Annotated in this window: 107 protein-coding genes and 2 other RNA genes (2 of these 109 cut by a window edge); 39 read left to right on the plus strand and 70 right to left on the minus strand. The window is 59.9% G+C overall.

Annotated features, from left to right (window positions below):
- On the plus strand, positions 1–279 hold the 3' portion of the coding sequence (locus O8B93_RS08440; protein ID WP_269709380.1) for an SDR family oxidoreductase. It extends 1,008 nt beyond the left edge of the window; only the last 279 of its 1,287 coding nucleotides appear in the window; its start codon lies off the left edge, out of view; its stop codon occupies positions 277–279.
- Complete coding sequence (locus tag O8B93_RS08445) at positions 279–761, plus strand: DUF2269 family protein (protein WP_269709381.1); 483 nt, start codon at positions 279–281, stop codon at positions 759–761. The genes O8B93_RS08440 and O8B93_RS08445 overlap by 1 nt, the downstream gene beginning before the upstream one ends.
- A 6-nt stretch (positions 762–767) precedes the next feature.
- Here O8B93_RS08445 and O8B93_RS08450 read toward each other — a convergent pair whose 3' ends face one another.
- Both O8B93_RS08450 and O8B93_RS08455 read right to left on the minus strand, forming a co-directional pair.
- The gene (locus O8B93_RS08450; protein ID WP_269709382.1) at positions 768–1,250 is read right to left on the minus strand and encodes an SRPBCC family protein; all 483 of its coding nucleotides are present in this window, start codon (positions 1,248–1,250) and stop codon (positions 768–770) included.
- Positions 1,247–1,606 carry an ArsR/SmtB family transcription factor gene (locus O8B93_RS08455; RefSeq protein WP_175416667.1) on the minus strand — a complete coding sequence of 120 codons (360 nt, stop codon included), beginning with the start codon at positions 1,604–1,606 and terminating at the stop codon, positions 1,247–1,249. Before O8B93_RS08455 ends, O8B93_RS08450 begins: the two co-directional genes overlap by 4 nt.
- 133 nt (positions 1,607–1,739) lie before the next feature.
- Here O8B93_RS08455 and O8B93_RS08460 point away from each other — a divergent pair, with 133 nt between their 5' ends.
- The 4 genes from O8B93_RS08460 (at position 1,740) to O8B93_RS08475 (ending at position 4,471) form a co-directional block, all read left to right on the plus strand.
- Positions 1,740–2,120 carry a COG4315 family predicted lipoprotein gene (locus tag O8B93_RS08460; RefSeq protein WP_386904419.1) on the plus strand — a complete coding sequence of 127 codons (381 nt, stop codon included), beginning with the start codon at positions 1,740–1,742 and terminating at the stop codon, positions 2,118–2,120.
- Complete coding sequence (locus O8B93_RS08465) at positions 2,104–2,661, plus strand: RNA polymerase sigma factor (RefSeq protein ID WP_269709384.1); 558 nt, start codon at positions 2,104–2,106, stop codon at positions 2,659–2,661. The genes O8B93_RS08460 and O8B93_RS08465 overlap by 17 nt, the downstream gene beginning before the upstream one ends.
- Positions 2,658–3,446: an anti-sigma factor family protein gene (locus tag O8B93_RS08470; RefSeq protein WP_269709385.1), complete on the plus strand. Its 789-nt coding sequence runs from the start codon at positions 2,658–2,660 to the stop codon at positions 3,444–3,446. The genes O8B93_RS08465 and O8B93_RS08470 overlap by 4 nt, the downstream gene beginning before the upstream one ends.
- 179 nt (positions 3,447–3,625) lie before the next feature.
- The gene (locus tag O8B93_RS08475; protein WP_269709386.1) at positions 3,626–4,471 is read left to right on the plus strand and encodes an aldo/keto reductase; all 846 of its coding nucleotides are present in this window, start codon (positions 3,626–3,628) and stop codon (positions 4,469–4,471) included.
- A gap of 136 nt (positions 4,472–4,607) precedes the next feature.
- Here O8B93_RS08475 and O8B93_RS08480 read toward each other — a convergent pair whose 3' ends face one another.
- From O8B93_RS08480 to O8B93_RS08495, 4 genes are all read right to left on the minus strand, one after another.
- The gene (locus tag O8B93_RS08480; RefSeq protein ID WP_269709387.1) at positions 4,608–5,141 is read right to left on the minus strand and encodes an SRPBCC family protein; all 534 of its coding nucleotides are present in this window, start codon (positions 5,139–5,141) and stop codon (positions 4,608–4,610) included.
- Entirely contained in the window at positions 5,134–5,502 is a 369-nt protein-coding gene (locus O8B93_RS08485) for an ArsR/SmtB family transcription factor (RefSeq protein WP_269709388.1), read from the minus strand. Before O8B93_RS08485 ends, O8B93_RS08480 begins: the two co-directional genes overlap by 8 nt.
- A gap of 277 nt (positions 5,503–5,779) precedes the next feature.
- Positions 5,780–6,352 carry an acetolactate synthase small subunit gene (gene ilvN / locus O8B93_RS08490; protein ID WP_003507555.1) on the minus strand — a complete coding sequence of 191 codons (573 nt, stop codon included), beginning with the start codon at positions 6,350–6,352 and terminating at the stop codon, positions 5,780–5,782.
- A 19-nt stretch (positions 6,353–6,371) separates the two neighbouring features.
- Positions 6,372–8,165 carry an acetolactate synthase 3 large subunit gene (locus tag O8B93_RS08495; RefSeq protein ID WP_269709389.1) on the minus strand — a complete coding sequence of 598 codons (1,794 nt, stop codon included), beginning with the start codon at positions 8,163–8,165 and terminating at the stop codon, positions 6,372–6,374.
- Positions 8,166–8,546: 381 nt separating this feature from the next.
- Here O8B93_RS08495 and O8B93_RS08500 point away from each other — a divergent pair, with 381 nt between their 5' ends.
- Positions 8,547–10,553, plus strand: coding sequence for an ATP-binding protein (locus O8B93_RS08500; RefSeq protein WP_269709390.1), 2,007 nt, complete (start codon positions 8,547–8,549; stop codon positions 10,551–10,553).
- Between the two features lie 7 nt (positions 10,554–10,560).
- Here O8B93_RS08500 and miaA read toward each other — a convergent pair whose 3' ends face one another.
- Positions 10,561–11,457: a tRNA (adenosine(37)-N6)-dimethylallyltransferase MiaA gene (miaA, locus tag O8B93_RS08505; RefSeq protein ID WP_269709391.1), complete on the minus strand. Its 897-nt coding sequence runs from the start codon at positions 11,455–11,457 to the stop codon at positions 10,561–10,563.
- On the opposite strand from miaA, the gene serB reads away from it, so the two are divergent.
- Both serB and O8B93_RS08515 read left to right on the plus strand, forming a co-directional pair.
- Positions 11,456–12,346, plus strand: a complete 891-nt coding sequence (serB, locus tag O8B93_RS08510; RefSeq protein ID WP_269709392.1) for a phosphoserine phosphatase SerB — start codon at positions 11,456–11,458, stop codon at positions 12,344–12,346. The genes miaA and serB overlap by 2 nt on opposite strands.
- Positions 12,343–12,906, plus strand: a complete 564-nt coding sequence (locus O8B93_RS08515; RefSeq protein ID WP_269709393.1) for a GNAT family N-acetyltransferase — start codon at positions 12,343–12,345, stop codon at positions 12,904–12,906. Before serB ends, O8B93_RS08515 begins: the two co-directional genes overlap by 4 nt.
- A 24-nt stretch (positions 12,907–12,930) precedes the next feature.
- Here the strand turns inward: O8B93_RS08515 and O8B93_RS08520 are convergent, their stop codons facing one another.
- From O8B93_RS08520 to O8B93_RS08550, 7 genes are all read right to left on the minus strand, one after another.
- Complete coding sequence (locus tag O8B93_RS08520) at positions 12,931–13,680, minus strand: SDR family oxidoreductase (RefSeq protein ID WP_269709394.1); 750 nt, start codon at positions 13,678–13,680, stop codon at positions 12,931–12,933.
- A gap of 89 nt (positions 13,681–13,769) precedes the next feature.
- Entirely contained in the window at positions 13,770–15,314 is a 1,545-nt protein-coding gene (locus tag O8B93_RS08525; RefSeq protein ID WP_269709395.1) for a Do family serine endopeptidase, read from the minus strand.
- 193 nt (positions 15,315–15,507) lie between these two features.
- A complete protein-coding gene (gene hflC / locus O8B93_RS08530) occupies positions 15,508–16,431 on the minus strand; it encodes a protease modulator HflC (protein WP_269709396.1) in 924 nt (307 codons plus the stop codon).
- A 1-nt stretch (position 16,432) separates the two neighbouring features.
- The gene (gene hflK, locus O8B93_RS08535) at positions 16,433–17,551 is read right to left on the minus strand and encodes an FtsH protease activity modulator HflK (protein ID WP_006311785.1); all 1,119 of its coding nucleotides are present in this window, start codon (positions 17,549–17,551) and stop codon (positions 16,433–16,435) included.
- 143 nt (positions 17,552–17,694) lie between these two features.
- Positions 17,695–18,222, minus strand: coding sequence for a dihydrofolate reductase (locus tag O8B93_RS08540; RefSeq protein WP_269709397.1), 528 nt, complete (start codon positions 18,220–18,222; stop codon positions 17,695–17,697).
- On the minus strand, positions 18,219–19,013 hold the full coding sequence (locus O8B93_RS08545) for a thymidylate synthase (RefSeq protein ID WP_010972021.1): 795 nt from the start codon (positions 19,011–19,013) through the stop codon (positions 18,219–18,221). Before O8B93_RS08545 ends, O8B93_RS08540 begins: the two co-directional genes overlap by 4 nt.
- Positions 19,014–19,105: 92 nt before the next feature.
- On the minus strand, positions 19,106–19,414 hold the full coding sequence (locus O8B93_RS08550; RefSeq protein ID WP_269709398.1) for a DUF2853 family protein: 309 nt from the start codon (positions 19,412–19,414) through the stop codon (positions 19,106–19,108).
- A gap of 139 nt (positions 19,415–19,553) precedes the next feature.
- Here O8B93_RS08550 and ssrA point away from each other — a divergent pair.
- From ssrA to O8B93_RS08570, 4 genes are all read left to right on the plus strand, one after another.
- Positions 19,554–19,924, plus strand: a transfer-messenger RNA (tmRNA) gene (gene ssrA / locus O8B93_RS08555).
- A gap of 229 nt (positions 19,925–20,153) precedes the next feature.
- Positions 20,154–20,660, plus strand: coding sequence for an SspB family protein (locus O8B93_RS08560; RefSeq protein ID WP_006311775.1), 507 nt, complete (start codon positions 20,154–20,156; stop codon positions 20,658–20,660).
- Positions 20,661–20,732: 72 nt separating this feature from the next.
- A complete protein-coding gene (locus O8B93_RS08565) occupies positions 20,733–20,936 on the plus strand; it encodes a DUF4169 family protein (protein ID WP_269709399.1) in 204 nt (67 codons plus the stop codon).
- Between the two features lie 110 nt (positions 20,937–21,046).
- Complete coding sequence (locus O8B93_RS08570) at positions 21,047–21,256, plus strand: ribbon-helix-helix domain-containing protein (protein WP_269709400.1); 210 nt, start codon at positions 21,047–21,049, stop codon at positions 21,254–21,256.
- Positions 21,257–21,745: 489 nt separating this feature from the next.
- Here the strand turns inward: O8B93_RS08570 and O8B93_RS08575 are convergent, their stop codons facing one another.
- From O8B93_RS08575 to O8B93_RS08590, 4 genes are all read right to left on the minus strand, one after another.
- The gene (locus tag O8B93_RS08575; protein ID WP_269709401.1) at positions 21,746–25,456 is read right to left on the minus strand and encodes an AsmA family protein; all 3,711 of its coding nucleotides are present in this window, start codon (positions 25,454–25,456) and stop codon (positions 21,746–21,748) included.
- A 91-nt stretch (positions 25,457–25,547) separates the two neighbouring features.
- The gene (locus O8B93_RS08580; protein ID WP_269709402.1) at positions 25,548–26,960 is read right to left on the minus strand and encodes an FAD-binding oxidoreductase; all 1,413 of its coding nucleotides are present in this window, start codon (positions 26,958–26,960) and stop codon (positions 25,548–25,550) included.
- Between the two features lie 129 nt (positions 26,961–27,089).
- Positions 27,090–30,236, minus strand: a complete 3,147-nt coding sequence (locus O8B93_RS08585) for an efflux RND transporter permease subunit (RefSeq protein WP_269709403.1) — start codon at positions 30,234–30,236, stop codon at positions 27,090–27,092.
- On the minus strand, positions 30,233–31,384 hold the full coding sequence (locus tag O8B93_RS08590; RefSeq protein WP_269709404.1) for an efflux RND transporter periplasmic adaptor subunit: 1,152 nt from the start codon (positions 31,382–31,384) through the stop codon (positions 30,233–30,235). The genes O8B93_RS08585 and O8B93_RS08590 overlap by 4 nt, the downstream gene beginning before the upstream one ends.
- A 225-nt stretch (positions 31,385–31,609) precedes the next feature.
- On the opposite strand from O8B93_RS08590, the gene O8B93_RS08595 reads away from it, so the two are divergent.
- The 5 genes from O8B93_RS08595 (at position 31,610) to O8B93_RS08615 (ending at position 36,690) form a co-directional block, all read left to right on the plus strand.
- Positions 31,610–32,020: a carboxymuconolactone decarboxylase family protein gene (locus tag O8B93_RS08595; protein WP_269709405.1), complete on the plus strand. Its 411-nt coding sequence runs from the start codon at positions 31,610–31,612 to the stop codon at positions 32,018–32,020.
- 101 nt (positions 32,021–32,121) lie between these two features.
- Positions 32,122–34,596 carry an ATP-dependent helicase gene (locus O8B93_RS08600; RefSeq protein ID WP_269709406.1) on the plus strand — a complete coding sequence of 825 codons (2,475 nt, stop codon included), beginning with the start codon at positions 32,122–32,124 and terminating at the stop codon, positions 34,594–34,596.
- A 105-nt stretch (positions 34,597–34,701) separates the two neighbouring features.
- Positions 34,702–35,514, plus strand: coding sequence for a glycosyltransferase family 25 protein (locus O8B93_RS08605; protein WP_269709407.1), 813 nt, complete (start codon positions 34,702–34,704; stop codon positions 35,512–35,514).
- A 271-nt stretch (positions 35,515–35,785) separates the two neighbouring features.
- Positions 35,786–36,268, plus strand: coding sequence for a DMT family transporter (locus tag O8B93_RS08610; protein WP_269709408.1), 483 nt, complete (start codon positions 35,786–35,788; stop codon positions 36,266–36,268).
- Positions 36,265–36,690 carry a DMT family transporter gene (locus O8B93_RS08615; protein ID WP_269709409.1) on the plus strand — a complete coding sequence of 142 codons (426 nt, stop codon included), beginning with the start codon at positions 36,265–36,267 and terminating at the stop codon, positions 36,688–36,690. Before O8B93_RS08610 ends, O8B93_RS08615 begins: the two co-directional genes overlap by 4 nt.
- Positions 36,691–36,715: 25 nt before the next feature.
- Here O8B93_RS08615 and O8B93_RS08620 read toward each other — a convergent pair whose 3' ends face one another.
- The gene (locus O8B93_RS08620; RefSeq protein ID WP_269709410.1) at positions 36,716–38,002 is read right to left on the minus strand and encodes a DUF2778 domain-containing protein; all 1,287 of its coding nucleotides are present in this window, start codon (positions 38,000–38,002) and stop codon (positions 36,716–36,718) included.
- Positions 38,003–38,459: 457 nt separating this feature from the next.
- Here O8B93_RS08620 and pncA point away from each other — a divergent pair, with 457 nt between their 5' ends.
- Entirely contained in the window at positions 38,460–39,086 is a 627-nt protein-coding gene (gene pncA / locus O8B93_RS08625; RefSeq protein ID WP_269709411.1) for a bifunctional nicotinamidase/pyrazinamidase, read from the plus strand.
- A 10-nt stretch (positions 39,087–39,096) separates the two neighbouring features.
- On the opposite strand, the gene O8B93_RS08630 is transcribed toward pncA, so the two are convergent.
- A complete protein-coding gene (locus tag O8B93_RS08630) occupies positions 39,097–39,333 on the minus strand; it encodes a DUF2164 domain-containing protein (RefSeq protein WP_269709412.1) in 237 nt (78 codons plus the stop codon).
- A 147-nt stretch (positions 39,334–39,480) separates the two neighbouring features.
- Here O8B93_RS08630 and O8B93_RS08635 point away from each other — a divergent pair, with 147 nt between their 5' ends.
- Both O8B93_RS08635 and O8B93_RS08640 read left to right on the plus strand, forming a co-directional pair.
- Positions 39,481–40,203: an AzlC family ABC transporter permease gene (locus O8B93_RS08635; RefSeq protein ID WP_269709413.1), complete on the plus strand. Its 723-nt coding sequence runs from the start codon at positions 39,481–39,483 to the stop codon at positions 40,201–40,203.
- The gene (locus O8B93_RS08640; protein ID WP_269709414.1) at positions 40,200–40,514 is read left to right on the plus strand and encodes an AzlD family protein; all 315 of its coding nucleotides are present in this window, start codon (positions 40,200–40,202) and stop codon (positions 40,512–40,514) included. The genes O8B93_RS08635 and O8B93_RS08640 overlap by 4 nt, the downstream gene beginning before the upstream one ends.
- Here O8B93_RS08640 and O8B93_RS08645 read toward each other — a convergent pair.
- Positions 40,511–42,352: an aminopeptidase P family protein gene (locus tag O8B93_RS08645; RefSeq protein ID WP_269709415.1), complete on the minus strand. Its 1,842-nt coding sequence runs from the start codon at positions 42,350–42,352 to the stop codon at positions 40,511–40,513. The two genes, O8B93_RS08640 and O8B93_RS08645, sit on opposite strands and share 4 nt — an antisense overlap.
- 292 nt (positions 42,353–42,644) lie before the next feature.
- On the opposite strand from O8B93_RS08645, the gene O8B93_RS08650 reads away from it, so the two are divergent.
- On the plus strand, positions 42,645–42,818 hold the full coding sequence (locus tag O8B93_RS08650; protein WP_269709416.1) for a hypothetical protein: 174 nt from the start codon (positions 42,645–42,647) through the stop codon (positions 42,816–42,818).
- A 147-nt stretch (positions 42,819–42,965) separates the two neighbouring features.
- Here O8B93_RS08650 and O8B93_RS08655 read toward each other — a convergent pair whose 3' ends face one another.
- From O8B93_RS08655 to O8B93_RS08665, 3 genes are all read right to left on the minus strand, one after another.
- Positions 42,966–43,844: a 50S ribosomal protein L11 methyltransferase gene (locus O8B93_RS08655; protein ID WP_269709417.1), complete on the minus strand. Its 879-nt coding sequence runs from the start codon at positions 43,842–43,844 to the stop codon at positions 42,966–42,968.
- Positions 43,845–43,923: 79 nt separating this feature from the next.
- On the minus strand, positions 43,924–44,532 hold the full coding sequence (gene sco, locus O8B93_RS08660; protein WP_269709418.1) for a cytochrome oxidase assembly protein Sco: 609 nt from the start codon (positions 44,530–44,532) through the stop codon (positions 43,924–43,926).
- A 141-nt stretch (positions 44,533–44,673) separates the two neighbouring features.
- A complete protein-coding gene (locus O8B93_RS08665) occupies positions 44,674–44,832 on the minus strand; it encodes a hypothetical protein (protein ID WP_269709419.1) in 159 nt (52 codons plus the stop codon).
- Positions 44,833–45,056: 224 nt separating this feature from the next.
- On the opposite strand from O8B93_RS08665, the gene O8B93_RS08670 reads away from it, so the two are divergent.
- On the plus strand, positions 45,057–45,524 hold the full coding sequence (locus O8B93_RS08670) for a chemotaxis protein CheW (protein WP_004430791.1): 468 nt from the start codon (positions 45,057–45,059) through the stop codon (positions 45,522–45,524).
- 205 nt (positions 45,525–45,729) lie between these two features.
- Here O8B93_RS08670 and O8B93_RS08675 read toward each other — a convergent pair whose 3' ends face one another.
- Genes O8B93_RS08675 through gcvA form a run of 3 tightly spaced genes read right to left on the minus strand, consistent with a single transcriptional unit; the run spans position 45,730 to position 47,822 of the window.
- On the minus strand, positions 45,730–46,221 hold the full coding sequence (locus O8B93_RS08675; RefSeq protein ID WP_121651011.1) for a CreA family protein: 492 nt from the start codon (positions 46,219–46,221) through the stop codon (positions 45,730–45,732).
- Positions 46,222–46,267: 46 nt separating this feature from the next.
- Entirely contained in the window at positions 46,268–46,876 is a 609-nt protein-coding gene (locus O8B93_RS08680; protein ID WP_269709420.1) for a 3'-5' exonuclease, read from the minus strand.
- Positions 46,877–46,919: 43 nt separating this feature from the next.
- The gene (gcvA, locus tag O8B93_RS08685) at positions 46,920–47,822 is read right to left on the minus strand and encodes a transcriptional regulator GcvA (protein ID WP_269709421.1); all 903 of its coding nucleotides are present in this window, start codon (positions 47,820–47,822) and stop codon (positions 46,920–46,922) included.
- 198 nt (positions 47,823–48,020) lie between these two features.
- Between gcvA and O8B93_RS08690 the strand changes: the two genes are divergently transcribed.
- Entirely contained in the window at positions 48,021–48,950 is a 930-nt protein-coding gene (locus O8B93_RS08690) for a DMT family transporter (RefSeq protein WP_269709422.1), read from the plus strand.
- A 184-nt stretch (positions 48,951–49,134) separates the two neighbouring features.
- Entirely contained in the window at positions 49,135–49,668 is a 534-nt protein-coding gene (locus O8B93_RS08695) for a GNAT family N-acetyltransferase (protein WP_269709423.1), read from the plus strand.
- A 4-nt stretch (positions 49,669–49,672) separates the two neighbouring features.
- On the opposite strand, the gene O8B93_RS08700 is transcribed toward O8B93_RS08695, so the two are convergent.
- From O8B93_RS08700 to O8B93_RS08740, 9 genes are all read right to left on the minus strand, one after another.
- Positions 49,673–50,566: an aminoglycoside phosphotransferase family protein gene (locus O8B93_RS08700; RefSeq protein WP_269709424.1), complete on the minus strand. Its 894-nt coding sequence runs from the start codon at positions 50,564–50,566 to the stop codon at positions 49,673–49,675.
- Between the two features lie 64 nt (positions 50,567–50,630).
- Positions 50,631–52,805, minus strand: coding sequence for an NAD-dependent DNA ligase LigA (ligA, locus tag O8B93_RS08705; RefSeq protein WP_269709425.1), 2,175 nt, complete (start codon positions 52,803–52,805; stop codon positions 50,631–50,633).
- Between the two features lie 126 nt (positions 52,806–52,931).
- Entirely contained in the window at positions 52,932–54,605 is a 1,674-nt protein-coding gene (recN, locus tag O8B93_RS08710) for a DNA repair protein RecN (protein ID WP_269709426.1), read from the minus strand.
- 15 nt (positions 54,606–54,620) lie between these two features.
- Positions 54,621–55,487, minus strand: a complete 867-nt coding sequence (locus O8B93_RS08715) for an outer membrane protein assembly factor BamD (RefSeq protein ID WP_269709427.1) — start codon at positions 55,485–55,487, stop codon at positions 54,621–54,623.
- 234 nt (positions 55,488–55,721) lie between these two features.
- Positions 55,722–56,678, minus strand: coding sequence for a UDP-3-O-acyl-N-acetylglucosamine deacetylase (gene lpxC, locus O8B93_RS08720; RefSeq protein WP_269709428.1), 957 nt, complete (start codon positions 56,676–56,678; stop codon positions 55,722–55,724).
- 270 nt (positions 56,679–56,948) lie between these two features.
- Positions 56,949–58,700 carry a cell division protein FtsZ gene (gene ftsZ, locus O8B93_RS08725; protein WP_269709429.1) on the minus strand — a complete coding sequence of 584 codons (1,752 nt, stop codon included), beginning with the start codon at positions 58,698–58,700 and terminating at the stop codon, positions 56,949–56,951.
- Between the two features lie 92 nt (positions 58,701–58,792).
- Positions 58,793–60,124, minus strand: a complete 1,332-nt coding sequence (ftsA, locus tag O8B93_RS08730; RefSeq protein WP_063950569.1) for a cell division protein FtsA — start codon at positions 60,122–60,124, stop codon at positions 58,793–58,795.
- Positions 60,121–61,053 carry a cell division protein FtsQ/DivIB gene (locus tag O8B93_RS08735; RefSeq protein WP_405049048.1) on the minus strand — a complete coding sequence of 311 codons (933 nt, stop codon included), beginning with the start codon at positions 61,051–61,053 and terminating at the stop codon, positions 60,121–60,123. The genes ftsA and O8B93_RS08735 overlap by 4 nt, the downstream gene beginning before the upstream one ends.
- On the minus strand, positions 61,041–61,967 hold the full coding sequence (locus O8B93_RS08740) for a D-alanine--D-alanine ligase (protein WP_269709594.1): 927 nt from the start codon (positions 61,965–61,967) through the stop codon (positions 61,041–61,043). The genes O8B93_RS08735 and O8B93_RS08740 overlap by 13 nt, the downstream gene beginning before the upstream one ends.
- 544 nt (positions 61,968–62,511) lie before the next feature.
- Between O8B93_RS08740 and O8B93_RS08745 the strand changes: the two genes are divergently transcribed.
- Entirely contained in the window at positions 62,512–63,816 is a 1,305-nt protein-coding gene (locus O8B93_RS08745) for an MFS transporter (RefSeq protein ID WP_269709430.1), read from the plus strand.
- Between the two features lie 69 nt (positions 63,817–63,885).
- Here the strand turns inward: O8B93_RS08745 and O8B93_RS08750 are convergent, their stop codons facing one another.
- The 19 genes from O8B93_RS08750 to O8B93_RS08840 all read right to left on the minus strand — a co-directional run bounded on the left by O8B93_RS08750 (position 63,886) and on the right by O8B93_RS08840 (position 84,545).
- The gene (locus O8B93_RS08750) at positions 63,886–64,695 is read right to left on the minus strand and encodes a GGDEF domain-containing protein (protein WP_269709431.1); all 810 of its coding nucleotides are present in this window, start codon (positions 64,693–64,695) and stop codon (positions 63,886–63,888) included.
- A 200-nt stretch (positions 64,696–64,895) separates the two neighbouring features.
- Positions 64,896–65,861 carry a UDP-N-acetylmuramate dehydrogenase gene (gene murB / locus O8B93_RS08755; RefSeq protein ID WP_269709432.1) on the minus strand — a complete coding sequence of 322 codons (966 nt, stop codon included), beginning with the start codon at positions 65,859–65,861 and terminating at the stop codon, positions 64,896–64,898.
- Positions 65,858–67,273, minus strand: coding sequence for a UDP-N-acetylmuramate--L-alanine ligase (murC, locus tag O8B93_RS08760; RefSeq protein ID WP_269709433.1), 1,416 nt, complete (start codon positions 67,271–67,273; stop codon positions 65,858–65,860). Before murC ends, murB begins: the two co-directional genes overlap by 4 nt.
- On the minus strand, positions 67,270–68,406 hold the full coding sequence (murG, locus tag O8B93_RS08765; protein ID WP_269709434.1) for an undecaprenyldiphospho-muramoylpentapeptide beta-N-acetylglucosaminyltransferase: 1,137 nt from the start codon (positions 68,404–68,406) through the stop codon (positions 67,270–67,272). Before murG ends, murC begins: the two co-directional genes overlap by 4 nt.
- Before the next feature lie 6 nt (positions 68,407–68,412).
- Positions 68,413–69,567, minus strand: a complete 1,155-nt coding sequence (gene ftsW / locus O8B93_RS08770) for a putative lipid II flippase FtsW (protein ID WP_269709435.1) — start codon at positions 69,565–69,567, stop codon at positions 68,413–68,415.
- A gap of 5 nt (positions 69,568–69,572) precedes the next feature.
- Positions 69,573–70,982, minus strand: a complete 1,410-nt coding sequence (murD, locus tag O8B93_RS08775) for a UDP-N-acetylmuramoyl-L-alanine--D-glutamate ligase (protein WP_269709436.1) — start codon at positions 70,980–70,982, stop codon at positions 69,573–69,575.
- Positions 70,983–70,985: 3 nt separating this feature from the next.
- Positions 70,986–72,086 (minus strand): phospho-N-acetylmuramoyl-pentapeptide-transferase, encoded by a 1,101-nt coding sequence (mraY, locus tag O8B93_RS08780; RefSeq protein WP_006310449.1) that lies wholly within the window; start codon positions 72,084–72,086, stop codon positions 70,986–70,988.
- Between the two features lie 23 nt (positions 72,087–72,109).
- Positions 72,110–73,543, minus strand: coding sequence for a UDP-N-acetylmuramoylalanyl-D-glutamyl-2,6-diaminopimelate--D-alanyl-D-alanine ligase (locus O8B93_RS08785; RefSeq protein WP_269709437.1), 1,434 nt, complete (start codon positions 73,541–73,543; stop codon positions 72,110–72,112).
- The gene (locus O8B93_RS08790) at positions 73,540–75,009 is read right to left on the minus strand and encodes a UDP-N-acetylmuramoyl-L-alanyl-D-glutamate--2,6-diaminopimelate ligase (RefSeq protein ID WP_269709438.1); all 1,470 of its coding nucleotides are present in this window, start codon (positions 75,007–75,009) and stop codon (positions 73,540–73,542) included. The genes O8B93_RS08785 and O8B93_RS08790 overlap by 4 nt, the downstream gene beginning before the upstream one ends.
- Positions 75,010–75,066: 57 nt before the next feature.
- Positions 75,067–76,809 carry a peptidoglycan D,D-transpeptidase FtsI family protein gene (locus O8B93_RS08795; protein WP_080824687.1) on the minus strand — a complete coding sequence of 581 codons (1,743 nt, stop codon included), beginning with the start codon at positions 76,807–76,809 and terminating at the stop codon, positions 75,067–75,069.
- Entirely contained in the window at positions 76,809–77,369 is a 561-nt protein-coding gene (gene ftsL, locus O8B93_RS08800; RefSeq protein WP_269709439.1) for a cell division protein FtsL, read from the minus strand. The genes O8B93_RS08795 and ftsL overlap by 1 nt, the downstream gene beginning before the upstream one ends.
- Before the next feature lies 1 nt (position 77,370).
- Positions 77,371–78,396 (minus strand): 16S rRNA (cytosine(1402)-N(4))-methyltransferase RsmH, encoded by a 1,026-nt coding sequence (gene rsmH / locus O8B93_RS08805; protein ID WP_269709440.1) that lies wholly within the window; start codon positions 78,394–78,396, stop codon positions 77,371–77,373.
- A gap of 14 nt (positions 78,397–78,410) precedes the next feature.
- Complete coding sequence (mraZ, locus tag O8B93_RS08810) at positions 78,411–78,851, minus strand: division/cell wall cluster transcriptional repressor MraZ (protein WP_006310455.1); 441 nt, start codon at positions 78,849–78,851, stop codon at positions 78,411–78,413.
- Between the two features lie 401 nt (positions 78,852–79,252).
- An RNA gene (rnpB, locus tag O8B93_RS08815) (RNase P RNA component class A) lies at positions 79,253–79,654 on the minus strand.
- 56 nt (positions 79,655–79,710) lie between these two features.
- Positions 79,711–80,901 carry an NAD(P)/FAD-dependent oxidoreductase gene (locus O8B93_RS08820; protein ID WP_269709595.1) on the minus strand — a complete coding sequence of 397 codons (1,191 nt, stop codon included), beginning with the start codon at positions 80,899–80,901 and terminating at the stop codon, positions 79,711–79,713.
- Positions 80,902–80,960: 59 nt separating this feature from the next.
- Positions 80,961–82,148: an NAD(P)/FAD-dependent oxidoreductase gene (locus O8B93_RS08825; RefSeq protein WP_269709441.1), complete on the minus strand. Its 1,188-nt coding sequence runs from the start codon at positions 82,146–82,148 to the stop codon at positions 80,961–80,963.
- A gap of 92 nt (positions 82,149–82,240) precedes the next feature.
- The gene (locus O8B93_RS08830; RefSeq protein ID WP_269709442.1) at positions 82,241–82,780 is read right to left on the minus strand and encodes a lytic transglycosylase domain-containing protein; all 540 of its coding nucleotides are present in this window, start codon (positions 82,778–82,780) and stop codon (positions 82,241–82,243) included.
- Between the two features lie 248 nt (positions 82,781–83,028).
- A complete protein-coding gene (locus tag O8B93_RS08835) occupies positions 83,029–83,808 on the minus strand; it encodes an N-acetylmuramoyl-L-alanine amidase (protein ID WP_269709443.1) in 780 nt (259 codons plus the stop codon).
- Positions 83,805–84,545, minus strand: coding sequence for a J domain-containing protein (locus O8B93_RS08840; RefSeq protein ID WP_269709444.1), 741 nt, complete (start codon positions 84,543–84,545; stop codon positions 83,805–83,807). The genes O8B93_RS08835 and O8B93_RS08840 overlap by 4 nt, the downstream gene beginning before the upstream one ends.
- 331 nt (positions 84,546–84,876) lie before the next feature.
- On the opposite strand from O8B93_RS08840, the gene O8B93_RS08845 reads away from it, so the two are divergent.
- The 7 genes from O8B93_RS08845 (at position 84,877) to O8B93_RS08875 (ending at position 92,654) form a co-directional block, all read left to right on the plus strand.
- Positions 84,877–86,088, plus strand: a complete 1,212-nt coding sequence (locus O8B93_RS08845) for a pyrophosphate--fructose-6-phosphate 1-phosphotransferase (protein WP_269709445.1) — start codon at positions 84,877–84,879, stop codon at positions 86,086–86,088.
- A 52-nt stretch (positions 86,089–86,140) separates the two neighbouring features.
- Positions 86,141–86,776: a LysE family translocator gene (locus O8B93_RS08850; protein WP_269709446.1), complete on the plus strand. Its 636-nt coding sequence runs from the start codon at positions 86,141–86,143 to the stop codon at positions 86,774–86,776.
- Positions 86,777–86,912: 136 nt separating this feature from the next.
- Entirely contained in the window at positions 86,913–87,983 is a 1,071-nt protein-coding gene (locus tag O8B93_RS08855; protein WP_269709447.1) for a lytic transglycosylase domain-containing protein, read from the plus strand.
- A 339-nt stretch (positions 87,984–88,322) separates the two neighbouring features.
- Positions 88,323–89,573 carry a BtaA family protein gene (locus O8B93_RS08860; protein WP_269709448.1) on the plus strand — a complete coding sequence of 417 codons (1,251 nt, stop codon included), beginning with the start codon at positions 88,323–88,325 and terminating at the stop codon, positions 89,571–89,573.
- The gene (locus O8B93_RS08865) at positions 89,570–90,289 is read left to right on the plus strand and encodes a class I SAM-dependent methyltransferase (RefSeq protein ID WP_269709449.1); all 720 of its coding nucleotides are present in this window, start codon (positions 89,570–89,572) and stop codon (positions 90,287–90,289) included. Before O8B93_RS08860 ends, O8B93_RS08865 begins: the two co-directional genes overlap by 4 nt.
- 235 nt (positions 90,290–90,524) lie before the next feature.
- On the plus strand, positions 90,525–91,304 hold the full coding sequence (locus O8B93_RS08870; protein ID WP_269709450.1) for a glycoside hydrolase family 25 protein: 780 nt from the start codon (positions 90,525–90,527) through the stop codon (positions 91,302–91,304).
- A gap of 123 nt (positions 91,305–91,427) precedes the next feature.
- Positions 91,428–92,654, plus strand: coding sequence for a lytic murein transglycosylase (locus tag O8B93_RS08875; RefSeq protein WP_269709451.1), 1,227 nt, complete (start codon positions 91,428–91,430; stop codon positions 92,652–92,654).
- A 466-nt stretch (positions 92,655–93,120) separates the two neighbouring features.
- Here O8B93_RS08875 and metF read toward each other — a convergent pair whose 3' ends face one another.
- From metF to ettA, 3 genes are all read right to left on the minus strand, one after another.
- Entirely contained in the window at positions 93,121–94,014 is an 894-nt protein-coding gene (gene metF, locus O8B93_RS08880) for a methylenetetrahydrofolate reductase [NAD(P)H] (RefSeq protein ID WP_269709452.1), read from the minus strand.
- 1 nt (position 94,015) lies between these two features.
- A complete protein-coding gene (locus O8B93_RS08885; protein ID WP_269709453.1) occupies positions 94,016–95,029 on the minus strand; it encodes an ArsR/SmtB family transcription factor in 1,014 nt (337 codons plus the stop codon).
- Positions 95,030–95,190: 161 nt separating this feature from the next.
- Complete coding sequence (gene ettA / locus O8B93_RS08890; RefSeq protein WP_006310476.1) at positions 95,191–96,840, minus strand: energy-dependent translational throttle protein EttA; 1,650 nt, start codon at positions 96,838–96,840, stop codon at positions 95,191–95,193.
- Between the two features lie 147 nt (positions 96,841–96,987).
- On the opposite strand from ettA, the gene O8B93_RS08895 reads away from it, so the two are divergent.
- From O8B93_RS08895 to O8B93_RS08910, 4 genes are all read left to right on the plus strand, one after another.
- Positions 96,988–97,938, plus strand: a complete 951-nt coding sequence (locus O8B93_RS08895; protein ID WP_269709454.1) for an alpha/beta fold hydrolase — start codon at positions 96,988–96,990, stop codon at positions 97,936–97,938.
- 101 nt (positions 97,939–98,039) lie between these two features.
- On the plus strand, positions 98,040–99,242 hold the full coding sequence (gene caiB, locus O8B93_RS08900; RefSeq protein WP_269709455.1) for a succinate--glutarate CoA-transferase: 1,203 nt from the start codon (positions 98,040–98,042) through the stop codon (positions 99,240–99,242).
- The gene (locus O8B93_RS08905) at positions 99,239–100,903 is read left to right on the plus strand and encodes a thiamine pyrophosphate-binding protein (RefSeq protein ID WP_269709456.1); all 1,665 of its coding nucleotides are present in this window, start codon (positions 99,239–99,241) and stop codon (positions 100,901–100,903) included. The genes caiB and O8B93_RS08905 overlap by 4 nt, the downstream gene beginning before the upstream one ends.
- Before the next feature lie 187 nt (positions 100,904–101,090).
- Positions 101,091–101,855 carry a HugZ family pyridoxamine 5'-phosphate oxidase gene (locus O8B93_RS08910; protein WP_269709457.1) on the plus strand — a complete coding sequence of 255 codons (765 nt, stop codon included), beginning with the start codon at positions 101,091–101,093 and terminating at the stop codon, positions 101,853–101,855.
- A gap of 209 nt (positions 101,856–102,064) precedes the next feature.
- On the opposite strand, the gene O8B93_RS08915 is transcribed toward O8B93_RS08910, so the two are convergent.
- The 3 genes from O8B93_RS08915 to O8B93_RS08925 form a co-directional block, all read right to left on the minus strand.
- Positions 102,065–102,406 carry a RidA family protein gene (locus O8B93_RS08915; RefSeq protein WP_006310481.1) on the minus strand — a complete coding sequence of 114 codons (342 nt, stop codon included), beginning with the start codon at positions 102,404–102,406 and terminating at the stop codon, positions 102,065–102,067.
- A 47-nt stretch (positions 102,407–102,453) separates the two neighbouring features.
- Entirely contained in the window at positions 102,454–102,792 is a 339-nt protein-coding gene (locus tag O8B93_RS08920; protein WP_045016804.1) for a protein tyrosine phosphatase family protein, read from the minus strand.
- A gap of 95 nt (positions 102,793–102,887) precedes the next feature.
- Positions 102,888–103,721, minus strand: coding sequence for an aldose 1-epimerase family protein (locus O8B93_RS08925; protein WP_269709458.1), 834 nt, complete (start codon positions 103,719–103,721; stop codon positions 102,888–102,890).
- Between the two features lie 155 nt (positions 103,722–103,876).
- On the opposite strand from O8B93_RS08925, the gene O8B93_RS08930 reads away from it, so the two are divergent.
- Complete coding sequence (locus O8B93_RS08930; RefSeq protein WP_269709459.1) at positions 103,877–105,271, plus strand: L,D-transpeptidase family protein; 1,395 nt, start codon at positions 103,877–103,879, stop codon at positions 105,269–105,271.
- Between the two features lie 66 nt (positions 105,272–105,337).
- Here the strand turns inward: O8B93_RS08930 and O8B93_RS08935 are convergent, their stop codons facing one another.
- From O8B93_RS08935 to O8B93_RS08975, 9 genes are all read right to left on the minus strand, one after another.
- Complete coding sequence (locus O8B93_RS08935; protein ID WP_269709460.1) at positions 105,338–106,543, minus strand: MFS transporter; 1,206 nt, start codon at positions 106,541–106,543, stop codon at positions 105,338–105,340.
- 46 nt (positions 106,544–106,589) lie between these two features.
- Positions 106,590–107,237, minus strand: a complete 648-nt coding sequence (locus tag O8B93_RS08940; protein ID WP_269709461.1) for a TetR/AcrR family transcriptional regulator — start codon at positions 107,235–107,237, stop codon at positions 106,590–106,592.
- Between the two features lie 144 nt (positions 107,238–107,381).
- On the minus strand, positions 107,382–108,098 hold the full coding sequence (locus O8B93_RS08945; protein ID WP_269709462.1) for a ParA family protein: 717 nt from the start codon (positions 108,096–108,098) through the stop codon (positions 107,382–107,384).
- A 166-nt stretch (positions 108,099–108,264) separates the two neighbouring features.
- On the minus strand, positions 108,265–108,645 hold the full coding sequence (locus O8B93_RS08950; RefSeq protein ID WP_269709463.1) for a hypothetical protein: 381 nt from the start codon (positions 108,643–108,645) through the stop codon (positions 108,265–108,267).
- Between the two features lie 12 nt (positions 108,646–108,657).
- Positions 108,658–109,803, minus strand: coding sequence for an iron-containing alcohol dehydrogenase (locus O8B93_RS08955; protein ID WP_269709464.1), 1,146 nt, complete (start codon positions 109,801–109,803; stop codon positions 108,658–108,660).
- A complete protein-coding gene (locus O8B93_RS08960) occupies positions 109,800–111,188 on the minus strand; it encodes an aldehyde dehydrogenase family protein (RefSeq protein WP_269709465.1) in 1,389 nt (462 codons plus the stop codon). Before O8B93_RS08960 ends, O8B93_RS08955 begins: the two co-directional genes overlap by 4 nt.
- An 18-nt stretch (positions 111,189–111,206) precedes the next feature.
- Positions 111,207–112,574 carry a glutamine synthetase family protein gene (locus tag O8B93_RS08965; protein ID WP_269709466.1) on the minus strand — a complete coding sequence of 456 codons (1,368 nt, stop codon included), beginning with the start codon at positions 112,572–112,574 and terminating at the stop codon, positions 111,207–111,209.
- 63 nt (positions 112,575–112,637) lie between these two features.
- Positions 112,638–114,152, minus strand: coding sequence for an amino acid permease (locus O8B93_RS08970; protein WP_269709467.1), 1,515 nt, complete (start codon positions 114,150–114,152; stop codon positions 112,638–112,640).
- A 224-nt stretch (positions 114,153–114,376) separates the two neighbouring features.
- Positions 114,377–115,150 carry an N-formylglutamate amidohydrolase gene (locus tag O8B93_RS08975; RefSeq protein WP_269709468.1) on the minus strand — a complete coding sequence of 258 codons (774 nt, stop codon included), beginning with the start codon at positions 115,148–115,150 and terminating at the stop codon, positions 114,377–114,379.
- 173 nt (positions 115,151–115,323) lie between these two features.
- Here O8B93_RS08975 and O8B93_RS08980 point away from each other — a divergent pair, with 173 nt between their 5' ends.
- On the plus strand, positions 115,324–115,343 hold the start of the coding sequence (locus O8B93_RS08980; protein ID WP_269709469.1) for a MurR/RpiR family transcriptional regulator. The gene runs 859 nt beyond the window's last position; the window shows 20 of its 879 coding nt (coding positions 1–20); it begins with the start codon at positions 115,324–115,326; the stop codon falls past the right edge of the window.

Genomic DNA, 115,343 nt, shown 5'->3' on the forward strand with positions numbered 1-115,343 from the left:
GGAGCAGCGGCGCATTTTCTGCCCTTCATGCCGCAGGCGCCGGCAATCGCCCTTACACTCACCACCTGCCTCATCGATATCGCCCTCGGCTTCACCGTCCTGCTTCGGCCTCTTGCCAGAAAGGCGCTCATCGGCATGCTGCTGGTCAGCGCAGCCTATCTGACGGGCGGCAGCCTGCTGGAGCCGGGCCTGTGGCTCGATCCGCTTGGTCCCCTCGTCAAGGTCCTGCCTTCCATCGCCCTAACGCTCGTTGCCCTCGCCACACTGGATGAACGCTGATGACGATTGAGGAACTGCTGCGGCTCGCCCATGTCATCGGCGCGACGGTACTGTTCGGCACCGGCGCGGGCATCGCCTTTTTTATGGTGATGGCACGGCGAACGGCAAACCCGGCGCTGATCGCGCATGTGGCCGGCACAGTCGTCATTGCCGATACGATCTTCACCGCCACCGCCGCGATCATCCAGCCGGTGACCGGCTATTTTCTGGCGCGCATCATCGGCTGGCCGCTGACGGAAGGCTGGATCGCCCTTTCGCTTGGCCTTTATGTCTTCACCGGCATTTTCTGGCTGCCGGTGGTGTGGATCCAGATCAGGCTGCGCGATATCGCCCGCGACTGCGCCGCCACCGGACAAACCTTGCCGGCCCAATGGTTCCGCCTTTACCGCATCTGGTTCGCCTGCGGTTTTCCCGCCTTCTTCGCGGTTCTCGGCATCATCTGGCTCATGCTCAACAAGCCGGATATTCCCCTGTTCGGCTGATGCGGCTCAATGCGCCGCCTGCTTCTCGACAAGCTGCGCCAGCTGCTCCGCAACCGTGTTCCAGCCGTCGAAGAAGCCCATCTCCGCATGCCTGGCGCGGTCGGCAAGGTTGTTGTGCATGGCATAGGCCACGTATTCCATGCCCTCGGGGTGATCGCGAAACGTCATCACGGCGGTGAGGAACGGCTCTGCAGAGGGCCGGAAACCCGCAGTCAGCGCATCGGTGAAGATGAGACGCTCCTCATGATCCACCGCCAGGAAACATCCGTTGACATGCGGACCGAATGCCGCCCCATCCTCGCTGTAGCGTGTCTCGAAAGCGCCGCCGGGATAAAGCTCCATGCGGTCGACGCGGCATTGGCCGGGATGCGGCACCCACCATTGTTCGAGGCTGGACTTGTCCGTCCATGCATTCCAGACCAGCCGGCGTGGCGCCCTGATGATGCGTGAAATCTTCAGGTCGAGATCGGGATTGAAAGTCTCGGTCATTGGTCATTCTCCCCTTTGCTGGACATCCTGTCCTTTTGTGCCATGACGAATTGTTCGAGCCGGTCGGTGCGGCCCTCCCAGATGGCGCGCTGTTGCGAAAGCCAGCCATCGAGCATGGAAAACCTCTGTTTCTCCAGCGAGCAGAACCGGACACGGCCCTGCTTGCGGGTCACGATCAGCCCGGCCTCTTCCAGCTGGCGGATATGTTTCATGAAGGATGGCAAAGCCATATCGAAGGGTTCGGCCAGCGTTCCGATGCTCGCCTCCCCGCCGCCCAGCCTCAGGATCACCGCCCGGCGGGTCGGATCGGCGAGAGACTGGAAGATATCGTCGAGCGCGTCTGAATAGTTTTCCATAAGGCTAACTATCACGGCAAAACACTTAGCTCAATGGATAAGTTTAAAAATATCTCGAGACGGGGAATAAACCGGCGGGCAACGGTGTCTCTTGATGTGCTGGCGGCTTGAGCCCGCCCGAACCAAGGAGGATATGTCCATGAAGATCCGCTTTATCGTTCCCGCCCTCGTTCTGGCTTTTGCCGGAACGGCCTATGCCGCACCGGCCGTCGAAACGGTCAAGACCGACAAAGGCAATGTGCTGGCGGGCGAAAAAGGCATGACGCTCTACACTTTCAAGAACGACAAGAAGGGCGTATCCAATTGTTACGACAAATGCGCGGTGAACTGGCCGCCGTTTTTCGCCGCCGCCAGTGACAAGGCCGAGGGCGCTTATTCCCTCGTAAAGCGCAAGGACGGCAAGATGCAGTGGGCAAAGGACGGCATGCCGCTTTATTACTGGGTCAAGGACACCAAGAAGGGCGATGCCACCGGCGACGGTATGAACGGTGTATGGGATGCCGCAAAACCCTGATGGCATGAATGGTGAAAAGCGGGGGAGCCACTCCCCCGCAGCCGGCAGCTTCGAGGCGGAAATGCTGGCGCTGATACCCATGCTGCGCCGTTATTCCCGCAGCCTTTCCCGTTCCGACGCCGATGGCGAGGACCTGTTGCAAGACTGCGTGGAAAAGGCACTTGCCAATAAAAGGCAATGGCGCGGAACGGGTTTGAAAACATGGGCTTACACGATAATGACGAATCTTTATCGCAACCGCCACCGCGCCGAGAAACGTCATCCGTCCGAAAGCCTCGACGGCCACGAGACCATTGCCCTCCCGGATACGCTCTCCGACACGCTGGAGAACGACCGGCTGCATGGCGCGCTGGCACTTCTCTCACCGGATATGCGGGCAGTGCTGATGCTGGTGACGGTGGAAGGCTACAGCTATCACGAGGCGGCAGAGACCCTGGCGATCCCGCTCGGCACCGTCATGTCCAGGCTCTCCCGCGCCCGTGAAACCCTGCGCCAGCATCTGGCGGCGGATAATATCATACCCCTGCGGAGACCACGATGAAACGGCCCGATGCCATAACCGAAGACGATCTGCACGCCTATGTCGACGGGCTTCTTTCCGACGACGATCGCGCGGCTGTCGAGGCCTGGCTGGCTGAACGGCCGGAAGACCAGAGCCGCGTGGAGGCATGGAAAAAACAGGCCGACATTCTGCGCAACACCTTCGCCTCCTATGCCGCCGCACATCCGCATGACGCCTCGATGCTTGGCCCGCAAAAGAGGGATCGCACATGGCGGCTGAAACCGGCGCTTCTGCGGACGGCAGCAGCCTTGCTGGTCTTCGTGGCGGGCGCGGCAGCCGGCAGGCTGCTGCCCTCGTCCCTTTCGACGCCGCAGGATGTCACCCTGGCATCGCTGACGACGGATATTCCGGCACAGGCGAAATCCGCCTATCTCATCTATGCAAGCGAGGTGCGTCACCCCGTCGAGGTCGGCGCCGGCGAACAGCAGCATCTTGCGACTTGGCTCGGCAAGCGGCTCGGTTACCCCTTCGCCATCCCCGACCTGTCGAAGATCGGTTACGACCTCGTCGGCGGCCGCCTCATTCCCGTCAGCGGCAAGCCGGGTGCGATGCTGATGTATCAGGACAAGACCGGCCGCCGGGTAACGGTGCTGGTCGGCCATAACGAGGAAAACCGCACCACCAGCTTCCGCATGGCCAGCGCCGACGGCATCGAGACCTTCTACTGGATCGACAACGAGTTGGGCTATGCCGTTTCCGCCGAATTAACGCGGGACGAGGTGCAGGCAATCGCCGAGGAATGTTACCGGCAGTTTCCGACGTGAGGCCAGCAGTGGCGGCGGAACGCGAGCAATGACGTCAGCATTTGCGTGATGGAAGGCAAACAACACCAGCGCACCGAAGGGCGAGGTCAGTTTTTTTGATGGATCAATCATTTCCGCCATGGGTTTGAGAAGTCGGCACAAAGGACTATTGTCCAATCGACAACCGCTGGAGCAAAACCATGTATGAGGATATTCCTGCCGTCACCCTGCCCTCCGGAAAAGAGGTTCCAGCCCTCGGCCTTGGCACCTGGAACATGGGCGAGACGAAGTCATCGGCAGACGACGAGGTTGAAAGCATCCGCAGGGCGATCGATCTCGGCATGACGCTGGTCGACACCGCGGAAATGTATGCCGACGGCCGATCGGAAGAAGTGGTCGGCACGGCAATCGCCGGCCGCCGCGACGAGGTGTTTCTGGTCAGCAAGGTCTATCCGTGGAATGCCAGCGCGAGAGGCACTGCGGAAGCCTGCGAGCGCAGTCTCGCAAGGCTCGGCACCGATCACATCGATCTCTATCTGCTGCACTGGCGCGGCGAGCACCCGCTAGGCGAAACCGTGGCCGCGTTCGAAAGGCTGAAGAGCGATGGCAAGATCGGCAACTGGGGCGTCTCTAATTTCGATACAGACGACATGGAGGAGCTTTTCACCGTTCCCGAGGGTAAAAACTGTGCTGCCAATCAGGTGCTCTATAACCTCTCCCGGCGCGGACCGGAATTTTCCCTTCTGCCCTGGTGCCAGGAGCACGGCGTGCCGCTGATGGCCTATTCCCCCATCGAGCAGGGCCGTATCCTGAAGAACAACGAACTCATCCGCATCGCCAAGGCCTATCAGGCAACCCCGGCGCAGCTGGCTCTGGCCTTTCTTTTGGACAGGGACGGTGTCATCGCCATTCCCAAATCCGCCAGCGTGTCCCGTATCACGGAAAATCGCGGCGCCACCGATCTTGAAATAACCGAGGAAGACTGGACCGCGCTCGACACCGCCTTCCCGCCGCCGACGCGCAAGACGTCTTTGGAAATGCTCTGACACAACAAGGCATTAGCAGGCATTTCGGAATCAGGTGCTGAAGCGGTTGAATCGGAATGTGAGAACCGGGAACCGCGCCGCAATAGAGACTGACCAACGGCGCGGCCGCGCCGTTGGTCAGATAGCCCCTAGGGCTTTATGACGGTATGCGGGGTTCGTATTCCTCTTTCAGCGCCAGCCAGGTATCCCAGAAAGGTCCCGGTTTCTTTTCCTGAAGACGGGCGGCGAGGATATCGAGATGCACATGCCAGCCGGCGCTGACATCGAGCTTGGTCTTCCTGCCAACCAGCCGGCGATGAATCAGTGTCAGAAGCACATCCTTACCCAGAGCCTGAAGCTCGATCGACACCTCCCCGCCTTCGCCCCAACTAAAGACAAGGTGATGCGGTGGAACGACGGTAATGATGCGGGACGCCATCTTTTCCTCTTCGGAGAATCCTTCCGGGCGGTGGCCGGGCGGATCGGAAAGCTCGTCGTTGCGCCACACCAGTTCGAAGGGCGCATCGGGCGCAAGCCGCATTTCGCCGGAGGCGAGCCAGCGGCGGCGAAGCTCGCTTTGGGTCAGATAGGCCCAGACCCGATCGATCGGTCCGGGCAACAGCCGCTCGATCTTCAGGGTCGTGGGCTCGACAAGACGGCCATAGGCGTCAGGCATTGCGATATCAGCCATTGTCATTTCCTCCATCTGCAGGGGATTTTCCCTGATCTTCCTCCCTGAGCATCTGCTCAAGAATATCGAGGCGATTGCCCCAGAACCGCCGGTAGAAATCCAGCCATTCATGCGCCTCTGCCAACCGCTCCGGCGCAAGGCGGCAGACATGGATACGCCCCCTCACCTCCCGGCGGATAAGCCCCGCATTCTCCAGCGCCTTGATGTGCTTCGAGGCTGCCGCGAGCGAGATGTCGAAGGGTTGAGCCAACTGGCTCACCGTTCGCTCGCCACGAGAAAGATCACGCAGCATCGTGCGTCGCGTTGCGTCGCCAAGGGCATGAAAGACGGTGTCGAGATGTGAAGCGGATAATTCAACCATGTTGTTGAATATAGCCGGTTGCCGCGGAATGTCAACCATATGGTTGAATATTGATCCGGGCGATGGTTATAAAAAAACCGCGGCGAAAGCCGCGGTCGAAGATGATGACAAAGCGTAGTCCCTAATCGACGTCATCCTCGGGCTTGACCCGAGGATCTAAGCACGTCCAAGACAATTGAGACGTCGCAGATGCTCGGGACAAGCCCGAGCATGACGAAAGAGAGCTTCAAAACATTTACAATCCAGCCCACGGGTAGCTGCTCCGCACGCGGAGAAATCACATGCCCTGCGAACCGCGGTTCATGGCGGCAATACCCGTGCGGCAGATTTCGATCAAGCCCAGCGGCTTGATGATCGCCACGAACTGATCGATCTTGGATGACTTTCCGGTGATCTCGAAGATGAAATGCTCCACCGTCGCATCCACCACCTTAGCCTGAAACGCATCGGCAAGGCGCAGCGCTTCGGCGCGAACTTCGCCCGTACCTGCGACCTTGATGAGCGCCACTTCACGCTCGATCGGCCGTTCCTGTCCCAGCTCGCGGGCACGGACGGTAAGGTCGAGAACCCGGTGCACCGGAACGATGCGCTCCAGCTGCGCCTTGATCTGCTCCAGCACGATCGGCGTGCCGCGCGTGACGATGGTGATGCGCGACAGATGCGCCTCATGTTCCGTTTCCGAAACCGTCAGGCTTTCGATGTTGTAGCCACGGCCGGAAAAAAGGCCGATGACCCGGGCGAGAACGCCCGGCTCGTTGCTGACGAGAACCGACAGCGTGTGATTTTCAACGGCAGCCGTTTCCTTCTGGATGAAATAGGCGGAGCCGGTCGGTTGTAGGTGTGCGTTCATGTCCTTTTCCTCTCCCGGCTCAGACTAGCTGACGGCCCTTGGCATCGATGGCGTTGGCAACGGCTTCATCCGTCGCCTCATCCGGCAACAGCATCTCGTTATGGGCTTTACCAGACGGGATCATCGGGAAGCAATTGGCAAGATTGGCAACGCGGCAATCGAAGATGACCGGCTTGTTGACCGCAATCATCTCGGCGATCTTGTCATCCAGTTCCTTAGGGTCGTCGCAATACATGCCGACGGCACCATAGGCTTCCGCCAGCTTGACGAAGTCAGGCATGGCTTCGGTATAGGAGTTCGACAGGCGGTTGCCGTGCAGCAGCTGCTGCCATTGCCGCACCATGCCCATATACTGGTTGTTGAGGATGAAAATCTTCACCGGCAGGCCATACTGGATGGCGCAGGACATTTCCTGAATGCACATCTGGATCGAGGCGTCACCGGCAATGTCGATGACCAGTGCTTCCGGATGCGCGACCTGCACGCCGATAGCCGCCGGCAGGCCATAACCCATGGTGCCGAGACCGCCCGAAGTCATCCAGTGGTTCGGCTCCTCGAAGCCGAAGAACTGCGCCGCCCACATCTGGTGCTGGCCAACTTCTGTCGTGATGTAGGTGTCGCGTCCCTTCGATGCCTCATAAAGCCGCTGCAAGGCATATTGCGGCATGATGACATCTTTGGAGTTCTTGTAGGCGAAGGAATTGCGGGCGCGCCAGCGCTCGATCTGCGACCACCAGTCCTCCGTCTGTGCTTTTTCCGGCTTTTTCGGCAAGGCGCGCCACAGGCGAACCATGTCTTCCAGAACATGGCCGACATCGCCGATAACAGGCACGTCAACGCGAACGGTCTTGTTGATCGAGGACGGGTCGATGTCGATATGGATCTTCTTGGAATTCGGCGAAAACGCATTGATGCGACCGGTAATACGGTCGTCGAAACGCGCGCCGATGCAGACCATGACATCGCAATCATGCATCGTCATATTGGCTTCGTAAGAACCGTGCATGCCCAGCATGCCGAGCCAGTTCTTGCCGGAAGCCGGATAGGCACCAAGACCCATCAGCGTCGAGGTGATCGGGAAACCGGTCAACTCAACCAGTTCGCGCAGCAGCCTTGTCGCCTCCGGACCGGAATTGATGACGCCGCCGCCAGTGTAGAAAACCGGCTTTTTCGCCTTCGACATCAGTTCGATGGCGGCGTGAATGGCGTTGAGGTCACCCTGAACCTTCGGCTTGTAGCTCTTCTGCTGGATGGCGGCGGAAGGCGGCGTATAGGTGCCGGTGGCGAACTGGATATCCTTCGGAATGTCAACGACGACAGGGCCGGGACGGCCCGTCTGCGCGATACGGAAGGCTTCATGGATGATGCCAGCCAGTTCGTTGACGTCCTTGACCAGCCAGTTGTGCTTGGTGCAGGGGCGCGTGATGCCGACGGTGTCGCATTCCTGGAAAGCATCGGAACCGATCAGCGATGTCGGAACCTGGCCGGACAGGCAGACGAGCGGAATGGAATCCATCAGCGCATCCTGCAGCGGCGTTACCGCATTGGTGGCGCCGGGACCTGAGGTAACGAGCATGACGCCGACCTTGCCGGTGGAGCGGGCATACCCTTCGGCCGCATGGCCGGCGCCCTGCTCGTGACGCACGAGAATGTGCTGAATGTCTTCCTGCTGGAAAATCTCGTCATAGATCGGAAGAACGGCACCGCCGGGATAACCGAAGATGTGCTCGACGCCATTGTCCTTCAGCGCCTGCAGAACGATCTCCGCACCTGTCATGCGATTGCTGTTTTCCGTATTGTCCTTATCCGTCATTGCCTGTTTCCATCCCGCTTTGGCTTTGGATATCGAGGAGCCCGAGGGCCTGTTTGAAGACATAAAAAAAGGCCCCTAGAGGAGCCTCGTTCAGCGCATGGGTGCTTTCGCCGGATGGTTACACCATCCTGCCCATGCGCCGTCCCACCACGATAAGTACGTTAAGATTTTTCATGGGCCGGAGTGTTAGCCACAAAAGCCCCAGCCGTCAACGCATATTGCAGGAAAAAATCACCGCCGCCTTCTTTTATTACCCGAAAGCGGGCTTCCGCGAAATTTTCGAACGCAGTCGGTACACCTGTTGTTAAGCATAATCTTTTATACCGAGATAGCAGATGCTGCCCGAACCACCGCGATCATCCGCATGTACCGGGAAAAAATGTGAATAACGACACGTCTCATAACGCGACCCGCATAGACGAAAACGAACGGCGATCCGGCGAGCAACCGGCAAACCGCATGCTGGGCCGCGTCATCGCCTGTAACGGCGCCAACGCCACCATTGCCGCCGAAACAGAACCCGGCTCCACCGATGTGTCACAGCTCTGGTCCGTCGGACGCCTGATCTCCATCGAAATGGGCACGAGCCGTGTCACTGCGCTGGTCTTTTCCATGCGCACCGGCGAGGACCATTGGGCAGCGGACAGGCCAAACAGGCTGCTGATCGACGTGGAACTGGTGGGTGAAGTTTATCGCACCGAAGACGGCAGCGAACGTTTTTCCACCGGTATCTCCCGTTACCCTTATCTCGGCGCGGTGGCGCACCGCATCCGCACCAGCGATCTTGCCAAGATTTACGACAGCGGCAAACGCGATGCCTGTGTCATCGGCAAGCTGACGCAGGACGACACGATCAACGCGGCCATCAGCATTCCGCAGATGCTTGCCAAACATTTCGCCGTCGTCGGATCGACGGGCGTGGGCAAGACCACCGCCGTTTCGCTGCTTCTGAACAAGGCGATCGAGACCGACCCGAAACTGCGCGTGCTCATTCTTGATCCGCATAATGAATTCGCGGCCGCTTTTCCCGACCATTCCGTCGTCATCGATACCGATACGCTGGACCTTCCCTTCTGGCTGATGCGGCTCGAGGAATTTGCCGAGGTGATTTTCCGCGGCCGCAAGCCCGTGCCGGAAGAGATGGATTTCCTCCGCGACCTCATTCCCGAAGCGAAAAAGGCATTTCGCGGCACCGAAGGTTCCACTGTCCGCCGCACATCCGACAAGAGCGCGATCACACCAGATACGCCGGTGCCCTACCGCATCGCCGATCTCCTCGCACTCATCGATGAGCGCATCGGCCGGCTGGAAGGCCGCGGCGAAAAACCCGCCTTGCGCACGCTGAAGGGCCGCATCCTCTCGGCAGTGAACGATACGCGCTATAATTTCATGTTCTCGAGTAATACGATCAGCGACAATATTCTGGAGACGGTCGCGCATATCTTCCGCATCCCCGGGGACGGCAAGCCGATTTCGGTTTTCCAGCTGTCCGGCATCCCCTCCGAAGTGGTAAATTCGGTGGTCTCGGTGCTCTGCCGCATGTCCTTCGAAATGGCGGTGCTGGCGCGCGGTTCGCTGCATATGCTCGTCGTCTGCGAAGAAGCACATCGTTATGTTCCGGCCGACCCCGAGCGCGGCTTCTTCCCCACCCGGCAATCCATCGCCCAGATCGCCAAGGAAGGCCGCAAATACGGCATCTCACTCGGTGTCATCAGTCAGCGGCCAAGCGAGCTGGACCAGACCATCCTGTCGCAATGCTCGACCCTGTTCGCCATGCGGCTGTCGAACGAGATCGACCAGAAGATCATTCTCTCCGCCGTGCCGAACGCATCGACCTCAACCACAAGCTTTCTCTCTTCCATCGGCAATGGTGAGGCCATCGCCTTTGGCGAGGCCGTAAATGTGCCGATGCGCATGCGCTTCGACCGTGTGGCCACGGCCAAGCTGCCGAAGGCAAGCGGCATCACCAGCCATGCAAACCATGAAACCCCTGATACGGTCGACTTGAACAGCATCGTCACCCGCATGCGCGCCACGGCCAAGCCCGTTATCACCGGCTTCCAGCAAAGCGTGGAAGCGGCTTTTTCCGATCTGTCGGAACCGGCCGTATTTCCGGCGACAGACGATATCGACCGCTGGAAGCGGGAATTGGGGGCGCCCGCAACGGAGGGATATGAACCCTACCGCCCGGATATGCTGCCCGGGCGTACGCCATCTGCGCCATCCAATACGGCGTCAACGGATGCCACCTCCGGCGCCGTCAATGAATTGCGCAAGGCCGGTTTCCAGATGCAGGCGCAAAATGGTCCGCCGCCCGGCGAGACGCGCCCTTCGCTGCGCGAAAGCCTGTTGAAAAAACCGCTCGGCAGTCTCTACCGCAAGGATTAGGCCCCTTTCACGGCTGGATGCGCGTCCAGTCGTCACCCATCTGGTTACGGAACCAGGTCATCTGCCGTTTGGCATATTGACGGGTCGCAGCCGCCGATTTTTCGATTACCTCCGCCGCACCCATGCGCCCGGCCAGCATATCGGCAATCTGGGCAACGCCGATCGCCTTCATCGCCGTTGCGTCGGGCGCGAGATCAAGCGCGAGAAGTGCCTGCACCTCCTCCACCGCGCCACTGTCCATCATCGCCTCAAAACGGCGGTTGATACGGTCATGCAGCACCGGCCTCTCCGGCAGGACGACGAATTTCTGCGCCCGTTCGGGATCGATAATCATCGGGCCGCTGGCGCGCTGGAAATCGCGGATCGATTTTCCCGTCGCCTCGAGCACTTCCAGCGCCCGGACGATACGCTGTCCGTCTCCCGGCTGCAGCGTCTCAGCCATGGACGGATCGCGGCTTACCAATTCGGCGTGAAGCTTTGCCGCCCCCTCTTCGATCAGCCGGGCGCGCAGCCCCTCGCGGATGCCATCGGGAATGGCGGGCATATCGGAGAGGCCGCCGGTCAGCGCCTTGAAATAAAGCCCTGTGCCGCCAACGATAACAGGAAAACGCCCCTCACCGCGCAGATCCGAAAGCAGGCCGGAAACATCCCGCAGCCATTCGCCGGTCGAATAGGCGCTGCTGGCAGGCACATGGCCATAGAGACAATGCGGCACGCCCTCCATTTCGTCGTCGGAAGGCCGGGCGGTCAGCACCCGCAGCGTGTCATAAACCTGCATGCTGTCGGCATTGATGACGACGCCATTCCGCTCCCGCGCTAAGCGAAGCGCAAGCGCGGACTTGCCGCTTGCCGTCGGGCCGGTTATCAGGATCGCATCAAAATTCTGATCAAGGTTTTTCATCATGGCTCTGGTTGCCACGCTTATCGCCAATCCGTCAAATCCTGTTCTGACCCCGGCCCTCGGCGAAGCCGCCGCAAAGGCGGTCAATGCATCGGGCCTTTATTGGCTGGCCGATGGCATCGCCTGCGATATCGCCCTGCCCTCCGGCACCGCAGCCAAACAGGCACGCAGCACGATTGCAGCCGCGCTTATCGGAAAACCCATCGATATCGTCATCCAGGAACAGGACCAGCGGCGCAAGAAGCTGCTGATCGCCGACATGGATTCGACCATGATCGGCCAGGAATGCATCGACGAACTGGCGGCCGAAGTCGGGCTGAAGGACAAGGTCTCCGCCATCACCGCCCGCGCCATGAATGGCGAGATCGCTTTTGAGCCGGCTCTGCGTGAGCGCGTGGCGCTGCTGAAGGGCCTGCCGGTCTCTGTCATCGATGAGGTCATCGAAAAGCGCATCACGCTGACATCAGGCGGCAAGGAACTGATCGCCACCATGAAGGCGAAGGGTTATTACACGGCGCTTGTTTCCGGCGGCTTCACCGTCTTCACCGGCCGCGTCGCTGCTATGCTCGGTTTCGATGAGAACCGCGCCAATCTGCTCGGCGAAGCCAATGGCGAGCTTGACGGCACCGTTGCCGAACCCATTCTCGGCAAACAGGCCAAGGTGGACGCGCTGAACGATATTGCCGCAAAGCTTGGCATTTCACCGGAAGAGGCGATGGCGGTCGGCGATGGCGCCAATGATCTCGGCATGCTGCATGTGGCCGGCGCAGGCGTTGCCCTCCACGCCAAGCCCGCCGTCGCCGCCGAAGCGCAGATGCGCATCGACCATGGCGACCTGACCGCACTTCTCTACATCCAGGGTTATCGCAAGACGGATTTTGTCACTCCATGATCATCCGTGAGACAGAACGACTCATTCTGCGCGAGTGGAAGGAGAGCGACCGCGACCTCTTTCGCGAGATCAACGCCGACGCAAAGGTCATGGAATTTTTCCCCTTCCGCCGCAGCCATGCGGAAGCGGACGCCGTGCTGGAAACCATCAATGGCATGATCCGCGGCAGCGGTTATGGCTTCTACGCCATGGAACTGCGCGAGACCGGCGAAGTCATGGGCTTCTGCGGCATATCCCCCGTCATGAACCTCGACCCGCCCTTCCCGCTCGGCACGATGGAAATCGGCTGGCGTCTCGCCACCCGCTTCTGGGGGCATGGTTATGTTACCGAAGCCGCGCAATCGCTGCTCGTCATGGCTTTCGATGAAAAGGAGACGCCGGAAATCGTCTCCTTCGCCGTGCACGACAACCATCGTTCGACGGCGGTCATGGAACGCATCGGCTTGAAGCGTGACCCTTCCCGCGATTTCGACCATCCGCGCGTGCCGGAAGAAACGCACCCGCATCTGCGGCCCCACGTCACCTATGCGCTCACGCTGGAGGAATGGCGGGCGCGATAAGGCCTGCCCGCCACTTTCGAAAGGTCATTTCACCGCGGCATTGCCGCCATCGGCAAACAGCGCAGCCCCGGCGACGAAGCTTGCCATCGAGCTCGCGAGGAAAAGAGCGGCCTGCGCAATTTCTTCAGGTTCTGCAATGCGCTTCATCGCATGCAGGCCGGCAGCCCATTCCTTCTGCGCCGCATCTCCAGCCATCGGCGTATCGACACCGCCGGGTAGAAGAGCATTCGCGCGGATACCGCTGACGGCATAGTCGGCGGTAATGCCTTTCACCAGTCCCATCAACGCGGCCTTCGCCGTTCCATAAGCCGCCATACCGGGTATGCCGACACTGGTGCCAACGAAGCTTGACGTAAAGACGATCGAACCACGACCCCGCTTCAACATCGGCGGAATCTGGTAAAGAGCGCCAAGGAAGGCGGAGGTGAGATTGACGTTGAGCACGTGATCCCACTCCTCGGGCGAAATCTCCGCCAGCGGCTTCATGGCCCCCACCGCCCCGGCATTGTTGATGGCGATATCAAGGCCACCGAAAACGCCCACGGCCGCATCCGCCAACCGGGAATGGGTTTCCGCAACACCGGCGTCGCCCGCAACCGCATGGACACGGCCGCCGGCATCACGAATGTTGGCTGCAACCTCCTGCAGCGCCTTTTCACCGCGCGCATTGATGACGACTGCCGCGCCTTGCGTGGCAAACAGCATCGCCGTCGCCCGGCCGATGCCGGATGACGCGCCGGTGATGATGGCAACCTTGTTTTCGAGTAATTTCATATCCTTGGCCTCCGTTTGATGAAGACCAAGGGATAGGGACCCGACGGGGCCGCAACCACCCGATTCCTGACGGATCGGGCGAAAAGCGTTTATTCCAGCGGCAGCGCCACCACGCGCAGATTGCCCTGTGCATCCGCCACCATCATATGCGCATTCTTGCGGCCTTCGGACTTCAGGCCGTTCACACGCACCAGCACGTCGCCGGGCACTTCCATGAAATCCTGTCCGACCTCGACAATGACGTCGCCGGCCTTCATGCCCTTCTGTTCGGCGGGAGAACCGGGATCGACGCTTGCGACAAGCACGCCTTCCACGCTTTCGGCAATGCCCTTTTCCGTGCGCAGCTCATTGCTCAGCACCACCAGATTCATGCCGAGCACGGTCTGCGGTGCTTCGCGCACTTCAGGTGTCTGGTCCTGCGCCTGATCGTCGCCACCGTCTTTGTCTTCGGGGACGACCATACTGCCATCACCGTCTTCACCCTGCTGGTCGTCGGTCGAGGCCTTCTCGTCGGTCGTATCCTGCAATTGCCCGAGCTTGACCTTGACGGTCTCCTCCTTGCCGTCGCGATAAACGACAACATCGACTTCCTTACCGACAGGGCTTTCCGCCACGATGCGCAGGAGATCGCGCATTTCATGGATATCCTTGCCGTCGAATTTCAGGACGACATCACCGGCCTGGATCGGGCCGTTCTCCACCGGGCCGCCCTTGGCCACGCCTGATATCAGCGCGCCCTTGGCGCTTTCCATGCCGAGGCTCGCCGCCACGTCATCAGTAACAGGCTGAACGCGAACGCCGAGCCAGCCGCGGCGGGTCTCGCCGAATTCGATGAGCTGCTGCACGATATTCTGGGCAAGCTCCGTCGGCACGGCAAAACCGATACCGATCGAACCACCACTCGGGGAAATAATCGCCGTATTGATGCCGATCACCTCACCCTTCATGTTGAAAAGCGGCCCACCGGAGTTACCCTTGTTGATGGCCGCATCCGTCTGGATGAAATTGTCATAGGGGCCAGCATTGATATTGCGGCCGCGCGCAGAAATGACGCCCACGGTCAGCGATCCACCAAGCCCGAAGGGATTGCCGACGGCCATCACCCAGTCGCCGATGCGCATGCTGCGCGAATCGCCGAACTTGACGGCCTTCAGCGGCGTTTTCGGCTCCACCTTCAAGACCGAAAGGTCGGTCTTGGTATCGGTGCCGACAAGCGTCGCCTTGAGCTTCGAGCCGTTCGGGAAAATCACCTCGATGGCATCAGCACCCTCGATGACGTGGTTGTTGGTCACCACATAACCCGCCGGATCGATCACGAAACCCGACCCGAGCGAATTGACCTTTTCGCCACCTTCCGGCTTCTGGCTGTCGAAATAATCCTTGAAGAATTCCTGGAAGGGCGAGCCTTCCGGCAGCTTTGGCGGAACAGGGCCCTTGCCCTCGGTCTTGACGTTCTGCGACGTGGAAATATTCACCACCGCATCGAGCAGCGGCTCGGCAAGATCGGCCACCGATTCCGGCCCATGGCTCTGAGCTCTTGCCGCAACCGGCGCCGAAAGGCTGCCCGCCACAAGCGCGATGCCCGCGACTGCGGCAATGCTGCTGCGAAAAGGCGAAAGAAGGGTCACGGCCATAAGCGTCCTCGCGTTTCAAATCGTCATGCCCTGCTTATATCGTCAAAGCATAAGGCGGAATGATGAAGTGTAAAAATACCTTTTCGTGAACAGGCGGGGGACGCCTTGCCCGTAGCCACAGCATTGGCACGAAAACGGAGTAAAAAGAAAGGGCCGGTAAAAACCGGCCCCTCCAAAATCATTCGATCCGCTGTCAGTTCGCCGGTGCTGGCGCTGGCGCGGAGGGAGCAGCAGGTGGCGCACCGTCGATATTGTTGAAATAACGGAAGAAGGTCGAATCCGGGGACAGGACCAGCGTCGTGCCGTTACCGTTCAACGCATTGGCGTAGGCAGACATGGAGCGATAGAACTCGAAGAAATCAGGATCGCGCTGGAAAGCCGCGCCGAAGACCTTGTTGCGTTCGGCATCGCCTTCACCGCGCAGTACTTCGGACTGCCGCTGGGCCGTGGATTCGAGTTCCACGACCTCACGGTCGGCAACGGCCCGGCGACGCTGCGCCGCCTCGTTACCGCGTGCGCGGATCAGTTCGGCTTCGGCAAGACGTTCCGACTTCATGCGCTCGAAGGTCTGCTGTGAAACCTCCTGCGTCAGATCGGTGCGGCGGATGCGGACATCCACGATGCTGATGCCGAGCGATTCCGCATCGGGACGCAGATCGTCACGCACTTCCTGCATCATCGATGCACGCGCATCCGAAAGTGCGGATTCAAAGCCGCGCAGACCGTAGACCCGGCGCAGCGATGCGTCGAGACGGGTACGCAGGCGCGATTCCGCCGACATCTGGTCACCCGAGACCGTCTGACGGAAGCGGCGCGCATCCGTGATGCGATAGACCACGAAGGCATCAACCTCGTAGAACTTGCCGCCGGAGACCTGAACACGGATATTGTCGTGATCGAAGCGCAGCGCCCGGTTCTCGATATATTGCACCCGATCGGCATCCATGAAGGCGAAGGGCAGCTTGAAATAGAGGCCCGGCGCGGTTTTCACATCGAGGATCTGACCGAAGCGGACGACGATGGCCTGCTGGCGTTCGGTAACGACGAAGATCGACGAATAACCGAAGAAAAGCAGGACGGCGAGACCGACGAGAACGGCCGTAAGACGGTTACCCATATCAGTTGCCTCCCTGCTGTGCTGCGCCCGGATTGTTGCGCATGATCTCGTTCAGAGGCAGATAAGGCACCACGCCCTGTTTCTCATCGATGATGATCTTGTTGGAACCCTTCAGGACCTGCTCCATCGTTTCCAGGAACATGCGCTGACGGGTCACCTCAGGCGCCGTGCGATACTGGTCATAGATGGAAATGAAGCGCTGCGCCTCACCTTCCGCCTCGTTGACGACACGCGACTTGTAGGCGTTCGCCTCTTCGACGATCTGCGCGGCCTGACCGCGTGCGGCACCGAGCTTCTGGTTGGCGTATTGATTGGCTTCCTGAACGAAGCGGTCTTCATCCTGTTCGGCACGCTGCACTTCATCGAAGGCATCGGCCACTTCGCGCGGCGGAGCCGCATCTTCGATGGCCACGGCGTTGATGGAGATGCCCGCGCCATAACCGTCCATGGTGGACTGGATGATACTGCGCACGTCAGCTGCAATCGCCTGACGGTTATCGCGGAAAATATCCTGCGCCGGACGACGGCCAACGACTTCGCGCATGGCGCTTTCGGAAACCTGCTGCAGCGTTTCCGCCGGGGCGTCGACGTTGAAGAGATAGGATTTCGGATCAGAGACCGTATAGAGCACCGAGAACTGAACGTTGACGATGTTCTGGTCGCCGGTCAGCATCACGCCGCTCGACGAAGACGACGAGGCGCGCGAACCGATATTCTGCTGCTGCTCGGTGACCTTGACGATTTCCACCGTCTCGATCGGCCACAGATGGAAATGCAGGCCAGGCATCGAGATTTCGTCCTTCGGACGGCCGAAACGCAGCTCGACGCCGCGCTCGTCCGGCTGGACGGTGTAGATGGACTGGATGCCGAGGAAAACCAGAACCACGAGAACCACGATGGCGACCACGCCGCCATTGAAGCCGCCGGGCAGCACATTCTTGAAACGGTCCTGGCTGCGCCGGATGATCTCTTCCAGATCGGGCGGGCCGCCATTGCCGCCGCCACCGCCGCGAGGCCGGTTAGGCCCCTGCCCCCATGGGCCGCCACCGCCGCCCTGGTTGTTTCCTCCACCGCCGCCGCCCCAAGGGCCGCCGCCGCCATTCTGATTGCTCCAGGGCATCAATACCTCTTTATAAAAGCCTCTCCCGGTTCCGTTCGTAAGCGATTGCTCGCGTGCGGCGGGAATATCGACCCGTTATAGGAAGGAGAAGCGCCCGTTTCAACGCAGAGGTGGTAACTAAATACCCGATCCGGGTAAATAGTTCACTTTGCCGCGGCTCTTCGCACATAAGTGGTAAACAGAACCGGATAATTGTCCTTTTCCCCTGCGGGCGCGGGCTTTTCTTCGGTTTTCTCAAAAACGGCGGGATCAATTTCCGGGAAAAAAGTGTCGCCGTCGAGTTTTACCGCCACATGGGTGACGGAAAGTTGATCGGCAAAGGGTAACGCCTGACGGTAAATCTCGCCACCGCCGGCGACGAAAACCTCGTCCACGCCCAGTTCCGCAGCCTTCGTTTTTGCAAGCTTCACGGCCTCGTCCAGCGACGAGACGACGTCGACGCCTTCAGGCCGGTAATCGGCATTGCGGCTGACGATGATATGCGGACGGCCCGGAAGGGGACGCTCGCCGACCGACAGAAATGTCTTTCGGCCCATGATGAGTGGCTTGCCCATCGTCATCGCCTTGAAGCGCTTCAGATCGGTCGGCAGTTTCCACGGCATATCGAGATCGCGGCCGATGACGCCGTTCTCGGAGACCGCAACGATGATGGTGACGCGCGGCTCACTCATACCGCGATCGGTGCCTTGATGCTTGAATCCGCCTCGTAATTCTCCAGCGTAAAGTCCTCGAACTTAAAGCCGAAAAGGTTCTTCACATCAGGGTTGAGGCGCATGGTCGGCAAGGCCTTCGGCGTACGCGTCATCTGCAGCTGCGCCTGTTCGAAATGGTTGGCATAAATATGCGCATCACCAAGCGTATGAACGAAATCGCCGGGTTTGAGGCCCACGACCTGCGCCACCATCAGCGTCAGCAGCGCGTAGGACGCAATGTTGAAGGGCACGCCGAGGAAAATATCGGCCGAGCGCTGGTAAAGCTGGCAGGAGAGCTTTCCGTCCGAGACATAGAACTGAAACAGGCAATGGCAGGGCGGAAGCGCCATCTCATCCACCAGCGCCGGGTTCCAGGCCGAAACGATGTGGCGGCGGGAATTGGGGTTGGTTTTAAGCGCCTCGATGAGAAGCGCGATCTGGTCGATATGACGGCCATCGGGTGCCGGCCAGGAGCGCCACTGCGCGCCATAGACCGGACCGAGATCGCCGTTCTCATCGGCCCATTCATCCCAGATGGAAACGCCGTTTTCCTTGAGATAGGCAATATTGGTATCGCCATTCAGGAACCACAGCAGCTCATGGATGATGGAGCGCAGATGCAGTTTCTTGGTGGTGAGAACCGGAAAACCTTCGGAAAGGTCGAAACGCATCTGGTAGCCGAATACCGAACGCGTGCCGGTGCCGGTGCGGTCTCCGCGGTCGGAGCCCGTTTCCATCACATGCCGGAGAAGATCGAGATATTGTTTCATGCGTTCTGCCGCCGATTCCCTGATATCAAGGGAATATAATAGCACAGGGCGGCAGAACCAATCACCTAATGCGGGTTTATCCCCGGCTCAGATCAAAGCGACTGGAGCTTGCCCAGTTCCTTGGCCACCAGATAATAGAAGGTCACGCGGGACTTGGAGCGATCCGCAGCCATCGTTTTTGCAACGGCGGCCACTGCCTTGTCGGCGCTGTCATCGGTGACACCAAGCTTCTTGCCGCACCAGCTCGTCTTCACGCGCGCGAGCTCTTCCGGGTCGGAAGCGGACACCAGCGAGGAATCCCGGTTGCGCAGGGCAATGCCGAGATGCTTGACGATCTTGCCGACAATGGCTTCGTCGGCTGCTGCGTCGTATTTCTTCACATCTGCGAGATAGTCGGTCATATCAACTCCTTCGTGTGTCCCCGGCCCGGTTGCTTCAAGTGACCGGTTGCATGGAGAATGAGACAGCAATCTCTCGTCGTCAAGAATTGTCTAAATTGTGCGCGGCAAAAGCGAAATCTTTTCATGGAATGGTCATCGGCCTCTTTTCTCGGCCAAGGGAAACGCCTATATGAGCCTTGCCGGGGCAACCCGGCTATGGCGATAAACGGTCGGTGTAATAAACCTATTGGACCCGGGGGCGGTACCCGGCGCCTCCACCAAAAACCGGCGGGCTCTGAAGACGAGGCCGGCTTTTGATGGGGGCGAAATAGGATCGACAAGGGCGTAAAGATCGAACTTTTGCTCGGCATGATACCGCCGTTATCGGGTCACAAGTGTAGTTGCAAATGACAACAACGCTAAGGAATATGCTCTCGCTGCCTAATGGCGGTGCGGGAATTCCGCTCTAAGTCCTTACGGTTAGCCCCGTAAGGCGGGGTTCGGAGGTACCTGGCAACAGAAACCTCCACCTTCTCCATTTTGCCTGAATTGATTATATGATAGCTGACTTGCAAACGGCATCGGCTTTTCCGTTGCTGCCGTTCGGGACATTGCGTATACTTGGACAACGCGTGGCCGTCAGGATCGGAAATGATCCCGGCTCAAGGATTGCGCGAAGATTCAAAGTGTTACAGCGTCCCGGGCGCGCAAGCCGCGCCACGCATGAAAAGACGTTCGAATAAGGGAAAGACAGGACCGCATGGGGCAGGATCATATCCGTTACGACATTCTCGCACAGGATGCCCTTCGCGGCGTTATTCGTAAGGTTTTGGGTGAAGTGGCCGCTACCGGCCGCCTGCCCGGCGACCATCACTTCTTCATCACATTCCTGACCGGGGCGCCGGGCGTGCGGATTTCCCAGCACCTCAAGTCGAAATATGCCGAGCAGATGACCATCGTCATTCAGCACCAGTTCTGGGATATGAAGGTGACGGAAACCGGCTTCGAAATCGGCCTGTCCTTCTCCGATACGCCGGAAAAGCTTGTCATTCCCTACAATGCCATCAGAGGCTTCTACGATCCTTCCGTCAATTTCGAGCTTGAGTTCGATGTGCCTCTGGCCGAAGAGGAAGAAATGGAAGAAGCGGAAATCACCGCTTACCCCGTTTCCCACGAGGCGAAGCCCGCTTCCGAAACACCCAAATCGGGTGAGGAAAAGAAGGAAGGCTCCGTCGTTTCGCTGGATGCTTTCCGCAAGAAGCAATAACGGCTTTTGCCCCAGGCCTGTGAAACTAGGCCTCTGAAATTTAGCCTGTGAAACTCAAGGAGACATATCCCCATGGCGGCCGATATCGTCAATCTGCGTCAGTTTCGCAAACAGAAGGCGCGTAGCGAAAAAGAAAAACAGGCGGAGCAGAACCGCCTGTCTTTTGGCCGCACCAAGACGGAAAAGAACCTCACCTCGGCCCTGAACCAAAAAGCCGAAAAGGCGCTCGATCAGGGGCGGCTCGAAAAAGGCGATGACGGGGCCGGTAAAGACTGACGGACCAACCCACCGCAGCGGATTTCGGGATTCGAAAAAGAATCGCAAACAGGGACTTGCCGGGGAGACATGATCGAGATTTCCAACCGGACCCGCCGGAGGCCGATCTGATGATCCGCAAACATTCCGCGACCTTGCACGGCCACCGCACCAGCATCTCGCTCGAGGATGCCTTCTGGGACGAGCTGAAAATCATCGCCGAAAGACGCAAGATCAGTTTCGCCGCCTTGCTTGCCGAAATAGACGACAACCGCCCGGCCGACAGCAATCTGTCGTCATCGCTGCGGGTTTACGTGTTGAACTGGCTGAAGACCCGCTGATCAAGACCACGCGGTCGCCCTGCACCGTCGATCGCAGACTGCAATACCATCCCCTCATCAGCCGACTACAAAAATTTCCGCCGAAAACTCATAACGCCGTGAAAGCATTCATTAAACATTGGCGGCCTAGTCTGCGTTGCAAGGCATTCCCGTATTGCGTAGCCTTGCCTCCAACTATTGTTCTCAGACTGTCTAGTCCCCCTCCATCATGAGGCGACACATGGCTTCTGCCGTCTCCGGAAACGAGGATTGCCATCAATCCCCAGGCAAAGCCACTGTTATCAGGTTTAAATTTTGATTGAGGCGTGAAGCCGGTTGGGAAAGGTAAACACCCCCTCGGCATCATCCTCGACCCTGTGCTGAGGACCTGATCACGTCGAATAAAATCAATCGGTCGCTGATAACAGGGACAAGCTCGATGATGAGGTTGGAGAGTTTGGCGCGATCTTCGACGAAATTGAAGAGCGACCGGCTTTCCTGTCGCTGAGCTTACGGAGTGGCGGGTGCATTTTCCGGCGCCAGCTGCCGGATGGCATCTTCCGTCGGCGGCACCACCAGAGCCGGTGCGGACTGCCGCTCGGGTGCCGGCTGCTGCTGTTGCTGTTGTTGCAACCGCTCCTGCTGTTCCTTTTCCTGGCGCAGGCGTTCTTCGGCCGCGGCCTTCAAACGCGCCTCTTCCTCAGCCTTGGCCTTGGCCTTGGCTTCCGCCTCGGCCCGTTCCTTCTCGGCCTGCCGTTCTGACGCCTGGGAGCGATAGAGCGCCACTTCGCGGCGCAGGCGCTGCTTCTCAAGAACGCTGGCCTGCATGGCTTCCACCCGCCGCCGTTCCTTTTCGAAAGCCCGAAGTGACAGGTAATTGCTGAGCGCGGAGACATCGGTCGTCAAAGCCGGCGTGGCAAGCGGGCCGTTATAGTTGAGACGCACGGACGGTTCGGCACCGGCAACCGTTTCGGTGCCGGGATTGAACAGGAGATCGAGGTCACCATTGACAGTCGAGGCGGCGATATCGACAGTCGCATCGGCGGTCAGCGTCACCGGATCGATCCCCGCACGCAGATTGTTGAAATGAAGCGCGCCGCCATTCAACGAAAATGGCAAAGCCACATCTCCGAGCGCGATTTCACCCTGCCACAGGCTCTGATCCACCAGCGGCCGCACCTTGGGCGCATCGATCGGCTGCTGCAGACCATCGGCCGCCTGCAGGATAGACGGCAGGGCACCGGGATTAAGTCCCTTCAGCACAAGACCGCCGGCCCGGATTTCGCCCGAACCACCAGCCGATTTCAGCATTTCGCCGACACTTTTGCCGGTCGATTCGGCCGTGAGATCAATAGCGACCCGGCCTGTCGCAACAGGCCCGTTGGCATTGGCCCACAGGACCGGCTCCGGATTGGCGTCGGTCACCGCGATCTTACTGCGGAAAATGCCCGCACCCTCGCCCGTGGACATGGCAAGCCGCCCGGTCAGCTTGCCGCCGATGAAGGTACCGGCAACGTCATCGAGCGAGAGACTGCCGGCATCATGCGTGAGCTTGGCCGAAACACCCGTGACCGTCCCGAAGTGGCCGGCTTCGAAGCTCTCCGCTTTCAGGGCAAGCGAGGCCTTGAGCTGCGGGAATGCGGGCATGGCAAGAGGCTTGGCATTCAGCGCGCCGGTTTCCGGGTCGATCACCGGCCCGTAGATCGCATCTCCCAGCCAGGCGAGATCGGCCGTTCTGACCGCAAGATCGCCTGTAACCGGATGCGGTGCGGCGCGCTGGACCGTGACATTGCCCGAGAAAGGATTGCCGCCCGCCTGCCCGCCGATCGAGGAAAAGGCGATCTTCTGCCCGTCCACCGCCACCTTGGCATTGGCCTTCAGCGCCATGCCGCCACCGAGCTGCGGCAGGCCGACCGCATTCATGATCAGATAGGGTTCGATGTCGGCGCTTTCGAGCGCCACATCCGCGCTGCCCTCACCGAAATTGGCGGCCGCAACGGCAAAGGAACCGTTCATCGAAAAATGCGTGCGTTCCGTCGAAAAACGCAGTTCGGTCTGGGCGGGTGAGCCGAGCGTACCGTTGAGCTTAACGGAAAGAAGTCCCTCCCCATCCGCATCGAAGGGCAAAGGATCAAGCCCCGCCTGCCCGAAAAGGATCGCCGTCGACTGGTTCTTCAAAACCGCTTCCAGCGACATCGCCGTATCGTCCGTGATCGACAGGAAATCCGGCATCTTGGCGACAGCCGACAGGCGACTGCCATTGACGGTGCCGGAGACAGCAACATTGGCGCCGCCATTGTCACTGTTGACGGATACATCCATCGCAAGATCGGAATTGGCGTACCAGGGTGCGCTCGCCGCCAGGCGGGTCAGGAAGGGATGGTTCGGCAGCTTCTGCTGCAGCATGGTGAGGAACGGCTGCATATCGGCTGCATGCAGGTTCACCGTGCCTTTGCCGGCATATTTCAGCAACGACCCCTGCAACTGGCCCTTTGCCTTCACCTCCGCGCCGGCAATATCGCCGGCCGTCATGTTTTCAAGCGAGAGAACCCCGCCCGCCATGGTGAAGGCGGTCTCGACATGATTGGCGGTGACGCCGGCCATGTTGAACCGGTCCGCCTTGAATTTCGCGGTAATGCGATGGTCGAGAACCGAGCTTCCGACCTGATCGCCGAGCGCCAGGCTGCCGAGCGCTCGAAGGGCATCGAGATCGATTTCATTGCCGGCGAGATCGATGGAAAGATTGGAGGTCTTGCCGTCGGAGCGCCGCTCCAGCTCGCCTTTCAGCGAAGCATCGCCAATCGCCAGCTCTAGATTATTGAAACGCTGGTTGAGCGTCGTCAACGAGACATCGGCGGAAAAACCAGCAGCATTAAGTTGCCGGATCGCCGGATCGACCGAGCCGGAAAGCCAGTTCGCCAGCCCAGAGGGCTGGTTGGAGGCGAGCAGCAGGTTGCCGTTGAAGGCGGGGCCGCCGAGCAGCGTCAGCGATCCCTTGGCTTCGAGCTGCGTCCTGCCCGGCAGTGTCGCAACCGCATTCACCACCTGCCAGCCGCTGCCATCCGGGCGCACATCCAGCCTGATGTCGCGGATCGTCGTATCGTCGGAAACGAGCGCGGGAAGGCTGATGCTCGCCTTGCCCGGCACCGGTGGCACCGGAATGCGGGCCACCATGGCGGCAAAGGCTTCGATGCGCTGGCGCACCGAGACAGTTGGCTGGCGCGAGGTCTTGCCCGTCTGCACCACGGGCGGCGCGAAACGGGCGACATCGATCTGCTGGCCATCTGCGGTGAGCAGGAATTCGGGCTTGGCGCCGGTATCCAGCGTCGCTTCGCCAGTCACGACATAGGGATTTTCGTTGCCACCGAGTTCCATGCGGTAGCTCGGAATACGCACGCTTTCATTGGTGAGTTCGAAACTGCCGCGCGTGCGCGGCGAGGAAAAGATGGACTGGCCAGCCTGCTGCTTCTGCTTTTCGTCTTCGCGGAAGCTGAAGGAGAAGGAGCCGCTATAGGCGGGTTTTCCCGCCGTCGCCGCAATCGCGCCATCGAGATCGACTTCGACCGGATGTTCGTCCGGCACGAGGCGGAGCCTCAGCCCCATACGGCCATTGGCGTAATCCGGCTCGCTGCTCGAAAGCGAGAAGGAGCCGGGATGCCCGTCGACGGCGGCGCGTCCTTCGGCTTTCCAGGGCCCGGCCAGCGAATTGGCGGACATGTCGGCATTGAGGCCGGTCACGACGCGGTTGCGGCCGGACTGCTCATCGATAAATTCGATCTGCCCGCCTTCGATCTGCACGCTTTCCAGAACCACGGTGCGGGCCGGAATTTCCGCCCGGCTGCCGCGCATCCAGTCCAGCGTTCCGTCCTTCAAAAGCCGGATCTTCGCCTTGGGCTCCTCGATGCGCATGTCGAAGATGCGCGCCTCGCCGGAAAGGAAAGGCGCCAGCTCCGCATCCATGGAAAAACGCGCCACCTGAATGAGCGGTGATCCATCGGCATCGGTTCCGGCGCGCACGTCATGCAGCGTGACCGAGGGGAAAGGCAGCAGCCTAGCCTCGACGCGGCCATGCACCACCACCTTCTTGCCGAGAATCCGGCTTGCCTGATCCTCAAAATCGCGGCGAAAATCCGTCCAGTCGACGAAATAGGGAATGAGCAGTGCCGAAAACAGCACCACGGCCAGCAGTCCGCCCAGAAAAACCAGAATACGCCCGAGCACTGACCTGCATCTCCCTTCGCGAACGCTGCAAACCTATTCTTTTCTGCCTTAACGGCAAGCAGCCTTTTGTACCAATCAAATATGAGAACGATCAGACAAGACGGAACAACTTGCCCGGATTGAAGATATTATCCGGATCGAGCGACGTTTTGATGGCGCGCATGAGATCCAGTGCATTTCCGGCCTCTTCCGCGAGAAAACTCATCTTGCCCTGGCCGATGCCATGTTCGCCCGTGCAGGTGCCATCCATGGCGAGGGCGCGGCGATTGAGACGGGCAACGAAGGCTTCAGTCTTTGCGACGCTCTCGGCATCCTTGCCATCAAACAGAATAAGCACATGGAAGTTCCCATCGCCGGCATGGCCGACGATCGGCGCCAGAAAGCCGTTCTCGGTAATATCCCGCTGCGTTTCCACCACACACTCCGCCAGTCTCGAAATCGGCACGCAGACATCCGTGGAAAGCGCATCGAGATGGGGGGCGAGCGCCCGCGCTGCCCAATAGGCATCATGCCGCGCCTTCCAGAGCTTGTTGCGCTCGGCGGCATCGCTCGTCCAGCGGAAATCGATGCTGCCGCATTCGGCCGCGATCTCGGCGAATTGCTGCGATTGCAGCGCCGCCGTCTCCTCGGTGCCGTGGAACTCCACGAAGAGCGTCGGCTTCTCCGCGTAGTTCAGGCCGGAATAGGCATTGCAGGCGCGCACCTGCACCTCATCAAGCAATTCGATGCGGGCGACCGGAACGCCCATCTGGATCGTCATGATGACGGCATCGCAAGCCGCCTTGATACTATCGAAGGTGCAAACGCCTCCGGCGATCTTTTCCGGAATGCCCTGCAACCGCAGCGTCACCGAGGTGATGACACCGAGCGTGCCTTCGGCGCCCACAAAAAGCCGCGTCAGGTCGTAACCGGCGGACGACTTGCGGGCGCGGCGCGCAGTGCGGATTTCCTCGCCATTGGCGACGACAGCGGTGACGGCCAGAACATTGTCCTTCATCGTGCCATAACGCACGGCATTGGTGCCCGAAGCGCGCGTCGAGGCCATGCCGCCGATCGAGGCATTGGCGCCCGGGTCGATCGGGAAAAACAGGCCGGTATCGCGCAGATAGACATTCAGGTCCTCTCGGGTCACACCCGGCTCCACCGTCACGTCAAGATCTTCGGCATTCACCTCAATGATACGATTCATCCGGCTGAAATCGATGCAGATTCCACCGTCAGGCGCATTCACCTGCCCTTCAAGCGAAGAGCCCGTGCCGAAGGGAATGACCGGCACCTTGTATTGCGCGCAGGCCTTAACCACGGCCTTCACATCATCAGCGCTTTCGGCAAAAACGACGCTATCAGGCGCCTGAAGGGTCAGATAGGTGGTGGTGTGGCCGTGCTGCTCGCGAAACGCCTGGCCCGTCTGGACCTTCTCGCCCAGCTGCTGCTTCAGCACAGCAAGCACAGACGCGATGCCCTCTTCGTTCCGCTTACCCGCCACCACATCCTTCAGCGCCATCGTCCATCTCCACCGCAACATCTGCCCGTAACGGATTCGATCCGTTACGAAATTTCGTCAGGTGGTATGGGATAAGGTTAACGCTTTGTCCAGCATCGCGATTGCATCGGGTGCGGTTTGGCGCCAACCCTACTCCGCCGCGAGCAACGGCTTGTCTTCCTCCAGCGCCTTGCGGCGGGCAGCAAGTTCGAGTTCGCGGTGAAGACGGATTTCCTCATCCGCCTGCGGTTTGGCGAAGCGGGCAATCAGCAGATAAGACACCGGGGTGATATAAAGCGTCACCAGCGTCGCAAAACCGAGACCGCCGACGATGACCCAGCCGAGCGCGATGCGCGCTTCCGCACCCGCACCCTGCGCCAGAACCAGCGGCACGCCGCCGAGAATGGTGGCGATCATCGTCATCATGACAGGGCGCAGGCGGATGCTGGTGGCCTTTTCGATCGCCTCGCGAACGGTCGCACCCTGGTCGCGCAGATGATTGGCGAACTCAACAATGAGAATGCCGTTTTTGGCCATAACGCCGACAAGCAGCACAAGCCCGATCTGGCTATAGACATTGAGGCTGGAACCGGTGACGAGAAGCGCGATAACGGCGCAGGCGAGACCGAGCGGCACCGTCGTCATGATGATGACCGAACTCAGCACGCTTTCAAACTGCGCGGCGAGAACGAGGAAGATGATGGCGATGGCGAAACCGAAGGTCAGCAACATGCCGCTCGAATTTTCTTCCAGCGTCGCCGCTTCACCCAGCGGCAGCAGACGCGCACCTGATGGCATCACGGATTGCGCCAGTTCGTTCACCTTCTCCAGGGCCTGACCGAGCGACACACCGTCTTTCAGATTGGCCGTGAAGCCGACGGAAGGAAGCTGCTGCTCGCGGTTCAACTGCGGCGCAACCGCATTTTCCTTGAGCGTGGCGATGACAGACATCGGCACGATCTTGCCGTCACCCGTTTTCAGGAAGACATTTTCAAGATCGGTCGGATCGTTGATCGGCCGGGTAGAAGACAGGAGCCTGACCGGGATCGCGTCGCCATCCACGAAGACATCAACAATCGAGCGACCTTCCAGCAGCGATTGCATAGCACGCGAGAGGCCGGTGATATCGATACCGAGATCGGAGGCCCGCTCACGATCGATGGAGACGGAAAGCTGCGCCTGATTGGGCTCGTTGTCGAAACGCGGCGTATCGAACAGGCCGCTTTCCTCCATGGAAAGCAGCAACTTCTGCGTCGCCGTCGTCAGTGCCCCATAATTGCTGCCGACCATCGCCATCTGCAGGCCGTTGCCGGCACCACGAATGCGCAGGCTGTTCGGCTGCATGGCATTGCCGCGTAAAGCCGGAACCTTGTTGGCGGCGGAGGTCACGTCAGCCGCAATCTGGTTCTGCGTACGCTCACGATCGGCCCAGGGCGCCAGCGTCAGCACCATGAAACCGGTATTGGAGGAACCGTTCATGCCGGTGATCGAATAGATATTGCGGATTTCGCCACTGTCGCGCAGCGGCTGCAGATTTTCCTCGATCCGTTGCAACTGGTCGCGCGTATATTCAAGGCTGACGCCCTGCGGCGCGGTGACCCGCATCATGACCGAGGCGCGGTCCTCGCGCGGCGTCAGCTCGTTCTGGATCATGCCGAAAGCGATCCACGACAGGCCGGAGAAGATCAGCGCCACGACGATGACGATCAGCGGATTGTTGAGGCAGGCGGCAAGCGTCGTCTTGTAAGTGGAGGCAAAGACATTGCCGAACCAGGCGAGCGGCCCAGTCGGTTCCTTCAGCCCCTGTTTCAGCATGCGCGAGGCCAGCATCGGGCAAAGCGTCAGCGCCGTCACCGAGGACAGGCCGACGGCGAAGGCCAGCACGAAGCCAAATTCACGGAAGAGGCCGCCAAGCTGGCCCGGCAGGAATGACAACGGAATGAACACAGCGGCAAGCGTCGCCGTCGTGGCGATAACGGCGAAGAACACTTCCTGCGTGCCGAGAACGGCAGCGGCGCGCGGCCCCATGCCTTCCGCCCGGCGGCGCACGATATTCTCCAGCACCACGATCGCATCGTCAACGACAAGACCCGTCGCCAGAACGATGGCGAGCAGTGTCAGGATATTGATGGAAAACCCGACCATATAGATGGCGACGATGGTGCCGATCAGCGCCACCGGCATGGTGATCGCTGGAATGAGGGTCGCCCGCCAGTCGCGGAAAAAGAGATAGAGCACGACGACCACGATGAGCGCGGAGAGCCCGAGCGCCAGTTCGACCTCGTGCAGCGCCCCTTCGATAAAGACGGCATCATCGCTGGTGACGACAATACGGGTGCCCTCAGGCAGATTGGCCTGCATGGCATCGACGGCAGCCTTCACGCCCGTTGAAATATTGAGCGTGTTGGACTGCGCCTGACGGATGACACCGAGACCGACACCCTGCACGCCATTGGAACGCAGCGAGGTGGATTCATCGTCAGCGCCGAGCATGACGGTCGCAACGTCTCGCAGGCGGATGTTGTTCTTGATGAGAAGGTTGGAGAAATCCTCCGGCTTCGTCAGGCTGGCCGTGGCGCGCACGACGATATCCTGCGTCGTGCTTTTCAGCGATCCCGCCGGCACGTCGAGTGCGGCGCTGGCAAGCGCATTGGAAACATCCGTCACGGTCAGACCGCGGCTGGCAAGAGCAGCCTGATTGAGATCGACGCGAAAGACCTTTTCCTGATCTCCGTAGAGCTCCACATCCGCCACACCATCGACGGCGGCCAGGCGGTCGATGATCTCGTCATCCACCAGCTTGGTCAGGTCTTCCATACTGAGCGTGGAGGATGTGACGGCAAGGCGCATGATCGGCTGGCTGTCGGAATCCGCCTTGATGATCTGCGGTTCGTCGGCATCGTCGGGCAGCTGATTGGTGACGCGGCCGATGGCGTCGCGCACGTCATTGGCGGCAACCGGCAGATCGACATTGTCGCCGAATTCCAGTGTCACACGGCTTGTGCCGAACTGCGAATTGGAAGCGATGGATTTGATGCCGCTGACACGCGCCACGGCACCTTCGATGGTCTGCGTTACTTCCTGGTCAATCGTTTCCGGCGCCGCCCCCTCATAGGTGGTCCTGACGCTGATCGACGGGCGGTCGACATCTGGCAGTTCGCGCACTTCGACGCCAACCAGCGCCGCAAGGCCGGCAACGACCAGCAGCGTATTGAGAACCGCCGCCAGGATAGGCCTGCGCACGAAGAGCGCGGTAAAGGCGAGCTTGGAATCCTGACCGGAAGACGGTTGCGTCATCGGCTGGCGACCTCCTCCGGCTTCGATTGATTGCCGACACGAACAGCGCCGCCTTCTCTGACGCGCTGAAGCCCCTCGATCACCACAGGCTCACCCTCGGCCAGCTCGGCCTTCACGAGAACGGCATCCGGGTTGCGCTGCACGATCTGCACCCGCACCTTGTTCGATTTATTGTCGGTGACACGCCAGACATAGGAGCCTTCCGCATCCCATTGCACGGCGAGCGGATCGACAGAGGCATAGGTTTCGCCGGCAAAACGCATGGTGACGCCGAAGGACATGCCGGCCCTCAACTCGTCCTTCTCGTTGCCGAACTTCGCCCGGATGCGGATCGTCCGGCTGGCCTCGTCGACGCGGTTGTCGACGGCCTCGATCTCGCCGGTGAATGTCTCGCCGGGGCGGGAAATGGATGTCGCTTCCACCGGCATGCCGACCTTGATCGCGGTTGCGAAACGCTCAGGCGCCCAGAAATTGACGAGAATTTCAGAACGATCGTCGATGCTGACGATGGTCGATTGCGTGGTGACGTTGTCGCCGACATTGGCGGCGACGATACCAGCCACACCTTCGATGGGCGCGACTATATCGCGCCGCTTCAAATTCAGTTCTGCCGTGCTGAGCGCCAGCTTGGCGGCCTCTTCGGCAATCTGCGCATCCATCACGTCGAGGCGGGAGACGGATTTCAGGTTCTTATAGGACGTGGATTTTTCAATGGCGCTGCGCAGCGCGACTTGCGCCTTGTCGCGCTCGATCACCTGTTCTTCGTCATCGAGCCGGGCAAGTACCTGCCCCTTCACGACCCGCGCGCCAGCGGCCGTGCGGATTTCCGAAAGCGTACCGGAGGTCTGCGGCATGACCACGACCGACTGGATCGCCTGACCGCTGCCGATGGCATTCAGCCGGTCGTTGACGATGCCTTTTTTCACCGGAGCCGTCACAACAAGGGTGGCATTGCCATTGCGGCGGTTGCCGCCGGCGTTCTGGCCCGTGGACGGACCGGCCGCCGCGACTTCGATCGCACCTGCCGGCACCTTGCCTATCCCGATGCTGGCAAGCACATTGCGGGCGTCAGGCGAATAAAAACCCCAGAGACAGAGCCCTGTCCCAACAACGGCCAGACTGACACCCACCTGTTTCCAGACCCGCATATAGTTCTCCGGTTGATCATCGCAGCATAAAGCAGCCCCTGAAGCTCAGACTTCGGGAGCATGCGCAGTATTCCCGCTCGTCTGAAACGAGGCAACGCACAATTCCGTTTCTTACGTAATTGTAATTTGTGATGGATTCTCGTCGAATGCACGAAGAAGACCATTTTTATCACAAATATTCCTCAAGGCGGTAATCTGCCGGCAGGAAACGAGCCGGAGGAAGCCATGAGCACCGTCACAAAAATACAAAATCCCGAAGCCGATCCGCGCGTCAAAGCAGTGTTCGACGATATCCGCACCACCCGCAAATCGGATTTCATCAACAATATGTGGCTCTATCTCGCCTTCGACCCCGATCTCCTTGAAAAGACATGGGCCGAGGTCAAGGCGGTGATGGCGACACCTTCGGCGCTCGATCCAATGGTGAAGGAGATGCTCTATATTGCGGTGTCCGTCACCAATGGCTGCTCCTATTGCGCCCATTCCCACACGGCGGCCGCAAAAGCCAAGGGTATGACGAATGAGCAGCATGCCGATCTGATGCGGGTGATCGCGCTCGCCGCCAAGACGAACCAGCTTGCAGTGGCGCTGCAAGTGCCCGTTGATGCCGCTTTTGACGCTGACAGGCAGGGATGAATCGAGAAAATGCCTTGGAATAGGCGTTTTGAGAGATGATACCGGAATAAAAGCAGAACGCGGTTCTGGCCTTTATATCCCGAATCACTACATTGGGCCGCATGAGCAACAGTTTCGACGATATGCCGTTCTTCGATGAAGAACCCGTGGCACCGCGCAGGGCGACGAACAACGCCCCTTCGGAAAATGGCGGCGGGCTTGGTATCGCCGCCCGCGCCATGGCGGCGCGCGACCAGGCGCGGCCCGCACACGATTATCTTTCCGGCCTCAACCCGGAACAGCGCGATGCCGTGGAAACGCTTGACGGACCGGTTCTCGTACTCGCCGGCGCCGGCACCGGCAAGACCCGTGTTCTGACAACCCGCATCGCTCATATTCTCGCCACCGGTCGTGCCTATCCGAGCCAGATCCTTGCCGTGACCTTCACCAACAAGGCGGCGCGCGAGATGAAGGAACGTATCGGCGTTCTCGTCGGCGGCGCTGTCGAGGGCATGCCCTGGCTCGGCACCTTCCACTCCATCGGCGTCAAGCTTCTGCGCCGCCATGCCGAACTCGTCGGCCTGAAATCCGATTTCACCATTCTCGATACCGACGACGTGGTGCGGCTGATCAAGCAGCTTATTCAGGCCGAAGGTCTTGATGACAAACGCTGGCCGGCCAAGCAGTTCGCCGGTATGATCGACGGCTGGAAGAACAAGGGCCTGACGCCGCCGGATATTCCGGAAGGCGACAGCCGCGCTTTCGCCAACGGCAAGGGCCGCGAGCTTTACGCCGCCTATCAGGCCCGGCTGAAAACGCTGAACGCCTGCGATTTCGGCGATCTCCTGATGCACCCCATCAGCATCTTCCGCCGCCACACGGATATTCTGAAGGAGTATCACCAGAAGTTCCGTTATATTCTGGTGGACGAATATCAGGACACCAACACGGCGCAATATATGTGGCTGCGGTTGCTGGCCCAGCGCGCCAAGGGCGAGCCGCAGAACGTCTGCTGCGTCGGTGACGACGACCAGTCGATCTATGGCTGGCGCGGCGCGGAAGTGGACAATATCCTGCGCTTCGACAAGGATTTCCCCGGCGCCAAGGTCATCAAGCTCGAACGCAACTACCGCTCCACCGAACATATTCTCGGCGCTGCCGGTCATCTGATCGCCCATAATGAGGGACGTCTCGGCAAGACGCTGTTTACCGAACGCAGCAGCCCAGACGATGAGAAAGTGGTGGTGCATGCGGCCTGGGATTCCGAAGAGGAAGCCCGCGCGGTCGGCGAGGAGATCGAGCAGCTTCAGCGCAAGAACCACAAGCTGAACGACATGGCCATCCTCGTTCGTGCCTCCTTCCAGATGCGCGAATTCGAAGACCGCTTCGTCACGCTCGGTCTCAACTACCGTGTCATTGGCGGCCCGCGCTTTTATGAGCGCCTCGAAATCCGTGACGCCATGGCCTATTTCCGGCTCGTCTGCCAACCGGCCGACGATCTCGCCTTCGAGCGGATCGTCAATACGCCGAAGCGCGGCCTTGGCGATACCACGATCCGTAACCTGCATGACTATGCCCGCGCCAGAGACATTCCGATGCTGGCGGCAGCCGCCGACATCATCGAGACCGATGAGCTGAAGCCCAAGGCCCGCAAGGCGCTGTTCGACGTGGTGCAGGATTTCCGCCGCTGGCAGGGCCTGCTGGAAAACACCGAACACACAACGCTCGCCGAGCAAATCCTCGACGAAAGCGGCTATACCGCCATGTGGCAGGCCGACAAGACGGCCGAAGCGCCCGGACGGCTGGAGAACCTGAAGGAACTCATCCGCTCGATGGAAGCCTTCGAAAGCCTGCGCGGCTTCCTCGAGCATGTCGCCCTCGTCATGGATGCCGAGCAGAACGAAAATCTCGACGCCGTCTCCATCATGACGCTGCATTCCGCCAAGGGTCTGGAATTCGACACCGTCTTCCTGCCCGGTTGGGAAGAAGGCCTGTTTCCGCACCAGCGGGCGCTAGACGAAGGCGGTCGCTCCGGTCTGGAGGAAGAACGTCGTCTGGCTTATGTCGGCATCACCCGCGCCAAGAAGCGCTGCCATATCTGGTTCGTCTCGAACCGACGCATTCACGGGCTGTGGCAATCCACCCTGCCCTCGCGCTTCCTCGACGAACTACCGCCCGCCCATGTGGATGTTGCGGCTTCCGACAGCAATTACGGCGGTTATGGCGGACGCGGCGGTTACGGTCAGTCCCGTTTCGACAAGGCCGACCCCTTCACCAACAATTACTCAACCCCCGGCTGGAAACGCGCCCAGCAGAACCGCAGCGATGCCACCCGCGACAATTGGGGCACGCGCTCCGGTCATGCGGTGGAGCGCATCGGTTACGGCGAAAGCGGCCCGCGCACCCGCACCATCGACGGCGAGCTGGTGGCCAAATCCGTGGCTGACAAGCCCTCGAAATTCTTTGTCGGCGACCGCGTTTTCCATCTCAAATTCGGCAATGGCAATATATCCGCCATCGAAGGCAATAAACTGACCATCGACTTCGACCGTGCCGGCCAGAAACGCGTACTGGATGGATTTGTGGAAAAGGTTTGATTCGACAACTATAAGTGCCTGCAGACCGCTTTTCCCGTAGCCCACGTCACGCCATTGCAATAAAGGAGTTGCAATGGCGAACTGAAAACCGGGACGGGGACTGCTTTGCACATATTGCCGAAAAGCCAGCGCAAGCTTGCCATTTTCCTGATCAACATGGACAGCGCCACAAAGCGCCTGACCGACATGAACGCCCGCCTTGATGCGATGGGGCTGAAGGCGGAGCGAGTTGCCGGCGTCAATGGCAGGGAACTGCAATATCCGATCCCGGAATTCAGTGAGATTTCCTACATGCTCATGCACGGTCGCCGCACCTCGCCACCGGAAATCGGCTGTTATCTCAGCCACGTCACCTGCGCCAATAAATTCATTGATAGCGATGCCGATATCGCGCTGATCCTTGAGGACGACGTGGTCTTTGAGGATGATTTTCTTGATGCCATCGATGAAGCGGTCTTGAACGGCAGCGACTGGGATATTCTGCGGCTGACGACGGTCAGCAACGGCCGCAAATTTGCATTCCGCCCATTGTCCAATGACCGATCGCTCGCAGTGGCGCTCACCCGTGAAAAAGGATCGGGCGCCTATCTCGTCAACCGCCGCGCCGGAAAATGGATATCGAAACTCATCCCCATGCGGCTCGCCTACGACATCGCCTTCGATCTGGAATATCTCTCCGGCCTGAAGGCGGCCTTCATCTATCCGCTCTGCGCCACACAGGATGCGGATGGCGAAAGCCAGATCCAGAACAATCTGCGCATCTACCGCCTGCCGCGCTGGCGGTACTTCACCGTTCTGCCCTATCGCGCCTATCTCGAGACCAGCCGGTTCCTGCTGCGTGGCATCCGCTTCTTGATGGCGAAGGCGAAGGTGGCCATGGAAGGCGGCAAGACCAAAGCTGTTCCAGCCGGCAAATGAACGCCCGGCTCATACCTCGCCGGGCGTGAAGCCAACGAGATAGACGGCCGCGACCACGGCGGCGAGAATGAAAATTGAAATGACGAAAATCATCATCCGGTTCAATGGTTTGCGGGTCGTTTTCTTCATGGTGGAATAATGCGTGGCCGGGTCGCTTGTTCCGCGACACACAGGATAATGTCGCCTGAAGCTTTGAACTGGCGCAATTCGATTCCGCTTCAGACACATATCGGCTAAAGCTCGTTCCCATCTTCAGCTTTCCCGGCCCGCCATGACAGAAACGACGCATCCCCGCCTGAACCCGCTACATCTCGCCGCCGCCTTTGCCAGCGGCTGCCTTTTGACGCTGATGGTGCATTTCAACGGTCAGCTCGCCCATTATGGCAATGCGCTGTTTTCCTCGTGGACCGCGCATGGAACCGGCACGGTGGCGGCCTTGATCTATCTCGCCATCATGCGCCCGAAGAAGGACGACGCGGCACCGGCAAAACCGAAGGCGCCGCTCTGGGCCTATTGCGGCGGGGTCGTGGGTGCTGCCATCGTCATCCTCACCTCCACCGCCGTCAATTCGCCTCTAGCGCTCTCCGGCACCATTGCGCTCGGTCTTGGCGGACAGGTGATCTTCAGTCTTCTCGCTGATCTTTTCGGCCTCTTCGGCCTGCCGAAACGGCGACCGGATTTGCAGGACATGGCGGCGGTGGCCCTCATTCTCTGCGGCAGCGCAATGATCATCCTTGTCGGGAGAGCGGCATGATCGTCTGGATCGCCATGGCCTTTGCAGGCGGCGTCTTCGTGTCGCTGAGCCGGCAGATCAACGGCCGCCTCAGCCTGTCCAACTCACCGCTGATCGCTTCCTTCTGGAACCACATCGTCGGTTTTACGGTGCTGACCGTCATCGGCCTCATCGTCGGCGGCCTCATTCCGCCGGGTGCTGCCGACGCGCCCTGGCTTGCCTTTATCGGCGGACCGATCGGCGTCGTTTTCATCGCTTCGGGAAGCTGGCTCATCCCCCGCATAGGCGCGGTCAATACCGCCCTTCTCGTCATCAGCGGCCAGATGGTGTCGGGCGTCGTGCTCGATCTTTTCAGCGATAACCCGCCGAAAATCTGGGCAAGCGCGCTTGGCATCCTGCTCATCCTCGCCGGCATGGTGCTGACACAGCGCCGCCGCCGCTAGGGCATTCCGCTAAAATCAAAGCCGATCAGGAATCGCTGCCACGCGAGAACATGCCGAGCAGCGTCTTGCCGCCGCTTTTGCCGCCACTGCTGGCAAGCGTCGGGCGGTTGCCATTCAGCTTCGGCACCACCACCATGCGCTTGATCTCACCGCGCTTGAAGGCAGCGAGGAAGCGCGGATAGTCGCGAAACACGACGCAGCCATTCGATTCGCCGCGTTTCGCCAGCATATAGGTGTGGGCGAGAAGGCCGTCGCGGCCATGCGGGTTGACGCCGTTTTCCGGTGTCAGACGAATGGCTTCGACACCATGGAAACGGGCCTCGCGCATCGTCAGGCGGTAGCTGGAAGGCGGCGTCGAGCCGCGCATCCTCACATGCACGTAATCAGGATTATCGCGCATCTTGCCGATGCCGGAATGCGCTTCGAGCTTTTCACCATTCGGCATATGCACCACGCCGGAGGAAATATCGTAGATCGCCGTGCCATTGCCGCGGTCCGGCCATGGAACCGCATCCATCTTGCTCGGCTCACGCATGGGATTGTCAGGCTTCGCAAAGGCAAGCATGGCGCCGGTGCTCTGCTTCGGCGCCGCAGGTGCGCGCAGCGGAACAGGCGCATCGAAAGCGGGCGCGGAAGCGACGGCGGGAACATGTTCGTCGGCCTTGGACGGCGTGGCGGGACGCGGTGACGGCTCAACCGCCTGGGCGCTTGCGGCTTCAGGCCTGAAGCTCGGCAGCGGCACGTCGTCGGGAAGCAGGCTGCTTGCCTCTTCTTCGATCTGGGGCCGCGCCAGCGCCACTTCAAATGCCGGATGCTGCGGAACCGCACTCTGATAGGCAACCTCGGAGGTGCGACCCAGCGCCGAATCGACGATTGCCGATGGTTTGAGAGCGGCCAGTTCTTTCACGGTCGCCTGCCCTTTGGCATTGGCGGCCGCCCCGAAGCGCTCGCGAAATTCCTTCGCGCCGATTTCAGGCATGATGCCGGCAAGGCGAACGGCCTTCTGCTGGCCGTGGCTGTGGTCGCTCAGGCGGGAGAACTTGCGAACGTGAATATCCCGCGCAGCGGCGTGACCGATCACCATCTCGGCGGAATCGAGCCTTGCCACCAATGTCTTCTCAAATTGGCCGACGCCATGCGACGCCGCCGCCATGCTGTGCAGCGAGGCAAAGGCGGCAAAGGCGAAAAGGCCGGCAAAAGCACCGCCGCCGAGAAGCGCGGACATCCGGCCGAGCGAAGAGGATTTGCCTCTCTTGACGGAAGACGAACCGGCAAAGCCGGCACCATTATAGGCCGCAGCAGAAAACGCCATGATACTCGTTACTCGAACCGTTCACGCATACCCGGCCAACGCCGGAGGGATTTTGGGACATCCGAAGAGCGGGCGGACACCCCGCCGGTTTCGGAATCGACTGGTTCGAAGCATGACGAATTATGGTAACCAAAGTGTTTACGAGTCCCTGCAAAAATATTTCGTTAAGGTCTGCGCATTGTAAGGCGAAGGCAAAACAATGACTTGCGCGGGTACTGCGTGCATCGGCACTGCATCATCCCGGGAAATGCCCCTTTAAAGGAGTGTCATCGGCCTAAAAAATTTCCGTCGCCGCATTGTCAGGTAAATTCTGACTTTGCCGGAAATTTGCTGCAAATGCGGCAGGACTGCGACAAGGTCAGCCGCTGCCGAAAGCGCCCGTGCCTGCCGGACAGGTCGAAAGGGGCTTGATCCATCAAAGCCGGCTTGGCATCCTGAGAAAAAAGGGAGGCACATCATGAAGGCGCTGCTGCTCATCGATATCCAGAATGGGTTTTGCCCGGGCGGCAATCTGGCCGTTGCCGATGGAGACGCGGTCGTGCCCATTGCCAATGCCCTCATCGACAATGGCGGCTACGATCTCATCGTCGCCTCGCAGGACTGGCACCCGGAAAATCACGGCAGCTTTGCCTCGCAGCATCCCGGCAAGAAGCCCTTCGATATGGGTGAACTTTCCGGCAAGCCGCAGATGATGTGGCCGGACCATTGCGTGCAGGGTACGCCAGATGCCGAATTTCACCCCGACCTGAAGACGGAAGCCTTCGATTACATTCAGCAGAAGGGCGAAAATCCCGCCATCGACAGCTATTCCGCCTTTCGCGACAATGACCAGGTGGCAACGACCGGACTGGCCGAGTATCTGGCCCGTCAGGGGGTAACGCAACTCGACATCTGCGGCCTTGCGACGGATTATTGTGTCAGTTTTTCAGTGCAGGATGCCCTCGACATGCTGCCCGGTATCAAGGTTCGCTTCATCGAGGATGCCAGCCGTGGCATCGACCCGCAGGGCATCAAAGCCGCGGTGGCGGCCATGCGGGAAAAAGGAGCGGTCATTCTCAAGAGCCGCGACATATTGCGGGACTAGGGCCGCGCCCTTAGCGCGGCTTCGGCTTCTCCAGCACGTCGATATCAGCAGCCGCATCGTCAAGACGCCTCAGGATCGCCGCATGGGCATCCCGGAGCCCCTGATTGTAAAACACATATCCCATTTCCTCGGCCAGAAAATCCACGAAGATTTCCGCCTGCAAAAGGCCGATCTCGATTTCCGTCTCGTGGGTGAGATAGTCGCGGATGCGAGTGGCCAGAGCCGCCTTTTCCTGCTTTTCCAGCATCGATCCTCCACCATCTGACCATGAGGGCACGGGCCGCATGGGGCGTTACCGTAACGGAAGCTTCAAGTTAATCAATCGATCCATTCATGCAATTCGTTTGCCAGCCGGCCAACGCGGCGATAGAGCGGCGGCAAGGAGTTTCCAGACATGTTCAATGCAGATTTTCGCGAGGGATTGAAGAGCGGTTTCCCAATCGCCCTCTCCGCCGCCCCCTTCGGTGCGCTGTTCGGCGCGGTCGCAGTCGATAACGGACTGAGCATCACCGAAGCCACGATCATGAGCGGCACCGTCTATGCTGGTGCCAGCCAGCTCGTCGGTATCGAGCTGTTCGGCCAGAAGGTTGCGCCCTGGCTGATCGTTCTTTCCGTCTTCGCGGTCAATTTCCGCCACATCCTCTATTCGGCGGCCATCGCCCGGATGATTTCGAACTGGTCGCTTCTGCAGAAGGCCGCAGGCTTCTTCGTGCTGGTCGATCCGCAATTCGCCGAATCGGTCAGGAAATACGAGAACACCGGTAAGGTCGGTTTTTCCTGGTACATGGGCTTTGCCGCACCCGTTTATGTGCTGTGGCTCGCCATGACCATTCTCGGCGCCTCGCTCGGCAATCTCGTCGGCGATCCGAAAGCCATCGGGCTTGATGTGCTTTTGCCGATCTATTTCATGGGCATGGTCTTAAGCTTCCGCCAACGGGAGAATTTCTATCCTGTCATGCTGGCAAGCGCTGCCGGCGCGACGGTCGCCTATCATTTCGTCGGTTCGCCCTGGCATGTCAGCCTCGGCGCGATAGCCGGAATTGTCGTCGCGGTCCTCTATCCGCCGAAACCGAATGCTGAAGCGGCCAATCCCGAAAGCAAGGCGGACGCGCCATGAACGACATGCTGCACGCCGATACGCTGATCCTGATCGCACTCGCCGCCGTCGCCACCTATCTCACCCGCATCGGCGGTTATGTGCTGATGACGCGGATGAAATCCATCCCGCCGCGCATGGAGGCCGGCTTGAACGCCGTGCCCGTTGCGGTTCTGACCACGCTCGTCGCACCCGCCTTTTTCGAAGGCGGATACGAGGTGAAGATCGGCATGGTGGCAGCCCTTCTGGTCTGCCTGCGCTTTCCCGGCCTGACGATGCTCGCCATAGGTTGGGCCATCGTCATCGCCATCAGGCATTTCGGGCTGCTTTAAGCGGCCCGCTCCAATGGCTTCGTCGCGGCAACGAGCCACGCCTGCACCTCTTCATCGGTGATCAGGGGCGACAGCTTCTCCAGAACGCCGGCATGGTAGGCGTTAAGCCAGTCGAGTTCCTCGTCGGTCAGCAGGGACACGATGACAAGCCTGTTGTCGATGGGGCACCAGGTCAGCGTTTCGAAGGAGAACATCGGCTGGTCACCGCCGGCCACGTCCTCCGCCTCGCGCACAAAGATCAGGTTCTCGATGCGGATGCCGAAAGCGCCGGGACGGTAATAACCCGGCTCGTTCGACAGGATCATGCCGGGTAGAAGCTCCTGCGTCGAAAGCCTTGCAATACGTTGCGGCCCCTCATGCACGGAGAGATAGGAGCCGACACCGTGGCCGGTGCCATGGGCATAATCTGCCCCTGCCTTCCAGAGCGCGATGCGCGCCAGTGGATCAAGGTCGCAGCCGCGCGTTCCCTTCGGGAACCGTGCCGCACTGATGGCAATCACTCCCTTTAGCACCAGCGTGAAGAAACGCTTCTGCTCTTCCGGCACCGTGCCAATTGCGACGGTGCGGGTGATATCAGTGGTGCCGTTGACATATTGCGCACCGGAATCGACGAGGAACATCTCGCCATCGGCAAGTGTGCGGTCCGTGTCCGTCGTGACGCGGTAATGGATGATGGCGGCATGTTCACCAGCGCCGGAAATCGTGTCGAACGACACATCCTTCAGCGGGTTCTGCATCGCCTGCCCCACTTTGGCGCGCGCCGCCTCCAGCGCCTTGACTGCGGCGATTTCGGTGACGCTTCCGGGCTTCTGGCGATCCAGCCAGCTCAGATATTCGACCATGGCCGCCCCATCCTGCACATGTGCTGCTGCCGAGCCGGCAAGCTCCGCCTCGTTCTTGCGCGCCCGCGGCAGGCGGACAGGATCGGCCTCTTCGATCAGGGAGCCACCCGCCGCCGTGATCGCTCCCGTCAGCGCCACTGGCGTCAGATCGGCATCGACCATCACCCGGCCCTTGGCGCTGGCAATGGCATGCAGACGGTCGGCGATCTTTGACGGCGGCAATTGTGTCGCCAGTTGCGCCAGATAGGCCTCGGTCTCGATGCCCGTCTTACGCTTGTCGAGAAAAATATCCGCCTTGCCGTCGGCATAAATGATACCGCGGGCGAGCGGATGCGGTGTGTGCGGCACGTCATTGCCTCGAATATTAAAAATCCAGGCGATGGATGACGGGTCGGTAACCAGCAGGGCCTCCGCACCCTTGGCCGAGACCGTTTCCGCCAACGAGGCGATCTTTTCCTTCGCCAGTGTCCCGGTAAAGGCTTCCGGCTGGATGACAACGGGTTCCAGCGGCTCGGCGGGACGGTCCTGCCAGAGGGCATCAAGCGGGTTCTTTTCCAGAAGGACGACCGAGCCGCCCTTGCCGACCAGTGCCTTTTCCAGTCGCTTCAACTCGGCACCGGTATGCAGCCATGGATCGATACCGAGCCGGAAACCCTGTGGAGCATGTTCGGACAGCCAGATGAAAGGCGGTGCGCCGACCAGATCTCCGCCGGTAAATACCGACTGATCGACCTGAGACTTGAGCTGCGTCGTATACCGACCATCGACAAACACCACCGCTTGCGCACGCGTTACCAGCGCAATGCCGGCCGAACCGGTGAACCCCGTCAGCCAGGACAGGCGCTCGGCGCACGCAGGCACATATTCCCCCTGATATTCATCGGCGCGCGGTACGAGAAATCCGTCGATACCGAGGGCATCGAAACCGGCGCGCAGCGCCTCGACACGGGCCTTGCCGAATTGCGGTGCGGATTTGTTGTCGAAGGTCTGGAACATGTGTGTCTTTCAGAAACTGTCATGAGAAAAGCCGCCAACCGCGCGATGGGACCGGCGAGCGGATAGGACCATGCCATGCCGATCAATCCGGTTTCAAGCCATATATGAGAGGGCAAATCACGGCGATAAATTGTGCATTTTTTGCGGAATAAGTCATACTCAAGACGGCTTGATATGCGATTTTCGCATGCCTACTGTGAACTTCCCCACCTAACCAAACAAAAACACATCGCTTATCTCTGGGTCAACACAGCGAGAGAGACACTCTCCTGGCAAACAGGGATTTGAAGCAATGGCAAAATCTTTCCTCCGCACCGCCTTTGATCGCGTCATTGAAGCACGCGAGCGTCAGGTCAGCCGCCATGTCAACGCAGCGCTTCTGAACCTCGACGACAAGTCGCTCGAAGCGCTCGGCATGAACCGTGCCGATCTCCGCCGCAAGGCAAAGTCCAGCTACGTATTCTGATGACATCAGGCGCGGCGATCCTCCCTCCACCGCGTCTGATCAGGAATACGTCGACCCGCTTGAGCAAGCTCCTCCCATGCTCGCGGGTTTCCAGGCGGCGCGAAAGCGCCGCCTTTTCTTTTGTCCGAAATCAATGTTGCGAAAACTTCAGTCCTTGCGCAGATGCAGCGTTACCCAGCCATTGCGCCAGATGGTGCGGACATGGGAAAGCCTGGCACCATTATAGGCAGAAAGCACCTTCCAGCGCTGCGATGCGAGAATGCCCGACAGGATGACGGTGCCGCCTGGCGCCAGATGCGTGACGAGCTGCGGCGCCATCTTGATAAGCGGCCGCGCCAGAATATTGGCGATGATGAGATCGAACGGGCCATGCTTGCGGAAGGCATCCGAGTGGAAACCCGGTGCGGTCTCCAGCGCCATCCCGGAAACAATGCCATTCAGCCGCACATTCTCTTTCGCCACCTTGACGGCGATGGGATCGATATCCGTCGCCAACACCGGAATGGGACGCATCTTGCGCACCGCAATCGCCAGCACGCCACTGCCGGTGCCGAGATCAAGCGCGTTACGCACCGTCCGTGCACGGAGCACGTCCTCGATCATTTCGAGGCAACCGGCCGTGGTGCCGTGATGGCCGGTGCCGAAAGCCTGCCCCGCCTCGATCTCGATCGCCAGATCGTTTGCCCGAACCTTGTCACGATCATGCGCGCCATGGACGATGAACCGCCCTGCCCGCACCGGCTTCAGCCCCTCAAGCGACTTGGCGATCCAATCGACATCGGGCACGATTTCCTTCTCAATGGCAAGACTGGGAAAGGCCGGGGCAAGCAAAGCGCTGACGCGCTCGCGGAACTCCTCCTCCTGCTCTGCCATCAGATAGACGGAGGCTTCCCAGATATCGCGCTTCTCATCCACCTCGGTCGTGGCGATCGCGACATCCTCCTCGCCGAAATAGTCCGACATGAGATCGAGGATTTCACCGGCCTTGATTTCGGTCGTGGTGACATAGAGGCGGATTTCGCTCACGGCGGCTGCTTTCTCTGGCTAGGGCTACTCAATCTGCCTTTGCCACAAAACCTTCATCAGTCCAATAAGCCCGGCGTAATTATGCCTTCGCGCCTTTAAGAAGATTCTGGAGTTTCTGCTCGGCGACGTCAGGGTTTTCGCCATAAGCGATCGTTCCGGCAAAGCGGCCGTTGGCATCGAGCAGAATGACGGATGCCGTATGATCCATGGTGTAATCACCATTCGGATCCTTCTCATCCACCGGCACCTTCTTGGCATAGATGCGATAGCCTTTCAGCGTTTCGGCAATCTTGTCGGCTGGGCCGGTGATGCCGGTGATCCGCTTCGAGACGTTGGAGACATATTGCTCCATGATCTCAGGCGTATCGCGCTCAGGATCGACGGACACGAAATAGGCCTGCAGCTTGTCACCGGCGGGGTCCACCTTCTCCATCCAGCCATTCAGCTCGAACAACGTGGTCGGGCAGACTTCCGGGCAATGGGTGAAGCCGAAGAACAGCGCCGTGGGTTTGCCCTGAAACGCCTTTTCGGTGATCGGCTGGCCATTCTGCGCGGTTAGCGCGAAAGGCACGCCGTAGGCCGTCTCGACCATTTCCTCACGGGTCTTCGTCATCTCGATCGTCAGCCAGCTGACGACACCGGCGAGAACGACCACCACGGCCCACAATACGATGCGAATATTTCTCATTGTCCAATCCTACCCCGAAAGCCTGCGGCATATCGCAGGCCCTGCCCGACTGATAGCGAACAGCAGCGGCGACGGCAAATCAACTGGCCGTATTTGGGCAGACCGCGCTGTTTTGTCACAAACCCGCAATTGGCATTGGGATCACAGGCACCAGGCAATGCCGCTCTGCACGGCAGAAAGGAAGATATCCGTGCTGTGCCGCACCCAGCCATCGAAGGCAAGAAGCACGATGGCAAGCGAAGCCATCGCGGCAAGACTTGCCAGAATAAACCTCAGCGGATGGGACGTCAGTGCCTTCATATCCCTGTTATAACCTGTTTGCGCAGGCGCGAAAACCGCCAAAATACTGGGTTTTCACGGTCTGATGGTGGCAATTGTTAGGGAAAGTTTAAAATCTTGCTGCGCATGATGGCCGCAGCGGTTTTTCAATCCTCGACATGATGTCTCCCGGTCCATTCCGGCCACCGCATAAAGCTCAATCCTGCGCGGGCCTGTTAGAGAGCCATCAGAGGAAACCTGCCGTCATGTCCAACGCCATCAAGCAATCCGGCGCATATCTCGAAATCGTTTCCTTCCATCTGAGCGATCAGGAATTCTGCATCGACATCATGGCGATCCGCGAAATCCGCGGCTGGGCGCCGGTTACACCGATGCCGCACACGCCGCCTTATGTTCTCGGCCTCATCAATCTGCGCGGCGCCGTCATTCCCGTCATCGACATGGCTGGCCGCCTCGGCATGAAGATGACCGAACCGTCCGAACGCTCCGCCATCATCGTCACCGATATCGGCGGCAAGCTGGTCGGACTTCTCGTGGAACAGGTCTCCGACATGATGACCATCCGCTCCGAAGACCTGCAGCCTGCGCCCGATATCATTCCGGAAGAACAGCGCAGCTTCTGCCGCGGCATCGTGGCCTTGGAAAAGAGCATGGTCTGCTTCCTCAACCTCGACACCGTTATTGCGGACGAACTGGCGCGCGAAGCTGCCTGATCCAGGCTGCCAAGGTTTTCATTGAGAACACAACGGGCAGGCCTTGCGGCTTGCCCTGAGGATCACGGAAGGATCGGAAACCGCTCCTCCGTCATGCTCGGGCCTGTCCCGAGCATCTGCAACCGATGAATTTTACGAGACGTGATTGGATCCTCGGGACAAGCCCGAGGATGACGTTGCGGTGCACCAGTACCGATGGCAAGCCTTACGGCTTGCCCTTTTCCCACGTCACCTGCTGGTTATAGAGCGGCACCGTCGATATCGCCATCTTGGCCGAACCATCGGTCAGTTCCCGAGCATGCACCAGATAGATCAGCGTATCGTTCGCCTTGTCATAGACGCGGCTGACGACGAGCTTTTTCCAGACCAGCGACATGCCCTGCCGGAACACTTCTTCCCCGCCCTTGGAGAGATCGATGTCACCGATCTCTACCGGCCCCGTCTGGCTGCAGGAAATGGCGTTGTTGGAAGGGTCTTCGAACCAGTTGCCATTTTTCAGCCGATCAATCACGCCGCGGTCGAAATAGGTAACGTGGCAGGTAACGCCCTTGATCTTCGGATCGGCGATCGCCTCGATGACGATGTCATTGCCGATCCAGTCGACGCCGACCTTGCCAACGACCTCGGAATGCGCCGCTGTTACCGGCAGCAATGCCAGAAGGCCCGCAAACAACCCCGACAGAGTTTTCATCCTCATCGCATCTTCTCCGTTACGCTGCATAAGACATAGGTGGGCGAAGCCGCTACGCAACCCGGGAGACAGCGCGTTTTTTCATGCTGCACGGCTGGTAACCCGTCGAAGTGAGACGACCGGCCACCATGCCGATCTTTTCCGGCAGGTCGCGGACATGGGCAACGCGCAGTGCTTTGGCAGCAGCAATAGAGGCGGCCGCGCAGACAACGGCGTCTTCCGCAGCATTGTGGTGCACGAAACGTAGCTGGAGATGATGGGCAATCACATTCAGCTTGTGCGACGCCAGATGTGGCCAGACATGCCGGGCGATCTTGACGCTGCACAAATAAGAAAGATCGGGATAGGACTGCCGGTATTTGTCGAACGACGCGCGCATGACACTGAAATCGAAGGCGGCATTATGAGCAATCATGGTCGCGCCGTGGAAATCGTCGATGAACTCCTCCATCACTTCAGGAAATTCGGGCGCATCCTCGACATCACGAGGGCGAATTCCGTGCACGGCAATGTTGAAGGGCGAAAACCGCATATCCTTCGGCCGGATGAGACGTTCTTCGACACGAACGATCGCGCCCTCTTCTATCCACGCAAGCCCAACGGAGCAGGCGCTGCCCCGCTCCTCATTGGCGGTCTCGAAATCGATGGCGATGGTTTTCAAGAGTGATTCCCGTTGTTCCCTTCCGGCATAAACCGGATTGGCGTCAAAGAGAACCAGCCGCAGTGGAACCCGCCTCCGAAAGCATCCAGTCAATGAGCGTCACGAGATCGGGGTTATCAAGCATGCGCCGGGGATAAACCAGGAAATAGGCGAGCGTGCTGGCCATGTCCGTGCCGAAGGGCGCTATCAACGCGCCCTCCACGAGTTCGCGGGAAACGAGCGAACGCCGCGTCAGCGCAATGCCGTGCCCGGCCTTGGCCGCATCCAGCGCGCCATTGCTGTCGATGAAGACGGTGCCGCCGGAAGCGTCGACATCAGATGCGCCCGCCGCCTCCAGCCAGCGCCGCCACTCGTTGCGGTTTTCGTCATGCAGCAGCGGCACGGATTTCAGGTCTCCCGCCTCTCGAAGCGGCCCGTATTTTTCGAGAAGCTGCGGTGCGCAGACCGGCAGGGTGCTGTCATCGATGAAGCGGATGCTCTCCAGCCCTTCATAACGTCCGAAACCGTGCCGCACCGCCATATCGACATCGTCCCGCGAAAAATCCACCAGCCGGTTGGTCACGCTGATGCGGACATCCACATGCGGGTGTTGCTGCTGGAAAGAGGGCAATCGCGGCATCAGCCACTGCACGGCGAAAGTCGGGGTACAACTGAGCGTCACAACAGTGATCTCGGAGCGTGCCGTCAGTTCCGCCGTCGCCTCCCGCATCATTCGGAAAGCGGTTCGAAGCGCTCCGTAATAACGCTCCCCCTCACGCGTCAGCTGGATGCTGCGGGGTTTGCGAAAAAAGAGCTGCACACCAAGCCGCGCCTCCAGCTCCCGTATCTGCAGGCTGACCGCGCCGGGCGTGACGTTCAGCTCGTTGGAAGCAAGCGTGACGCTGCGATATCGCGCCGCTGCCTCAAAGGCCTGAAGCCCCTTCAGGGATGGAAGTTCCGTCGCCATGCTTTAGCTCAGCTCAATTATCCAACGAGAAACAATCGTTTGAAAATATCTTAGAACAGGGAGTAAATAGACGCAACAGACATGGAAATCTGCGGAATACCGGCAATATGAGCTTCAGATAAACTCAACCGATATCGGGTGGATGGCGGCGCCTCAATCTGCGACCATGCCAATATTCATACCCCGTGGGAGACGAAGATGGCGATACAGAAACAGATGGATGCCCGTGAATGGGCGATGCTGATAGCGCTTTCGCTGCTATGGGGCGGCTCGTTCTTTTTCATCGGTGTCGCGGTCAAGGAATTGCCGCCGGTCACCATCGTCACCTTGCGCGTCGGCCTTGCGGCCATGGCGCTGCTGGTCGTCTGCCGCATCATGGGCCTTCGCCTGCCGCGCGAATGGGCGGTGTGGCGCGCCTTTTTCGGCATGGGCCTGCTCAATAACATCATCCCCTTCTGCCTGATCGTCTGGGGCCAGACCCAGATCGCCAGCGGGCTCGCCTCGATCCTCAATGCCACGACACCGCTCTTCACCGTCATCGTCGCCCATTTTCTGACCGCCGACGAAAAGATGACCGGCAACAAGCTCGCCGGCGTGCTGATCGGCTTTGCCGGCGTGGCGACCATGATCGGACCGGCTGCCTTTGGCGGATCATCCGGCCTGTGGGGCCAGATCGCCATTCTCGGCGCGGCCATCTCCTATTCCTTCGCGGGCATATTCGGCCGCCGCTTCAAGACCATGGGCGTACCGCCGCTGATGACCGCCACCGGGCAGATATCCTCATCGACATTGATGCTCATCCCCGCCGCCCTTCTCATCGACAAGCCGTGGACACTTGCCATGCCAAGCCTCGGCACATGGGGCGCGCTGATCGGCATTGCGTTGCTGTCGACAGCGCTCGCCTACCTCATTTTCTTCCGCATTCTTGCCAGCGCCGGCGCCACCAACCTCGCCCTCGTCACCTTCCTCATCCCGGTCAGCGCCATTTTGCTCGGTTCGCTGCTTCTCGGCGAGCAACTGGAAATCAAGCATTTCGCCGGCATGGCGATGATTGCTGCAGGTCTGGCGGCGATCGATGGCAGGTTACCGGCAAAACTCAGGGGTTTGCTACGCAACGCACCCGCTTGACAGGGAGATGGGGCAAAAGCATTCTTCGCCAATGATCGCTTCGCAACAGAAAACCACCCGTCGCCATACCATTACCGGCCAACCGGCAGGGAAAGGTATGTCGTCGCGTTAAGCGATCCACTTCCACCCTGCCAGCAAGAGCAGGGTTTGGACACCTGCTCCTGACGCGCCCAAGGAGACAGGCATGCAGACCGTGAAATTTGCCGACAATGAAGATAAACAGTTCCAGTTGAGCGACGTTGTCCTGCGCGCTGCGCGTCTGGACGATGCCGAAGCCCTGACCGAACTGTTCAACCTGCCCGGTGTCCGTTACGGCACCCTTAGCCAACCGTTTCAGTCACTTGAAAAGACACGACAGGCGCTGGAAAATCGTAGCCCGACCGATATCTCCATCGTCGGCGAGTGGCGTGGAAAGATCGTTGCAAATGCGGGTCTGCGTCGCAGGGCGGGAAGGCAGTCTCACGTTGCCGATCTGGCGATCAGTGTCCACGATGGCTTTGCGGGCAAGGGGCTGGGCTCACATATTCTTGCAGCACTGATCGACACGGCCGACAACTGGCACGATATCCGCCGCATCGAGTTGAACGTGTTTACCGACAATCTTGCAGCCATCAGGCTCTACGAAAAATTCGGTTTCGAACACGAAGGCACCCTGCGCAACGATGCCTATCGTGATGGAAAATACGTCGATGCCCATGTGATGGCACGGCTTCGATAGCCAGTCAGCTTTCCAGGTGATCCGCAAAGACTTCCCGAATGGTCCGCCGCGACCATTCGGCCATTTTTTCGTTCCGCCCGCGCTCGGCATCCAGCACGATCAGCGCCTTCCACAGTGCCCAGCCGCGCCCGCGCTGCCATGTGGCCTCATCCAGACCCAGCGCCCGGCGAAAAACAGCCCGGCTTTCCGCATCAAGCACATTCCACGCGAGAATGAGGTCGGACGACGGATCGCCGACTCCGGAACTGCCGAAATCAATGACAGCCGACAACCGGCCTTCCTCCACTAGCAGATTGCCCTCGGCAATATCGCCATGCACCCACACGCCCTGCCCCTGCCAATGGCCGGAAAGCGCAAGTTGCCATATCTCCATGGCCAAAGCCTGATCCACCTCATCGGAAAGGCGCGCCGCCGAGGCTCTCGCCTCGCCATCATAGACCGCCAGCGATCCGCCGCGATGGAAATTATGCGCGCCCGCATGCGGCCCATCCGAAGCATCGATGTCATGCAGGGCGTTCAAAAAACCCGCAACATCGCTGGCGATGGCCGAAAGATCGATGCTGTCCAGCTGCCGGGCGAGAGGTTCACCCTTCAGCCAGCGATAGACGGACCAGCAGAACGGATAATCCTCACCCGGCTGTCCAAGCGCCAAGGGTGCGGGAATCGGAACCGGCAGGAACGGCGCAAGGGCCGGCAGCCACCGGTGTTCCTTTTCCACCTGCGCCACATAGCGCTCAGCACTTGGCATGCGGATCAGCATGTCGTCGCCAAGGCGGAAGCTGCGATTGTCCCAGCCGCTCAATTCCACCGGCCGAACATCGAGCGCCGCCCATTGCGGAAACTGGCTGGCAATCAGCGCCCGGACCTGCTGAATGGTGACGACAATGCGGTCATCCATGATGCGTTCCCCGTTTCAGGCGCAAACCTCTGGTGGTGCAGGACAACACCACGATGATGGCAGATCAGCCGCCGATCAGCGCCAGCCACTCATCCTCGTCCATGGTTTGCACGCCCAGTTCCGTCGCCTTGGCAAGCTTGGAGCCCGCCCCCGGTCCGGCCACCAGAATATCCGTCTTTTTCGAAACGGAACCAGCCACTTTCGCGCCGAGGCTTTCGGCCCGGGCTTTCGCCTCATCCCGCGTGAATTTTTCCAGCGAGCCGGTGAAGACCACCGTCTTGCCCGCCACAGGACTGCCTTCGGTAGACGGCTTCTCGGCCTCCTTCGGCTGCAACTCCCGTATCAGCCGGTCGATGACGTCGAGATTGCGCGGTTCCTTGTAGAACTCGATGATGGCACGGGCCACCACCTCGCCGATACCGTCGATGCTGTTGAGTTCAGCCCAGGCGTCACTTGCCGGATCCGCCGCCGCCTTCATCGCCTCTTCGAAATGTTCGTAGGTGCCATAGGAACGCGCCAGAAGCTTCGCCGTTGTCTCGCCGACATGACGGATGCCAAGCGCAAAGATCAGCCGATGCAGATCGATCTCGCGGCGGGCATCGATGGCATCGAACAGCTTCTTGACGCTGACCTTGCCAAAACCGTCAATATTCTCGAGCTTGGTCAGGTGGGATGCCTCCTGCCGCGCCTTCAGCGTAAAGATATCGGGCGCAGTCTTGATCGAGAGCGCCGGATCATCGCTTTCGAAGAAGAAATCGATCTGCTTGGTGCCCAGCCCTTCAATATCGAAGGCATTTCGCGAGACGAAATGTTTTAAGTGCTCCACCGCCTGCGCCCGGCAGACGAAACCGCCGGTGCAGCGCGTGACCGAATCGAGCTTGCCGGTCTTTTCATTACGTTCGCGCACCGCATGGCTGCCACAGACCGGACATTTCTCCGGAAACGCATATTTCACCGCTTCAGCAGGGCGCTTTTCCAGCAGCACATCCAGCACCTGCGGAATGACATCGCCAGCACGCTGCACGATGACCGTATCGCCGATGCGAATGTCATGATCCTCAGGGCGAATGCGCTCGCCGCTGTTACCGATGCCTTCGATATAATCGGCATTGTGCAACGTCGCATTGGTGACGACCACGCCGCCAACGGTGATCGGCGTAAGGCGCGCCACCGGCGTCAAGGCACCGGTACGTCCCACCTGGATTTCGATATTCTCGACGGTGGTAAAGGCCTGTTCGGCCGGAAACTTGTGCGCGGTCGCCCAGCGCGGACTGCGCGAGCGGAAACCCAGACGTTCCTGAAGATCGAGCCGGTCGACCTTATAGACGACGCCATCAATATCGTAATCGAGGTCAGGCCGCGCAACGCCGATTTCATTATAATGCTCAAGCAATTGCTGCGCGGAGGTGAATCGCTTCATGAGCGGATTGACCGGGAATCCCCACTCCCGGAACTTCTCGACGATACCATATTGCGTATCGGCAATCCGCGCCGGCTGGCCGCCGTTGGAGACTTCACCCAGCGCGTAGGCAAAGAACCGCAGCTTGCGTTTTGCCGTCACATTGGCGTCGAGCTGGCGCAGCGAACCGGATGCTGTGTTGCGCGGGTTCACATAGGTCTGCTTGCCCTCGGCCTCCATCTGGGCGTTGAGCGCCATGAAGTCGCTCTTGGCCATATAGACCTCGCCACGCACCTCCACCACATCGGGCGCGTCCGAAGGCAATTCGTTCGGGATTTCCTTGATGGTCCTGATATTGGCGGTGACGTTCTCGCCGGTCGTGCCATCGCCGCGTGTGGCCGCCGTCTTCAGCTTGCCCTTCTCATAACGAATGGACATAGAAAGGCCGTCAATCTTCGGCTCGGCGGTAAATGCGATGGAATCGTCAGGCAGATGACCGAGGAAGCGGTAGACGGAACTGACGAAATCGCGCAGGTCCTCTTCCGAAAATGTATTGTCGAGCGACAGCATCGGGCGGGCATGCACGATGGGCGCAAAGGTTGGCAGCGGTGTAAAACCGACTTTTTTCGACGGGCTGTCAGCCCGCACCAATGCCGGGAAAGCCGCCTCGATGGCATCATTGCGCCGCTTCAGCGCATCATAGTCAGCATCGGAAATCTCCGGCGCGTCCTTGCCGTGGTAAAGCGCGTCATGACGGGCAAGCTCGGCTGCCAGAAATGCCAGCTCGGAAGAGGCTTCAAGCTCAGTCAGGTTTTCGACGGGAATCTGGTCTTTCGACATGGGCAGCCTCTTTTCGGAATTACCGAACGCTTTTAGCCGAAATAAAACAGCAATAAAATCAGTTTTGCCGCCAGACTCACAAGACCCACAATGCCGAAGGTGCTCTCGCAACGCTTTGGCGAAGGATCAGTCCTTGGCAGCCAGCAGACGGGCCGCCGCCGCCCTCGCCTCGTCGGTCACCGATGCGCCGGCAAGCATGCGGGCGATTTCTTCAGTGCGGTGTTTCGGCTCCATCGTCGCAACACGGGTGGCGATGCGCTCGCTGCCATCGCCGGATGGGCCTTTGGAAATCAAAAGATGGGTCGCCGCCCGCGCCGCCACCTGCGGAGCATGGGTGACGGAGAGAACCTGCACCGTCTTCGACAGGCGACGCAGCCGCTGACCGATAGCATCCGCCACGGCACCACCAACACCCGTATCGATTTCATCGAACACCAGGGTCGGCGCCGAACCACGATCCGCCAGCGCAACCTTCAAAGCCAGCAGGAAGCGGGACAATTCACCGCCCGAGGCAACTTTCATGATCGGTCCCGGCCGTGTGCCCGGATTGGTCTGGACGTGGAATTCGACGGTATCGATGCCGTCGGCCGTCGCCTGCTCGGTATCGGAGGTGACCTCGACGGTAAACCGTGCCCGCTCCAGCTTCAGCGCCGGCAGCTCGGCCATCACAGCACCGGAAAGTGCATCCGCCGCATGGCGGCGTTTGTCGGACAGTGACTGGGCGGCACGGTCGAAATCACTTTTGACGACGCCGAGATTGGCCTCCAGCTTGCCAAGCTTTTCCTCACCGGCATCGAGATCGGCGAGATCAGCCACCATTTTTTCGGCAAGAGCCGGCAGGTCAGGCACCGCGACATTATATTTGCGCCCTGCGGCGCGCAGCGCGAACAGTCGCTCCTCCACCCGCTCCAGTTCACGCGGATCGAATTCGGTGCGGCGCAACGCCGCCTCCACTTCCATCTGTGCATTGGAAAGGCTGTCCAGCGCGGCATCCAGCAACTGCACGGTGTCTTCCAGCAGGCCGGGCGCTTCGTGGCTCTTGCGCTCAAGCCGGCGCATCATGGATGCGATGACAGGCACGGGCGAAGCATTGCCATTCAGAAACTCGCTGGCTTCGGCGATATCGCCGGCAATGCGTTCGGATTTCTGCATCACCGCCCGGCGCTCGGCAAGCTCCTCCTCCTCGCCGTCACGCGGCGAAAGCCCTTCGAGTTCCTCGACGGAAGAGCGCAGGTAATCCGCCTCGCGGGCGGCAGCCTCCACCTTGGCGCGGTGGGTCTTCAGGGCGCGCTCGGCGTCTTTCCAGGTGCGGTAGAAACCCTGAACGGCGCGGGCCTCATCGCTCAGCCCGGCAAAGGCATCCAGCAGCGTGCGGTGGGCATCGGTATCGACAAGCGCACGGTCATCATGCTGGCCGTGAATTTCCACCAGCAATTGCCCGAGCTGCCGCATCATCTGCACGCTGATGGCCTGATCGTTGATATAGGCCTTGGTACGTCCGTCGGAGGATTGCACGCGGCGAAAAATTAGGTCGCCGTCGTCATCGAGACCGTTTTCCCGCAGAAGAAGCCGCGTCGGATGATTGTTGGGGACTTCGAACGTGGCAGTCACCTGCCCCTTGTCTTCGCCATGGCGCACAAGGCCGCCATCACCACGACCGCCAAGTGCAAGCGAAAGACTGTCAAGCAGGATGGATTTGCCGGCACCCGTCTCGCCCGTCAACACGGAAAGGCCCGCCTCAAAACTGAGGTCGAGCCTTTCAATCAGAACGATATCGCGTATCGAGAGCTGGACCAGCATGGCCTATGCCCCGTCTCAGGCGCCGATAAGCTTCTTGCCGGCGCGCGAAATCCAGGACCCCTTGTTTTCACGCGGCTCCAGGCCTTGGCCCTTCAGCAGCTTGTAGGAATCTGCATACCATTGGCTGTCGGGATAGTTGTTACCGAGAACGGCAGCCGCAGTCTGCGCTTCGTCCACCAGGCCCATTGCGTAATAGGCTTCGGTCAGACGCGCCAGCGCTTCCTCGATCTGGTTGGTGTTCTGGTACTGCTCGATGACGATGCGGAAACGCGAAACGGCGGCGAGATATTCCTTGCGCTCAAGGTAATAACGACCGACCTGCATTTCACGGCCGGCGAGCTGGTCGCGGGCGAAACGAATCTTGGCCTGTGCATCGGCGACATATTCCGACGACGGATAGTCGTTGACGACCTTGTTCATCGCTTCGATCGTCCGCTGCGCGGCGCGCTGGTCCTGCGTGACGTCGGAAATCTGCTTCGAATAGGCAAGGCCGATCATGTATTGAACATAGGCGGCATCCTTGGAGCGCGGATACTGACGCAGGAAACGGCTGCCGGAGGTGATGGCCACATCGTTCTTGTTGGTGCGCGTGGCAATGAAGGTCTGCATGACAAGCGCCTTCTGGCCCCATTCGGTGAAGGGGTACTGCTTGTCGATCGCCTCGAACTTGCGTGAGGCTTCCGTCATGTTACCGGCGTTCATGTTGGCAAGCCCCTGCTTGTACAGAACGTCAGGCGGATCGGTCTCGACACCGAGCTTGGTAATGTCGATATCCGGATCGGACTGGCAGGCCGTGACGACGACACTTGCGCCGACCAACATCAACGAAACGGCGATCCCCCGCATCGTACCCTTCATTGCACCAGACCCTACATGCTTCATTCGACAGTTCCCACTTCCCGCGCAAATACATAAGCATCGGCTTTGCACTGGCGTTCTAGCCATAAAAGCATCCGCAGGGCAACGCAATGATGACGCATTAACGCATTTTTATGGCATCGGCCCATGCAATCGCACGATTATCGGGCGATAACATGCAACTTCCTGCCCCGCCTCACAAAAAAGCCGCCCCAAGGGGAGCGGCTTTTTCTGTCAATTGATAGCCTGCAAATAAATTTACGCAGACCAGGGTGCAAATTCCGGCATGTTGACCGCCACGAATTCGCGGGCGCGCACCTGATTGCGGGCAGCCGGCGCTTCGACGATCTCATAGGCCGAAGGGTCGCTCAGCAGCGCCTTCAGTGCATTCGCGTTGACCTTGTGGCCGCCGCGATAGGAACGGTAGCAGCCGATGAACTGCGCACCTGCAAGTGCCAGGTCGCCCACGGCGTCCAGCGTCTTGTGACGGACGAATTCGTCCTTGGCGTAACGCAGGCCTTCCATGTTGATGACGCTGTTGTCGTCGGAGATGACGACCGAATTTTCAAGCGAGGAACCGAGCGCATAACCGGCCGCCCACAGACGCTCCACGTCACGCATGAAGCCGAAAGTGCGGGCGCGCGACAGTTCATTCTTGAACGTCTCTGCCGTCAGATCACCCTTCCAGGACTGCCTGCCGATCAGCGGTGTGTCGAAATCGATATCCACTTCGAAACGTGTGCCGTCATAGGGGCGGAATTCCGCCCAGGAAGCACCCGAATCGATGCGCACCGGCTTGGTGACGCGGATGTAACGACGCTTCACACCGAGATTCTTGATACCGACCGATTCGATCGCCTCGATGAAAGGAGCGGAGCTGCCGTCCATGATCGGCGCTTCCGGACCGTCGACTTCAACGATGAGGTTGTCGAGGCCCATGGCGTAGATGGCGGCCATGACGTGCTCGATCGTCGCCACTGACTGGGATAGCGAACGGCCGAGCACGGTGCACAGATCGGTATTGCCGACATTGGCCGAAACCGCCTTCAACTCAGTGACGCTGCCATTGTCGTGAAGGCGCTGAAACAAAATGCCCGTTCCGGCTTCCGCGGGCTGGAACGTCATCGACACCGGATTGCCGGAATGCACGCCAATGCCTTTAAGCTGAACAGCATGTGCGATAGTTGTCTGAAATCCGAGCAGTCCGATGGTCATGCGTCTATGCCTTGTTTTGCAAACCGCGCCGTTTGGTGAAGCGCCGTTCAAGTTTTCAAGCCGGTTTTGGCAACCGGCCAAGTCCGTATTTTCCCTTACCCAGCCTCATACATACGCACATGAAGGTGCCACGACAAATCACTGTTCGTTTCGGATTGTTACATGCACAAGCCATTGAAAACGCAAATTAATTTAGTGTTAATAACGTAAAATAAACAAAACGCCCGGATCGTGAGATCCGGGCGTTTCGAAGAGCGTATGGAATCGCCTTTAGTTGGACTGGCGGCGCAGGAAGGCCGGGATTTCCAGCTGATCGTCGTCGTGATGGCTGGACGAGGAAGGCGTCGCACGGCCGTGGTCGTCAAGCTGGCCACGACGCGGTGCGTAGAGGCTTGCTTCCGGCGAAAGCGGCGCGCGGCGCTGCGGCGCCATGCTCGGCGCATCCATCATGTCGGAGGGAACTTCTTCCTCTTCGCGGCGACCAAGCGAGTTGGTGATGCGCTTCAGAAGACCCATCGGGCCACGCTCTTCCTGGGCGGCAGGAGTAGCGCGATCACGGTGATCCATCTCGGCCTTCACAACCGGCGGAAAGTCCTCGACCTTCGGCATGCGTACCGGCTCGGGCTGGCGGGCAACCGGAGCAGGCTCCTGGTAGACCGGTGCCTGCGGCTGCTGCATGCGCGGAGCCGGAGCGGCAACCTGTTCCGGTGCATGGTACACGGGTGCCGGAGCAACCGGTGCCGGAGCGGCCTGCTGAACCGGCTGGGCCGGGCGAAGAGCCGCCGGCGCTTCAGCCGGGGACGATGCGAACAGCTTGCTCTGCGGACGGAAGTCCTGAGACGGCTGCTGGTGAGCGGCAAAACCGAGTTCGCGTTCCATTTCAGCTTCTGCCGAACGGATGGTCTGGGCGATCTGGTCTACGGTCTTTGGTGCCTGCGATACTGCATGTGCAGGCTGAACTGCGGCCGGAGCGGGAGCAACGGCCGCGGAAGGACGGATAAGCGGCTTCGCAGCAGCAGCGCGCATTTCGGCAACATTCTGTTCGCCGATGCCGGCAACGCGGTCAATGCCCGTGGCCACGACGGAGACGCGGATGAGACCTTCCAGAGCTTCGTCGAAGGTCGCGCCGAGGATGATGTTGGCATCCGGATCGACTTCTTCGCGAATACGGGTCGCTGCTTCGTCGACTTCGAACAGGGTAAGGTCGCGACCGCCGGTGATGGAGATCAGCAGGCCCTGTGCGCCCTTCATCGAGGTTTCGTCGAGCAGCGGGTTGGCGATGGCCGCTTCCGCAGCCTGCATTGCGCGGCCCGGACCGGAAGCCTCGCCGGTACCCATCATTGCGCGGCCCATTTCACGCATGACCGAGCGAACGTCGGCGAAGTCGAGGTTGATGAGACCTTCCTTCACCATCAGATCGGTGATGCAGGCAACGCCGGAGTAGAGAACCTGGTCAGCCATGGCGAAGGCGTCGGCAAAGGTCGTCTTATCGTTGGCAATGCGGAAGAGGTTCTGGTTCGGAATGACGATCAGCGTATCGACGGACTTCTGCAGTTCCTCGATGCCCTGTTCGGCAAGACGCATGCGGCGACCGCCTTCGAAATGGAAAGGCTTGGTGACGACGCCGACCGTCAGGATGCCCTTGTTGCGGGCCGCCTGCGCGACAACAGGAGCAGCACCCGTACCGGTGCCGCCGCCCATGCCGGCGGTTACGAAGCACATGTGAGTGCCGTTCAGGTGATCGATGATCTCATCGATGCATTCTTCAGCGGCAGCGCGGCCGACTTCCGGCTGGGAACCGGCGCCGAGACCCTCGGTGACGTTGACGCCGAGCTGGATGACCCGATCCGCCTTTGTCATGGTCAGAGCCTGCGCATCCGTGTTGGCGACGACGAAGTCGACGCCCTGGAGGCCAGCCGTGATCATGTTGTTGACAGCGTTACCGCCACCGCCACCAACACCGAAAACGGTAATGCGTGGCTTCAGCTCGGTGATATCAGGCTTTTGCAGCTGTATCGTCATTTTACCATTCCTTCTTTCTCTGGCCGCATCGCCCCGCTGGCCGATTCTTGAAAACTCAACTCAGAAACCTCCGGCTTACGCCACGAGGCCACTCAAAAACTCTCTTTCAGCCATTGCCCCACCCGGGCGATCCGGCCGCTACCGTTGCCAAACGGCGAAAACATTCCGCCTTGCGCCGCATGAATTTCGATGTCCGCCACCTGCGGATAGATCATCAGTCCGCAGGCGGTTGAAAATGCCGGTCCCTTGGCCGCTACCGGAAGACCGGCCACGCCCATGGGGCGGCCGATACGAACGTTGCGGGCGAGAATGCGCCGTGCCGTTTCCGGCAACCCCGTCAGCTGGCTTGCGCCGCCGGTCAGGACGACACGCTTGCCCACGATGGGGCTGAAGCCGGACTTCTGGATACGATCACGGATCAATTCCAGCGTCTCTTCGATACGCGCCCGCACGATGCGGGTTACAAGTGCTCTTGAAACTTGCGATGGTTGATCGCGATCATCTTCGCCAATCGGCGGGATCGAAATCATGTCGCGCTCATCCGCGCCATTCAGCAAAGCCGAACCATGCACCACCTTCAGTCTCTCCGCATCTTCGATTCGTGTCGAGAGGCCACGTGCAAGATCTGTCGTAACATGATGGCCGCCAAGGCCGATCGCGTCGGTGTGGATGAGCCGGCCTTCGGCGAAAACCGAGATCGTCGTGGTGCCACCACCCATGTCGATGGCGGCACAGCCGAGTTCGACTTCATCGTCCACCAGCGCCGCCAGACCGCTGGCATAGGGCGTCGCCACCATGCCTTCGACGGACAGATGCGCGCGGTTGACGCAAAGCTCGAGGTTCTTCAGCGCCGTGCGCTCCACGGTCACCACATGCATGTCGACGCCGAGAAGATCGCCATACATCGACAGCGGATCGCGAATGCCGCGCTCGCCGTCCAGCGAATAACCTGTTGGCAGCGAATGCAGGATCGCCCGGTCCTGGCGCATGGACTGCTGGCTTGCCGCCACCAGAACCTTGCGCAGGTCGCTTGCTTCCACTTCCTGGCCACCGAGATCGATGCTCGCAGTGTAGATATCGCTTGCCAGCCGTCCGGCAGAAACATTGACGATCAGGCTGTCGACGGTAAGGCCCGCCATACGCTCGGCCGCATCGACTGCGAGACGAATGACGCCTTCCAGCGCATCGAGATCGGCGATCACACCTGACTTCACGCCGCGCGAGCGCTGGTGGCCGATGCCGATGATTTCGACCTTATGGGTACGGCCCGGCAGGATTTCGCTTTCCTGGCGTGGTGTCAGCCGGCCGATCATGCACACGACCTTCGTCGAGCCGATGTCGAGCACCGAGACGATGTGGCTGCGCTTGGAAGAAAGCGGCTTCAGCCGAGGCAGGCCGAAATGGGAAGAACCGAAAAAGCTCATGTGTTCTTCTCCGCTTTCTTGAGAGCCTTGGTGCGTGCATCTACCGCGGTCTGGCGGCGTTCGGCAGCGCCTTCGGTCAACTGGATCGTGGTGCGGTCCGTCAGTCTGAGGTCCACCGCTGCGACATCGCGCGACAGTACCTTTTCCTCGAGATCGAGCCGCGCCAGCAATTGCAGCGCCTGCGGCAGGTTTTCTTCCGGCAGCTTGACGACGATGCCGTTATCGAGATGCAGATCCCAGCGGCGGCCGGCAATACGCACATAGGCGCGAACACGGTTGCGGATTTCCGGCCAGTCGGCCAGCTGCTCGACGAAACCAGCGGCACCCGTTTCCGCGTCACGTCCGACGAAGAGCGGCAGGGCAGCGAATTTATTGTCACGCAGCGGCGCGATGACACTGCCGCTCTTTTCGATCAACGACAGTTCCGTGCCGTGCTGCCATATGCCGAAGGCCTGGCGTTCCTTCAGGCGAACCTCGATAGTCTTCGGATACACCTTGCGGATATCGACATCTTCCACCCAGGGAAGCTGCACGAGCTTGCGGCGCGCCGCGTCGATATCGAGTGCGATCAAAGAAGTGCTGCCATCGAGGCCGAGAAGCTGGAAGACATCAATTTCCGAAGTCTGCAGATTGCCGGAGACCTTCACGTCCTCAACCGCGAAACCGGCGGCCGAGGTCGTGGTCTGGGTGACGATATTGGTGTGGCCGCCGAGCGACATGCCGTAAAGCCCGATCATCGCGTAAAAGGCGACGGCGGAAATCGTGCCGGTATGGGCGGGAATATGAATGCGCCCGGTCGCAAGGCTGACACCGAAACGCACGAAGCGACGCAGCGGACGCGGCAGCACCCTGCGATCGTCGGCATTGGCCGTCGCCGCATATTGCTCGCGCTTTTTTGCCGTCGACTTTTTGCCGGTCACCGCAAACACGAAGCGTCCTCCACCATCCAGCTGACAAGGTCACCAAAGGAGCGGCCAGCATGGGCCGCCATTTCCGGCACCAGGGAGGTCGGCGTCATGCCCGGCTGCGTATTCACTTCAAGCCAGATAACTTCGCCATCTTCTGAGAAGCGGTCGTCGTAACGAAAGTCTGAACGGCTTACGCCACGGCACCCGATCGCCTGATGCGCCATAACCGCCAATGTTTGAATCTTTTGGTAAATTTTCGGTGAAATTTCTGCGGGAATGACATGTTTCGAGCCACCCGCCGCGTATTTCGCGTCATAATCATAGAAATTGTGACCAAGCGGCACCACTTCGGTAACGCCAAGCGCTTCGCCATCAAGCACACCGCAGGTCAGTTCACGGCCGTGGATATAGCGCTCGACCATGACCTGATCGCCATAACGCCATTCCGACGAGGTAAGGATCTGCGGTGGATGCGACTGGTCTTCCTTGACGATCACGACACCGAAGCTCGAACCTTCGCGCACCGGCTTCACCACATAGGGCGGCGCAAGCGGGTGTTCGGTGGTGAAATCGAAGCGGTTCATGACGCGCTCGGCAGCAACCGGAACGCCGGCAGCCGCGGCCACTTTCTTGGCCTGCGCCTTGTCCATGGCAAGTGCGGAGGCAAGAACGCCGGAATGTGTATAGGGAATGGCGAGATATTCGAGGATGCCCTGAATGGTGCCGTCCTCACCGAAGGGCCCGTGCAGCGCATTGAAGGCGACATCCGGGCGCAGTTCGTCGAGTACGGCAGCGATATCGCGCCCCACATCGACACGGGTGACCTTGTAACCCTCGCCCTCAAGCGCGAGTGCGCAGGCATTGCCCGACGACAGGCTGACCGGCCGCTCCGACGAAAATCCACCCAAAAGAACAGCTACGTGCTTGCCGCCCATCGAACCCTCTGACACCAACTCTCCGTTACGAACCACGCCCGAACCGACCGAATGAAACGGACGGTGATTCTGGCACATGATCCTTGAGATCAGTTAAACGCCATTAAGGTTAATGAATCGTTTACTTTCGTTAACCGCCGCGTCCAACATGCCGAGTTCCGTTAAAGAATCAGCATCGATCCGGATTCCCTCCTTGGAATCAGAGAGTTGCACGGATTGCAACATGCAGGTTTTCAATGATCGGAAATAAAACCGCCCTTGCGGGTTCGCCACTTCGCAATGAAGGCAAGGTCGAAACGTTAACAGGCGGGCTTATTCCCCAGACAAAATTATCTGGCGTTTCAGCATTTTAAATCCGCGGCCTGAATCAGTCTCTCAATCGCAGCACCATGACCGGCAGCGCGCTGCTAGGCCTGCCGTGTTCAACAATCACATTATTTGCATTATTTCTTTTTTAGCATTCCATAGGAACAAAAATTGCGTTAACGCAGACATCGCCTTCTTAAGGCATGACATTCCAATCATCTGAAATGGAACCCAAACCATGACTGACGCGGTATCTCGGGTATCGTCGACAGCTGGCAATTCGAACGTTGTAAAGACAAATTCGCCTGCACGAGTTCTCACTGCCAGCCTGGTCGGCACGACCATCGAGTTTTTCGATTTTTACGTTTACGCCACGGCCGCAGTGCTCGTGTTCCCGGCCCTGTTCTTCCCGAACAGCGACCCGACGACGGCGCTTCTGGCATCCTTCGCCACCTTCTCCATCGCCTTTTTCGCCCGCCCGCTCGGCGCGGTCGTTTTCGGCCATTATGGTGACCGCGTTGGCCGCAAGGCGACGCTTGTCGCAGCTCTCCTCACCATGGGCGTGTCGACGGTCGTGATCGGCCTGCTGCCGACCTATGAGACAGCAGGCGTTCTGGCGCCGCTGCTGCTCGCGCTTTGCCGCTTCGGCCAGGGTTTTGGCCTTGGTGGAGAATGGGGCGGTGCAGTGTTGCTCGCCACGGAAAACGCCCCGCCCGGCAAACGCAGCTGGTACGGCATGTTCCCGCAGCTTGGCGCGCCCGTCGGCCTGTTCCTCTCCTCCGGCGTCTTCTGGGTCCTGCTTCACTTCATGTCGCAGGAAGCGCTGCTTGGCTGGGGCTGGCGCATTCCCTTCGTCGCCTCGATCATCCTGATCGCGGTCGGCATGTGGGTTCGCCTGTCGATCACCGAAACGCCTGACTTCCAGAAGGCAATCGAAAAGGAAGAGCGTGTGGCCGTGCCGATTGCGGAACTGTTCCGCAACCACAAGCGCAGCCTCGCACTCGGCACCTTCGTGGCGCTGGCCACCTTCGTGCTGTTCTATATCGGCACCGCCTATCTGCTGTCTTACAACGTCAAGGTTCTGAAAATTCCGTTCCTCGACGCGCTGGAAGTTCAGATTCTCGGCTCCATCGTCTTTGGCATCTTCATCCCGGTCGCCGGCAAGCTCGCCGAGAAATTCGGCCGTCGCGAAGTCCTGATCGTGACAACGATACTGATCGGCCTGTTCTCGTTCCTGCTGCCCAGCTTGATGACCGGCGGCGAAGGCTCGATCTTCGTCTTCGCGGCTCTGGCGATGATGCTGATGGGCATGACCTACGGCCTGATCGGCACGGCGCTTGCCGCCCCCTTCCCGACCCGCGTGCGCTACACCGGCTCATCCATCACCTTCAACATGGCCGGCATCTTCGGCGCATCGCTGGCGCCTTACATCGCCACATGGCTGCAGGTGAATTACGGCATGGGTTATGTCGGTTATTACCTCTGCGTATCGGCCCTCATCACGCTGGCCTGCATTCTTCTGTCCCGCAAGGACGAAGTCTGATCCCAGACTATCGATGGTAAAAAGCCCGCGAAACGGAAGTTTCGCGGGCTTTTCCTTGCCTATTTCTGCTTAAGCCACGGCCTGGCGCCGCTCGACATGACCGCTCATGCAGACGCGATTGCGTCCTGCGCCCTTGGCCCGATAAAGCGCGAGATCGGCATTATGCATGACCTTGTCGAAGATTTCGGCGTCGCCGCGAAAAGCAACACCAATCGAAATTGTCACCGTGATCCGCAGGCCCTGGTGCTCCACCGGCGTCGTCGCGACGGCTGCGCGCACCCTCTCGCACATTTGCAGGAAAGCCAACCGGCTGGTCTCCTGGACAACCACAAATTCCTCGCCACCCAGGCGCGCGACATGCGCGGGAGGATCGAAATTCTCCCTTATCCTACTGGCAACACTTGAGATGACGAGATCGCCGACAAGATGGCTGTACCTGTCGTTCACCGATTTGAAATGATCGATATCGAGAAAGGCGACGCAGTAGTCGCTGCCGAGTTTGGCGCATGCCGCATAGAGGCCGAGCCGGTTGCTAAGGCCGGTCAGGGCGTCCGTATGGCTCAGATGCAGGAAGCGTTCGTGGGATTGCACGAGGATTTGCACTTCCCTCGCATTCAGCCAGCAGACCAGCAACGTGACGGTAAACGCCACGGCCCCGCCAAGCGTCACGCTCAACACGATCCCGTTGACGAGATCGGTCACCAGCCCGAACTGCGCCAGGAGCATCAGGCCACCCGTGCACATCAGGATGACAATGACCGTCACCAGGCACGCGATACGGATGGAGAACTCCAGAGGCTCAAGCCGACGCCGACCTTCCAGCGTAGCGACCGAAAAGCTCATCATTTCGATCGGTTTTTTCCAAAGACCCAACATCATGCTCAAAGGCACCCAGATCACGTATTTCCGTTAGTATTTCCTAATAAAAAACAATACAATATTCGAGGAACGAGACCTAATCCCGGATCAATAAAATATTTCTCCAAACAATACAGTAAAAAAATTGATCGACCGTTACGATACACGTAACGGTCGATCAAAAGCAAAATTTTCTTGTAATAAGCAGCATTCACCGAGGCTTACGCCCCGAGGAACGGCTCCACTTCACGGCCCGGCATGAAAAGGCCGAGGCGCTTGATTTCCCATTCCAGCCGGATGCCCGATTTCTCGAACACACGCCTGCGGATGGTCTCGCCCAGATATTCCAGATCATAACCGGTCGCATGACCGGTATTGATCATGAAATTGCAATGCAGCGACGACATCTGCGCCCCGCCGATGACAAGGCCACGGCCGCCGGCCTCGTCAATCAGTTCCCAGGCGGAATGACCTTCGGGATTCTTGAAGGTCGAACCACCCGTCTGTTCGCGGATCGGCTGCACGGTCTCGCGGTGATGCCGCACGGCGTCCATATCCGCACGGATCTTCGCCTTGTCTTCCGGGTAACCTTCAAACAGCGCGCCGGTGAAGATCAGGCCCGCATCGGCGCCGGAATGGCGGTAGCTGTAGCCCATATCCGCGTTGGAAAGCACATGCTGGTTGCCCTGACGGTCGACCGCATAGACTTCCACCACCCGTTCACGCGTCTCGCCGCCATTGGCGCCCGCATTCATGCGTAGCGCACCACCGATGGAGCCGGGAATGCCGTAATAGAAATGGAAGCCGCCGATGCCATTATCCATGGCCATGGCCGCAATGTGCTTGTCCGGGCAGATCGCACCCGCCTTGATGCGGTTTTCGCCCGCAAGCTCCACCGAGCCGAAGCCCTTGGCGGAGAGGCGCACGACAACGCCCGGAATGCCACCATCACGCACCAGCAGGTTCGAGCCGACGCCGACCACGGTCAACGGCACGTCTTCCGGCAGAATTTTCAGGAAGGCAATCAGATCATCCGTGTCGTGCGGCTGGAACATGACCTCCGCAAGACCGCCGGCTCTGAACCACGTCACGCGGTCCATGGGCGCATCCGGTGTCAGACGTCCCCTCAGTTCATTTACCCCTTCGCCGAGCCTCCCCAGCAATTTAACCCCATCGACCTGTCTCATTCAGACTTTCCTGATATGCTCTTCAATTCCGAAGGCAGCGCGGCTGCCCATTGTGTGATATTTCCAGCCCCCAAGAGAACCACAAAATCACCCGGCTTCGCAATGGCTGCGACCTGCGACGCAAGGTCTTCCCGTTTTTCGAGGAAACGGGCGTCGCGGTGGCCTGCGGCCTTGATGGCCGAAACCAGCGCTTCCGAGCTTGCGCCTTCAATCGGATCTTCGCCCGCAGCATAGACCGGAGCAAGAATAATCGTATCGGCATCGTTAAAACAATGCGCGAAATCATCGAACAGGCTGGAAAGACGGCTGTAACGATGCGGCTGGTGCACGGCGATGATGCGGCCTTTGCAGGCCTCCCGCGCCGCCGCCAGAACGGCCTTGATCTCAACGGGATGATGACCGTAATCGTCAAAGACCTGGACGCCATTGGCTTCGCCCGTCAGCGTGAAGCGACGCTTGACCCCGGCAAAGGAGGCGAGGCCCTTCTTGATGTCCGCCTCCGAAATGCCAAGACGATTGGCAACGGCAATCGCCGCCGTCGCATTCGACACATTGTGGCGGCCGGGCATCGGCAGGACGAGATCCTTGAAGGAGAATATCTTGCCGGTGCGGCGACGGCGAATTTCCACGTCGAAAATCGACCGCGTACCATCGATGCGGACATTCGAAAATCGCACATCCGCCTGCGGGTTCTCACCGTATGTGATGACCTTGCGGTCCTCGATCCGGCCGACCAGCGCCTGCACTTCAGGATGATCGAGGCACATCACGCCGAAACCGTAGAACGGCACGTTCTCGACAAACTGCCGGAACGCAGCGCGCACGGCGTCGAAATTGCCGTAATGATCCAGGTGTTCCGGATCGATATTGGTGATGACGGCCACATCGGCCGGCAGCTTCAGGAAGGTGCCGTCGGATTCGTCAGCCTCCACCACCATCCACTCACCCTCGCCCATGCGGGCATTGGTGCCATAGGCATTGATGATGCCGCCATTGATAACGGTCGGATCGAGATTGCCGGCTTCGAGCAGCGTCGCGACCATGGAGGTGGTCGTGGTCTTGCCGTGGGTGCCGCCGATGGCGATGGCATTGCGGAAACGCATCAGCTCGGCCAGCATTTCGGCGCGGCGAACGATCGGCAGGTGCTTTTCGCGGGCGGCAATGAGTTCCGGATTGTTCTTCTTGATGGCGGTGGAAACGACCACGACCTCGGCATCACCGAGATTGTCGGCGGTATGGCCGACAAAAACCTCGATACCCTTGTCGCGCAGGCGCTGCACATTGGCGCTGTCGGCCTGATCCGACCCCTGAACGCGATGGCCGAGATTGTGAAGCACCTCGGCAATGCCGCTCATGCCGATCCCGCCTATGCCGATGAAATGCACAAGGCCTATGGCTTTCGGCATCTTCATGCCCCAACTCCTTCATTCTTCTTCTTGAATTCCTGTACGGACCGGCCTTCGGCAATCGCCTCGACCAGATCGGCCAGCACATCCGCCGCATGCGGTTTTCCGGTCGCCTTGGCCGCTGCTGCCGTTGCCGAAAGACGATCCGGCTCGGAAAGCGCCGACGACAACAGGCTGGAAAGCTTCTGCGGCGACAGTTCCGCCTGCTTGATGACGCTTGCCCCGCCGGCTGCCGAAAGTGCGGCCGCATTCGCCGCCTGATCATGGTCCAGCGCATGCGGATAGGGAACGAGGATCGACGGACGGCCGATCACCGAAAGCTCCGATACGGTAGAAGCGCCCGAGCGGCTGATAACGAGATCGGCCTCACCGATGCGCGAGGCCATATCGCCAAAGAAGGGCGAAACGTCAGCCTTCACGCCAAGCTTCTGGTAGGAGGCGATGACGCTCTCCTTGTCTTCAGGGCGCGCCTGCTGGGTCACGACGATACGCTTGCGCTGCTCGTCCTTCATCAGGCAGATCGCTGCCGGAACGGCGCTCGAAAAGAACTGCGCGCCCTGGCTGCCGCCGAAAACCACAAGCTGGAAGGTCTCGCCCGTCTGCGAAGGCGTATAGGGAATTTCGGACGCCGCAAGCACCGCCGGGCGCACTGGATTGCCAGTCGCCACCGTCTTGTCGGAATATTGGCCGTTGGCGGGCGGCAGGAAGCCACCGGCGATTGCCTTCACGCGGGCAGCCAGCGCCTTGTTGGCGCGGCCCATCACCGCATTCTGCTCGTGAATGATCGAGGGGACGCCAAGCCCGGTCGAGGCCAGCAGTGGCGGCACGGTGGGATAACCGCCGAAACCGACAACCGCAACCGGTTTCAGTTTCGTCACCAGCCGGCGGGCGGCGCGCAGGCCCACCCACAGTTTCCAGAGCGACCGCACGACCGAAATCGGGTTCTTAGAGCCGATGGTGGCTGAAGGCACGACGTGAATTTCATCGGCCGGGAACTTGCCGGCATAACGCTCGGCGCGGCTGTCGGTGACGAGATGCACCTGATAACCGCGTGCCTTCAGCGTATGCGCCAGGGCTTCCGCCGGAAACACATGGCCGCCGGTTCCACCGGCGGCAAGAAGAACAACACCCTTGCTCATGATCGTTTACTCCGCAGGAACGCCGGAACCGACGCGGAAGAAGCTGCGCTCCTGCGCCCGCTTTTCAGGTCTATGGCGTGTCAGCGCCAGAAGGAAGCCGGCCGTGACGCAGATCGCCATCATCGACGAACCGCCATAGGAAATCAGCGGCAGCGTCATACCCTTGGCGGGCATCAGCTCCAGATTGACGCCGATATTGATCATCGACTGCATGCCGATTTGAAGGACCAGACCGGCCACGGCAAAACGGCAGAAATCGTCTTTTTCCTTGAAGGCATGCGAAAGCCCGCGCAGCACGATGAAGGCGAAGATCGCCACCAGGAACATGCAGAAAACGATACCGAATTCTTCCGCCGCCACCGAGAAGATGAAGTCGGTATGGCTGTCTGGAATGATGCGCTTGACGATACCTTCGCCCGGTCCGCGACCGAACCAGTCACCGCGGATGATCGCCTCGCGTGCAGTATCCACCTGAAACGTATCGCCCTCGCCCGTCCAGAACCGGTCGATACGGCCTGCAACGTGCGGCAGCATGAGATAGGCGGTCACAATGCCGCCGACACCGAGACCACCGAGCATGATGATCCAGAACCACGGCACGCCGGCCATGAAGAACATGCCGCCCCAGACCACAGATGTCAGGATTGTCTGACCGAAGTCCGGCTGGGCGATCAGAAGTGCGGCCACGATGCCGAAGGTGATAATGGCGAAGAGATTGCCCGGAATTTCAGGATGGCGCGCCCGCTCCGCAAACAGCCATGCACAGACGATGACGAAGGCCGGCTTCATGAATTCCGAAGGCTGGATCGAGAAGCTGCCGATGGAAATCCAGCGCCGCGCGCCCTTGACCTCGATGCCGAAGAACAGCGCGAAGATCATCATCAACAGTGCGACAATCAACATGATGACCGCCACACGCCTGACCTGACGGGGTGACAGGAAGGAAAGGCCAACCATGATTGCCAGTGACGGCACCATGAACATCGCCTGGCGCTCGACGAAGAAGAAGCTGTTGAGACCGATGCGCTCGGCAACCGCCGGCGATGCCGCAAAGGACAGCATCAGGCCGATGCCCATCAGCGCGATGAACGCCGCCAGAAAGAAACGGTCGATGGTCCAGAACCACTCCGCGACCGGACCGCGATCAACTCGGCTTACCATGGCCTTCAGCCCCCTTTTCCAGAGTGGACGAGCATCGTCACACCGTCGAGCGCCGCGACCTGCGCGACGAACGAATCACCTCTGATCTCAAAGTTCTTATATTGATCGAAGCTTGCGCAAGCCGGGGATAACATCACGACATTGCCGGCCGTCGCATCTTTTTCCGCATCCGCTGCCGCGTGCTGCACAGCCTTGTCCAGCGTGCCGGATATTTCGTAAGGCACCGCCTCGCCGAGCGTCGCTGCAAATTCCGCCGCCGCCTCGCCAATCAGATAGGCCTTGGCGATGCGCGGGAAGAGCGTCGAAAGACTGGTGATGCCGCCCGCCTTGGGCAGACCACCGGCGATCCAGTAAATGCGGTCGAAACTCGAAAGTGCCGGCGCTGCCGCATCGGCATTGGTAGCCTTGCTGTCATTGACGAAAGTAACGTTGCCACGCCGGCCGACCGGCTGCATGCGGTGCTTGAGGCCCGGGAAGGACTTGAGGCCGGCACGAACCTCATCTTCCGACACGCCGACCGCGAGGCAGGCCGCAATCGCCGCCGCCGCATTCTGCGCATTGTGACTGCCGCGCAAGGTCTGGATACCGTCGAGATCGACCAGCAGCGAAGACGTGCCGCCATGCGCCCTGAGGATCCGGCTGCTTTCGGCATAGAGACCTTCGGAAACGACATTGCGCTTGGAGATGCGCTCAACCTTGACGCCAGCACGCTCGATACGGTCGGCAATCAGCGTCGAATGACTGTCATCCACGCCGACAATGGCCGTGCCGCTGCCGGCCACCAGCCGTTCCTTGACGTCGGCATAATGCTGCATCGTGCCGTGACGGTCGAGATGGTCAGGCGTGAGATTGAGCAGGATACCGGCGGTCGGATTGATCGTCGGTGCCAGATCGATCTGGTAGGACGAGCATTCCACCACATAGAAACGTTGTGCCTTCGGCGGATCGAGGCTCAGCACAGCCGTGCCGATATTGCCGCCGAGTTGCGTATCGCGGCCCGAAGCGTTGAGAATGTGGGCGATCAGCGCCGTTGTCGTCGACTTGCCGTTGGTGCCGGTAATCGCAATGAAAGGGCAATCCGGCGCATGCGCACGCCGCTCACGGATGAAAAGCTCGATATCGCCGATCACTTCGACGCCCGCCGCCTTCGCAAGGTCCACCGACCAATGCGGCTTCGGATGCGTCAGGGGAACACCCGGTGCCAGCACGAAGGAGGAAAAGGAAGACCAGTCAATCGTGTGGAGATCCGCAGTTGTGATGCCTTCGGCCTCAGCCTTCGCCACGCTGTCGGGATTGTCGTCGAAAGCCACGACGTCCGCACCGCCGGCAACCAGCGCCCGAGCAGTGACGAGACCGGAACCGCCGAGCCCGAAGAGAGCGACTTTCTTACCCCTAAACGACGTGACTGGGATCATCGCTCACCTCAGCTTCAGGGTGGCGAGGCCGAGCAGCGCGAGGCCAACGGAGATGATCCAGAAACGGATGACCACCTGGCTTTCCGTCCAGCCCTTTTTCTCGAAATGGTGATGGATCGGCGCCATCAGGAAGACGCGCCGGCCGGTGCGCTTGAACCAGAACACCTGGATGATGACCGACAGCGTCTCCATGACGAACAGGCCGCCGACGATGACCATGACGATCTCGTGCTTGGTGGCAACGGCGATGGAGCCGATGAGGCCGCCGAGCGCCAGCGAACCCGTATCGCCCATGAAGATGGCGGCGGGCGGCGCGTTGAACCACAGGAAGCCGAGACCCGCGCCGATGACGGCGCCGACGATGACGGCGAGTTCACCCGTGCCGGGCACGAAATTGATCTGCAGGTAATTGGCGAAAACCGCGTTGCCGGCAAGATAGGCGATCACGCCGAAGGTGGCGGCCGCGATCATGACAGGCACGATGGCGAGACCATCGAGACCATCCGTCAGGTTCACCGCATTGCCAGCCCCGACGATGACGAAAGCGCCGAACAGCACGAAGAAGTAGCCAAGATTGATCACGAATTCCTTGAAGAAGGGAAAGGCGATGGAGCTGCCGAGCGTGCCGCCATGCGGCGCGGAGGCAAGCGCCATCTTCATCATGAAAAACACGGCAATCGCCGCGATCAGGAATTCGATGCCGAGACGGGCCTTGCCGGAAAAACCCTTGTCGCTCTGTTTCGTGACTTTCAGATAATCGTCGTAGAAACCGATGGCGCCGAAACCGAGCGTCACCATCAGGACGGCGACGACATAGACGTTCGACAGGTCACCCCAGAGCAGCGAACCGCCGAGGATACCGGCAAGGATCATCAGCCCGCCCATGGTCGGCGTGCCGGCCTTCTTGAAATGCGTCTGCGGTCCGTCAGCACGGATCGGCTGGCCCTTGCCCTGGCGCACGCGCAGCGAGTTGATGATCGCCGGTCCAAACAGGAACACGATCAACGCAGAGGTGAACATTGCAGCACCCGCCCGGAAGGTGATGTACCGGAAAAGGTTGAACAGTTGAACTTTGTCCGACAGTTCGACGAGCCAGATCAGCATAATTGCCCTTTCAAAAGGCTATTTCAGACTTGGCGTTCCGTCTCGGGGAATGCCGGATACTTGTCAAGCAGGGCGGCGACAATCTTGCCGAAACCAAGCCCAAGTGACGATTTTACCATCAGCGCGTCTCCCGGTTGCACCCATTGCAGGGCAAAATCGGTGAGTTCCGCCGTCGTCGGGAACCAGATGACGGTGACGCTGTCAGGCAACGCGTCGCGAAGCGCGGCCATCGCCTCGCCCGCGAGCCAGACATGTTCGATACCGGCCGCGAGCAGAGGGCCGGCCAGCTCTTCGTGCAACTGCGCCGAAAACTCGCCCATTTCGAGCATGTCGCCGAGAACGGCGACGCGGCGGCCGTGACCCTGCGTTTGCGTTTCCGCCAGCACGGAAATCGCGGCACGCATCGAAGCCGGATTGGCATTGTAGCTTTCATCGATCAGCAGGAAGGATCCGCCATTGATCGTCAGGTGGTGGCGCTGGCCACGTCCCTTCACCGCTTCGAGCGTTCCGAGCGCTTCGAAGGCACGGTCGAGATTGGCACCGGTGACGGCAACGGCACCAAGGACCGCCATCGCATTATCGGCAATGTGCCGGCCGGGAATGTTGATGTGCAGTTCGCTGGTTTCGCCGTTCAGGATCGCCCAGATCGTCGAGCCCGTCGTTGTGCTCTCAAAATCCGCAAGGCGGAAATCGGCCTTGGCGTGCTGACCGAAGGTGAGGATATGCTCGATACGCTCCTCCTGCGCCGCCTCTTCAAGCTGCTCGAACTGGGCGTTGTCGCGGTTGAGGATGACGGAGCCGCCCTCTTCCACGCCTTCGAAAATCTCCGCCTTGGCGGCGGCGATCTCTTCGATATTCTTGAAATTGCCAAGATGGGCGGGCGCGATGGTGGTGATGATCGCCACATGCGGACGGACCATCTTTACCAGCGGCCGGATTTCCCCGGAATGGTTCATGCCGATTTCGAAGACACCGAATTCCGTATCCGCCGGCATGCGTGCGAGCGTTAGCGGCACGCCCCAATGGTTGTTGAAGGACGCCACCGCCGCATGCACCCGGCCCGAAGGGGCCAGAGCCTGCCGCAGCATTTCCTTGGTCGTTGTCTTGCCGACCGAACCGGTCACCGCGATGATGCGCGCCGACGTTCTTTCGCGCGCGGCAATCGCAAGCTTGCCAAGGGCGGCGAGCACGTCTTCGACCACGATCATCGGCACGGTCAGGCGACCGAGCGCCGGCAATTTGGCTTCGGCAACCACCAGAAGGCTGGCGCCGTTGGCAACGGCAAAGCTGGTATAGTCATGACCGTCCACCCGATCACCCTTGATCGCGAAGAAGGCTTCACCCTGTTTGACCGTCCGGCTGTCGATGGAAATGCCGGTGATACCGGTCGGCAGGTTGCCCACGGGGCGTCCTGCCGTGATGGCGATCATGTCGGCGACTGTCCATAACCAACTCAAATCTTCGATCCTTCCAGCCCTGCCAGTGCAGAGCGCACCTGTTCATGATCGGAAAACGGCAGCGTCACGGAACCGACGATTTGCCCTTCTTCGTGCCCCTTGCCCGCGACGATCAACGTATCGCCATGCGACAGCATCGACACCGCATGACGGATCGCCTCTGCCCGGTCGCCGATTTCCAACGCGCCGGCCGCCGCCGCCATGACCTCGGAGCGGATCGTTGCGGCATCTTCCGAACGCGGATTATCATCAGTGACGATGACAACGTCGGAAAGCCGCGTCGCGACCTCACCCATGATCGGGCGCTTGCCCTTGTCGCGGTCGCCACCGCAACCGAAGACGGTAATGATGCGGCCGGAGGTGAAGGGCCGGACCGAGGTCAGCACGTTTTCCAGCGCGTCCGGCTTGTGGGCGTAATCCACATAAGCAAGCGCGCCGTTCTTCGTCTGGCCGACAAGCTCCAGACGGCCGGCAGCGCCAACAAGCTTTTCAAGCGCCTTCAGCGCCGTTGCCGCGGCAACGCCGGTCGACATGGCAAGACCAGCGGCAACAAGCGCATTCGCAACCTGGAAATCACCGGCCAGCGGAATATCGACTTCAAAGATCACGCCGTCATGATGCACTTCGATCATCTGCTTGTGACGGAAATGCTCGACACGCTTGAGCGTCAGATATTGGCCCTTGCGGCCGACGGTACGCACATCGAGACCCGCTTCGCGCGCCGCGCAGATCGCCTTGTCCGACCAAGGATCGTCGGCAAAGATCACCGCCGGAGCACCCTTTTCCATCAGCGTATCGAATAGCCGCATCTTGGCAGCCATATAGTCCTCGATGGTCGGATGATAATCCATGTGATCGCGGCCGAGATTGGTGAAGCCGGCGGCGGAAAGCCTGACACCGTCGAGACGGCGCTGGTCGAGACCGTGGCTGGAGGCCTCCATCGCCGCATGGGTCACGCCTTCGCTCGCGAGTTCGGCCAGAAGCGCATGCAGCGTCACCGGATCGGGTGTGGTCAGCGCGCCGTAATCCTCACGGCCGGGAGCGATGACGCCTGTCGTGCCGATCTGGGCGGCGGCATGGCCGGCAAAAGCCCATATCTGGCGCACGAAGGAGGCGACTGATGTCTTTCCCGCGGTGCCCGTGACGGCAACCATGGTTTCCGGCTGTTTTCCGTAAAAACGGGAAGCGACAAGGGAGAGATAAAGTCGTGGGTCCGTAACCACCAGAACCGGCACATCGGCTTCCACGGCGTGCCCGGAAACAACGGCGACCGCACCTTTGGCAACCGCGTCCTTCACATAGGCCGCACCATCAGCCTTGGTGCCCGCAACCGCCACGAACAGGCTGCCGGGCGCAGCCTTGCGGCTGTCTGCGGTGATTCCTCCGATTTCGATCGCCCCTGTTTCAGACAGGAGCAATTCATTCAATTCCGGAAACGCATTTCCGGATATATCTCGCAAATTCATCGACTGTGTCCGTCTTGTCCCCCCGGCGCGAATCGCCGGAACATCATAAGCTAACAATCAATAAGACACGAGCAAGGCCGAGCCATCCTTGCCGAACTTCGGCTTCACGCCCAGCACCGCAGCCGTGCGGGTGATGATATCGTGCACCATGGGTGCCGCGGACGTGCCGGCGAGCGCCGCGCCGTTGCCCTTGTCCGTCTTCGGCTCATCGATGAAGGACAGCACCACATATTGCGGATCATCCATCGGGAAGGCCGAGAGGAAGGCGTTGAAGTTCTTGTCGTGCACGTAACGTCCGTTGACGACCTTGTCGGCCGTGCCGGTCTTGCCGCCGACGTTGAAACCGTCGACGCGCGCATTGCGGCCGGAACCATTGACGCCGTTCCATTCGAACAGGAAACGCATGTCCTTGCTGGCGCCGGGCTTCAGAACCTGCTTCGCCACCTGATCCGCCTGCTCGCGGGTACGCGGCAGGAATGTCGGCTCAATCAGTTTGCCGCCATTGACGAGAGCCGCACCGGCAACCGCCGTCTGCAGCGGTGTCGTGGAAACGCCGTGACCGAAGGAAATGGTGATGGAGTTGATCTTCTTCCATTCGCGCGGCTGCGACGGCAACGCCACTTCCGGCAGTTCGGTCTGCATGCGGGTCAGGAGGCCAAGCCTTGTGAGGAATTCCTTGTGGCCTTCGGTGCCGACGGTGTCGGCGATCTTGGCCGTACCGATGTTGGACGAATACTGGAAGATTTCCGGCACCGAAAGCATCCGACCCTTGCCGTGGAAGTCCTTGATGGTGAAGCCGCCAATGCGGATCGGATAACGCGCATCGAACATATCACCGAGACGGACGCGCCCCGAATCGAGGCCCATGGCAATCGTGAAGGACTTGAAGGTGGAGCCCATTTCGAACGTGCCGTTCGACATGCGGTTGAGCCAGCCTTCCTTGGCGCCTTCGGCCGGGTTGTTCGGATCGTAATCCGGCACCGAGGCCATGGCGAGAACTTCACCGGTATGCACATCCAGAACCACGGCACCCGCACCGATCGCCTGGAACTTGGCAATCGCCGCGGTCACGACTTCACGGACGATGGACTGCACGCGCAGATCGATGGAAAGCTTTACCGGCTCCAGCGGCTGGTCGCTGGTCATACCCAGCGCCGTCAAATCGGCAAGGCCCTGGCTGTCGACGTAACGTTCCATGCCGGCAACGCCGCGATTGTCGATATTGACGTGACCAACGACATGGGCGGCGGTCGGCCCGCCGGGATAAAAGCGGCGCTTTTCCGGGCGGAACCCGACGCCGGGAATGCCGAGCGCCAGGATCTGGCTCTGCTGCTTCGGCGTCAGCTGACGGCGCAGCCACTGGAAACGCGAATTGGAGGTGAGCTTCTGATAGGTGCCCCGCTGGTCGAGATCAGGCAGGACGGTGCGCAGCTTCTCGATGGCCTCATCGATATCGACGATGCGGTGCGGCTCGGCAAATAGCGAGACGGTACGGATATCGGTGGCCAGCACCTCGCCGTTACGGTCGAGAAGATCGGGGCGCGACGCCATCAGCCGGTCTGCGGGCGCGATGCTCGACACCGTTTCCTGTTCCGCCATGCCATATTGCACGAGACGGCCGCCGACGACGGCATAAAAGGCAATGAAACCGAAGATGAGAAGACCGACACGGCTTTTGGCCTGGGCGGCGCGTCTCTTGCGGGCGCCCTCAAAAGCAGCGTGGTCGGTATAGACACCGGTGGTGCTGGCGGAAAAGTGAGCCTTGCTCTTCAGGACCATGACACGGGAAAGGAAAGACATCAGCGGTTCACCGATCCTGTTATGGTTTCATCCATCTCGCCCGTTTCATCGCCAGCGGTAGCGGAGGCAACCGGTACAGGTGCCGGCGCCGGACGCGAAACGCGTGCGCGGGGCGTCGGAACCGGAACGCCGTTCACGGCGATCTGACCGGCGGGCGGCGATTTCGGCTTCGAGGCGCCACCGAGCGTGGCGCCCGGCTTGGAACCGTTGACGGCGGCGGCAATCACGTCCTCGACGCTCATCCCCTCAGGTTCGGGCGGCTGCGGCAATTGCGAACGCAGCATGGGAAGCTCGCGCGGCTGCGCCAGTTGCGTCGGCAGCGTCGGCGAAAGGCCAAGTTCCGTCTGATAGGCGTTCACGACACGGTGCAGGCGGTTCGGCTGCGTCAGAAGCGCCCAGTCGGCTCTCAAAAGATCGATCGTATCCTTTTCAAGCTTGATCTCGGCCTCAAGCTTGCGGACCTCCTCAAGCTTCAGATCGGCCTTGTGCTTGATAGAATAGGTGACGACGGCCGCAGCGACCATCACACCCATCAAGACGACATCGAAAGTGCGCAGCATATCAGCCTCCCATCTTTTCAAGGCTGGCGAGATCGGGAAGTTCGAAAATCGAGAAATCCGCGGCCCGCGCCGGTGCGGTGGTGCGCAGGCCGGCGCGCAGCTTGGCGGAACGGGCCCGCGGATTAAGTTCCGCCTCCTCGTCGCTGGCAGCGATCATCGGCTTACCGATAGCATCGAAAATGGCCGGTTTGTCCTCTACCATCGGCAGATGCCGGGAACCGGCGGCCTTGCCCGAACGGTCGGAGAAGAACTTCTTGACGATACGGTCTTCCAGCGAATGGAAGGTGACGACGACCAGCCGACCGCCGGGCTTCAAGGACCGCTCTGCAGCGAACAGCGCCTGCGCCAGCTCGCCAAGCTCATCATTGACGAAAACACGCAGCGCCTGAAACACGCGCGTCGCGGGATGGATTTTATCCTTCGCCTTGCGCGGCGTGACGATCTCGATGAGACCGGCCAGATCACGCGTAGTGCGGAAGGGCTCCTCCGCCCGCTTCTTCTCGATGGCGCGAGCGATGCGACCCGGCTGCTTTTCTTCACCGAGAAAACCGAAGATGCGAATGAGATCGCCAACCTTCGCACGATTGACGACATCTGCCGCCGAAACGCCGGAAGCGGACATGCGCATGTCGAGCGGACCGTTCTTCTGGAAGGAGAAACCCCGCTCGGCCTCATCGATCTGCATGGAGGAGACGCCGATATCGAGTACGACGCCATCAAGCCCACCCTCGGGAGCATGTCTGGCCAGGTCGGAAAATTGAGACTGGATGAGGTTCAACCGGCCGCCATTGCTGGCAACCATGGCCTGACCACCGGCGATCGCGTTCGGATCACGGTCCAGCGCGATGACATTTGCACCCTGATCGAGAATGGCCTGGGTGTAACCGCCGGCGCCAAACGTGCCGTCGAGAATGATCTTGCCGGGTGCAGGCTCCAGCGCGGCAATGACTTCGCGAAGCAGGACCGGGATGTGACGCTGAGGTCCGCCATCGGCATCAGAAGATCGTCCGCCAGAATTCGCCGCCATTCCGTATCCCCGTCCTATGCGGGGCGAGCAGCCGAAAAACCGCGCCCCGCTCTTGCTTCCGCCTGCGCCGCCAGAAACGCATTCGGTTGCCAAAGCTGAAAATGATCCGCCCGTCCGACGAAGGTGACCTCGGTGGAGATGCCGGTGAATTCCCGCACAAAATCCGTCACCATCAATCGACCTTCCTGGTCGAGCTTCATGAAAACACCGCCGCCGTGAACCAGCAGCGACATCGCGTTCGCTTCTGGCGAGAAAGCATCCATGGACGCTATCTGCCGCTCGTAGCGCTCCAGCAGATCCGGACCGCCGACACTGATCGCCGGAAAGGCGAAATCCTGAAGACAATAAAGCTCCTGAATGTCGCGCCTCGCCAGCACCGAACGAAACGGAGACGGAACCGAAACGCGCCCCTTGGCGTCGATCCTGTTCGTCACGTTCGATAAAAAGCGGTCCATTACTCAACTCGCCAAAACCGCATTCCGCAAAGCGAACCATCCACTTCACAGACGACACCGGTACGCACGACACATCGCCAAGCGCCAGGGCAAGACGCCCTGCAGCAGCCCCTCGTAGGCTCCTCACTCGTTTCAGCGATTGCGGGTCAAAAACACGACCCAATGTGGTGTGCATTTGGGATATCATGGGACACTATGGGCGTCAATGGGATGAAGCCGGCACGATACCGACTTCGCATCGGAAATTCATAAGCCGTTAAGTTTAACGAATGGTTTACTTCAGTCGCACGGAGGCACATTCACGGCGCGGAAAGGCGCTGTGAAAAGCGAACTTTTCCTTTGTGGAACAAGGGGATGATTGCGCCCGTTCGAAACTCCCGCTCCGGAGCCGAAAAGGAAAATTCGCCAGTTGGCCTGTAAGCCGGGTTCTGTATGGCCCCGGTTTGACCCGGAACGTGGCAGCCATTCATCTGGGACGGCATTTGCATGCCGCCTCTCGCAACCCACCCGGATGACGGGCCCGGAAACCGGCTGTGAACGGGCTTGCGCCCGCCCCGTGTCATCCCTATTCGGTCTTGCTCCCGGTGGGGTTTACCTTGCCACCACTGTCACCAGCGGCGCGGTGGGCTCTTACCCCACCCTTTCACCCTTACCATGCAAAGCATGGCGGTTTGCTCTCTGTGGCACTTTCCCTGGGGTCGCCCCCGCCGGACGTTATCCGGCACCGTATTTCCGTGGAGCCCGGACTTTCCTCACCTTACCGTCTTTCGACATTGGTAAAGCGCGGCTGCCCGGCCAACTGGCATGGGCTGCATAACCATGTTCCGCAGCGAAAGCCACCGAAAAGCGACGGGAAAGATCAAAGAAATTCCGGTTTAAAATCCGTCGAGAAGGCATCATCGGCGATCTGTCCGTCCCGCAGCAGCAGAGCACCCAGCCGCCCGATCTCATCGGAACTCTTGGCCGCCGTGCCGTTACCGCCGGTCAGCACCGCAATGCGCGGCGAGGCGGTGAAGCCGATGGCCGGATAGCCGCTCTTGGTCTTGGACACGACACAGGCGGCCATCGAAACACGCGAGAGATCAACGGAAGGCACCAGTGTTCCGACGATCTCCGAAAGATGGTCACGCACGCTTTCGCGCCCGCCGGAACGGAACCATTCCCGGATTTCCGGGTCGCTGCCGACCCTTTTATCGTCAGGATCACCGCCGATTTTCAGGTAATACTTGCCATCGGGATAACGCACCGGCGGCAGCAGATAGATATGTTTCGTGGTGTCGTGCGGCTCATAGATGAGCGACGGCATGCCCGCATATTGACCAAGATCGCCCTCATCTATCTCGAAGAAAGCGACTGTGCGGGCATAAACATCGAGCCCAACCGGCTGCGGCAGCAAATCCTTGGTGATCGAGAAGCCACCGGCCGCCACCAGCACCCGGTCTGCGGTATAGACCGCACCGGAAGCCGTCTGCACGCAGGCGCGGCCATCCTCTTCCCGCGTCGAGACGACAATATCGTCGATCAGCGTAACGCCCGCCTTTTCCGCGAGGATCGCCTGCGCTTTCACCAGCGCGCGCGGGTTGACGTAACCGGCATTGTCCCTCTCAAACACGCCTTCGCAACCCTGTTCGAAGGAGAAATAGGGAAAACGGCTTTTCAGGCTCTGGTCCTCAAGCAGTTCCGTGGAAACACCGAGCCGAGCCGCCGCCTTGAGAACATCGTCGACGAAGGGATTGGCGCCGCCCCGTTCAGGCCCCACCATCAGGCAACCGACCGGCGCGTAAAACCCCACACCGCTGCGTGCGGCAATATCGGCATAACGTGCGATGGAACGGTTGGCGAGCAAGGCCCAGTCGGCATCGCCATCAATGGTGCGGGTAATCCGCGCTTCATCGTAATGGCTGGCGAAAACGCCTTGATGCGACTTTATATCGACAGGTTCGCCCGGGCCGATCAGCGCCACGACGTCCACCGTTTCCGCCAGATGGCGGGCAGCGGCGGCACCCATCATGCCGCGACCGACGACGATATAATTGAAATGTCCCGACATGCCGCCCTCTTCACCCGTTCCGTTCAGCCGCATTCTTGTAGCTGCCTGCCTGGAGAATGTCAGACGAAAACCGGCGACATTTCGGCGGCGAACTCATCTTCTGTGAGCTGACCATTGAGAAGCAGCTGCGCCCCCAGTCGCCCGATCTCGTCCGAAGACTTGGCGGAAACGAAATTGCCGCCGGTCAGAACCGCTATATTGGAGGATTGCGTATAGCCGACATAGGGATAACCGCTGCGGGTGATAGAGGCGACGCAGGAACCAGAGGTGACCGGGCAACCGGCCAGCGCCGGCATCAGCGACAGGGCTTTTTTCGTCAGGAAATCCACCTCGTCAGGCGTCCCGTCCGAGTGGAACCAGTCTACCGCCTCTGCCAGCGTTTCAAGCCTGCCCTTTTCGCTTTCGCCGCCGATTTTCAGATAGACCTTGCCATCGGGATATCGCACCGGCGGCAGGATATAGACGATGTCATCCTCGGTTTCCGCCAGCACGATGGTCGAGGGCATCGCACCGAACAGCGCCTGCCTTGCCTCATCCAGCTCGAAGAACACGATGGTGCGGCCCGTCGCCGCCATATCGACCGGCGACGGCAGAAGCTCCGCCATGTTGGTGAAACCACCCGCCGCGACGATGACCTTTTCGGCCGTATAGGTGGCCCCTTCCCGCGTCACGACTTCAACGCCACGGGAGGTATCGCGAGTATGCGCCGCCGTCTCGCGCACAAGCCGCGCGCCCTGCGCTTCAGCAATCGCACATTGCGCCTTCACCAGCGCCCTCGGATTGACGTGGCCGGCATTGCTCGCCTCGAAATAACCGCCGTGATCGGCAAGCAGCGAGAACATTGGAAATCGGCCGGCCAGCGCCGCATTGCCGAGTGTTTCCACCTCAAGACCGAGACGATCTGCCGAGGAAAGCGCTCGCGATACATAGTCTCCCGCAAGCCCCCTGCCGTTGCCGGTAAACAGGCAGCCCGCTTCGGTGAAGAACCGGATGCCGCTCTTCGCCTCGATCTCGGTATAACGCCGGATCGAGCGCAAGGCGAGTTCGGCCCAGACCGGATCGCCGTCAAAACCGCGGGTAATGCGCGCTTCGTCGTAATGACTTGAAAACACGCCCTGATGTGTCTTGCGATCGGCCGGTTCGGCCGGCCCGATCAGCGCCACGCCATCCGTTTGCACTGAGAGATGCCGCGCCGCGGCCGCTCCCATCATCCCGGCCCCGACCACGATATATTTGAAATCCGGCATGTCATGCTCCGTATCAGATTTGTTTCTGACTACAGCATGCCGGCCCGAACCGGAATCGCTTTTCGCAATTTCGCAGACGATCGATACCGGCCTCAGCTCGCCAGCAGCGCCTGCACCTTGCCGCAATAACGCTTCGACACCGGGTTCATGCGGGTGGCGCCATGGCCGGCATTGTAACGCAGGATGGTGCTGCAAACCTCGCCGCCGCCAAGCTGATGCGCCGTCGCCAGATATTGCATGCCCCAGCGAATATTCGTCTCGGGATCATAGAGCGCCTTGGTCGTGCCGCGAAAACCCATCATCCGCGCCGTTGCCGGCTTGATCTGCATCAGCCCGACCTCACCGGCGCTGCCACGGGCCTTGGGGTTGAACTTGCTTTCCACCGAAACCACGGCATGCGCCAGATTGGTGGGAACGCCGTAACGCTTGGCATATTTGACGATCAGATCGGAGTAGCCGTTCTTGAGAGAGGTAGGCAGGCTTTTTTCGGGAATGGGATAACCGGGCTTGCGGAAGAAGGTCTCCAGCGTCACGGTCTTGGTCTTGACGTCCTCGTCTTTGGCAAAAGCAATCCCCGCCTGCGAAGCGAGCGCAACAACGCCCGCCGCGACAGCAATAACAAACCTGTTCATATGTAGAAAAAGTCTCCAGATCGGACGACAGGAACAATGAAGCGGCACAAATATTCAACGCCCGGAAAGTCGATCGCGACTTTCCGCTGTCCAGTCTCCTTGATTGATATTGACGGCAAGTTCCCCTGAAGAACGACACCGCATCCAGTGACGTTCTTAAACTTCTTCAATGCGGATTAACTGTGGCACAACAAAAAAAGCGACTTGGAGACGCCGGAAAAGCGGGAATGCTTTTCCAGAATCAGCGCTCAGGCGGCCGAAAATCTCGGCAGGCTGGAAATCAGCCGGTGCAGCGTGTCGATGGTGGAGAAATCCGCGATGCCATCCACCAGAGCGGGGCGGAAATGCCGTTGGAAGGCAGCCACCGCACCTTCCGTTTTTTCGCAATAAGCGCCTGTAATTTCAACGCCGTATCCATAGATGGACAGCATCGACTGCAGCGCTTCGACCGGCTGGCCATGGTCGCCGCGCTGGAAAAAGCGTCCGCCACGGATCGGCGCGGGCTCCACCCAGTGGCCGACACCGTGCTGCGACAGGATGTCCCACGGGAATTTTTCGCCCGGATCGACCTTGCGGATCGGCGCGACATCCGAATGGGCAAGCACCCTTTCAGGGGCGATAGACCAGCGCTGGCCGCAATCGCGACACAATTCGATGACGGCCGCCACCTGCTCTTTCGGAAATTCCGGCAGGCCGCCCGGGTGACCCTGATTGGCAATTTCGATGCCGATGGAGCGGGAATTGATGTCTTGATCCCCGGCCCAGGTGCTTTTGCCCGCATGCCAGGCGCGACGGGTTTCCGGAACCATCTGGATGACGCGGCCGTCCTCAAAGACGAAGTAATGGCTCGATACCTGGCTTTCGGGGTTACAGAGCCACGACAGCGCGCCGTCCGCCGTCGTCATGCCGGTATAATGCAGAAGAATGATATCGGGACCGGCTACATCAAGCCTTTCGCCATGGTTAGGCGACGGCACAACAGCTGCGCCCCCGAAATCCGGGGTAAAATCCGGCAGACATTCATTCATGCGACGCGGCGTTCTTTCTCGATGGCCGCATAAGCGGCGTTGAGAGCCGCCATACGCTCATTCGCTGCCGCATGCAATTCCATCGGCACGCCGCGCGCAATGAGCTTGTCTGGATGATGCTCGGCGACCAGCGAACGGTAACGCTTGCGAATATCCAGGAAGTCGTCCGAGGGCGAAACGCCGAGCACACGATAAGGATCGCGCCCGTCCATATGCACATGCCGCGCCATGATCGTTTCGAAGTGATCTTCGGTGATATGGAATATCTCAGCGATACGGCCAAGGAAGGCCAGTTCCCGCTCGTGGATCAGCCCGTCGGCCTTGGCAATGTGGAACAGGCCGTCGATGACGCTTTCCAGCATCTCGCAATTGGCGTGACCGGAACCGCACAGACCCGCAAGCCGCTCGGCATAGGCCTCATAACCGGCAACGTCCTGACGCGCGAGGTTATAAAGACGGGCAACGTTCTTGGCTTCTTCTTCCGGGAAATCGAAAATCTGCCGGAAGGCACGAACCTCGGCCTCGTTGACGACACCATCCGCCTTCGCCATCTTGGCGGAAAGCGCAATGATCGCCACGGAAAAGGAAACCTTGCGGCGGGTTTCCGGATCACCCTCGAACAGGGTGCGGATGGCCTCCACAACGCGCCCGAGCGCATTGCCTGCCGCGTCGCCGATTGCGCCGAGCAGCCGTTCCCACAGGGATGAAATTTGCAGACAGGCGAAATCAAACATCATGCTGACAAGCATGACGGGATATTACCGTGAATGCAATATGCCGGGCAGCCCGACGGCATTAACTTTTATTCATCTTTGCGACAGTTTTGCTTCAGGAACAAGAGCGCGGCGAAAGGCGCAGCCACGGTTTTCCACAGGCACGGCAGGCGGAGGCATCCAGGCAGCCGCGCCGATACGGATTGAAACGATTATATTCGACTGGTTTGGTCAAGCCGCTGAAAAACCGCGAGAAATCGGCGTTTTTCTTGATAAATTCACTTTACACCTACACGCGGCTGTCGCATCCATTTGCCAGACATGTCTTTGGGTATACGCAAAAAGGAGAGCCATGATGGCCAAACAGAAAGTCGCAATGCTGACCGCGGGTGGCCTCGCGCCCTGTCTCTCTTCGGCCGTGGGTGGCCTGATCGAGCGCTATAGCGACATCGCGCCTGAAATCGACATCATCGCTTACCGCTCCGGTTATCAGGGCGTGCTTCTGGGCGACCGTATCGAGATCACCAAGGATATGCGCGAAAAGGCGCATCTGCTGCATCGTTACGGCGGCTCGCCCATCGGCAACAGCCGCGTCAAGCTCACCAATGCCGCCGATTGCGCCAAGCGCGGCCTCGTCAAGGAAGGCGACAATCCGCTGCGCGTCGCCGCTGAACGGCTGGCGGCTGACGGCATCACCATTCTCCACACCATCGGCGGCGACGATACCAACACGACCGCCGCTGACCTTGCCGCCTATCTCGGCGCCAACGGCTACAACCTCACCGTCGTCGGCCTGCCGAAGACGGTGGATAATGACGTCGTACCGATCAAGCAGTCACTCGGCGCCTGGACGGCTGCTGAAGTCGGCGCCGCCTTCTTCGACAATGTCAGCAACGAGCAGAGCGCGGCACCGAAGACCTTCGTCATCCACGAAGTCATGGGCCGCCATTGCGGCTGGCTGACGGCTGCCACCGCCCGCGCCTATATTCAGAAGACCAGCGGCAACGACTATGTCGAAGGCCTGATGATGAACAAGCAGATGAAAAACATCGACGGCATCTATCTGCCGGAAATGGCCTTCGACATCGAGGCAGAAGCCGAGCGACTGAAGGAAGTCATGGACAGACATGGCTATGTCACGCTGTTCGTTTCCGAAGGTGCCGGCCTCGACGCCATCGTCGCAGAACGGGAAGCTGCCGGCGAAGCGGTCAAGCGCGACGCCTTCGGCCATGTGAAGATCGACACAATCAATGTTGGCGGCTGGTTCCAGAAGCAGTTCGCCGGCCTCATCGGCGCCGAGCGCTCCATGGTGCAGAAGTCGGGCTATTTCGCCCGCTCCGCGCCCGCCAATGGCGACGATCTCCGCCTCATCCAGGGCATGGTCGATCTGGCGGTCGAAAGCGCACTCAACAAGGTCTCCGGCGTCACCGGCCATGACGAAGATCAGAATGGCAAATTGCGAACCATCGAGTTTCCGCGTATCAAGGGCGGAAAGCATTTCGACCTCTCTGCAAAATGGTTTACCGAAGTGATGGAACACGTCGGTCAGCCGTTCACAGCGGCCTGATTTTACGATAGTCTAAAATAAGACGGCGACAGGGAGGGCAAGGAGGAAGAGAATGTCTGGACAGGCGTGGCTGATTTTCTGTGCAGCATGTGCCGTTGTGTTCGCACTTCCCTCTCCCCTTGTATTCTCCGTCGCCTCTTATGCCGCCATCCGCGGCAAAAAGACGATCTTCGCCTCCGTCAGTGGCGGTGCGCTCGGCATCGTCACGGCCATGACGATTTCCGCCATTCCGGTGGCCGGTCTCGTCTATCTGCCGCAATCTTTCTTGGAAATCGTACAATGGGCAGGCATCGGCTGGCTGATGCTGTTCATGTTGTGGACCTTTGCCACGCCTGCAGCCCAGGCGGCCAATGCTGACAATGACAATCTGCCGGGCAAATCCTGGAGCGGCATTTTCCGCGATTGCTACGCCATCGCCGCCCTGCGCCCGCGCTATTTCTCTTTCTTCCTGGCGCTGTTGCCGCAATTCGTTTCCACCACGGGCAATGCCGTTGAAACGCTCGCCATGGCGCAGGCCGCGATCCTTGTTCTGACATGTGTGATTCTAGCCGCGCAGGCGATGTTCGCCGGCCAGACACTGGCGCTGGTGCGCCGCATGTCCGGCGATAAAAAAATCCGGCCGAAATACCGCACCCACTTCATTTCCGGCCGCGCCGTCAGTGCCGGATACAGGCGCATCGCGGCCTGAAAATCGGCCTTAAAGCGGGTGCGATACCTCCCCGCTTGCCGCTTTCCTTACAATAGGTTAATGAAGGCGCGACGGGACACTGCCTGCTTCGCTTGACGCGGGGGTATCGAGAGACAGGCATAACGAAGGCGGCAACATGCGAAATTCGGGCAAATTCCGCGGAAGAAGTGCACTTCTTCTGTCTTCCACCGTGGGTCTGGCACTGGCATTGAGCGCTTGCACCAGCGTCGAATACACCGCGAAGGAAGGGCCGAACGGCCCGAAAATTGCAACGGTCACCCCCACCACTCCGGGCCAGACATCGACGCAGCCGGCAACGGCTGAAGCCACAGCGGGCGCTACCACGACCGCAACGGCAGTTCAGACCGCCGAAGTCTCTTCTCCAGCAGCAGCACTTCCCACTGCCGTCGCCGTCAAGGGCGGACGCGTGGCGCTGCCACCTGCCTCCGAAATCGCAGCCGCAGCAGCCATCGCCACACACATGCAGCAGCCGACCGAAGTGGCTGGAGCCGCAACGACGACAGCCGCGCCGACCGCGGCCACGGCACTTGCACCGACACATGCGACGCCGGCGGCAGTAGCCATCGAAACGGCGAACGCGGCGGCAAAACCGACCATGCACAATGCTGCCGTCGATCTGCCGCAGGTGGCTGCCGTCAAGGGCAGCTTCCCGGCCGCGCCGCCACCACCCGGTTCGCCGTCCATCGGCACCGAACTGACGGCGGAACGGAAAGTCATCCCGCTGCCGAAACCGGACAGCACCGTTCTCGCTTATGCCGCCGGCCCGACCAATGCCGCGCTTGCCGCGATTCGCCGGAACGAATCAATGACGGCACCGCTCAGAACAGCACCGGCAGGACGCGAAAAGCTGAGCGGCCTGATTACCAAATACGCCACCATGTATGATGTGCCGGAGGATCTGGTTCACCGTGTGGTGCAGCGCGAAAGCCGCTACAATCCCGGCGCCTATAGCCGCGGCAATTTCGGCCTGATGCAGATCCGGCATGCCACGGCCCGTTCCCTGGGCTTCGATGGCCCCGCCTCCGGCCTGTTCGATGCCGAAACCAATCTCAAATACGCCGTCAAATATCTGCGCGGCGCATGGGTTGTGGCGGGTAACGACCGTGACAATGCTGTCCGGCTTTATGCGCGCGGTTATTATTACGATGCCAAGCGCAAGGGCATGCTACACGTTCTGCGGAACTGACGGCCTTTCTGCCTATGCTGGGAAAGCCGCGCAGCTCAGCGGCTTTCTGAAAATGGTGCTACTCCCTTTCTGTCGTCCTCCTTGGGCTTTCCCCAAGGATTTAAACATGCCGAAAAATCGAACCGTTACAAATCCTCGGAACAAACCCGAAGATAATGTCTGCGTGGTGCCGCGACCACTTCGCCTTCCAGCGAGGCCGCTGTTATCTGATGCTCCGCTCGGCCGGCGCGAGCGGTTTTCCAAGGGTCTTTTCTTTTCCCTGTCTCCGCCAGCAACCCCTGTCATCAAACTGTAGCGTGGCGGCTGTAGACGCCTCTCAATCGACTGAGAGGTGAACATATGACGAGTGCGGCACCCAAGACCGGCTTCAGCAAAAACACAAAACTGAAGTCCGCATTGCTCCAGCACAAGGCACTCTCCAAAAGCGGCCTGTCCGAGCGGTTCTTCGGCGTCCTCTTTTCCGGCCTCGTCTATCCGCAGATCTGGGAAGACCCTGAGATCGACATGGAAGCGATGGAGCTTGGCGAAGGCCACCGCATCGTCACCATCGGCTCCGGCGGCTGCAACATGCTGGCCTATCTCTCACGCAACCCTGATAGCATCGATGTGGTGGACCTCAACCCGCATCACATCGCGCTGAACAAGCTGAAGCTCGCCGCCTTCCGCCATCTGCCTGCCCATCAGGATGTGGTACGTCACTTCGGCCGCGCCGGCACCCGCAGCAACAGCATCGGTTACGACCGCTTCATCGCCGAGCATCTTGACGCCACGACCAAGGCCTATTGGTCGAAGCGCACCCTGTCCGGCCGCCGCCGCATTTCGGTGTTCGACAGGAACATCTACCGTACCGGCCTGCTCGGCCGTTTCATCGGTGCCGGCCATCTGATGGCCCGCCTGCACGGCGTGAAGCTCACCGAAATGGCCAAGACACGGACGATGGACGAACAGCGCCAGTTTTTTGACAGCAAGGTCGCGCCACTGTTCGACAAGCCGGTGGTGCGCTGGCTGACAAAGCGCAAGAGCTCGCTTTTCGGCCTCGGCATTCCGCCACGCCAGTATGACGAACTGGCAAGCCTTTCCAGCGACGGCACGGTTGCCTCCGTCCTCAAGGAGCGTCTGGAAAAGCTTGCCTGCAACTTCCCGCTCAGCGACAATTATTTCGCCTGGCAGGCCTTTGCGCGCCGTTATCCCGAGCCGCATGAGGGCGCCCTGCCCGCCTATCTCAAGTCGGAATATTACGAAACGATCCGCAACAACACCGCGCGCGTCGCCGTACATCACGCAACCTATACCGAGCTGCTTTCCCGCAAGCCCGCAAGTGGCGTCGACCGCTATATCCTGCTCGATGCGCAGGACTGGATGACGGATGTGCAGCTCAACGAGTTGTGGTCGCAGATCAGCCGCACCGCCGCACCAGGTGCGCGCGTCATCTTCCGCACCGCGGCCGAAAAGAGCGTCATCGAAGGCCGGCTCTCCCCTGATATCCGCAACCAGTGGGTCTATCTCGAAGAGCGCTCCAACGAGCTCAACGCCATGGACCGCTCGGCCATTTATGGCGGCTTCCATATCTACCAGAGGGCTATGGCATGAAAACCATCGGCGAGAATGTGGGCCTTGCAGACAGCGCGCATGCGGGCTTGATGGACCGCATGTATCGCCACCAGCGGCATATCTACGATATCACCCGCAAATATTATCTTCTCGGCCGTGACCGGACCATTTCCGGCCTCGACGTGCCAAAGGGTGGCACGCTGCTGGAAATCGGCTGCGGCACCGGCCGCAACCTGCTGCTGGCCAGCCGCAGATTTCCCGACGCCAAGCTCTTCGGCCTCGATATATCAGCCGAAATGCTGCTGACCGCATCCGAAAATTTTGCCGGCAAAGCCGAGCGACCCATTCTGCGTGTCGCCGACGCCACCGCCTTCCGTGCTTCGGAATTCGGCCAGCCCGATGGCTTCGACCGCGTCATGATCCCTTATGCGCTGTCGATGATACCGGACTGGGAAAAGGCGATCGAACAGGCGCTTACGGCGCTGAAACCCGGCGGTTCGCTGCATATCGTCGATTTCGGCCAGCAGGAGCAATTGCCGAAGTGGTTCCGCACCCTCCTGCAAGCCTGGCTCACCCGCTTTCACGTTACGCCCCGCGCCAATCTCCGCTACGTTCTCGCCAATATGGCCGGCCGTTTCGACGGTAATCTCGATTTCGAAGAAATCGCGAGGGGTTATGCATGGCGGGCTGTGATCACGCTTCCGGTTGTTGAAGCACAGCAGCCGAAAATCCACCGCATATTGGCCGACGCCTGATTCCTGGCGGATTGCGAAGCGCGGCCGACCGCATCGGGCACCGCCTTCAAGGCCTCTGCCGGGCCAAATCTCCGCACTAAACCCGCAAATCGCTTAAAATCCAGCGACTTGCGAGGTGCAAAAAACGCCCTGCCCCTTGCCATATCGATTTGTTTACCATGTTATGGGTAAATCGGGAGATGCGGCGCATCGTTTTGCGGCCGCGGAATGGGCAACAATAATCATCAGGGTTCCAATGCGGCTGCGTTTTTCGGCACTATTGTCGGCTTTGCTGTTGATCGGCGGCTGCACCTCCACCAGTTACGACCTGCTGGAAACTGCATCCGTTTCCAAGCCGAAGTTCTCCGATACCGACCCGCAGGATTTCGGCGTCAACAACCCGCACCGCCATGATATCCACGGCATCGACGTGTCCAAATGGAATGGCGATGTCGACTGGCAAACGGTGCGCAAATCCGGCGTTTCCTTCGTTTTCATCAAGGCAACGGAAGGATCGGATCGGATCGATCCAAAATTCGGCGATCATTGGCGCAGTGCGGCCTCGGCGAATATTCTGCATGCGCCCTACCACTTCTATTATTTCTGCTCGACGGCGGACGCCCAGGCCGACTGGTTCATCAGCAACGTGCCGAAGGAAGCCGTCACCCTGCCACCGGTTCTCGACGTGGAATGGAATCCTTCTTCCCCGACCTGCAAGACGCGCCCTGCCCCCGGCGTCGTGCGCGCCGAAATGCAGCGTTTCCTCGATCGCCTTGAGGCCCATTACGGCAAGCGCCCGATCATCTATACCTCGGTCGATTTCCACCGTGACAATCTCGTCGGCCAGTTCAAGAATTACCATTTCTGGGTGCGTTCCGTCGCCGCCCATCCGGCCAAGATTTACGAAGACCGGCAATGGGCCTTCTGGCAATATACCGCAACCGGCGTCGTGCCCGGCGTCAACGGCCCCACCGACATCAATGTTTTTGCCGGAAGTGAGAAAAACTGGCGGAAATGGATTGCTTCGGCCAAATAAGGCGACCAAGAAGCAACACTTTCGAAAAATCGGCGTTGTTCTGCAACGCCAGATCGTTCGGTCCGTTTTTTTGTCGCAAACATATGGGTAAAGCGGGCCAACAACCTATCGAGGAAATTCCCCATGCCCACCTTCCGGTCGCGCAGCATCGTTTTTGCCGCCGCTTTGTCGCTTCTCTCCACCGGCTCCGCACTCGCCACGCCGCCCGTCGCCTCGCCTGACGATCCCAAGCAGGTTGCCTGCGGCGGTGATCTCGGTGCGTTCCTCGAGGGCGTGAAAGCCGATGCGCTCGCCAAGGGCATCCCCGCCGACGCAATCCAGAAGGCGCTTGCCGGCGCGCAGATCGACCCGAAAGTGCTCTCGCGTGACCGCGCCCAGGGCGTCTTCCGACAGACCTTCCTGGAATTCTCCCAGCGCACCGTCAGCCAGGCGCGTCTCGATATCGGTCGCAAGAAGCTGCAGGAACTCTCCTCCACCTTCGCGCGCGCCGAAAGTGAATATGGCGTACCGGCCGGCGTCATAGCCGCCTTCTGGGCCATGGAAACCGATTTCGGCGCCGTGCAGGGCGATTTCAACACCCGTAACGCGCTGGTGACCCTGTCGCATGATTGCCGCCGCCCGGAACTCTTCCGCCCGCAGCTGCTGGCGCTGATCGAAATGGTCCAGCACGGCGATCTCGATCCTGCTGCCAATACGGGTGCATGGGCCGGCGAAATCGGCCAGGTGCAGATGCTGCCCAAGGACATCATCGCTTTCGGCGTCGATGGTGATGGCGACGGCCATATCAACGTCAAGAGCAGTGCGCCCGACGCCATCCTGACGGCTGCGAAATTCATCCAGCATCTCGGTTTCAAGAAGGGCGAACCCTGGATTCAGGAAGTCTCCCTGCCCGAAAACCTGCCCTGGGATAAATCCGGCCTTGGCGGCCCGCTGACGGCTGGCGAGTGGTTCGCGCTCGGCGTCACCCCGCGCGATGGCAACAGGAACTTCGCCTCCCTGCCTGCCGCCCTCATCATGCCGCAGGGCCGCAAGGGGCCGACCTTCATCACCTATCCGAACTTCAACATCTATCTGGAATGGAACCAGTCGTTCATCTACACGACCTCGGCTGCCTATTTCGCCAACCGTCTGATGGGCTCGCCCGTCTACGAGAAGGGCAACCCGGATCCCGGCTTCGATGATGCCACCATGAAGCAGCTGCAGACCAAGCTCGAAGCCCGTGGCCACAATGTCGGCAAGGTTGATGGCATTCTCGGTTCGGGCACCCGCGTCGCCATCCAGAAGGAACAGCAGCGCCTCGGACTGCCCGCGGATGGTTGGCCGACGGCGGCTCTTTTGCAGGCGCTTTAACACCTCTTAACGGCGCTCTCCGGCCCTTAATCTGTCGGCCGGAATCAAGGCAGAAATCGTTAATCTCGACCGGATGACTGGGGATAACACCCCGGTCATTTACTTTTTTTAAACTTATGAAGCACTGCGTGATAGCGAAATAATCTTTTATTTTCAATAAATTACAGAAAACACTTTTTTACGGTGCGCAAAGCCGTGCTGCACCGCATCACAAAAACCGCTTTTCAACTGCCACAAAACGGTCATATTATCGAACCTGTCAACAACAGGAGGCACCCATGGGACTTACAAAATCTCTCAATGCCTTGGCAGTCGGTTTGGCGTTTTTGTTCGTAGCGATGATGCTTTTCATCTGACGCGACGTGAAGACCAAACGCAGTTAAGAACCGTAGATGACACGAATTTAAAAAGCGCAGGGCCTTAAGGGACCTGCGCTTTTTTCATGGCGGTAATCTGCTCTCCGGCGTCAGGCAGCGCTGCGGCGCAGGCGCTCCAGCCCGAGGTTTTCCAGCACCGCGTCGACCAGCGGAGCGCGGTTCATGGTGTATAGGTGGAACTCGTTGAAACCACGCCGCTGCAGATCGGCGATCTGCTCGGCTGCAACCGCAGCGGCCACGCGGGCACGCCCTTCCAGATCCTCGTCATAGCCTTCGAAACGTTCATCCAGAAATCCGGGAACGCTGGTGCCGCAGCGGCCGGCGAAACGCTTGAGCTGGGTCAGGTTCTGGATCGGCATGATGCCCGGAACCACCGGAATGGTGATGCCCGCGGCCGTCACGCGCTCCATGTAGCGTTCAAACACGTCATTATCGAAAAAGAACTGCGTCAGCGCCCGCGTCGCACCATTGTCGGCCTTGCGCTTCAGCATGTCGATATCGACTGCCTCGCTTGCGCTTTCAGGGTGTTTTTCCGGATAGGCGGAAACGGAAATCTCGAAATCGCCGATCTCGCGCAGCCCCTTCACCAGCGCTGCGGCGTTCTCGTAACCTTCGGGATGCGGCTGGTAAGCCGTGCCGATGCCGGTTGAGGGATCGCCACGCAGCGCCACGAAATGGCGAACGCCGGCGTTGCGAAACTCTTCGATGACCTGATGCACGTCGTCACGGCTGGCATCGACGCAGGTCAGATGCGCGGCGGTTGGCAGATGGCTGTCACCGATCATCCGGCGCACGGCATCCAGCGTCGGCGCTTTGGTGGAACCACCAGCGCCATAAGTGACGGACACGAAATCCGGGTTCCACTTCTTCAGCTCCGCAACCGTTTCCCAGAGCTGGGCGTCCATCTCGGCGTTCTTCGGCGGGAAAAATTCGAAAGACAACCGGATATCGCCATCACGGCGTGCGGTTTCAGACCTCAACATATCATGCCCTCCCGGAGCGAAGTAAAACCGCCTCTTGCGCCACATCGTCTGCCATCAGCAGCCGCTGGTCGCGGGCAACCCATATCGTCACGTCCAGAGCCTCGTCGGACGCTTTCTCAGAATGAAGATCGACAGCGCGCTCCAGAGACAGCCCGGCCTTCTTCAGCCATTCTTCCATCAGCGGATGCGAAAAGCCGAGCCGCACATGCGCGTGTTCATCGCGCAGATATTCGAAGGAATGCGGCGCAAGATCGATGACAATCAACCGCCCACCCGGCCGCAGCATGCGCGCGGCTTCGGAGAGCGCGATTTCCGGCTGGTCGAGGAAATGCAGGACCTGATGGATGACGATCAGATCGAAATCCTGTCCCTCCAGCGGCAGGTTGAGAATATCGCCATGGCGCACGGATGCATTGCCCACGCCCGCCTTGTCGAGATTGGCGCGTGCCACCGAGAGCATGTCGCGGCTGGCATCGACGCCGATCGCACGGCGGTAGATACCGCTCAGAAGCTGGAGGATGCGGCCGGTGCCGGTGCCGAGATCAAGAAGCGAATCGATCCGCGTTGTGCCTACCAGCTTCAACAGCGCGCCTTCCACGGCCTCGTCGCTGACATGCAGGCGGCGCAGCTCGTCCCAGGCGGAGGCGTTACGGCTGAAATAATCCTGCGCCCGCTCCGCCCGCACCCGCTTGACGGTGGCAAGACGTTCGCTGTCACGCTGGAGAACGGCGTCAGAGGGCGATGCGGCGCCAAGCAATTGCCGGACGACAACGGCGGGCTCACCATCCTGCCGCAGCCGGAAATAGGCCCAGGCGCCTTCCTGATACCGCTCGATCAGCCCCTCTTCCGTCAAAAGCTTGAGGTGGCGGGAGATGCGCGGCTGCGACTGGCCGAGAATTTCTGTAAGGTCAGTAACGGTCAGATCACCGGCGGACAGAAGCGCCAGCAAACGGAAGCGCGTCGGCTCACCCGCCGCCTTCAGAAGATCCACCAATTTGTCCAGACCGAACGCCACTTTGCCGCGCCTCGCACACTAATCAAGATATAAAGATATCTTTATGTCGATGTCGCATTCGATGCAAGCGCAAAGTGTCATGCGCCGTCTTCAAGTCGAATTATTGCACGAGAAAAGGCCCGCTTTGCGGCGGGCCTTTCTGAAACGATGTGGGAAAAGGATCAGCGCGTCAGGCGCTTGTAGCTCACCCGGCCGGGCTTGATGCTTTCCGGGCCGAGGCGGCGGACCTTGTCCTTTTCATAGTCTTCGAAGTTGCCTTCGAACCATTCCACGTGGCTGTCGCCCTCGAAGGCGAGGATGTGGGTAGCCAGACGGTCAAGGAACATGCGGTCGTGGCTGATGATAACGGCGCAACCGGCGAAGGCTTCCAGCGCTTCTTCAAGCGCCGCCAGCGTTTCCGTATCAAGGTCGTTGGTCGGTTCGTCGAGCAGCAGAACGTTGCCGCCGGCCTTCAGCATCTTGGCGAGGTGGACGCGGTTACGCTGACCACCCGAGAGATTGCCGACCTTCTGCTGCTGATCGCCGCCCTTGAAGTTGAAGGCGCCGCAATAGGCGCGCGAGTTCACTTCGAACTTGCCAAGCTTGATGATGTCGTTGCCGCCGGAGATTTCCTCCCACACGGTCTTGTCACCCGCCAGCGTGTCACGGCTCTGGTCGACGTAACCGAGGTGCACGGTCTCGCCAACGGTCACCGAACCGCTATCTGGCTGTTCCTGACCGGTGATCATGCGGAACAGGGTGGTCTTACCAGCACCGTTCGGGCCGATGACACCGACGATGCCACCCGGAGGCAACTTGAAGGTGAGGTTTTCGATCAGCACCCGATCACCGTAGGACTTGGTGAGGTTTTCCGCTTCGATCACGACACGGCCCAGACGCTCGGCGACGGGGATGACGATCTGCGCGTCGCCGGGACGGCGATTTTCAGCGGCTTCCACCAGCTCGTCATAAGCGCGGATACGCGCCTTGGATTTCGTCTGGCGAGCCTTGGGGCTGGAAGCGATCCACTCCTGTTCGCGGCTGATGGCCTTCTGACGCGAGGCGTCTTCGCGGGCTTCCTGCTGCATACGCTTGGCTTTTGCCTGCAGATAGGCGGAATAGTTGCCTTCGTAAGGAATGCCGCGGCCACGGTCGAGCTCGAGAATCCAGCCGGTCACGTTGTCGAGGAAGTAGCGATCGTGGGTAATCATCATCACGGCGCCGGGATAGTCGCGCAGGTGCTTTTCGAGCCAGGCGATGGTTTCGGCGTCCAGATGGTTGGTCGGTTCGTCGAGCAGCAACAGGTCAGGCTGCGAAAGCAAGAGCTTGCAAAGCGCCACACGGCGGCGCTCACCACCCGAAAGGCCGGTTACAGCAGAATCGCCGGGCGGGCAACGCAGCGCATCCATGGCCATTTCGACCTGATTTTCCAGATCCCACAGGTTCTGGCTGTCGATCATGTCCTGGAGCTTTGCGCCCTCATCCGCCGTTTCGTCGGAATAGTTCATCATCAATTCGTTGTAGCGGTCAACGATCGCCGTCTTGCTCGCCACGCCTTCCATGACGTTTTCCATCACGGTCTTGTTCTCGTCGAGCTTCGGCTCCTGCTCGAGATAACCGAGCGTCGCACCTTCGGCGAGCCAGGCTTCACCGGTATATTCCTTGTCGAGGCCGGCCATGATTTTCAGAACGGTCGACTTACCGGCGCCGTTCGGGCCGAGAATACCGATCTTGGCATCGGGGTAGAAGGAGAGATGGACGTTCTCCAGAACCTTCTTCGCGCCATAGGACTTGTTCAGCCCAGCCATGTGATAGATGAATTGACGTGCCATTGTAGCGAATGCTCCACATCGGATTTTAAAGAGTACGTATCGGGAAATTTGCCGCTATGTAGGGTAAATAGGACCTTGGGGCAACCTCTGGCACGATTATGACCCCATGATTATGACAAGCTGCGTGATGAGACGATGGGTGCGATGATGAATGAGACGACCGATAACTTCGCGTTCAGCCAGATCCAGAGGCTGGAAGCCCCTTCCGGCGCATCGATCGCCTTCCGTCATCAGCCTTCCGCCCTATCCCCCGCCCGTGGCGTGCTGATGATCTGCCACGGCCTCGTCGAGCACGCCGGCCGCTATCGCCGTTTTGCCGATGTCATGGCGAAACAGGGTTTCGAGGTCTATGCCCATGATCATCGCGGCCACGGCCGCACCAAAGCGGCGGATGCGCCTCTCGGCCGTTTCGCCTGGAAGGACGGCGCGGAAAAGGTCGTTGCCGATGTCATGGCGATGCGTGTGATGGTCGGTGAAAGACATCCCGGCCTGGCAACGATCCTGTTCGGCCACTCCATGGGCGGTCTCGTGGCGCTCAACGCTGCCGTCAGCAACCCGGATGCCTTCGATGGCGTATCGATCTGGAATTCCAATCTTAATCCCGGCGTCATGGGCCGTATCGCGCAGGTCGTGCTCCGGCTTGAAAAGATGCTGAAGGGATCGGACGTGCCAAGCGCCATCCTGCCGAAGGCGACCTTCCGCGCCTGGAATGCAAAAATGCCGGAAAAACGCACCCATGCCGACTGGCTGAGCCACGACAAGGCGGCGGTGGATGCCTATGTGGAGGATCCGCTCTGCCAGTTCGAGGCCAGCGTCTCCCTTTGGCAGGACGTCTTCGAACTCTCCTATCGCGCGCCAAAACTCATCGAGCGCCTGCCGAAGACCTTGCCGCTTCTCCTCGTCAGCGGCGATCAGGATGCCGCCACCAATGACGGCAGGGAGATCGTGTGGCTGGCCGAGCGTTTCCGCCAGGCGGGCTTCAGCCATGTCGAACACACGATCTACAAGGGAATGCGGCACGAGACGCTGAACGAGATCGGCTGGCAAGCCGTGGCGGCGGATTTCGCCGCCTGGTGCGGCCGGGTCGTCAAAGACTGAAGGCGTCTTTGCCGAAACGGAATAAGTCCATGAGATAAAATCACATGCGGCGCGGCAAGCAGCGGTCTATAAACCGGCAAGCAGAAAATCCCGGGGGACAGATGACCGACATGCCGAACAGGAAACCGCCGCTCTCAGGCATTCGCGTCATTGAGCTTGCGCGTGTTCTGGCCGGTCCCTGGGCGGGGCAGATGCTGGCCGATATGGGCGCTGACGTCATCAAGGTGGAAAACCCCGAAGGGGGCGACGATACCCGCGCATGGGGCCCGCCCTTCGTTGAAGGGGCTGATGGAGAGAACCTGTCCGCCGCCTATTACCACGCCACCAATCGTGGCAAACGCTCCATCGTCGCCGATCTGAAAACGCCCGAAGGCTGCGCGCTGGTGCGCCGGCTGGTCCGCACCGCCGATGTCGTGATCGAGAACTTCAAGCGCGGCGGGCTTGCCAAATACGGCCTCGATTACGAGAGCCTGAGGGTGCTCAATCCGAAGCTGATCTATTGCTCCATCACCGGCTTCGGCCAGACCGGGCCCTATGCCGATTTTGCCGGTTATGATTATATCGTGCAGGGCATGTCGGGTTTCATGTCGATTACGGGCGAACCGGACGGCCAGCCGATGAAGGCCGGCGTGGCTGTCGCCGATATCTTCACCGGCATCTATTCCGTGTCAGCCATTCAGGCGGCGCTGATCCACGCCATGCGATCAGGCGAAGGCCAGCATATCGACATGGCGCTTCTCGATGTGCAATCGGCCGTGCTCGCTAACCAGAACATGAATTATCTGATCTCAGGCAAGCCGCCCGTCCGGCTCGGCAATGCCCATCCGAATATTTCCCCCTATGAGGTGGTGCCAACGGCCGATGGCTTCCTGATCCTCGCGGTTGGCAATGACGGCCAGTTCCGCCGCCTCTGCAATATCCTCGGCATAGGCGCGATCGCCGATGACGAACGTTACGCGACAAACAAGGCGCGTGTGGCGCATAAGGTCGAAATGCGGCAGATCGTTTCCACCGAAACGCTGAAATGGAACAAGCGCGATCTCCTGACCGCCTGCGAAACGAATGCCGTGCCGGCCGGACCGATCAATTCCATTGAGGAAATGTTCGCCGATCCACAGGTTCAGGCACGCGGCCTGCGCGTTGATCTCAAGGCTCAGGATGGCACAGTCATCCCCGGGGTACGCACACCGATTATAATGTCACAGACGCCGCTGCACTATGAACGCCCGAGCCCGAAGCTCGGCGAACATCAGGCGCAGGTGCTGGCCGAACTGGAAACTATCGAAAGGACCACGACGCCATGAAGGCAGGAATGAAAAGAACAGGTGGCCAACTGATCGTCGAAGCGCTGAAGGCCAATGGCGTCTCCCGCGTTTCCTGCGTTCCGGGCGAAAGCTATCTGGCGGTGCTGGATGCGCTTTATGAAAGCGGCATCGAAACCGTCGTCTGCCGCCAGGAAGGTGGCGCCGCCATGATGGCCGACACATGGGGCCGCCTGACCGGCGAACCCGGCATCTGCATGGTGACCCGTGGTCCGGGCGCAACCAATGCCTCGGCCGGCCTGCATATCGCACGGCAGGACTCCATTCCGATGATCCTGTTCATCGGCCAGGTACAGCGCGAAGCCCGCGAGCGCGAAGCCTTTCAGGAAGTGGAATATCGCCGCGCCTTCACCGAATTCGCCAAATGGGTGGGCGAGATCGACGATGCGCGCCGCATCCCCGAATTCGTCACTCGTGCGTTTGTCGTCGCCACCTCCGGCCGCCCCGGCCCGGTGGTGCTGACGCTGCCCGAAGACATGCTGGTGGAAGAGGTCGAAGCGCCCGAGGCAAAGCCCTACACGCCCGTCGAAGCGCATCCCGGTCCGTCACAGATTGCCGCCTTCGCGAAAATGCTGGGCGAGGCAAAACGACCGATCTTCATTATCGGCGGCACGCGCTGGTCCGAGGAAAGCGTGGCGAGCTTCAGGGCATTTGCCGAAAACCACAAGTTGCCCGTCGGCTGTTCCTTCCGCCGCCAGATGCTGTTCGATCATCTGAGCCCTTCCTATGCGGGCGATGTCGGCATCGGCATCAACCCGGCGCTGGCAAAGGAGATCAAGGAATCCGATCTCGTGATCCTGCTGGGCGGCCGCCTCTCGGAAATGCCGTCCTCCGGTTATACGCTGCTCGACATCCCCTACCCGTCGCAGAAACTCGTTCACATCTACCCGGAAGCCGAAGAGCTTGGCCGCGTTTACCGTCCCGATCTCGCGATCTGCGCCGCGCCGGATGATTTCGTCGCCGCCCTCTCCTCCATCTCGCTTCCGGCAAACGCCGCATGGGCCGATCGCACGGCCGCCATACACGCGGCTTACCTCAACTGGTCCACGCCGCCGCAGACCGGCCCCGGCCCGGTGCAGATGGGTCCGATCATGGACTGGATCGAGGCCAATGTGCCTGATGATGCCATCTTCACCAATGGCGCCGGCAATTACGCCACCTGGCTGCACCGCTTCCACCGTTTCCGCCGCTACAACACCCAATCGGCGCCAACCTCCGGCTCGATGGGTTATGGCCTGCCGGCGGCGGTTGCCGCCAAGCATCTGTTCCCGGAGCGGGAGGTGATCTGCTTTGCCGGTGACGGCTGCTTCATGATGCATGGGCAGGAATTTATCACTGCCGTGCGTTATGGCCTGCCGATCATCACCGTGCTGGTCAACAATGGCACCTATGGCACGATCCGCATGCATCAGGAGCGGGAATATCCTGGCCGTGTCAGCGGCACCGATCTCGTCAATCCGGATTTCAACGCTTTTGCCAAGGCCTATGGCGGCCATGGCGAAACGGTGGAAAGAACGCAAGACTTCGCCGCTGCCTTCGAGCGGGCGCGCGCAAGCGGCAAGCCAGCCATCATCGAAGTGAAACTGGACCCGGAAGCGATCACGCCGACGCGCACGCTGACACAGATCAGGACAAAAAGCTGACATGACGCATGGACATGCCTCCGGCATGGTATAAATCCTGACGCTCGCTTGACGTCATCCTCGGGCTTGTCCCGAGGATCCAACCACGTCGCGTTAAATCGATCGGTTGCAGATGCTCGGGACAGGCCCGAGCATGACGTGGAGAGGTTTTACGCTTCTCTCAGCATCCACTAACTCAGGATACGACATGCCGGACCTTGCCCCTCCCGTCATCACCCCACGCGGCGCGAAGATCGAGCCCTCGGCCGGCGCACCTTTCGAGGCCGTGCGCGTGGCCCGCGATGTGCTGCATACATCCCGCACGGCAGCGCTCGCCACGCTCGACCCGGTCAGCGGCTATCCCTATACGACCGCCACCAACATCGGCATCGAGCCGGATGGCACGCCGTTCTTCTTTGCGGCAGGTCTGACTCTGCACGCCCGCAATATGGAGGTCGACCCGCGCATCTCGCTGACGCTCGCGCCCTTCGGCAAGGGCGATGCGCTGACGCTGCCGCGGTTGACGCTGGTGGGGAAAGCGGAGCAAATCGGTCCGGATGAAGTGCCGCTTGCGAGACAGCGCTACATCGACCGCTACCCAAAGGCGAAACTTTACCTCTCGCTTCCCGATACCCGTCTTTACCGGCTGAGGACGGAAGGCGTGCAGATCAATGGCGGCCCGGCCCGCAACGCCAGCAACATCACGCCCGCTGATCTGCGCACCGATCTCTCAGGCGCGGCGGAACTGATGGCTGCGACTGAAAGCGAAGCGGCCCGCCTCAACGCCATCAAGGGCGAAGCGTCTCGGTTGGCAGTTCTCGCCGGCGCAAAGGCCGGCCGCTGGGCGATCACCTCCATCAACCCGGACGGTATCGATCTCGCCTCGGCCAGCGATCTGGCGCGGCTATGGTTTGCGGAGCGGGTGGAGACGTTGAAGCAGTTTGAGAAGGCGCTTGCTTTGCTTCTGAAATGAAAGGCGCAAACGATTCACGAACCTGGGACAATCGTCTCTCTTCCGTCGTGCTCGGGCCTGTCCCGAGCATCTGCTACCTATCAATTTGCGATACGTGATTGGATACTCGGGACAAGCCCGAAGATGACGAAAAGCGCGTTTCGAATTTCCCATCAAAAAAGGCCGGGCCGCTTCCGCGACCCGGCCTTTCTCACAAATCAGTCCCTTGCTCAGAGAGCAGCGGTCACGATGAATTCAACCTTGTAGTCCGGCGTTGCCAGCGCTGCTTCGCTGGTGGCGCGAGCCGGCGGGTTTGCCGGGTCGATCCAGCCTTCCCAGACGGCGTTCATTTCGCCGAAGGTGGACATGTCGGAGAGGTAGATGATGGTCTGAAGGATCTTCGACTTGTCGGAACCGGCAGCGGCCAGCAGGCGATCGACTTCAGCGAGAGCCGACTTGCTCTGTTCGGTCACGCCGGTGCCTTCGCCAACCTGGCCAGCCAGATAAACGGTGTTGCCGTGAACGACGGCGCCGCTCATGCGCTTGCCCGGCTCGATACGCTTGATGGTCATGGAAAACTCCTGTTGATTGGCATTAAAAATCGAAGATGCGCGGAAAATCAGCCGCGCAGGTGATGGGTCTTTTCGTAGATCGCCGTGGAGCGCGCGCCGGAACGGCAATAACCGAGCATCGGGCGCTGCAATTCGTCAAGTGCATCCACCATGCCGGAAACGGCATCCGCATCGACGCCGTAACGGCCGACAGGCACGTGCATGATGGTAAGCCCGAGCTGCTCGGCGCGCTCAGCGATATCGGCGAAAAGCGGCTGGCCGTCTTCTTCGCCGTCAGGGCGATGGCAGACGATCGACTTGAAGCCGAGTGCCTTGACCTCGTCAAGATCAGCAACGCTGATCTGTCCCGTTACCGAATATTCGTCGTCAATGCGCCTGATATCCATGTCATGCCTCCGCTGGCCGTCATCTTGAAATCCGCATCCGATGTAAGCGGTGAAAACCCCTGCGTCAATGACGGGACATCTTCATTCGGTACGGCTCAGAGGATGGAAAAGCGCAGGCCGAAGGAACGGCTCTCACCCGGCTGGAGAATATTGAACTCGCCGGCCGCCTCCAGCTCCCGGCGCCCCACCCAGCGATGCGAAACCGGTTCGATACCAAGCACATTGGCCGGGTCCTGCTGGTTGCGCCACATCTGCAGATAGGGCAAGGTCCCGGTGCGAAAACCGACCGTCAGCGTCTTGCCCCCGATCGCCGCAATCGGCCCGAGCTTCAGTTCCGCCCACTCGTTCTTACCGGCGGAGACGCAGAAGACATTGCCCGGCTCCTCGCCAAACCGCCAGCCATGGCCTCCACCATCCAGCATCGCACCTTCCAGCCGCACGGCATCGTCAAACAGGCGGGCACCGATATTCATATGATACATCAGGAACACCGGGATCGGCCGCCCCGACATATTGACGATCCTGTCATCGAGGCTGACTTCGCCGCTTTCACCATCGATACGCCATGCCCGCTCGAGAAGCGCTGCACCGCCATCGGCAAGCTTCACGGGAACCTCAACGCGCGCCAGCGCATTGGTCTCATGAACGTCGAAGGCGATGATGGTCGCGGGATGTGAGGAAAAGGAGCCATGCAAGGGATACCGGCGCCCCTCGCCGTCACCATAGATCGGCTCGGGATGGCGGATATGATCGGGACCGCAGGTGAAGAGAAAGCCTTCGAGCGAGTGGTCGATGCGCGCATCGCCATCGTCGGGAATGGCGCGGCCGGGCGCGATATCGATGCCGTCAACGACACACGAGCCAATATCGAAAACGGAGGTTTCATCGAGGAAAATGCGTGGCGATCTGCCGGCCTGAAACGAACGCAAGATAACCTCCCTGTGGCAGTAAAAACGCATGGATCACGGAAACGCTACTAGTCGTGACGGAAATTAAGATTGCATTAACCGCGAATTCACCTTTTTCACAATAGGGTCAAGATTAGCGTGTGTTTATCGGTGACGAAGCAAGGGATAGCAGAATCGTGAAACATTTTCTTAACGCCGCTCTGGGTCTGACGGTCGCACTGGCGTCAGTTTTCGCGCCGCTACAGGCGGGCGCGCAGCAGCGTTATGGCGACCAACAGCAGACCATGCTGGTTACACCGGATGGTCGTGTTCTCGACTTCATGCCCGAGCGTGGCGATATCGTCATCAGCCGTGACACGATGGGCCGCACGGTATTTTACGACCGCTACGGCAACCTCCTGGCTACCGAAATGCCCTCAGGCTATCAGCAGCGGCAGCAGGCGCGTCAGCAGCAGGACACCACCTATTATCCGCCCGCTCCCGGCGGCCAGTATCGCGAGCCGCAGCGCGACTATGGCTATCAGGACAATGGCAGCGTGCGCGACTACCGCGAATATCGCGGTGATGGCTCCGACGACAATGTCTATACCGGCTCCGTTCCCGCCCCCGGCGCGGTTGAAAGCGGGCCACTTGGCCAGCCGATGCCGGGCGAAAGCACCACGGCCGCCGTTCCGCAGCCGGAGCACCTGATAGAGCGCCACACGCCGGTAACGACGCCGGTCAACCGCTCGCGCCAGGAAATCGTTGCCCTCCAGACCTTCCTCGATCGCGAGGGCATCTCGCCCGGCGTCATCGATGGCAAAATGGGTGATAACGTCAACAAGGCGATTGCCGCCTGGCAGGACATGACCGGCGAAAAGCTCGATCCGAACAATTCCGACGATATTCTGGAACGCCTGCGCGCTTCCGGCGGCATGCCGATCGTGGAGTATACGATCACCGCCGCCGATGCCGCCGGCCCCTATGTCGCCTCCATCCCCGACGATTATGCCGCAAAATCGCAGCTGCCGGCGCTCTCCTTCACATCGACGACGGAAGCGCTGGCAGAGCGGTTCCACATGGATGAAAACTACCTGAAAGAGCTTAACCTGGGTATCGATTTCACCATACCCGGCACCATCATCAAGGTGGTTAATCCCGGCGAACCGAAAAAGGGCCAGGTCGCCCGCATCGTTGCCCATAAGGGCATCAAGCAGGTCTTCGCTTACGATCAGGGCGGTAATCTCATTGCCGCCTACCCCGCCACCATCGGCTCCACGGATACGCCTTCACCGAGCGGCACGCATACGGTCGAGCGCGTCGCGCTCAATCCTGGCTACACCTATAATCCGAAGATCAATTTCAAGCAGGGCCAGAACGACAAGATCCTGCAAATTCCGCCGGGTCCGAACGGCCCGGTCGGTACGGTCTGGATCGCCCTGTCGAAGCCGACCTACGGTATTCACGGCACACCGGAACCGTCCAAGATCGGCAAGACCAACAGCCACGGCTGTATCCGCCTGACCAACTGGGATGCCACCGAACTGGCAAAAATGGTCCGCCCCGGCGTCGTGGTCGAATTTGCGGAATAAAGCGATCGCAAGAAAAAAGAAAAACCCGGCGGATCATGATCCGCCGGGCTCTTCGTTGATAGGGCTTTATCCGCGCTTTTCCGTAAGGAAGTACAGCAGTGCCGCTACCGGCAGGGCAAAACCAATCCACGAGGCGGCCTGCCATTCACCGACCGCATAGGCCCAGCCACCTACGGCGGAACCGATCGCGCCGCCCATGAAAAATGTCGCCATATAGATGCCGTTCAGGCGGCTGCGGAACTCCGCTCCAAGTGTGAAGATCGCCCGTTGGCCGATCACCAGATTGGTGGTGACGCCGAAATCCAGAACGATTGCGGCAACGACGAGAATGGCGAGCGCCAGATGTGAGCCTTCAGGCGCCAGATGTGTGACAGCGAAGGAAAGCGCCACCGACACCAGCGCAAAGAGCGTGGCCACGCGGGTCCAGCCACGATCTGCCATCCGCCCGGAAATCGGCGCGGCCACGGTGCCGGCTGCGCCCGCCAGTGCGAAGAGCGCGATCTCACCCTGGCTGAGATTAAAATGCGGTCCGCTCAGATAAAGCGGCGTCGTTGTCCAGAACAGGCTGAAGGCGGCAAAGAGGAAAGCATGGTAGATCGCCCGCCGCCGCAGGATCGGCGTGTGGAGGGCAAGCCTGCCCATCGAAGCCATCAACGCGCCATAGCTCAGCCGCGCTTCGGGCATACGGGCGGGCAGAAGCCGAAAAAGCACCACGGCAAGAAGAGCCATGACGGCCGCGGACGTCAAAAAGACGCCACGCCAGGAAACCACTTCCGACAGCAGGCTGGAGACCGGCCGCGCCAGCATGATGCCGGCCATCAGCCCGCTCATGACATTGCCGACCACGCGCCCGCGAATGGCGTGCGGCGCCATATGCGCGGCATAGGGAACGATGACCTGCACCGCCACGGAACTGACGCCAACCAAGAAGGCCGCGATCAGGAAGGGCGCCGCATGCGGGGCAAACGCCGCGGCGACGAGCGAAAACACCGCCATCGAGACCGAACTGACCACCAGCTTGCGGTTTTCGATGAGATCACCGAGCGGCACGACGAACAGCAGACCGATACCATAACCGATCTGCGTCAGCGTCACGATCAGGCCAGTGGCGCCTGCGGAAAGACCGAGTTCCGCCCCGATGATACCGGCAAGCGGCTGGCCATAATAAAGATTGGCTGCAATCAGCCCGCAGGCTGTCGCCAGCAAAAAGGTCAGAGCCGGGGAAATGGATGTTGCCTCAACATCCTCCCCTTCAATTACACGCGTCGTCATCATTTTCTCCAATATGGAAACAAATGTTTCCTAAATATTCACAAAATTACGCGGCAAGCCTCATGGCGATATGCACCACGGCAACCATGTCTTTCAGGCTGCGCCCGGTTTTCCCCACCACGCGCATGCCGTACATCATGCAAAGCATCGCCCGGGCGAGATCATCCGGGTCGGCCTTCGACTGCACTGAACCATCCTTCTGTCCTTCGGTGATGATACGGGCGACAATCCGCTCCCTCGCCTTCACCGCCCGCTCGACCACGACGGCAATGTCGTCGTCCAGGGCAGCCAGATCGGCGGCGGCACCAACCACCAGACACCCGTCCGAGCCCACACCGCCATGCGATCGTTCGGCATAAAACATCAGCCCGGCTCTCAGACGCTCATAACCGGTATCGAAACCAGCTACCGCCGCCTCGAAACGCTCGGTCTGCACGATCCTGTAGCGTTCCATCGTGGCGATGAAGATGGCTTTCTTGTCCTTGAAAGCCTTGTAAAGACTGCCCTGCGCCAGCTCCATCGCATCGGTAAGGTCACCGACGGAGGTGGCGTGATAACCGCGCCGCGAAAAAACGCGGATCGCCCCATCGAGCGCACGGTCGACGTCAAACTCGCGCGGCCTGCCGCGATGGCGCTGTTCCGGTGAATTGGTATGGTTGATATTGCTCATGGCCGGAATATAGGAAACGATCATTTCCAAATCAAGCGAAAAACGCTCGCCATGAGGAGGCGATGGGAAGCGCCTCATAACGACGCCTCTCCTCAGCAATTTGTGGGGTGCCAATTTCATCTAACCTCGGCAACGTTGCTGCAACCAGCCGGAAATCTCGACGGGGGGTCAGGCAGCCTTGCGCGTCACGAGACGTGCTAGGTGAGCAACGCGCCTCGGAAGTCTTTTCGGCAGGAGGTTGATGACTTCCTCGGCAAAGGCCGTCGCGTTTTCGACCGCCTTGTCGATATTGCTGACCTTCTTGCAGTCCAGACAAAGGAGCGTGCCGCCATAGTCGAAAATATCACGATAGGCCGCCCGCTCGACAATCGCCGTGTTGAGAACGGAGACGTTCTTTTCGGCGAGCAGCATCTTGACGAGCAGCAGCGACCGCGTCGCCACCATGGCATTGACCCGCGTCAGCACGATGGAGTGGGCGATCGCCTTGCCCATCCTGCGGTTCAGGAATTCGATGTGATCGAGAACTTCGGCCGCACCGCGCGCATCCATGGCAGAGCCCTGAACCGGGATCAGCACATGATCGGAAATACCGAGCGCCATGGTCAGAAGCGGTGTTTTCGCACCCGGCAGGTCGATGATGAAACAGTCGGTATTGGCTCTGTTTTCGCGAATATGGCCCTCGAGTGAGGCCATCGTCACATGCGAAATCACCGAGAGATTTTCGATCTCGCCTGATAATTCCTGCCAGCGGGAAATCCACAATTGCGGATCGGCATCCAGAACCGTCACGCGGTGGCCGCTGCGGGCCAGTTCGGTTGCCAGAAGCAGCACGGCCGTGGTTTTCCCGGCCCCGCCCTTGGTATTGGCAAAAGTGATGACTGACATGATGCCCCCCTATTGGTCAGAGCCATTTCATGCTCATTCACGCACCGACGCCTTCATGGTGCTTTCCACAATCTTAACGAACAGGGTTAATAAAACACTAAGAACGGTTATCCCGCGCAACAAAAAGCCCGCGATTTGTAACGCGGGCTTCTTCCAGTTCGGTAGATTACGTCAGCTTGCGGCAGGAACCCACATCGTCCGCCCGCAGCCGGCCGGCTTTGAGATCCTCATATTTGGGCAGGTTCAGCGAACCGCCCAGCCTTTTCTCAACGGTATTGCGATCAAGCGAAATCATGCGCCCGGCACTAGTGAAGGACACCATGCCATTCTTTCCGGAATAGGCCATGGTCGCGCGCATCTCGCAAAAATAGCGGTCGGAACCTTTAGACAGGTTCCAGCCTCGAATTCCCGCCTTGTTGCTCGAGAGGGCTCCAACTTTATAGCCCTGCCCTGAAAGTTCCTTAAAAGAAGCAGCCTGCACAACGACGGGCGACCCCAACAACGCCACCGCGATCAGTGACGAAAAAAGTGAGAATCTCGCAGTCACTCTGCCCACCCTTTAAAAGCAATCCTCGAACAACTTCCTGGTATTTTCCAGCGTCATCGGCACCGGATTGCCGCCGCAGCTCGGATCCTTGATCGCTTCTGCCGCAAGCTCGTCGATACGATCCGGCTTGATGCCCATGGCGGTCAGGTTTTCCGGCACGCCGAGTTCCCTGCGAAGTTCCAGCACGTAATCATAGAAGCCGTCAAAACCGCCGGAAATGCCGAGATAGGCGGCCGCGCGGGCAATCTTGTCCTCGATGGCAGGGCGGTTGAAGCGCAGCACCGCCGGCATGACAACGGCATTGGTCATGCCGTGATGGGTGTTGTAGACCGCGCCGATCGGGTGCGAGAGCGAGTGGATGGCGCCGAGACCCTTCTGGAAGGCAACCGCCCCCATCGCCGCCGCCGCCATCATATTGGTGCGGGCTTCGATATCCGTGCCGTCCTTATAGGCACGCGGCAGGAATTCCTTGACGAGCCGCAGCCCCTCCAGCGCCACACCGGCACTCATCGGATGGAAGAACGGTGACGAGTAGGCTTCGAGGCAATGGGCAAAGGCATCCATGCCCGTGCCGGCCGTGATGACCTTCGGCATGCCAACCGTCAGTTCCGGATCGCAGATGACGACGCCGGGCAACAGCTTCGGATGGAAGATGATCTTCTTCACATGCGTCTGCGAATTGGTGATGACGCTGGCGCGGCCGACTTCCGAACCGGTGCCAGCCGTCGTCGGAACGGCGACGATGGGCGCGATCTTGGAAGCATCCGCCCGGGTCCACCAGTCGCCGATATCCTCGAAATCCCAGACCGGGCGGGTCTGCCCGGCCATGAAGGCAATGGTCTTACCCAGATCAAGGCCAGAGCCGCCGCCGAAGGCGACGACGCCATCATGGCCGCCATCGCGATAGGCTTTCACACCGGCTTCCATGTTGATCTCGTTGGGGTTCGGATCGACCTCGGCGAAGATCGCCCGGCCGAGGCCCGCCTCTTCCAGCACGTCGAGCGCATGCGCGGTGATCGCCATATTGGCAAGGCCGCGATCCGTCACGAGAAGCGGCTTCTTGATGCCAAGCGTCTTGCAGGCTTCCGCCAGTTCCTTGATCCGGCCACGGCCAAGCTTGACGGCGGTGGGGTAGCTCCAGTTGGCGACGATATTCATTTCGTGACTTTCTTCAGATGGTAGGATTTCGGGCGGGTCAGGTTCTGGAAACCGAGGACGGAAAGTGAACCGCCACGGCCGGTTTCCTTCACACCGGTCCAGCAAAGCGCCGGATCCAGATAATCGGCGCGGTTCATGAACACGGTTCCGGTTTCGATTTCCCGGCCGATCCGGGCAGCCCGCGCCGCATCCTGCGTCCACAGCGAAGCCGTGAGGCCATATTTGCTGTCATTCATCAGGGCGATGGCTTCGTCGTCATTTTTGACCTTCATGATGCCGATGGCAGGGCCGAAGGTTTCTTCGGTCATGAATTCCATGGAATGATCGACATTGACGAGGATCTGCGGCGCGACATAGGCAGTCTCGCCATCGTCAGCGGGGAAAAGCGTCGGATCGACCAGCGCTTTGGCGCCCTTCGAAACCGCGTCGGCAAGCTGCGCCCGCACCACCTTGGCGAAACGTTTGTTGGCCATCGGCCCAAGCGTCGTTTCCTGTTCCAGCGGATTGCCGAGCTTGTAGTTCGAAACCCACGCCACCGACTTCTCGACGAATTCGTCATAGAGGTTTTCGTTGACGTAGATGCGCTCGATACCGCAGCAGCATTGCCCGGAATTATAAGTGCCGCCATCCATCAGCGTATCGACGGCGGCGTCGAGATCGGCGTCCTCCATCACATAACCGGGATCCTTGCCGCCGAGTTCAAGCCCGAGGCCGGTAAAGGTGCCGGCAGCGGCGCGTTCGATGGCGCGGCCGCCTTCCACCGAACCGGTGAAATTGACGAAGTTGAACAGGCCCTCGGAAATCAGCGCCGAGGTTGTGCTATGATCAAGGAAGACATTGATGAAGACATCCTCAGGCACGCCAGCCTCGACGAAAGCCCTCACCATGCGCTCACCGACCAGCAGCGTCTGCGCCGCATGTTTGATGACGACAGTATTGCCGGCCATCAAAGCGGGCGCGACCGTGTTGATCGCCGTCATGTAGGGATAGTTCCACGGCGCGATGACGAAAACGACGCCATGCGCCTCGCGCTCGATACGGCGTTCGAAATTGCCGCTTTCCTCGATGACGAGCGGCGCCAGCGCATCGGCCGCAATCGACGCGACATAGTTGGAGCGCTCGTTGAAGCCCTTGAACTCGCCACCGTAACGAACCGGACGGCCCATCATATGCGCCAGTTCCGGCACGACTTCCGCCACCATTTCATTGAGGCGTGCGACACCCTTCAGAACCAGCTGAACGCGGTCCTCAAGCGGACGTCGCGCCCAGTCCTTTTGCGCCTTGCGCGCTTTCGAAACGGCGGCCCGCGCCGCCTCCAGCGACATCGCCTCGCGCTCGGCATAAACCGAGCCATCGATGGGCGAGATATTCTGGATCATGGTCATGATGTTTTCCCGTAATGATTAGGCTCGTTCGAAACCGCGCGCCACTTCCCAGTCGGTCACGCGGCGGTCGTATTCTTCCTGTTCCCACCGTCCGGCGTGGACGTAGTGATCGATCACATCGTCGCCAAAGGCGTTGCGCAGCATTTTCGATCCATCCAGAAACGCGGTGGCGTCACGCAAGGTCTTGGGTATCTCGCGCACGTCCTTGCCGCCATAGGCATCACCGACAAAAGCGGGCTCAAGTTCAAGTTTATTTTCGATGCCGTCAATGCCCGCCGCAAGAAGAGCAGCCATCGCGAGATAGGGATTGAGATCGGATCCGCCGACACGGCACTCGATGCGAATACCTTTCGTGCCCTCACCGCAGAGGCGATATCCCGCTGTGCGGTTGTCGAGGCTCCAGATCGCCTTGGTGGGCGCGAACGTGCCGGCCATGAAGCGCTTGTAGGAATTGATGTAGGGCGCGAGGAAATAGGTGATCTCGCTGGCATGGGCGAGAAGCCCGGCAACATAATGCCGCATCAGCTCCGACATGCCATGCTTGGCGTCCTTGTCCAGAAACGCCGGGGTCTTGCCGTCGAGACTCCACAGCGACTGGTGAATATGCGAGGAACTGCCCGCGGCGTTGTAGTTCCACTTGGCAAGGAAGGTCACCGCCTTGCCCTTCGACCAGGCGATCTCCTTGGTGGCATTCTTGATGATGGCGTGCCGGTCGGCCATGGTCAGCGCCTCGGCATAACGCACATTGATTTCCGCCTGACCGGGAGATGCCTCGCCCTTGGAATTCTCGACCGGAATTCCAGCACCCTGCAGGCCCTTGCGCAGCGCCCGCATGACATCCTCTTCCTTGGTCGTCTGGAAGATATGATAATCCTCATTATAACCGCTGGCGAGGTTCAGCCCCTTGTAGCCGCTGGCGCGCGCCGCATCGAAGGTCTGGTCGAACAGGAAGAATTCCAGCTCGGTTGCCATAAAGGCTTTCAGCCCCATGGCCTCCAGCCGCGCCACCTGCTTTTTCAGAAGCGCGCGGGGCGAATGCGGCACTTCTTCATGCGTGTGGTGATCGAGCACGTCGCATAGAACCAGCGCCGTGCCTTCCAGCCATGGCACACGCCGCAGCGTCGAGAGATCGGGTTTCAGCACATAATCGCCATACCCCTTTTCCCAGCTGGAGGATTTATAACCGGGAACGGTTTCCATCTCCATGTCGGTCGCAAGCACATAGTTGCAGCTATGGGTTTCCTCATAGGCGCTTTCCACGAAGAACTCGGCCTGGAACCGCTTGCCCATCAGACGCCCCTGCATGTCGACAAGGCAGGCCAGAACCGTGTCGATGCGCCCTTCGGCGACATCCATCTTAAGCGCGTCGAATGTGTAGCTCGTCATTTTATCCGTTCCCTTTATTGTCCTGGCCGGGCGGCCGGATACGGCCACCCGTTTGTTTGAGTATCAGGCCTTTGCAGCCGCTGCAGCCATGGCGGCCTGCTTGTGCTCCAGCGCGAATTCCTCTTCCGGCGACAGGATGAGGCGATGGCGTCCGATGAAGGCGAAGTAGGCGATCGCCACGGCAAACCAGACCGCTACCCACAGCACGCCCTTGCTGAAGTTCGGATCCTGGATCTGGTAAAGCAGCGTAACGATGGCGATGATGATCGTCAGCACCGCGCCCGGAATGCCGAAGGGCGACCGGAACGGCCGTTCGATATGCGGCAGGTTCTTGCGCAGCAGAATGAAGGAAATCGCCTGCATGATGTAGGAGAACATCGCGCCAAACACGGCCATGTTCAAAAGCACGCTGCCGATGATACTGCCGCCCTCTTCGGCACCCAGCGCAAACCAGATGACGAGCATGACCGCGAGTCCGACAATCGCGCCGGCGATATTGGCGACAAAAGGCGTGCGGTATTTGGAGTGCGTGATCGACAGAACGGTCGGGAAATAACCCGCACGTGACAGCGAATAGATCTGCCGACCCTGCGCATAAAGGATCGTATGGAAGCTGGCGATCAGGCCGGTGAGCGCGACGAGACCGAGCAACACCACGCCGCCATCACCGTAGATCGCCTTGAAGCCATCCAGCAGCGGCTCAAGTGAGGAGCTGAGATGGAAGGCACCGACACCCGGCAGCGACGGGTTGAGCAGCACGATCATGAAGGCCGAGACCATCAGCGTGATAACGCCGAGGATAATGCCCTTCGGCATATCGCGCTTCGGATCGACCGATTCTTCGGCCGCCAGCGGCAATTGTTCAATGGCGAGGAACAGCCAGACCGCAAAGGGCAGCGTGGCGAGAACGCCTGAAAAACCGAAGGGGAAGAAGGACCCGCCGCCTTCCGGTAGCTCAACCGCCTTGCCATCCGGGCCGACGCCGATGTTCAGCGCGTAACGCGAGAAATCCATGTTCGGAATGGCGCTGATCCAGAAGAATACCAGAACGCCGAGCGAAATCAGCGTGATGACCAGCGTGACCTTGAAGGAAAGCTCGAGCCCGAAGACATTGAGCGCCAGGAAGATCGCATAGAACCCTATCCACACGAAGGGTGAATAGGCCGGATCAAGCCCCAGAATGGAGTTCATATAGGCCGTGATGAACGTGACGATGACCGCCGGCGTCAGCACATATTCGACGTTCTCGCAAAGTCCGGTGACGAAACCGCCCCACGGGCCCATCGCCGTGCGGGCAAAGGAATAGGCAGCGCCGGTATGCGGCAGGGCCGGGCTCATTTCCGCGATCGAAAATGTCAGTCCGAGATACATGATGGCGATGATAATGCCCGCCACCAGCATGCCGCCCCAGCCGCCCGTGGAGAATCCGAAATTCCATCCGGAAAAATGCCCTGATATAACGGCCCCGACGCCCAGCGCCCAAAGCGACCACACGCCCGCATAACGGGAAAGTCCGCGTTTTTCGAAATAGGATGCATCAGCCTTCTTGTAGCTGACGCCTGATGATGAACTGTCCATGCCCTTCTCTCCTGATAAGAAAAAAACAAGCCAGTCAGCCATTATTGGCCGATTGTGCCCCAGTTTTCAGCGTCACACGGATGTGTCCCGCGCTCTGCTATACGCATTTGCTGTTCCCTTGCCGCTTCGTGTCTTTTCGGCTTCTCTGGCCGGTTTATTGAATGGCGGTAGTCTCCTTTGACGGCCGGCCCCGGTGCTTTCACCATCGGCCAGCCCTTGCTCCCTCACTCGTCAATCGATGAGAGCGCCTTCCCCATAAGCTCATGGAGAAAACCGGCAATAGCCGCCTGTTCTCCATCATTGGCGATAAGATCGTTGCGGATTTCGATCATGACGTTCAAAAGTCCGTCCGGCAGCGCATGCAGCCGCAGCGTATGCGTCACACCGTCTTCCGGCCCATAAGGGTCGTTGCGCCTGACGGTCAGCGAGGCGCCTTCGGCACCCGCCAGCATCGCATCCGCCAAGCGGCTGTCGCTATCGTGCAGGATGCCTATTTCAACCTCGCGGAACCGGCCGTGATAGACCGGCGTGAAACTGTGGATGGTCACCACCACCACCTCGCGGCCGGCGGCCTGCCGCTCCGCGATGATCTCGCTCACGCGGTCATGAAACGGCACGTAAAGCGCAGACGTGCGGGCGAAACGTTCCGCTTCGTCGAGATCGAGATTGCCGGGAATATCGTAAATCTCGCTTTTGACCGGCATGGCGGAAGGCGATTCGGGCGGGCGGTTGCAATCATAGACGAGACGCGAAAACCGCTGGTAGACGAGCGTGGCGTCGAATTTTTCAGATAGCAGACGGGCAACGGCAAGAGCACCCGGATCCCAAGCCGCGTGGCTTGAAAGCACATCCGCCGAAAGACCCAATGTCCCGTATTTTTGTGGAATGGTGGCGGAGGCATGTTCGCAGACAAGAAGGACATCGCCCTTCGCCGCCGCATTCTCGACGCCGACGGCCTGCCCTTCCGCTTCTGTAAAAAACCGTGAACGCACCGTCATGCACGACCCCGCCCGGAAACCCGCTATCCAGCCAATGACGAAAAGAATTCTTCACATTATCGCGAGTGTCAAATGGAATTTGAAATTTTCTCTTCATTTTTTCCATTGACTCGATAGCTGGCACGGATGTTTATTTTAGCCATGCACCGGCAGAAGACCGGAAGGGGAAAGATTTGCGCAGCACGACGGCCAC

The organism is Martinezella rhizogenes, from assembly GCF_027460065.1.
In the GTDB taxonomy this organism is placed as follows: domain Bacteria; phylum Pseudomonadota; class Alphaproteobacteria; order Rhizobiales; family Rhizobiaceae; genus Agrobacterium; species Agrobacterium rhizogenes_C.

Bases quoted from the DNA above. Each gene is read 5' to 3' on its own strand.
- sco (WP_269709418.1), bottom strand. From the start codon at position 44,532: ATGAGAAATATTCGCATCGTATTGTGGGCCGTGGTGGTCGTTCTCGCC.
- O8B93_RS08695 (WP_269709423.1), top strand. From the start codon at position 49,135: ATGCAGACCGTGAAATTTGCCGACAATGAAGATAAACAGTTCCAGTTG.
- O8B93_RS08945 (WP_269709462.1), bottom strand. From the start codon at position 108,098: ATGTCAGTCATCACTTTTGCCAATACCAAGGGCGGGGCCGGGAAAACC.
- O8B93_RS08470 (WP_269709385.1), top strand. From the start codon at position 2,658: ATGAAACGGCCCGATGCCATAACCGAAGACGATCTGCACGCCTATGTC.
- gcvA (WP_269709421.1), bottom strand. From the start codon at position 47,822: ATGGCGACGGAACTTCCATCCCTGAAGGGGCTTCAGGCCTTTGAGGCA.
- ligA (WP_269709425.1), bottom strand. From the start codon at position 52,805: ATGTCGAAAGACCAGATTCCCGTCGAAAACCTGACTGAGCTTGAAGCC.
- O8B93_RS08600 (WP_269709406.1), top strand. From the start codon at position 32,122: ATGAGCAACAGTTTCGACGATATGCCGTTCTTCGATGAAGAACCCGTG.
- ftsW (WP_269709435.1), bottom strand. From the start codon at position 69,567: ATGGTAAGCCGAGTTGATCGCGGTCCGGTCGCGGAGTGGTTCTGGACC.
- O8B93_RS08570 (WP_269709400.1), top strand. From the start codon at position 21,047: ATGATCCGCAAACATTCCGCGACCTTGCACGGCCACCGCACCAGCATC.
- recN (WP_269709426.1), bottom strand. From the start codon at position 54,605: ATGCTGGTCCAGCTCTCGATACGCGATATCGTTCTGATTGAAAGGCTC.
- O8B93_RS08520 (WP_269709394.1), bottom strand. From the start codon at position 13,680: ATGAAATTACTCGAAAACAAGGTTGCCATCATCACCGGCGCGTCATCC.
- O8B93_RS08955 (WP_269709464.1), bottom strand. From the start codon at position 109,803: ATGAATATCGTCGCCAACTGGAGCTACCCCACCGCCGTCAAGCTTGGC.
- metF (WP_269709452.1), bottom strand. From the start codon at position 94,014: ATGTTGAGGTCTGAAACCGCACGCCGTGATGGCGATATCCGGTTGTCT.
- O8B93_RS08485 (WP_269709388.1), bottom strand. From the start codon at position 5,502: ATGGTTGAATTATCCGCTTCACATCTCGACACCGTCTTTCATGCCCTT.
- O8B93_RS08525 (WP_269709395.1), bottom strand. From the start codon at position 15,314: ATGGCCGTGACCCTTCTTTCGCCTTTTCGCAGCAGCATTGCCGCAGTC.
- O8B93_RS08910 (WP_269709457.1), top strand. From the start codon at position 101,091: ATGCCGGACCTTGCCCCTCCCGTCATCACCCCACGCGGCGCGAAGATC.
- O8B93_RS08635 (WP_269709413.1), top strand. From the start codon at position 39,481: ATGTTCAATGCAGATTTTCGCGAGGGATTGAAGAGCGGTTTCCCAATC.
- murG (WP_269709434.1), bottom strand. From the start codon at position 68,406: ATGAGCAAGGGTGTTGTTCTTCTTGCCGCCGGTGGAACCGGCGGCCAT.
- O8B93_RS08615 (WP_269709409.1), top strand. From the start codon at position 36,265: ATGATCGTCTGGATCGCCATGGCCTTTGCAGGCGGCGTCTTCGTGTCG.
- O8B93_RS08640 (WP_269709414.1), top strand. From the start codon at position 40,200: ATGAACGACATGCTGCACGCCGATACGCTGATCCTGATCGCACTCGCC.
- miaA (WP_269709391.1), bottom strand. From the start codon at position 11,457: ATGATGAAAAACCTTGATCAGAATTTTGATGCGATCCTGATAACCGGC.
- O8B93_RS08715 (WP_269709427.1), bottom strand. From the start codon at position 55,487: ATGAAGCATGTAGGGTCTGGTGCAATGAAGGGTACGATGCGGGGGATC.
- O8B93_RS08840 (WP_269709444.1), bottom strand. From the start codon at position 84,545: ATGATGTTTGATTTCGCCTGTCTGCAAATTTCATCCCTGTGGGAACGG.
- O8B93_RS08690 (WP_269709422.1), top strand. From the start codon at position 48,021: ATGGCGATACAGAAACAGATGGATGCCCGTGAATGGGCGATGCTGATA.
- ettA (WP_006310476.1), bottom strand. From the start codon at position 96,840: ATGGCACGTCAATTCATCTATCACATGGCTGGGCTGAACAAGTCCTAT.
- ftsZ (WP_269709429.1), bottom strand. From the start codon at position 58,700: ATGACGATACAGCTGCAAAAGCCTGATATCACCGAGCTGAAGCCACGC.
- O8B93_RS08790 (WP_269709438.1), bottom strand. From the start codon at position 75,009: ATGAATTTGCGAGATATATCCGGAAATGCGTTTCCGGAATTGAATGAA.
- O8B93_RS08845 (WP_269709445.1), top strand. From the start codon at position 84,877: ATGGCCAAACAGAAAGTCGCAATGCTGACCGCGGGTGGCCTCGCGCCC.
- murD (WP_269709436.1), bottom strand. From the start codon at position 70,982: ATGATCCCAGTCACGTCGTTTAGGGGTAAGAAAGTCGCTCTCTTCGGG.
- O8B93_RS08645 (WP_269709415.1), bottom strand. From the start codon at position 42,352: ATGTTCCAGACCTTCGACAACAAATCCGCACCGCAATTCGGCAAGGCC.
- O8B93_RS08580 (WP_269709402.1), bottom strand. From the start codon at position 26,960: ATGGCGCTGAAGGATGTGGTGGCGGGTAAGCGGAACGAAGAGGGCATC.
- O8B93_RS08745 (WP_269709430.1), top strand. From the start codon at position 62,512: ATGACTGACGCGGTATCTCGGGTATCGTCGACAGCTGGCAATTCGAAC.
- O8B93_RS08675 (WP_121651011.1), bottom strand. From the start codon at position 46,221: ATGAGGATGAAAACTCTGTCGGGGTTGTTTGCGGGCCTTCTGGCATTG.
- O8B93_RS08460 (WP_386904419.1), top strand. From the start codon at position 1,740: ATGTCCATGAAGATCCGCTTTATCGTTCCCGCCCTCGTTCTGGCTTTT.
- O8B93_RS08960 (WP_269709465.1), bottom strand. From the start codon at position 111,188: ATGACCATGATCCAGAATATCTCGCCCATCGATGGCTCGGTTTATGCC.
- O8B93_RS08540 (WP_269709397.1), bottom strand. From the start codon at position 18,222: ATGAGTGAGCCGCGCGTCACCATCATCGTTGCGGTCTCCGAGAACGGC.
- murC (WP_269709433.1), bottom strand. From the start codon at position 67,273: ATGAAGATGCCGAAAGCCATAGGCCTTGTGCATTTCATCGGCATAGGC.
- O8B93_RS08750 (WP_269709431.1), bottom strand. From the start codon at position 64,695: ATGATGTTGGGTCTTTGGAAAAAACCGATCGAAATGATGAGCTTTTCG.
- O8B93_RS08875 (WP_269709451.1), top strand. From the start codon at position 91,428: ATGCCCACCTTCCGGTCGCGCAGCATCGTTTTTGCCGCCGCTTTGTCG.
- ftsL (WP_269709439.1), bottom strand. From the start codon at position 77,369: ATGCTGCGCACTTTCGATGTCGTCTTGATGGGTGTGATGGTCGCTGCG.
- O8B93_RS08965 (WP_269709466.1), bottom strand. From the start codon at position 112,574: ATGACGAGCTACACATTCGACGCGCTTAAGATGGATGTCGCCGAAGGG.
- O8B93_RS08585 (WP_269709403.1), bottom strand. From the start codon at position 30,236: ATGACGCAACCGTCTTCCGGTCAGGATTCCAAGCTCGCCTTTACCGCG.
- O8B93_RS08795 (WP_080824687.1), bottom strand. From the start codon at position 76,809: ATGTCTTTCCTTTCCCGTGTCATGGTCCTGAAGAGCAAGGCTCACTTT.
- O8B93_RS08595 (WP_269709405.1), top strand. From the start codon at position 31,610: ATGAGCACCGTCACAAAAATACAAAATCCCGAAGCCGATCCGCGCGTC.
- O8B93_RS08465 (WP_269709384.1), top strand. From the start codon at position 2,104: ATGCCGCAAAACCCTGATGGCATGAATGGTGAAAAGCGGGGGAGCCAC.
- mraY (WP_006310449.1), bottom strand. From the start codon at position 72,086: ATGCTGATCTGGCTCGTCGAACTGTCGGACAAAGTTCAACTGTTCAAC.
- O8B93_RS08865 (WP_269709449.1), top strand. From the start codon at position 89,570: ATGAAAACCATCGGCGAGAATGTGGGCCTTGCAGACAGCGCGCATGCG.
- O8B93_RS08905 (WP_269709456.1), top strand. From the start codon at position 99,239: ATGAAGGCAGGAATGAAAAGAACAGGTGGCCAACTGATCGTCGAAGCG.
- O8B93_RS08855 (WP_269709447.1), top strand. From the start codon at position 86,913: ATGCGAAATTCGGGCAAATTCCGCGGAAGAAGTGCACTTCTTCTGTCT.
- O8B93_RS08515 (WP_269709393.1), top strand. From the start codon at position 12,343: ATGATCATCCGTGAGACAGAACGACTCATTCTGCGCGAGTGGAAGGAG.
- ftsA (WP_063950569.1), bottom strand. From the start codon at position 60,124: ATGAGCTTTTTCGGTTCTTCCCATTTCGGCCTGCCTCGGCTGAAGCCG.
- O8B93_RS08850 (WP_269709446.1), top strand. From the start codon at position 86,141: ATGTCTGGACAGGCGTGGCTGATTTTCTGTGCAGCATGTGCCGTTGTG.
- O8B93_RS08670 (WP_004430791.1), top strand. From the start codon at position 45,057: ATGTCCAACGCCATCAAGCAATCCGGCGCATATCTCGAAATCGTTTCC.
- O8B93_RS08860 (WP_269709448.1), top strand. From the start codon at position 88,323: ATGACGAGTGCGGCACCCAAGACCGGCTTCAGCAAAAACACAAAACTG.
- murB (WP_269709432.1), bottom strand. From the start codon at position 65,861: ATGAGACAGGTCGATGGGGTTAAATTGCTGGGGAGGCTCGGCGAAGGG.
- O8B93_RS08545 (WP_010972021.1), bottom strand. From the start codon at position 19,013: ATGAAACAATATCTCGATCTTCTCCGGCATGTGATGGAAACGGGCTCC.
- O8B93_RS08975 (WP_269709468.1), bottom strand. From the start codon at position 115,150: ATGACGGTGCGTTCACGGTTTTTTACAGAAGCGGAAGGGCAGGCCGTC.
- O8B93_RS08560 (WP_006311775.1), top strand. From the start codon at position 20,154: ATGGGGCAGGATCATATCCGTTACGACATTCTCGCACAGGATGCCCTT.
- O8B93_RS08740 (WP_269709594.1), bottom strand. From the start codon at position 61,967: ATGGGCGGCAAGCACGTAGCTGTTCTTTTGGGTGGATTTTCGTCGGAG.
- pncA (WP_269709411.1), top strand. From the start codon at position 38,460: ATGAAGGCGCTGCTGCTCATCGATATCCAGAATGGGTTTTGCCCGGGC.
- rsmH (WP_269709440.1), bottom strand. From the start codon at position 78,396: ATGGCGGCGAATTCTGGCGGACGATCTTCTGATGCCGATGGCGGACCT.
- O8B93_RS08700 (WP_269709424.1), bottom strand. From the start codon at position 50,566: ATGGATGACCGCATTGTCGTCACCATTCAGCAGGTCCGGGCGCTGATT.
- hflK (WP_006311785.1), bottom strand. From the start codon at position 17,551: ATGCCCTGGAGCAATCAGAATGGCGGCGGCGGCCCTTGGGGCGGCGGC.
- O8B93_RS08450 (WP_269709382.1), bottom strand. From the start codon at position 1,250: ATGACCGAGACTTTCAATCCCGATCTCGACCTGAAGATTTCACGCATC.
- O8B93_RS08825 (WP_269709441.1), bottom strand. From the start codon at position 82,148: ATGCCGGATTTCAAATATATCGTGGTCGGGGCCGGGATGATGGGAGCG.
- ilvN (WP_003507555.1), bottom strand. From the start codon at position 6,352: ATGAACGCACACCTACAACCGACCGGCTCCGCCTATTTCATCCAGAAG.
- O8B93_RS08620 (WP_269709410.1), bottom strand. From the start codon at position 38,002: ATGGCGTTTTCTGCTGCGGCCTATAATGGTGCCGGCTTTGCCGGTTCG.
- caiB (WP_269709455.1), top strand. From the start codon at position 98,040: ATGACCGACATGCCGAACAGGAAACCGCCGCTCTCAGGCATTCGCGTC.
- O8B93_RS08870 (WP_269709450.1), top strand. From the start codon at position 90,525: ATGCGGCTGCGTTTTTCGGCACTATTGTCGGCTTTGCTGTTGATCGGC.
- O8B93_RS08610 (WP_269709408.1), top strand. From the start codon at position 35,786: ATGACAGAAACGACGCATCCCCGCCTGAACCCGCTACATCTCGCCGCC.
- O8B93_RS08820 (WP_269709595.1), bottom strand. From the start codon at position 80,901: ATGTCGGGACATTTCAATTATATCGTCGTCGGTCGCGGCATGATGGGT.
- lpxC (WP_269709428.1), bottom strand. From the start codon at position 56,678: ATGACCATCGGACTGCTCGGATTTCAGACAACTATCGCACATGCTGTT.
- O8B93_RS08495 (WP_269709389.1), bottom strand. From the start codon at position 8,165: ATGACGGATAAGGACAATACGGAAAACAGCAATCGCATGACAGGTGCG.
- O8B93_RS08480 (WP_269709387.1), bottom strand. From the start codon at position 5,141: ATGGCTGATATCGCAATGCCTGACGCCTATGGCCGTCTTGTCGAGCCC.
- O8B93_RS08550 (WP_269709398.1), bottom strand. From the start codon at position 19,414: ATGACCGACTATCTCGCAGATGTGAAGAAATACGACGCAGCAGCCGAC.
- O8B93_RS08830 (WP_269709442.1), bottom strand. From the start codon at position 82,780: ATGAACAGGTTTGTTATTGCTGTCGCGGCGGGCGTTGTTGCGCTCGCT.
- O8B93_RS08895 (WP_269709454.1), top strand. From the start codon at position 96,988: ATGAATGAGACGACCGATAACTTCGCGTTCAGCCAGATCCAGAGGCTG.
- O8B93_RS08455 (WP_175416667.1), bottom strand. From the start codon at position 1,606: ATGGAAAACTATTCAGACGCGCTCGACGATATCTTCCAGTCTCTCGCC.
- hflC (WP_269709396.1), bottom strand. From the start codon at position 16,431: ATGGGTAACCGTCTTACGGCCGTTCTCGTCGGTCTCGCCGTCCTGCTT.
- O8B93_RS08630 (WP_269709412.1), bottom strand. From the start codon at position 39,333: ATGCTGGAAAAGCAGGAAAAGGCGGCTCTGGCCACTCGCATCCGCGAC.
- O8B93_RS08935 (WP_269709460.1), bottom strand. From the start codon at position 106,543: ATGACGACGCGTGTAATTGAAGGGGAGGATGTTGAGGCAACATCCATT.
- O8B93_RS08920 (WP_045016804.1), bottom strand. From the start codon at position 102,792: ATGGATATCAGGCGCATTGACGACGAATATTCGGTAACGGGACAGATC.
- serB (WP_269709392.1), top strand. From the start codon at position 11,456: ATGGCTCTGGTTGCCACGCTTATCGCCAATCCGTCAAATCCTGTTCTG.
- O8B93_RS08445 (WP_269709381.1), top strand. From the start codon at position 279: ATGACGATTGAGGAACTGCTGCGGCTCGCCCATGTCATCGGCGCGACG.
- O8B93_RS08940 (WP_269709461.1), bottom strand. From the start codon at position 107,237: ATGATCGTTTCCTATATTCCGGCCATGAGCAATATCAACCATACCAAT.
- O8B93_RS08665 (WP_269709419.1), bottom strand. From the start codon at position 44,832: ATGAAGGCACTGACGTCCCATCCGCTGAGGTTTATTCTGGCAAGTCTT.
- O8B93_RS08835 (WP_269709443.1), bottom strand. From the start codon at position 83,808: ATGAATGAATGTCTGCCGGATTTTACCCCGGATTTCGGGGGCGCAGCT.
- O8B93_RS08565 (WP_269709399.1), top strand. From the start codon at position 20,733: ATGGCGGCCGATATCGTCAATCTGCGTCAGTTTCGCAAACAGAAGGCG.
- mraZ (WP_006310455.1), bottom strand. From the start codon at position 78,851: ATGGACCGCTTTTTATCGAACGTGACGAACAGGATCGACGCCAAGGGG.
- O8B93_RS08970 (WP_269709467.1), bottom strand. From the start codon at position 114,152: ATGGACAGTTCATCATCAGGCGTCAGCTACAAGAAGGCTGATGCATCC.
- O8B93_RS08475 (WP_269709386.1), top strand. From the start codon at position 3,626: ATGTATGAGGATATTCCTGCCGTCACCCTGCCCTCCGGAAAAGAGGTT.
- O8B93_RS08590 (WP_269709404.1), bottom strand. From the start codon at position 31,384: ATGCGGGTCTGGAAACAGGTGGGTGTCAGTCTGGCCGTTGTTGGGACA.
- O8B93_RS08915 (WP_006310481.1), bottom strand. From the start codon at position 102,406: ATGACCATCAAGCGTATCGAGCCGGGCAAGCGCATGAGCGGCGCCGTC.
- O8B93_RS08650 (WP_269709416.1), top strand. From the start codon at position 42,645: ATGGCAAAATCTTTCCTCCGCACCGCCTTTGATCGCGTCATTGAAGCA.